Annotated in this window: 89 protein-coding genes, 1 rRNA gene and 2 riboswitches (1 of these 92 running past the window's edge); of the genes, 46 read left to right on the top strand and 44 right to left on the bottom strand. The window is 43.6% G+C overall.

The window, feature by feature from the left end; genetic code table 11:
- Positions 1–12 precede the first annotated feature (12 nt).
- Positions 13–127, top strand: a 5S ribosomal RNA gene (gene rrf, locus J7384_RS07995).
- A 615-nt stretch (positions 128–742) separates the two neighbouring features.
- Here rrf and J7384_RS08000 read toward each other — a convergent pair.
- Positions 743–1,648, bottom strand: coding sequence for a LysR family transcriptional regulator (locus J7384_RS08000; RefSeq protein ID WP_209112837.1), 906 nt, complete (start codon positions 1,646–1,648; stop codon positions 743–745).
- 95 nt (positions 1,649–1,743) lie between these two features.
- On the bottom strand, positions 1,744–2,955 hold the full coding sequence (gene gltS, locus J7384_RS08005) for a sodium/glutamate symporter (RefSeq protein ID WP_209112839.1): 1,212 nt from the start codon (positions 2,953–2,955) through the stop codon (positions 1,744–1,746).
- A 298-nt stretch (positions 2,956–3,253) separates the two neighbouring features.
- Here gltS and J7384_RS08010 point away from each other — a divergent pair, with 298 nt between their 5' ends.
- The 3 genes from J7384_RS08010 to J7384_RS08020 all read left to right on the top strand — a co-directional run bounded on the left by J7384_RS08010 (position 3,254) and on the right by J7384_RS08020 (position 8,269).
- Positions 3,254–6,124, top strand: a complete 2,871-nt coding sequence (locus tag J7384_RS08010) for a TonB-dependent receptor (RefSeq protein WP_209112841.1) — start codon at positions 3,254–3,256, stop codon at positions 6,122–6,124.
- A 106-nt stretch (positions 6,125–6,230) separates the two neighbouring features.
- Entirely contained in the window at positions 6,231–7,424 is a 1,194-nt protein-coding gene (locus J7384_RS08015; RefSeq protein ID WP_209112843.1) for a M14 family metallopeptidase, read from the top strand.
- Between the two features lie 107 nt (positions 7,425–7,531).
- Positions 7,532–8,269 (top strand): transporter substrate-binding domain-containing protein, encoded by a 738-nt coding sequence (locus tag J7384_RS08020; protein ID WP_209112845.1) that lies wholly within the window; start codon positions 7,532–7,534, stop codon positions 8,267–8,269.
- A 53-nt stretch (positions 8,270–8,322) separates the two neighbouring features.
- Here the strand turns inward: J7384_RS08020 and J7384_RS08025 are convergent, their stop codons facing one another.
- A complete protein-coding gene (locus J7384_RS08025; RefSeq protein WP_209112847.1) occupies positions 8,323–8,493 on the bottom strand; it encodes a hypothetical protein in 171 nt (56 codons plus the stop codon).
- Between the two features lie 288 nt (positions 8,494–8,781).
- Here J7384_RS08025 and J7384_RS08030 point away from each other — a divergent pair, with 288 nt between their 5' ends.
- From J7384_RS08030 to J7384_RS08095, 14 genes are all read left to right on the top strand, one after another.
- Complete coding sequence (locus tag J7384_RS08030) at positions 8,782–11,787, top strand: TonB-dependent receptor (protein ID WP_209112849.1); 3,006 nt, start codon at positions 8,782–8,784, stop codon at positions 11,785–11,787.
- 280 nt (positions 11,788–12,067) lie between these two features.
- Positions 12,068–13,831 carry a gamma-glutamyltransferase gene (gene ggt / locus J7384_RS08035; RefSeq protein WP_209112851.1) on the top strand — a complete coding sequence of 588 codons (1,764 nt, stop codon included), beginning with the start codon at positions 12,068–12,070 and terminating at the stop codon, positions 13,829–13,831.
- Between the two features lie 280 nt (positions 13,832–14,111).
- Positions 14,112–15,134: a TAXI family TRAP transporter solute-binding subunit gene (locus tag J7384_RS08040; RefSeq protein ID WP_209112852.1), complete on the top strand. Its 1,023-nt coding sequence runs from the start codon at positions 14,112–14,114 to the stop codon at positions 15,132–15,134.
- Positions 15,135–15,154: 20 nt separating this feature from the next.
- Entirely contained in the window at positions 15,155–16,588 is a 1,434-nt protein-coding gene (locus J7384_RS08045) for an amidohydrolase (protein WP_209112854.1), read from the top strand.
- Positions 16,589–16,621: 33 nt separating this feature from the next.
- A complete protein-coding gene (locus tag J7384_RS08050; RefSeq protein ID WP_209112856.1) occupies positions 16,622–17,443 on the top strand; it encodes a creatininase family protein in 822 nt (273 codons plus the stop codon).
- 18 nt (positions 17,444–17,461) lie between these two features.
- The gene (locus tag J7384_RS08055) at positions 17,462–19,630 is read left to right on the top strand and encodes an ATP-binding protein (protein ID WP_209112858.1); all 2,169 of its coding nucleotides are present in this window, start codon (positions 17,462–17,464) and stop codon (positions 19,628–19,630) included.
- 4 nt (positions 19,631–19,634) lie between these two features.
- Positions 19,635–21,017 carry a sigma-54 dependent transcriptional regulator gene (locus tag J7384_RS08060; protein WP_209112860.1) on the top strand — a complete coding sequence of 461 codons (1,383 nt, stop codon included), beginning with the start codon at positions 19,635–19,637 and terminating at the stop codon, positions 21,015–21,017.
- Between the two features lie 672 nt (positions 21,018–21,689).
- A complete protein-coding gene (locus tag J7384_RS08065) occupies positions 21,690–24,515 on the top strand; it encodes a TonB-dependent receptor (protein WP_209112862.1) in 2,826 nt (941 codons plus the stop codon).
- A 222-nt stretch (positions 24,516–24,737) separates the two neighbouring features.
- Complete coding sequence (locus tag J7384_RS08070; protein WP_209112864.1) at positions 24,738–25,925, top strand: hypothetical protein; 1,188 nt, start codon at positions 24,738–24,740, stop codon at positions 25,923–25,925.
- A gap of 2 nt (positions 25,926–25,927) precedes the next feature.
- Positions 25,928–27,280 (top strand): hypothetical protein, encoded by a 1,353-nt coding sequence (locus J7384_RS08075; RefSeq protein ID WP_209112866.1) that lies wholly within the window; start codon positions 25,928–25,930, stop codon positions 27,278–27,280.
- A gap of 107 nt (positions 27,281–27,387) precedes the next feature.
- Positions 27,388–28,818, top strand: a complete 1,431-nt coding sequence (locus tag J7384_RS08080) for a DASS family sodium-coupled anion symporter (RefSeq protein WP_209112868.1) — start codon at positions 27,388–27,390, stop codon at positions 28,816–28,818.
- A 4-nt stretch (positions 28,819–28,822) separates the two neighbouring features.
- A complete protein-coding gene (locus J7384_RS08085; RefSeq protein WP_209112870.1) occupies positions 28,823–29,722 on the top strand; it encodes a creatininase family protein in 900 nt (299 codons plus the stop codon).
- A gap of 33 nt (positions 29,723–29,755) precedes the next feature.
- Entirely contained in the window at positions 29,756–31,249 is a 1,494-nt protein-coding gene (locus J7384_RS08090; protein ID WP_209112873.1) for a VCBS repeat-containing protein, read from the top strand.
- A 148-nt stretch (positions 31,250–31,397) separates the two neighbouring features.
- On the top strand, positions 31,398–33,032 hold the full coding sequence (locus J7384_RS08095; RefSeq protein ID WP_209112875.1) for an amidohydrolase family protein: 1,635 nt from the start codon (positions 31,398–31,400) through the stop codon (positions 33,030–33,032).
- A gap of 158 nt (positions 33,033–33,190) precedes the next feature.
- Here the strand turns inward: J7384_RS08095 and J7384_RS08100 are convergent, their stop codons facing one another.
- Positions 33,191–33,889, bottom strand: a complete 699-nt coding sequence (locus J7384_RS08100; RefSeq protein ID WP_209112877.1) for a hypothetical protein — start codon at positions 33,887–33,889, stop codon at positions 33,191–33,193.
- A 274-nt stretch (positions 33,890–34,163) separates the two neighbouring features.
- On the opposite strand from J7384_RS08100, the gene J7384_RS08105 reads away from it, so the two are divergent.
- Positions 34,164–36,509, top strand: a complete 2,346-nt coding sequence (locus J7384_RS08105; RefSeq protein WP_209112879.1) for a Tex family protein — start codon at positions 34,164–34,166, stop codon at positions 36,507–36,509.
- A 76-nt stretch (positions 36,510–36,585) separates the two neighbouring features.
- On the opposite strand, the gene J7384_RS08110 is transcribed toward J7384_RS08105, so the two are convergent.
- The 4 genes from J7384_RS08110 to acs form a co-directional block, all read right to left on the bottom strand.
- Positions 36,586–38,748: a GGDEF domain-containing phosphodiesterase gene (locus tag J7384_RS08110; protein ID WP_209112881.1), complete on the bottom strand. Its 2,163-nt coding sequence runs from the start codon at positions 38,746–38,748 to the stop codon at positions 36,586–36,588.
- A complete protein-coding gene (locus tag J7384_RS08115) occupies positions 38,748–40,286 on the bottom strand; it encodes a PAS domain-containing methyl-accepting chemotaxis protein (RefSeq protein WP_209112883.1) in 1,539 nt (512 codons plus the stop codon). The genes J7384_RS08110 and J7384_RS08115 overlap by 1 nt, the downstream gene beginning before the upstream one ends.
- Positions 40,287–40,761: 475 nt before the next feature.
- Complete coding sequence (locus J7384_RS08120) at positions 40,762–41,817, bottom strand: DcaP family trimeric outer membrane transporter (protein WP_209112885.1); 1,056 nt, start codon at positions 41,815–41,817, stop codon at positions 40,762–40,764.
- Positions 41,818–41,986: 169 nt separating this feature from the next.
- The gene (gene acs / locus J7384_RS08125; protein ID WP_209112887.1) at positions 41,987–43,885 is read right to left on the bottom strand and encodes an acetate--CoA ligase; all 1,899 of its coding nucleotides are present in this window, start codon (positions 43,883–43,885) and stop codon (positions 41,987–41,989) included.
- Positions 43,886–44,119: 234 nt separating this feature from the next.
- Between acs and J7384_RS08130 the strand changes: the two genes are divergently transcribed.
- Both J7384_RS08130 and J7384_RS08135 read left to right on the top strand, forming a co-directional pair.
- Complete coding sequence (locus J7384_RS08130) at positions 44,120–44,431, top strand: TraR/DksA family transcriptional regulator (protein WP_209112889.1); 312 nt, start codon at positions 44,120–44,122, stop codon at positions 44,429–44,431.
- Positions 44,432–44,482: 51 nt separating this feature from the next.
- Positions 44,483–44,734, top strand: a complete 252-nt coding sequence (locus tag J7384_RS08135; RefSeq protein ID WP_209112891.1) for a DUF465 domain-containing protein — start codon at positions 44,483–44,485, stop codon at positions 44,732–44,734.
- 77 nt (positions 44,735–44,811) lie between these two features.
- Here J7384_RS08135 and J7384_RS08140 read toward each other — a convergent pair whose 3' ends face one another.
- On the bottom strand, positions 44,812–45,501 hold the full coding sequence (locus J7384_RS08140) for an exonuclease domain-containing protein (protein WP_209112893.1): 690 nt from the start codon (positions 45,499–45,501) through the stop codon (positions 44,812–44,814).
- A gap of 34 nt (positions 45,502–45,535) precedes the next feature.
- Complete coding sequence (locus tag J7384_RS08145; protein WP_209112895.1) at positions 45,536–47,413, bottom strand: putative nucleotidyltransferase substrate binding domain-containing protein; 1,878 nt, start codon at positions 47,411–47,413, stop codon at positions 45,536–45,538.
- 266 nt (positions 47,414–47,679) lie between these two features.
- On the opposite strand from J7384_RS08145, the gene J7384_RS08150 reads away from it, so the two are divergent.
- The 4 genes from J7384_RS08150 to J7384_RS08165 all read left to right on the top strand — a co-directional run bounded on the left by J7384_RS08150 (position 47,680) and on the right by J7384_RS08165 (position 53,698).
- Complete coding sequence (locus tag J7384_RS08150) at positions 47,680–47,928, top strand: DUF4212 domain-containing protein (RefSeq protein ID WP_209112896.1); 249 nt, start codon at positions 47,680–47,682, stop codon at positions 47,926–47,928.
- Complete coding sequence (locus J7384_RS08155; protein ID WP_209112898.1) at positions 47,928–49,664, top strand: sodium:solute symporter family protein; 1,737 nt, start codon at positions 47,928–47,930, stop codon at positions 49,662–49,664. Before J7384_RS08150 ends, J7384_RS08155 begins: the two co-directional genes overlap by 1 nt.
- Positions 49,665–49,739: 75 nt before the next feature.
- Entirely contained in the window at positions 49,740–50,177 is a 438-nt protein-coding gene (locus J7384_RS08160; RefSeq protein ID WP_209112900.1) for a hypothetical protein, read from the top strand.
- Between the two features lie 68 nt (positions 50,178–50,245).
- Positions 50,246–53,698: a PAS-domain containing protein gene (locus tag J7384_RS08165; protein WP_209112902.1), complete on the top strand. Its 3,453-nt coding sequence runs from the start codon at positions 50,246–50,248 to the stop codon at positions 53,696–53,698.
- Between the two features lie 19 nt (positions 53,699–53,717).
- Here J7384_RS08165 and J7384_RS08170 read toward each other — a convergent pair whose 3' ends face one another.
- From J7384_RS08170 to J7384_RS08180, 3 genes are all read right to left on the bottom strand, one after another.
- The gene (locus J7384_RS08170; protein ID WP_209112904.1) at positions 53,718–54,377 is read right to left on the bottom strand and encodes a response regulator transcription factor; all 660 of its coding nucleotides are present in this window, start codon (positions 54,375–54,377) and stop codon (positions 53,718–53,720) included.
- 99 nt (positions 54,378–54,476) lie between these two features.
- Positions 54,477–56,336 (bottom strand): hypothetical protein, encoded by a 1,860-nt coding sequence (locus tag J7384_RS08175; protein WP_209112905.1) that lies wholly within the window; start codon positions 56,334–56,336, stop codon positions 54,477–54,479.
- Positions 56,337–56,413: 77 nt separating this feature from the next.
- Positions 56,414–56,497: riboswitch (cyclic di-GMP riboswitch) on the top strand.
- Positions 56,498–56,624: 127 nt separating this feature from the next.
- Entirely contained in the window at positions 56,625–58,421 is a 1,797-nt protein-coding gene (locus J7384_RS08180; RefSeq protein ID WP_209112907.1) for a DUF885 domain-containing protein, read from the bottom strand.
- A 259-nt stretch (positions 58,422–58,680) separates the two neighbouring features.
- Here J7384_RS08180 and J7384_RS19670 point away from each other — a divergent pair, with 259 nt between their 5' ends.
- Complete coding sequence (locus J7384_RS19670) at positions 58,681–59,691, top strand: diguanylate cyclase (RefSeq protein WP_209112909.1); 1,011 nt, start codon at positions 58,681–58,683, stop codon at positions 59,689–59,691.
- On the opposite strand, the gene J7384_RS08190 is transcribed toward J7384_RS19670, so the two are convergent.
- The 3 genes from J7384_RS08190 to J7384_RS08200 are packed head-to-tail and all read right to left on the bottom strand — an operon-like array spanning position 59,675 to position 61,987.
- The gene (locus tag J7384_RS08190) at positions 59,675–60,184 is read right to left on the bottom strand and encodes a DUF523 domain-containing protein (protein WP_209112911.1); all 510 of its coding nucleotides are present in this window, start codon (positions 60,182–60,184) and stop codon (positions 59,675–59,677) included. The genes J7384_RS19670 and J7384_RS08190 overlap by 17 nt on opposite strands.
- A gap of 13 nt (positions 60,185–60,197) precedes the next feature.
- On the bottom strand, positions 60,198–60,515 hold the full coding sequence (locus J7384_RS08195; protein ID WP_209112913.1) for a DUF3630 family protein: 318 nt from the start codon (positions 60,513–60,515) through the stop codon (positions 60,198–60,200).
- Positions 60,503–61,987 carry a protein adenylyltransferase SelO gene (locus J7384_RS08200; protein ID WP_209112915.1) on the bottom strand — a complete coding sequence of 495 codons (1,485 nt, stop codon included), beginning with the start codon at positions 61,985–61,987 and terminating at the stop codon, positions 60,503–60,505. The genes J7384_RS08195 and J7384_RS08200 overlap by 13 nt, the downstream gene beginning before the upstream one ends.
- Positions 61,988–62,225: 238 nt before the next feature.
- On the opposite strand from J7384_RS08200, the gene J7384_RS08205 reads away from it, so the two are divergent.
- Positions 62,226–62,525, top strand: coding sequence for a cytochrome c (locus J7384_RS08205; RefSeq protein WP_209112917.1), 300 nt, complete (start codon positions 62,226–62,228; stop codon positions 62,523–62,525).
- Between the two features lie 89 nt (positions 62,526–62,614).
- On the opposite strand, the gene mtnP is transcribed toward J7384_RS08205, so the two are convergent.
- From mtnP to J7384_RS08295, 18 genes are all read right to left on the bottom strand, one after another.
- Positions 62,615–63,475, bottom strand: a complete 861-nt coding sequence (mtnP, locus tag J7384_RS08210) for an S-methyl-5'-thioadenosine phosphorylase (RefSeq protein WP_209112919.1) — start codon at positions 63,473–63,475, stop codon at positions 62,615–62,617.
- 42 nt (positions 63,476–63,517) lie between these two features.
- Complete coding sequence (locus J7384_RS08215) at positions 63,518–64,435, bottom strand: radical SAM protein (protein ID WP_209112920.1); 918 nt, start codon at positions 64,433–64,435, stop codon at positions 63,518–63,520.
- Positions 64,435–65,496, bottom strand: a complete 1,062-nt coding sequence (locus tag J7384_RS08220; protein WP_209112922.1) for a methyltransferase domain-containing protein — start codon at positions 65,494–65,496, stop codon at positions 64,435–64,437. The genes J7384_RS08215 and J7384_RS08220 overlap by 1 nt, the downstream gene beginning before the upstream one ends.
- Entirely contained in the window at positions 65,481–66,197 is a 717-nt protein-coding gene (locus tag J7384_RS08225; protein ID WP_209112924.1) for a DUF2064 domain-containing protein, read from the bottom strand. Before J7384_RS08225 ends, J7384_RS08220 begins: the two co-directional genes overlap by 16 nt.
- 41 nt (positions 66,198–66,238) lie before the next feature.
- Positions 66,239–67,132 (bottom strand): DUF547 domain-containing protein, encoded by an 894-nt coding sequence (locus J7384_RS08230; protein ID WP_209112926.1) that lies wholly within the window; start codon positions 67,130–67,132, stop codon positions 66,239–66,241.
- Positions 67,129–67,914, bottom strand: a complete 786-nt coding sequence (locus J7384_RS08235; protein WP_209112928.1) for a glycosyltransferase family 2 protein — start codon at positions 67,912–67,914, stop codon at positions 67,129–67,131. The genes J7384_RS08230 and J7384_RS08235 overlap by 4 nt, the downstream gene beginning before the upstream one ends.
- Entirely contained in the window at positions 67,907–70,240 is a 2,334-nt protein-coding gene (locus tag J7384_RS08240; RefSeq protein ID WP_209112930.1) for an NAD(P)-binding domain-containing protein, read from the bottom strand. Before J7384_RS08240 ends, J7384_RS08235 begins: the two co-directional genes overlap by 8 nt.
- Before the next feature lie 28 nt (positions 70,241–70,268).
- Positions 70,269–71,876 (bottom strand): hypothetical protein, encoded by a 1,608-nt coding sequence (locus tag J7384_RS08245; RefSeq protein WP_209112932.1) that lies wholly within the window; start codon positions 71,874–71,876, stop codon positions 70,269–70,271.
- Between the two features lie 17 nt (positions 71,877–71,893).
- Entirely contained in the window at positions 71,894–73,435 is a 1,542-nt protein-coding gene (locus tag J7384_RS08250; protein WP_209112934.1) for a glycosyltransferase, read from the bottom strand.
- A gap of 4 nt (positions 73,436–73,439) precedes the next feature.
- Entirely contained in the window at positions 73,440–74,297 is an 858-nt protein-coding gene (locus J7384_RS08255) for a hypothetical protein (protein WP_209112936.1), read from the bottom strand.
- Between the two features lie 328 nt (positions 74,298–74,625).
- Positions 74,626–74,961, bottom strand: coding sequence for a hypothetical protein (locus tag J7384_RS08260; protein WP_209112938.1), 336 nt, complete (start codon positions 74,959–74,961; stop codon positions 74,626–74,628).
- Positions 74,961–75,455: an ImmA/IrrE family metallo-endopeptidase gene (locus J7384_RS08265; RefSeq protein WP_209112940.1), complete on the bottom strand. Its 495-nt coding sequence runs from the start codon at positions 75,453–75,455 to the stop codon at positions 74,961–74,963. The genes J7384_RS08260 and J7384_RS08265 overlap by 1 nt, the downstream gene beginning before the upstream one ends.
- 114 nt (positions 75,456–75,569) lie before the next feature.
- Positions 75,570–77,192, bottom strand: coding sequence for a thiamine phosphate synthase (thiE, locus tag J7384_RS08270; protein ID WP_209112942.1), 1,623 nt, complete (start codon positions 77,190–77,192; stop codon positions 75,570–75,572).
- A gap of 28 nt (positions 77,193–77,220) precedes the next feature.
- Entirely contained in the window at positions 77,221–78,060 is an 840-nt protein-coding gene (locus J7384_RS08275) for a thiazole synthase (protein WP_280636337.1), read from the bottom strand.
- A 3-nt stretch (positions 78,061–78,063) separates the two neighbouring features.
- Positions 78,064–78,273 (bottom strand): sulfur carrier protein ThiS, encoded by a 210-nt coding sequence (thiS, locus tag J7384_RS08280; RefSeq protein WP_209112943.1) that lies wholly within the window; start codon positions 78,271–78,273, stop codon positions 78,064–78,066.
- 18 nt (positions 78,274–78,291) lie between these two features.
- The gene (gene thiO, locus J7384_RS08285) at positions 78,292–79,458 is read right to left on the bottom strand and encodes a glycine oxidase ThiO (RefSeq protein ID WP_209112945.1); all 1,167 of its coding nucleotides are present in this window, start codon (positions 79,456–79,458) and stop codon (positions 78,292–78,294) included.
- Positions 79,459–79,588: 130 nt separating this feature from the next.
- Positions 79,589–81,589, bottom strand: a complete 2,001-nt coding sequence (gene thiC, locus J7384_RS08290; RefSeq protein WP_209112947.1) for a phosphomethylpyrimidine synthase ThiC — start codon at positions 81,587–81,589, stop codon at positions 79,589–79,591.
- Positions 81,590–81,829: 240 nt separating this feature from the next.
- Positions 81,830–81,928, bottom strand: a riboswitch (TPP riboswitch).
- Between the two features lie 166 nt (positions 81,929–82,094).
- On the bottom strand, positions 82,095–82,601 hold the full coding sequence (locus tag J7384_RS08295; RefSeq protein WP_209112949.1) for an outer membrane beta-barrel protein: 507 nt from the start codon (positions 82,599–82,601) through the stop codon (positions 82,095–82,097).
- Between the two features lie 279 nt (positions 82,602–82,880).
- Between J7384_RS08295 and rep the strand changes: the two genes are divergently transcribed.
- The 3 genes from rep to J7384_RS08310 all read left to right on the top strand — a co-directional run bounded on the left by rep (position 82,881) and on the right by J7384_RS08310 (position 86,434).
- Positions 82,881–84,896, top strand: a complete 2,016-nt coding sequence (rep, locus tag J7384_RS08300; RefSeq protein WP_209112951.1) for a DNA helicase Rep — start codon at positions 82,881–82,883, stop codon at positions 84,894–84,896.
- Between the two features lie 181 nt (positions 84,897–85,077).
- Positions 85,078–85,500, top strand: a complete 423-nt coding sequence (locus tag J7384_RS08305) for a hypothetical protein (protein ID WP_209112953.1) — start codon at positions 85,078–85,080, stop codon at positions 85,498–85,500.
- 79 nt (positions 85,501–85,579) lie between these two features.
- The gene (locus J7384_RS08310) at positions 85,580–86,434 is read left to right on the top strand and encodes a DUF2806 domain-containing protein (protein WP_209112955.1); all 855 of its coding nucleotides are present in this window, start codon (positions 85,580–85,582) and stop codon (positions 86,432–86,434) included.
- A 70-nt stretch (positions 86,435–86,504) separates the two neighbouring features.
- Here the strand turns inward: J7384_RS08310 and J7384_RS08315 are convergent, their stop codons facing one another.
- Positions 86,505–87,389 carry a LysR family transcriptional regulator gene (locus J7384_RS08315; protein WP_209112957.1) on the bottom strand — a complete coding sequence of 295 codons (885 nt, stop codon included), beginning with the start codon at positions 87,387–87,389 and terminating at the stop codon, positions 86,505–86,507.
- A 213-nt stretch (positions 87,390–87,602) separates the two neighbouring features.
- On the opposite strand from J7384_RS08315, the gene J7384_RS08320 reads away from it, so the two are divergent.
- Positions 87,603–88,427 carry a sulfite exporter TauE/SafE family protein gene (locus J7384_RS08320; RefSeq protein WP_209112959.1) on the top strand — a complete coding sequence of 275 codons (825 nt, stop codon included), beginning with the start codon at positions 87,603–87,605 and terminating at the stop codon, positions 88,425–88,427.
- A gap of 59 nt (positions 88,428–88,486) precedes the next feature.
- Here the strand turns inward: J7384_RS08320 and J7384_RS08325 are convergent, their stop codons facing one another.
- Both J7384_RS08325 and J7384_RS08330 read right to left on the bottom strand, forming a co-directional pair.
- Positions 88,487–89,542: a methionine synthase gene (locus J7384_RS08325; protein ID WP_209112961.1), complete on the bottom strand. Its 1,056-nt coding sequence runs from the start codon at positions 89,540–89,542 to the stop codon at positions 88,487–88,489.
- Between the two features lie 59 nt (positions 89,543–89,601).
- Positions 89,602–90,579 (bottom strand): DUF1852 domain-containing protein, encoded by a 978-nt coding sequence (locus tag J7384_RS08330; RefSeq protein WP_209112962.1) that lies wholly within the window; start codon positions 90,577–90,579, stop codon positions 89,602–89,604.
- 525 nt (positions 90,580–91,104) lie between these two features.
- Here J7384_RS08330 and J7384_RS08335 point away from each other — a divergent pair.
- The 10 genes from J7384_RS08335 (at position 91,105) to J7384_RS08380 (ending at position 104,003) form a co-directional block, all read left to right on the top strand.
- Positions 91,105–91,929, top strand: a complete 825-nt coding sequence (locus J7384_RS08335) for an SDR family oxidoreductase (protein WP_209112964.1) — start codon at positions 91,105–91,107, stop codon at positions 91,927–91,929.
- A 127-nt stretch (positions 91,930–92,056) separates the two neighbouring features.
- Positions 92,057–93,658: an aldehyde dehydrogenase family protein gene (locus J7384_RS08340; protein WP_209112966.1), complete on the top strand. Its 1,602-nt coding sequence runs from the start codon at positions 92,057–92,059 to the stop codon at positions 93,656–93,658.
- Positions 93,659–93,751: 93 nt separating this feature from the next.
- A complete protein-coding gene (locus J7384_RS08345; RefSeq protein ID WP_209112967.1) occupies positions 93,752–94,240 on the top strand; it encodes a hypothetical protein in 489 nt (162 codons plus the stop codon).
- A 127-nt stretch (positions 94,241–94,367) separates the two neighbouring features.
- The gene (locus tag J7384_RS08350; RefSeq protein WP_209112969.1) at positions 94,368–95,384 is read left to right on the top strand and encodes an AraC family transcriptional regulator; all 1,017 of its coding nucleotides are present in this window, start codon (positions 94,368–94,370) and stop codon (positions 95,382–95,384) included.
- 172 nt (positions 95,385–95,556) lie between these two features.
- The gene (locus tag J7384_RS08355; RefSeq protein WP_209112971.1) at positions 95,557–96,252 is read left to right on the top strand and encodes a helix-turn-helix transcriptional regulator; all 696 of its coding nucleotides are present in this window, start codon (positions 95,557–95,559) and stop codon (positions 96,250–96,252) included.
- A gap of 203 nt (positions 96,253–96,455) precedes the next feature.
- Positions 96,456–99,005: a TonB-dependent receptor gene (locus J7384_RS08360; protein ID WP_209112973.1), complete on the top strand. Its 2,550-nt coding sequence runs from the start codon at positions 96,456–96,458 to the stop codon at positions 99,003–99,005.
- A gap of 565 nt (positions 99,006–99,570) precedes the next feature.
- Positions 99,571–99,765 (top strand): hypothetical protein, encoded by a 195-nt coding sequence (locus J7384_RS08365; protein WP_209112975.1) that lies wholly within the window; start codon positions 99,571–99,573, stop codon positions 99,763–99,765.
- Positions 99,766–99,887: 122 nt separating this feature from the next.
- Positions 99,888–101,894 (top strand): RecQ family ATP-dependent DNA helicase, encoded by a 2,007-nt coding sequence (locus tag J7384_RS08370; protein ID WP_209112977.1) that lies wholly within the window; start codon positions 99,888–99,890, stop codon positions 101,892–101,894.
- A 72-nt stretch (positions 101,895–101,966) separates the two neighbouring features.
- Positions 101,967–102,806 carry a MoxR family ATPase gene (locus J7384_RS08375; protein ID WP_209112979.1) on the top strand — a complete coding sequence of 280 codons (840 nt, stop codon included), beginning with the start codon at positions 101,967–101,969 and terminating at the stop codon, positions 102,804–102,806.
- A 21-nt stretch (positions 102,807–102,827) separates the two neighbouring features.
- Positions 102,828–104,003, top strand: coding sequence for a VWA domain-containing protein (locus tag J7384_RS08380; protein ID WP_209112981.1), 1,176 nt, complete (start codon positions 102,828–102,830; stop codon positions 104,001–104,003).
- Between the two features lie 18 nt (positions 104,004–104,021).
- On the opposite strand, the gene J7384_RS08385 is transcribed toward J7384_RS08380, so the two are convergent.
- From J7384_RS08385 to J7384_RS08395, 3 genes are all read right to left on the bottom strand, one after another.
- The gene (locus J7384_RS08385; protein WP_209112983.1) at positions 104,022–104,678 is read right to left on the bottom strand and encodes an ion channel; all 657 of its coding nucleotides are present in this window, start codon (positions 104,676–104,678) and stop codon (positions 104,022–104,024) included.
- A gap of 81 nt (positions 104,679–104,759) precedes the next feature.
- Positions 104,760–107,813, bottom strand: coding sequence for an efflux RND transporter permease subunit (locus tag J7384_RS08390; protein WP_209112984.1), 3,054 nt, complete (start codon positions 107,811–107,813; stop codon positions 104,760–104,762).
- 2 nt (positions 107,814–107,815) lie between these two features.
- On the bottom strand, positions 107,816–108,883 hold the full coding sequence (locus J7384_RS08395) for an efflux RND transporter periplasmic adaptor subunit (RefSeq protein WP_209112986.1): 1,068 nt from the start codon (positions 108,881–108,883) through the stop codon (positions 107,816–107,818).
- 223 nt (positions 108,884–109,106) lie between these two features.
- On the opposite strand from J7384_RS08395, the gene J7384_RS08400 reads away from it, so the two are divergent.
- Positions 109,107–109,733, top strand: a complete 627-nt coding sequence (locus J7384_RS08400; RefSeq protein ID WP_209112988.1) for a TetR/AcrR family transcriptional regulator — start codon at positions 109,107–109,109, stop codon at positions 109,731–109,733.
- Between the two features lie 10 nt (positions 109,734–109,743).
- Here the strand turns inward: J7384_RS08400 and J7384_RS08405 are convergent, their stop codons facing one another.
- Complete coding sequence (locus J7384_RS08405) at positions 109,744–110,172, bottom strand: CBS domain-containing protein (RefSeq protein ID WP_209112990.1); 429 nt, start codon at positions 110,170–110,172, stop codon at positions 109,744–109,746.
- A 215-nt stretch (positions 110,173–110,387) separates the two neighbouring features.
- Between J7384_RS08405 and J7384_RS08410 the strand changes: the two genes are divergently transcribed.
- Genes J7384_RS08410 through J7384_RS08425 form a run of 4 tightly spaced genes read left to right on the top strand, consistent with a single transcriptional unit; the run spans position 110,388 to position 112,685 of the window.
- Positions 110,388–111,092 (top strand): DUF1538 domain-containing protein, encoded by a 705-nt coding sequence (locus J7384_RS08410; protein WP_209113212.1) that lies wholly within the window; start codon positions 110,388–110,390, stop codon positions 111,090–111,092.
- Positions 111,089–111,892, top strand: coding sequence for a DUF1538 domain-containing protein (locus J7384_RS08415; RefSeq protein ID WP_209112992.1), 804 nt, complete (start codon positions 111,089–111,091; stop codon positions 111,890–111,892). Before J7384_RS08410 ends, J7384_RS08415 begins: the two co-directional genes overlap by 4 nt.
- Positions 111,893–111,933: 41 nt before the next feature.
- Complete coding sequence (locus J7384_RS08420) at positions 111,934–112,284, top strand: P-II family nitrogen regulator (protein WP_209112994.1); 351 nt, start codon at positions 111,934–111,936, stop codon at positions 112,282–112,284.
- The gene (locus J7384_RS08425) at positions 112,281–112,685 is read left to right on the top strand and encodes a CBS domain-containing protein (RefSeq protein ID WP_348523857.1); all 405 of its coding nucleotides are present in this window, start codon (positions 112,281–112,283) and stop codon (positions 112,683–112,685) included. Before J7384_RS08420 ends, J7384_RS08425 begins: the two co-directional genes overlap by 4 nt.
- Before the next feature lie 96 nt (positions 112,686–112,781).
- On the opposite strand, the gene J7384_RS08430 is transcribed toward J7384_RS08425, so the two are convergent.
- The 3 genes from J7384_RS08430 to J7384_RS19675 all read right to left on the bottom strand — a co-directional run.
- The gene (locus J7384_RS08430; protein ID WP_209112996.1) at positions 112,782–114,059 is read right to left on the bottom strand and encodes a PD-(D/E)XK nuclease family protein; all 1,278 of its coding nucleotides are present in this window, start codon (positions 114,057–114,059) and stop codon (positions 112,782–112,784) included.
- Positions 114,060–114,152: 93 nt separating this feature from the next.
- Positions 114,153–114,539, bottom strand: coding sequence for a hypothetical protein (locus J7384_RS08435; protein WP_209112998.1), 387 nt, complete (start codon positions 114,537–114,539; stop codon positions 114,153–114,155).
- A gap of 39 nt (positions 114,540–114,578) precedes the next feature.
- On the bottom strand, positions 114,579–115,343 hold the 3' portion of the coding sequence (locus J7384_RS19675) for a DUF3137 domain-containing protein (RefSeq protein WP_209113000.1). The gene runs 174 nt beyond the window's last position; 765 of the gene's 939 nt are visible here — the last part of the coding sequence; its start codon lies off the right edge, out of view — the gene reads right to left on this strand; it ends in the stop codon at positions 114,579–114,581.

Below are 115,343 nucleotides of genomic sequence, written 5' to 3' on the forward strand. Positions count from 1 at the left end.
TAACTGTTTATGCTTAGCGACAATAGCGTTGTGGTACCACCTGAATCCATGCCGAACTCAGAAGTGAAACGCAACTGCGCCGATGGTAGTGTGGGAGGTCCCATGTGAGAGTAGGTCATCGCTAAGCGCTTATTAAGAAAAACCCGCAGCTAACACTGCGGGTTTTTTGCGTTTACGGAAAAAAATATCGTCTAATACTCTCGGAATATCGCATATCACCAAGCTGTCGTTTGCCTATTATCGTTATACTCAATAGTCCCTTTCATATAGGTTACAGCGACGGGTTTAGACGCAAACCAACCGTTAAAAGAGTCTTCGTATAGAAATGACTAGCCTTCACTCCTAATGCATTTCTTCTGAACTATCGTCGTTTGAATCTTAGACCACTGCTTATTTTATGATATAACATTGATGTGACCATCTAAGGATAGCTGTCGTGGGTGAGCTTGTATTAGATTCCAATATATCTATTAGAATTCCGTTGACGTTAGTTTATTAGCTCAGTAAGTTTAACTCGAATATAGCGTAGCTATACCAACACTTTTAAAGGTTTGGTCACAGCGTTGTTTTTAGTGCGAGTATCATCTGAACCAGGTCTTTTTGCGTTAGATAAAAAAAGCCCTGCTTAAGCAGGGCTAATGACATTTAGGAAATGCGTCATTCAAAGGGGTGTGATGAAGCAATAGTCATGTTATTAACTTCTTCATCTTTAGCTTAGTTAACTCGCGATAATTTAACAGGACTAAGATTTTTGCTCTTCATAACCTAAAGCTATAATTTCTTTTTTCAAGAAAGGTATAAAGCTCTCTGCGACTTTAGGTAGGCCCCTATTTTCAAGGTATATGCCATTGACTGGAAAGTTAATGGCAGGATCAAATGATGCAACACCAATGTCATCAGTAAGGTTACCCATAGCTGTGTATCTATCAACGACACAAACCCCCAATCCTCTTGCTACTAATCTAGCCGCAATAAAGTAGGTCTCTACTTTAATTGGGAACTTGAGTTTAATGTGCTCTTCTAAGATTCTATGCCAAACAACATCACCGAGTGGTCCACTTTCGCCAATATCGATGAATTCGTAATCTTGGAGTTCAGCGAGTGATAGCTTTTTCGGACAATGAGGGAACTTACTCTTTGGATAAACGACAACAAGCTCAGATTGACCGAATTCGATTGTTTTAATGCCAGCTACTGGGTTAGGTGAAAATAGAACAGCAAAATCACACTTGTGTTCAAACAGTGCTTGAAGCACGGCTTCATTGTGAACTGCTTGGATGTTAAAGCTGACCTTCGGGTGCTCTTCATGGAAGGCTGCAACGGCGTTTGGTAATACATCAAAACCCAACGCAGGAGTTATACCAAGAGAGATATTACCAAACTCTGATTTTTTTATATTAGTCGCTGTATTTTTAATAGAGCGCATTTGTTGATAAATTTTATCAACTTCGTCAAAGAGCATTTCAGCTTCTTTGGTTGGGATTAGCCGACCTTTGACTCGATCAAAGAGCTTGAAACCAAGTTGGATTTCAGCGTGAGACAACACTTTACTTACTGAAGGCTGCGAGACATTCAGCAGTTTTGCAGCATTAGTTATTGAGCCAGTAGTATAGATCGCGTGAAATATTTCTATATGTCTTAATCGCATCGCCTTTATCCCCTTTTATTGTTGTTTTATTTACAATCAAGCTCGGAGCTTAATAGCTGGCTAACTCTCCTTAGCCAGCTTGTGCTTCGCCATACTTAACCTGTCACAAATGGCAGGCTTAAGTACAATTGAATCACTAATGCATTGGTAATATCGATAAAGAAAGCCCCTACTAAAGGTACTACTAAGAAGGCTTGTGGAGAAGGACCATGGCGAGCGACAAGCGCCTCCATATTTGCTACCGCTGTCGGCGTCGCGCCTAAACCAAAACCACAGTGACCACCAGCCATAATAGCTGCATCGTAGTTTTTACCCATGATGCGGAAAGTTACGAAATAGGCAAACATCATTAGTACTGCAGTTTGAATAAGAATAATAAACAACATTGGGCCAGCTAGTGCGGCTAACTCCCATACCCTTAGCGACATAAGTGCCATGGCTAAGAATATTGATAGTGCCATTGTGCCCCATAAATCGATACATGCGCGGCTAACGTTATACATTTTTGAAAACTCGCAAATGTTGGTTGCTGCTACACCAAATAGTAAAGGTAGTAGAAAGGCAGGTAATACCACACCAGCTTCTTTCAATCCCATATGAGCTACATGACCAACTGCCATACACAGTAAGATGATAAATAAGGTTTCCATCATCTTCTTAGGTGTGACTAAGTCGTGATCTTCAGGGTTGAAGGTCACCGTGTCGTCCATTTCTTCGTGAAACTCAGCAGGTTTTAAATTGTGTTTTTTGATCAATCTCTTAGCAACTGGACCACCGACAAGACCACCCAATACTAAACCAAGTGTTGCTGCCGCCATTGCAAGTTCGAAAACGCTGCCAGGCATACCGTATTCGGCAATAAATAGATCTGAATAAGTCGCACCGTTACCATGACCACCAGAGAGGGTAACAGAGCCGCCAATTAAGCCCATTAATGGTTCTAAGCCCGTCGCCATAGCCACCGAAACACCAACAGCGTTCTGAACCAACAAGTAAGCAGTTGCGACCCCTAAGAACAGGACAACTTTTGGACCACCTTTGATCAATAAACTGAAACTCGCGCCCAAGCCTACCGTGGTAAAAAAGAGAGTCATCAATGGGTTTTTGAAGCTCATGTCGAACTGCAAATGAAAATCAAACCCGAAGTGTGCAACAGCTGCAATTAATGAAAAAACAATACCACCAACAACGGGCTCAGGAATGTTATTGTTTCTTAGAAAGGCTATTTTGTTATTAAAAAAGTAACCGACAAAGAGTATTACTAGTGCGACTAATAATGTCTCGATAATTCCAACTTCAACATTCATATTTTGATAAACCTCATTATTGTTTTCTCTGCTAGTTTCGTGGCTTCTAGCTTATATTCTTGGGTTTAAATGCTCAAAAACTACAGAGCAATTTAGGGCGTTGAAACCTAAAGTAACATTAATTACTAGTTAGGTAATTTGCTTTTATCAAAACATAGTATAACTTTTGGTTATGTCTTTGTAACGATCAATCAATTGAATCTAGTTGAATATTTGTTCATTTTAGAAAAAGGTATAGATACTGTTTATAACTGTATAAAAATAAAGCCATATAAGAAAATAGAAACAAGGGTAAGTTATGAAAGCAAACATGATTAAGAAGCCTAAGCTTAAGCATTTAAGCTTATGTGTATTAACGGCACTAGCCCCTCAATTGGCATTTGCACAAGATGCTGAAGAAAAAGAAGTGGAGCGTATTGCGGTCGTTGGTTCAAATATCAAAATCAACCGAGACACAGGTGCGTTGCCTGTAACTACAGTGGGTGCTGAAGAAATTGAGAACACAGGTGCTCTTTCTGGTGACGAACTACTCGCTGAAATTCCACAAATTGGTGACACTGGCTTTAACGAAGCAAGAGCTGGTGCAGGTGTTAACGATGCTCGTGGTGATGTTTCTTCTATTAACTTACGCGGTGCTGGTTCAGGTAATACGCTAACGCTTTTGAACGGTCGTCGTTTAGTTCTTCACCCAGGTACTCAGTCTGAAAACCGCGTGCCAATTACTACGGTTAACTCTAATACGCTTCCTGTTAAAGGTTTAAAGCGCGTTGAAGTACTTCGCGATGGCGCTGGTGCTGTTTATGGTTCAGACGCTGTAGCTGGTGTTGTTAACTACGTATTGCGCGATGATTACGAAGGCTCTGAAGTAAGTGTTCGTTACGGTGAGTCTGAAGGTACCAGCCGCAACGATTTAAATATTGGCGGTATTACTGGTTTCTCATTTAATGACGACAAATCTCATTTAGTTATTTCAGCCAACTATTTGACTCGTGACGGTTTGGCAGCGACTGAACGTGCATATGCTGCTGAAACAGATTTGCGTTTAGACCCTCGTGTACCTGAAGCATTGCGCAACGATACTGATTTAGACAATAGTCATTTAGGTTCTCCATGGCTTGAATATCAGTTAGGCACAACTTCTGGTTCTTCAACGCGTTTCCACGTTCAACCAAGCACTGAATCAGGTTGTATTGACAACCAGCCATCTGGCTTATCTGCAGGCACTTGTATTGATCAAGGTTCACTAGGTCGCAATCAAAGATATAACCGCAACCTGGTCAACTCACTTGTTTCTGACTTAGATCGTGCAAATTTATACGGTATTTATACGCAAGAATTAACTGATGATTTAGAGTTATTCGCTGAAGGTATCTACTACTACGCGAAATCAACACGTGATCGTTTCGCTCCACATATCATTAGTTCACAACGCTTTACTGTTGCTGCTGACGCTTTCTATAACCCAACTGGTGAGTTGATTACAGTTCGTAACTACCGCGCGGTTGATGCAGGTCCTCGTGTTACTGAAGTTGAAGATAATAGCTATCGTGCTTTAGTTGGTTTACGTGGTTACGTTGGCGATTGGGATTGGGAAACTGGCGCTTTATACTCGAAAGCGAAAACTGAAGATACCACCTTTAACTGGGTGCGTTTAGATTTACTCGCTCAAGCAGCCAACAGCACAAACCAAGCTACCGCATATAACTTGTTCAGTGGTGGTGATCCAACAAATCTCGATTCTGCTTTAGATCCAACAGCTAACTCACAAGCGGTTATTGACTCAATCACCGATACTATATTCAGAGATGCAGAAACAGAACTTGCATTGGTCGATTTCAAAATGTCGACACCAGCATTGTTTGAATTACCTATGGGTGAAGTAGGCTTTGCTTTTGGTACTGAATTTAGACGTGAAACGTATGACGAAGACCGCGATACCATTTTAAATACCAACTTTGTTGATCCAAATACTGGTGCGACATTAGGCGGTAGTAACGCTTTGGGTAATAGCCCAACATTAGATAGCCGTGGTAGCCGCAATGTTTTCTCAGCTTATGCTGAATTCTATGTTCCGCTACTAACTGATGCACCATTTGCTGAATCAGTTGATTTACAAATTGCTGCGCGTTACGAAGACTTCTCTGACATTGATCAGGACGTATTGAAGCCTAAAGTGGCTCTTTCATGGGTAGCGAACGAATATGTTCAGTTCCGTGCTTCATTCGCTGAAAGTTTTAAAGCCCCAGGCATTCCTCAAGTTGTTACGGCTGGTTTAGCACGTTCAAACAACACAATTGATCCTGTGTTTGGTATTGAGCAAGGTACTACTGAAATTCGCAGTGGTAGTGACCAGTTAGAGCCTGAAGACAGCACAAACAAAGCGGCTGGTATCGTACTAAATCCAACCGAAAATCTAACGCTTACGGCGGACTGGTGGCAAATCGAACAAGATAACGCTATTGGCCAGTTAAACGTACAAACTCAAATTTTATTTGATGCGTTACTTCGCAGCCAAGGTTCTGCTAATGAAGCTGTTGTGCGTAATGCAGCAGGTGAAATTGTTCAAGTGAACAATGCTTACTTAAACTTGTTGCCGAGAAAGCTACGCGGTCTTGATTTTGGTATTTACTACGACTTCAGCACGGATATTGGTGACTTTGATATCAAACTAACCGGTGCCAGAATGTTAGAGTTCTCGCAAGAAGTTGATACTGTTACTCAGCAGGTATTAGCGGCTCAAGCTGCTGGTAATACAGCGCTTCAATTTGAAGGTCAGGATGTCAACGTTCCTGGTGCGGCTGGCACTTTACTTGCGCAAAATGGTAATCCTGAATGGCGCGCTAATGCGACCATTGCATGGAAGCGTGACAATTGGAGTGCGGGTTTAACGGGTCGTTATATCAGTTCTTTCGTCGATACTAGTGTAAATAATACCCGTGACGAAAATGGTGACGTGATCTTCTTACCAGTTGATAGCTGGTTTACCACAAATATGTATGTTAACTATACCTTCGAGCAAGGTTCGTTAGAAGGCACTAAGTTAACCTTTGGTATCCGCAACATCGCGGACCGTGAGCCACCGCTAGCCGATGAAACTTTTGGTTTTGACGGTAGTGTTCACAACAGCCAAGGCCGTTACTTCTACCTAGGTGCAACATACAAATTTTAATTGGCAACAGAGTTGAAACACTCTTTGTTTAGCTAATCAAACAATGGCTCGACTGGGGAACCGTCGAGCCATATTTTTCTCTACGGACAAATACAAAGGTAATAACATGAAAAAGCTATTGCTTACTTGCTCATTATTATTTTCCACCAGCGTGCTCTACGGTTGTGGCGCTACTGATACGACAACTGATAGCAATGTTACTAGTAGTAATGGGCAAGCATGTAATGTAGGTGATGTTCAACTACTGGCAGACTTTCCAACTTCTAGAATGGATGAGTGTCGTCGAGTTGGCAGCAGTGAATTTGAGGTTGTCTTAAAGCCTGAAAATACGCCAATTAATTCAAGTGTCTGGTACGCATTTAAAACGGTTGCTAAGCAGCCTACTAAAGTTAAAGTGACCATGAAGGTTGACGGCGATGTGCATCGCTATTTGCCAAAAGCGAGCACCGATTTAAAAACGTGGTCACTTATCGACTTTAATGATGATGGTGAGCTGCGCTCTTTTTCAGTAACAGCCAATAGCACGCCAACATACATCGCAGGTCAAGAAATTATAAATAATCAATATTACGTAGACTGGGCGAAAAAACTTCAAAATATGACTGATATTAGTCATGAAGTACTGGGCCACTCTATTCAAAACAGACCTATTTACAAGCTTGAAACAAAAGCGGATAGCAACAAGTGGTTGGTGCTTCTAGGTCGTATGCATCCGCCAGAAGTAACAGGCGCATTAGCTTTATTTCCGTTTGTTGAAACCTTGTTAGCTGATAACCAACTCGCTAATGATTTTCGCCGTCAGTACAATATTTTGTTGATCCCTAATATTAATCCAGATGGCGTTTATGCAGGTAATTGGCGTCACAACATGAATGGCGTTGACTTAAACCGAGACTGGAACAAATTCAAACAGCCAGAGGTACAACAAATCAACGCTTATTTAGAGCAACTTGTTGCCAATGGCCAAAAAATTGAATTTGCCATCGATTTCCATTCTACTCGTCGCGATATTTTTTATACCATGCCGTCTGACTATGGTGTTGAAAAGCCTTATTTTGTCGAGCATTGGCTTGGTGAGCTAGATCGTCAAATGCCTAAATTTGAAGTGATTCAAAAACCTGGCAATAACCCAAATGCAGGTGTTTCAAAGCAGTACTTTGCTGATAAGTTTGGTATTCACGCTATTACCTATGAAATGGGTGATAACACCGATAGGCAAGAAATTGTTCGCATAGCAGATAAAGCGGCAACGACTTTAATGTCAGTGATGCTTTCGGAGCAAGACCACAACGTTAAATAAATCGACAAATACAATTAGGTGCTATTATTAGTAGACACACTAAGGTCAACGCTATACTACTATGACCTCAATAACTAAAATAATAATACTTAATTATGTCGTTGCTATTGAAAGAAAAATATAACTCCTTCCTGAGCCAGGCAATTGTTTGTCTGGCTTTGTTGTTTTTAGCTTTTACTAGTTCAGCTAACCACTTAAAACAAATTAAAAGCGCAGTTGCACCAGAGTTTGTCAATGGACTTCATGCAAAATACCTAGCGTATATTGCCGATAAATTAGAAATGTCTTTAGTGATTAATCAGATGCCGTTTGCTAGGCGTTTGCAGGAAATGCGTACTGGTGGTATTGATATTATGGTTGGTTTGGTTAAAACCGACAGCAGAGAAGATGAGTTTTATTATCTTCAGCCTTCTTATGAATCACTCTCTTTTAAATTTTATAGCTTAAAAGAAAACAGAGCTTTAATAAGTGAATACAGCGACCTTGCCAATCTTGTTGTGGGGATTAATCGACATTCTGTCTATTTCGAGCAGTTCGATAAAGATAATTCTATCGTGAAGGTTAACGCTAGTGGTTTAGAAAATAACATCCAACTATTGCTTAAGAAAAGAGTAGACGTATTTATCCATTACCAACAGAGTACCGAGCCGCTGTTAGCGAAGTTGGGATTGACCGATCAGATTGTTGCCACAGAATTTCAAGTTGATAATTTAGTTGAACACTACGTTACCATTTCAAAGAAGTCGCCACTGGTAAATTACAGAGAGCAAATTGAAAAAGTCATTGCCGACGGGGTTGTCAGCAATGACTTTTTAAAAATCAGACTAGCGCACTATCAAAAATAAGTGCGCTAAAGCAAGCTTGAGTAATTATCGTTATTCGCTATAGCGCAAAATGGCTAATTGTAGCCCAACACGTAAGTATCGTTTGCTCCATCTAAGGTGTTAAAAAATTTAGCAAAGTGATTTTCCTTGACCTGCGCTGGTTTTTTAGTTGTTGGCTTTTTATCCGCGTCAGTCGTTTGTACGTGCTCAGTGTAATTTTTATTTACATTTTTTTCGGTATTCATAGTGATTCCTGTGCTTGCTTATTAATCAATAGTAAGACTGAATCATTATTCATAAAAATGACATAAGTAATTCATGTATTGGTCATAAACATTAGTTATGCCTATGCCTTGAGTAGCATAAATAACAAGGGATATAGCTAATTTTGTGAAGGGTGTATAGCTTTTGGCTATGTACTATTTAACTAAACTCATTAGTAAAGCTATTGTTTCTATTCTACTTTTAAATCGTTGAATGAAAATCAACCAGCTCAACGCTGATATAAATTAAAAAATAGTGGGAAGCATGAAATGTTTAAACTAAAGAAATTGTCAGAATCTTTATTGATTGCTTTTGCTGGCTGTGCCGTTGCGAGTGCACCTGTATTCGCACAAGAAGAACAGCCAAAAGAAGAAGAAGTTGAACGCATTGCAGTAGTTGGTTCAAACATTAAAGGTAGCACTATGACCAGTGCTTTACCTGTTACTGAACTAAACGCTGAAGAAATTGAAACCACAGGTGCCGTAGATGGTGATGAACTCTTGCGTTCAATCCCACAAGTCGGTGCTGTTGGCTTTACCGCAACTCGTGGCGGTAATACTGGTGTTAACGCTGCTCGTGGCGACGTTGGCTCAGTAAACTTACGTAGTATTGGTGAAGGTAACACGCTTGTGTTACTCAATGGTCGTCGTATGGTTAATCACCCGATTACCCAAACAAGCTTCGGCGTACCTGTAACCTCTGTTAACTCAAATACCTTGCCTGTTTCTGGCTTGTCGCGCGTTGAAGTCTTACGTGACGGTGCTGGTGCACTATACGGTTCAGATGCTGTGGCCGGTGTTGTTAACTACGTAACTAAAGACAACTATGAAGGTGGTGACTTTAGAGTGCGTTATGGTGCCGAAGAAGGTACTAGCCGCAATGACTTGTCTATCGCGGGTAGCAAAGGCTTTGAATTTAACGATGGCCAGACATTCTTCTTAGTCAGTGCCAATCTAAACCGCCGCAAAGGTATTCTTGCTTCTGAAAAAGATTATGCAAGCAACCAAGATCTGCGTTCACGTGCACCTGAAGAATTCCAAAGTGTTATCGGTTTTGATAACCGCTCAAGTTTAGAACCTCATGCTTCACTAAACTTCCTTGGCTTAGGTTCATTCCGTATCCGTCCAACTAACTTTGTTCGCGATAATGGCAGTTTGCGTGATGCGTCACAATGTGGCGGCCGAGGTGTTACTGCTGAACAAGCCGTGTTGGGTGATGTTTGTTTACAATCAGGCGGTGGCCATGATCGTGCATTACGCCCTAACCGTAACGAAGATCGTACGTTAGCGCCGGATATCGACCGCATAAATGTTTATACGAGCTTAAGTCATGAGTTTGACAGCGGCTTTGAATATTACAATGAGTCGACTTACTATCGCGCTAAAGCGAAGCGTCAGTGGGAACAGTCTGCTATTTTGAGTAATGGTACGTTCGTTGTTCCAGCACAGAGTTACTACAACCCATTTGGTCCAGTGACATTTGCTGATGGTCGAGTGAACCCTAACCGTATCCCTGGTTTAGATACAAGTGTGGTTCCGGAAGAAGGTCTTGACTACACCTTGCGTATCCGTCCAACAGATACTGGCCCACGCCGTGTAGAAGTAGAAAGCGATAGCTTCCGTTTCTTAAACGGTTTACGCGGTACTTACGATGATTGGGATTGGGATACTGGACTTTTATATAGTGAAGCAGAAACAGTTGATACTGCATACAACCGTATTAGCTCACCATTATTCTTAGCGCAATTGAGCTTAGACACGCCAGATGCTTATAACCCATTTACTGGCGTAAATCCGGCGGTATTGTCTAGTATTCAAGACTTTAGTCCAAACCCTCGTTCAAGCATTGATCCATTCATCGTCAATTCATCTCGTCGTGCAAAAACGAAATTGACTATGATTGACTTCAAAGCATCTAACCCATTCTTGTATGAGTTACCTGCTGGTGATGTTGGTATCGCATTTGGTTTAGAGTGGCGTAAAGAAGAGTTAGACGAAGATAATAGTGATATCTTTGATGGTTCAGACCCATTTGTTGAAGGTAACTCAAACCCAACTAACTTGAGTAGCCTTGAAGGTAGTAGTGTTCGCCCAGATGTTTTCGCTGAACGAAAAGTATTTTCTGCTTATGCAGAATTGGCGGTACCAATCTTAGCGGATTTACCAGGTGTTCACACCTTAGACGCTCAGTTAGCGGTTCGTTATGAAGACTTTGATGATGTTGGTAACATTACTCGTCCCAAGTTAGCGCTTTCTTGGTATCCGGTAGAAAACTTCCAAGTTCGCGGTGCTATTTCAAAGGGCTTCCGTGCGCCTAACTTGATTCAGCTTAACTCGCCAGGTACATCAATTACCACAGGTGTTGATGATTTTGCTGAAGGTATTGCTTTAGGTACAGGTGATATCAACGGTGAATTTGATGGTCAAGATATCAGTAATGGTAACTACTTGTTAGAAACGTCGGGTAACCAAGGCCTAGCTCCTGAAAAGAGTGAAAATATCAGTGTCGGTGTCACTTTCACACCGAACGACGATTGGGTTTTAACCTTTGACTGGTGGGAAGTTGAAACTGAAGGCACTGTAGGCGTACTTTCAGATGAAAACGAATCTCGACTTGATGCTGTTTTACGTGCTCAAGGTTCGTCTAACCCTCGCGTTATTCGCGGTACACCAGATGCAGAGAATCCACTTGGTGCTATTACTCAAATCGTACGACGTTATGAAAACTTAAATACTCGTACAGTAGCGGGTTACGATATTAGTGCTTTGTATAACATGGACACTTCAATCGGTGAGTTTACTTTCAAAGTAAATGGTGCTCGTACGCTTAAGTTCAATCAGACTGCTGGTGGTGATGCGGCAGCTATTGTTAACTTTGGTGCAGATGATGCTGTATTAGGTTCAGCGGTAGGTGACATTGTAGGTACAACTAACATTCCAGAATGGCGTGGTACTGCATCAATCAACTGGAAGAGTAAAGACGACTTATGGCGTTCAGGTATTTTCGTGAACTACGTTGGTGCTGTTGACGAAACTGGTATTTCTATCACTGTTGATGGCAACCGTCGCTTCTACACGATTGACCGTCACGTAACAGCAAACTACACGTTAACGCGTAAAGAGTTCATGAATAATGAAAACTTGAGCGTTACCTTCGGTATCAACAACATCTTCGACCAAGATCCACCGTTGGCTGATACTACTTTTGGCTTCTCTGGTGAGTTGCACTCAAGTATTGCTCGTTACTTCTACATGACAGCAAACTATAGCTTCTAATCAATATTGGTTTGATGTTATAGCGATAAAAAATCGGCCTATTGCTTTGCTCTAGGCCGATTTTTATGTTCAGGAGGAACGGTATCGCGCGGAGTTAGGGATAACTAAGAGCGCATATGTTTAGGAGTATAGGGATTGTACGACGTAGAACGAAGCAAGGCAGCCAGAGCCGAGGACGAATGGTCAGTTTTTTTGTTCCAGACAAAAGCTATGTACCTAAATCCATGTCGGCAATAACAAATATTCATGGATTAAAACGATCGTATACGCGGATGTGATTATGAAATACAAAACACTCTTATCAGCTTGTTTAGTTGCGGTGACCTCAGCATGTGCTGCTGATGGAAACGTTGCGCCAGCAAAGGCGAGCTTTGAACAACCTTACAACATGGGCAAAACCGGTATTGTCCGCTATGAAGATGTCTTTCATCCGGTTGTTGCCAAACACGGCATGGTCTCTAGTCAAAATAAACTGGCGACTAAAGTCGGAGTCGATATTCTGAAAAAAGGCGGCAACGCGATGGACGCCTCTGTCGCTGTTGGTTTTGCACTAGCGGTAACCTTGCCCCGTGCCGGTAACCTAGGCGGTGGTGGCTTTATGTTATATCACCAAGGTAAAACTGAGCAGAGCTATGCTATTGATTACCGTGAAACCGCGCCAACGGGTGTGACTGCTCAGCACTTTTTAACGGAAAGTGGTGAAAAAGATAGAAGTTCACCGGTTTCTTGGGATGCCGCCGGCGTACCGGGCTCAGTGGCGGGCTTTTATCAGGGATGGAAACAGTTTGGCAGTGGCAAACTCACTTGGCAGGAGCTAGTTGAGCCAGCAATTGAACTTGCTGAAAAAGGTTTTGCAGTTAATTATGATTTAGCACAAATTCTCGGCGCTAAAAGAGATGTACTGACCAAAAATGCTGCGACTAAAAAAGTGTTTTATAAGGCTGATGGCAGTAATTACGCCGAAGGTGAAATTTTAAAACAACCAGATTTAGCTTGGTCACTTAAGCAAATCGCCAAAGATGGTCCAGATGCTTTTTACAAAGGCGCAATTGCTGAAAAAATTGTCAAAGATATGAATAAGCACAATGGTCATATCGATGCGCAAGATTTAGCTAATTATCAGGTTAAGATCAAACAGCCGATTTTAGGTAACTACCGCGACCACCAAATTGTCGCTATGCCACCACCGAGTTCTGGCGGTGTGGTAATACTCGAGATGTTGAATATTTTAGAGCAGTTTCCATTGTCTGATTGGGGCATAGGCAGCGACAGTTATCACGTGATGGCTGAGGCAATGAAGTTATCTTTTGCCGATCGCGGTACCCATTTAGCAGATCCCGATTTTTATAATGTGCCAATTGATTGGTTTATTGATAAAAAGCGCGCCAAGAAACTATCTAATAAAATCGCCCTCGATACCGCTATCGATGCCACTAAACTCAAGGGTGACTTATTGCCAAAAGAGAGTCGAGATACCACTCATTTCTCAATCGTTGATAAAGATGGCAACGCGGTTTCTAATACTTATACCCTAGGTTACTCATTTGGTATTGCGAAAGTAGTTGAAGGCACAGGTATTTTGCTGAATAACCAAATTCACACATTTTCGGTTCGAGCAGGTATTCCTGGCGCCAAAGGCTTTATTGCTAGCACAGCGAATAAACTAGAGGCAGGTAAGCGTCCAGTGAGTTCACAATCACCCATTATTGTCTTAAAGGACAACAAACCGTTCTTAGTGACGGGTAGTCCGGGTGGTAGCCGCATTATCAACGCGGTTACTCAGATGATTGTTAACACCATTGACCATCAAATGAACGTTACTGAGGCAACCAATGAACGTCGTATTCATCACCAATGGATTCCTGACCGCTTAGAAGTTGAACCGGGCTTCAATCGCGATACCATCAAGTTATTGCGTCAAAAAGGTCAAAAGGTTGAAGAAACCGCGACTATGGGCAGCACTCAGTCAATCATGGTTAAAGATGGTTTCTTATTTGGTGCGTCTGATCCAAGACGTCCAAATGCCTTAACTGAAGGATACTAGTTTTACCTTCTAAGAGAAAAGGTGATAGTGGTTGCTATCACCTTTTTTGTTTTTACAGACTGGCATTAAGGCGTTTAAGCAATAAATAGCCTGTTTTTGATTTAATGAGCTAAATATTGCTTATTTTCTGTTTTTTATTTTGGTAAAACTATTTTATATCTATATTTATCAGTGCTTTAAGTTTTTGGTGTGAATTCTGCTAAGCTGAGTTTAATACTGATAACTTGAGTTTCTGTGTTGAGCCAGTTGGCTTGATACGCAACTGACCTAAGAACCCATCATGCCGCTAACGACTAAATCGATTGCCAAGCTATTATTGATTGCCTGTGCACTGGCGAGTGTCGCTATTGGTGTAGTTTTTACTCCGAGTCTGACAGAGAGTACTAACAAGCGACAGTACGTTTTAACGACAGGCTCAACTGGAGGCACTTTCTATCCGGTCGGGGTTGCACTATCGACCCTTATTCAAGCAAAACTGGCGCCTACACATGCCTTGTCGTTATCTACTGTGACCTCGGCAGGCTCGGGTGAAAACATCAGTTTGTTAGCACAAAACCAAGCTCAGTTTGCGATCATTAACGGTTTGTATGGTGTTAATCAACAGCCGCTAAATCAACAAGCAAATTTGCTTGCTGTATCTATGCTATGGCCGAATGTAGAGCAATATGTCATTCCAACGACTAGGGTCGTAACCGGCGATATTTCAGATCTCAACCATCTCACGGGTGCCACGTTTTCGATTGGCAAGAAAGCATCGGGCACCGAAAGATCGGGACAAACTATTCTAACTAACTTGGCGATTCCAGTTTCTTCGTTCAAGCTCACACATACCAGTTATTCTGTATCGACAGATGCCTTGCAAGACGGCTTGATCAGCGGCATGAATATTCCTTCTGGTGTGCCAACACCCGCAATAAATCGAGCCTTTGCCAGTATGGGTAGCAATATCACTATGCTCAACTTTACTGATGAGCAGTTGGCCTTAGTGAACAAAGATTTTGAGCTGTGGTCGAGATACGTCATCGCTGCCAATACATACCCCGGACAAACCCAACCCATTTACACCATTGCTCAACCCAATTTCCTCGCCGTACGCGCTGATGTTGATGAGCAAGATGTTTATCTACTGACCAAGGCGATTTATCAAAATTTAGCATTTCTTCACGGTATACATCCCGCAACCAAAACCATGGCACTAGAAAAGGCTTTCTCAGCGTTACCTGTGCCATTGCACCCGGGGGCTGCTCGTTATTACCGAGAAGCAGGTCTGTCAATACCAGCAAAATTATTAACCAACCAATAACGAGAGAAAAAGAGCTAGCTATGCCAATTAACAAGCGTTCAATATTGATAAGTATCTTGATGACAGTATCGAGTTTTACTATGGCTAACCAGCAGCAGGACGACTTGTTGTCGTGGATGGATACTCGCTATCAGCACACGGCCTCAATGGCGAAACAGATTTGGGATTTTGCTGAATTGGGTTACTTGGAGCAAAAAAGCTCACAATTACTACAAGATAAATTAGCGGCTGAAGGTTTTGTGATTGAAACTGGCGTTGCTGGCATTCCAACAGCCTTTACTGCAACTTATGGCAGTAAAGGCACTGTCATCGGCATTTTAGCTGAGTTTGATGCTTTACCCGGTTTGAATCAAGCAGCTGAGCCATTTCGCAGTCCAGTTGAAGGCAAACACGCTGCTCATGGCTGTGGTCATAACTTGTTTGGTGCTGGTTCAGTAAGCGCGGCTATTGCAGTGAAAAAATGGCTCAAAGATAGTGGTCAAGACGGTGTTATCCGCTTGTATGGCACGCCAGCTGAAGAAGGCGGCAGTGGCAAGGTTTATATGGTTCGCGAAGGCCTTTTTGACGATGTCGATTTTGCTATTCACTGGCATCCAGGTTCTAATAATAACGCCGAAGCACGTAGCTCATTAGCCAATCGTTCGGCGAAATTTCGCTTTCACGGAATCTCTACCCATGCCTCGGGTGCGCCTCATAAAGGCCGTTCTGCGCTTGATGGTGTTGAGGCCTTTAATCACATGGTTAATTTGATGCGTGAGCATGTGCCACAAGAAACGCGTATTCATTATGTTATTACCAAAGGCGGTGTCGCACCAAATGTTGTCCCTGACTTTGCTGAGGTTTTTTATTATATCCGCCATCCTAACGCAGAAACCTTAAAAGAGATTTGGGCGCGTGTTGAAGATGCCGCTAAAGGGGCTGCCATGGGGACTGGCACACAGGTGAACCGTGAAATTATCCACGGCAATCACTCTCTGTTACCTGTTGAAGCGCTATCTAAAGCGGCACATAAACACTTAACTCGGGTTGGCGGTATTGAATATAACGCAGAAGAGCAAGCCTTTGCCGAAAAAATTTATCAAACACTCGATAAACCCAGTGCCAAATTAGGTAGTGAAAAAGAAATTAGACCTTATCGCATGCGCCGAAGTGGTGGTTCTACTGATGTTGGCGATGTCAGTATGGTTGTGCCAACGGTGCGCATTTCAACCGCGTCTTATGTTCCAGGTACGTCGAGCCACAGCTGGCAATCTGCTGCTGCGGCTGGTATGTCAATTGGTTTTAAAGGTGCTCATAATGCCTCGAAAGTCATGGCGCTAATGGCCATTGAACTCTATCAAAATGCTCAGTTGCGCGCCGATGCTAAGGCTGAGTTTGAACGTCGCCGCGGTGATAACTTTAAGTATGTCCCTTTACTGGGAGATCGACAACCACCATTAGAATATCGTAAATAATTAGCTGTTAATTTTTAGCCACTTGGATTGATTATGAAAAAAATATTTAGTGTTATTGTCTTGCTGATTGCCTCTACACATTGGCAGGTGATGGCAGCTCAAAGCAAAAATCCGATTTCGCCATATGACACCGTCTTTATCGAAGAAATGACTTGGCTGGAAGTGAGAGATGCAATTAAAGCCGGTAAAACTACCGCTATTATTGCCACTGGCGGTGTTGAGCAAAACGGCCCTTATCTCGCTACTGGCAAACACAATGTTATATTGAAACTGACTACGGATAAAATAGCTCGTCAGCTTGGTAACGCGTTGGTCGCACCCATAGTTGCTTTTGTACCTGAGGGCGATAAAAAGCCACCGACTAAACACATGCGTTACCCTGGTACTATTAGCTTGACTGAAAAAACCTTTATGCTGTTGTTAACTGAAATCGCTGAAAGCCTCAAAGTTCACGGCTTTACCGAGATTGTTTTACTCGGTGATAGCGGTGGTAACCAAAGTGGTATGAACAAGTTAGCTAAATCACTTAACAAAGCCTGGCAAAAAGATAAAGCTCGCGTGCACTTTGTGCCTGAATATTACGACAATCCTCGTTGGACTAAATGGTTGCAAGCGCGAGGTATCAACGAAGTGAAAGACGGTGAACATCACGATTTTCGCCACACAGCGCTGATGATGTTGGCGGACCCGATGAGTGTGCGTATGCCACAGCGCATAGCAACGGGTGATTTTAGCGTTAACGGTATCGATCTAATGCCAATGTCGAAAACGCTCTCTTTGGCAAAAGAGTTGTTGCGTTATCAAACTGATATTACCGTTGCTGCAATTAACCAACGCGTTAATGCGAAGCCTTAAGCTAACAAGGTAAATTTGGTGTCAAAACTTGATATAAACCACCACAACACGCCAATTTATCCGGCCAGTGATCAAGTGAGCCACAGCCAGTTCAAGCCTGTGCTGGCGCTTAGTCTTGCGATTTTTGCCTTGGGTTTATTGTTGAGTTTGGCGGTTTATTTATTTCGCTATAACTGGGCGCTAATTGACTTGCACCAAAACAACAGTAATCGCTTGCTCAATACGGTCACTAGTTTGCGCAACGAAATTGCTCAATACCAAGATTTACCTTATTTTCTCGCTCAGAATCGAGAGATTAAAAACTTTTTAGTTAATTTGGCTGATGCTAGTCAAAACTCGAAAGCTGAAATAAACCGCTACCTCGAACAAACGAATTTAATCGCGGGTACAAGCGCACTGATGATTCTCAATGAACAGGGCCACGCGGTTGCTTACAGTAATTGGCGTCAGTTTCCTCGGGCAAGTATTGACGGTAAACGTTTAAAACAAGGGGCTAGCTACCATCAACACGACTTTTTTTTACAGGCTTGGTCGGGGGACTTAGGGCGTCAGTTTTGGACCGACGGTCAAGGCAATTCAGCCTACTATTTAGCGGCGCCTATCCACATTAAAGAAGCTTTTGTCGGCAGTGCTGTGGTTCGGATTGACGTGGTTAAGTTAAAACGTCAGCTCGCTTTTGCTTACGACTATTATGTTAGCGATGACAACAACAATCTGCTCTTCGCCAATTTAACTCAGGCTTACAACTTCGACAAAAACCTGGTCGCCTTAAAGGTAAAAATACAGCAGTTAACTGATGGCCGAACCATTGAGCTCGAAAATACGTTTGCCCAACCGCAATTACATCAATGGGTACAGCTGCAAGATTTACACTGGCGAGTTGGTTTGTTAACGCCAACGCGACAAGCACAACAACAGGCGTTAATCGCTGGTGCAATCGCTGCTGGTGGTTATTTGGCTTTCGTTTTGTTCGCGCTTTATTTGCGGGAGTCGTATCAAAAGCGACAATCGCGCGAAAAGGTCATTCAAACTCAAATAGAGAGTGAAAAACGACAACGGCAAATTATTAACAATGCTCAAGTGGGTTTGCTGACCGTTGACAAGCGCGGCACCATTATTTTTGCCAATGCACTGTTTATTGAACAATTTTCTGCTCAATCTGAGACCTTGGTCAATAAAAAATTGATCAACTTACTGACCGGTGCCAGTGCCAACCAGCTGATTAAAGAATGTTTAGTTAAGCTGGGTCAAGGAGTATTCAGCCCACTACAGGGGCAAGAAGCAAGCTTTAGACGGTTTGATGGTACAGTCGTGCCTGTGCTTTTTTCTATTCAAAGCATGCTGGCGGAGAATAATACCTTTTATCTGGTTACGATAATGGATATTACTCGGCGCAAAGCACTCGAACAGCAATTATTGCAAGTTAATCAATCGTTAGAGCAGCAGGTTGAACAAAGAACAGCGGCATTAAAATCGACTCAAGCTGAGTTGGTGCAAGCGGAAAAATTAGCTGCTTTAGGGCGGATGTCGACTGGGGTTGTCCACGAGCTCAATCAACCGTTAACGGCAATGCGCAATTACCTTGCCATCATTAAGCAGGTTAGTCATTCACCTGAGTTTTTAGGTGAAAACCTAAGTCAGCTCAATGTTTTGGTTGACCGAATGGCAGCCATTACCGGCCAACTTAAAACCTTTGCTTACAAGAATTCACAACCGCTTGAACAGATTAATTTGGTGGCAGTGGTTAACAAGGTGGCATCTCTATTTCAGCCGAAGTTTGAACAAGAGAGAATTGCTTTGTCGATGTCTTTTGAACAAGAACAAGTGCATGTAATGGCAGACTGGGTAAGGTTAGAGCAAGTGTTGACCAACTTGATAGAAAACGCATGCCAAGCAATGATTGGAGCGGAAAATAATACCGCTGCTCACCAACTCAGCATTGCAGTATTAATCGAACATCAAAACGTCATGGTGACCGTTGCTGACAATGGCCCCGGTATTGACGAACAACAACAGCAACATTTATTTGAGCCATTTTATACCACTAAGCCAATGGGACAAGGCCTCGGCCTAGGCTTGGCAATTGTTCACAACATAGTCAATGATTTAGAGGGTAAAATGGTGGTCAGCGACCATCAGCCGGGTCTAAAAATAGGTTTTGTTTTGCCTATTGCACAGGAGAAATAAACGAATGTCAGTAATTCGTGGCAAAGTAATTTTGGTCGATGATGAAGCCATGGTGCGTCAGTCAACTGCCCAGTGGTTTCAAGTTTCAGGCTTTGAAGTGCAGAGTTTTGCCTGCGCTAAAACCGCACTCGCAGCGATTGATGAGAGCTTTGACGGCATAGTCGTCACCGATGTGCGCATGCCCAACGTCAGTGGTTTGGAGTTGCAGCAGTTAATCCGCAATATTGACCAGACCATCCCCGTGATTTTGCTAACTGCACATGGCGATGTCGATATGGCAATTCAGGCGCTTAAAGACGGTGCTTACGATTTTATCGAAAAGCCATTTGTTCCTGAGCGTTTAGTTGAAGCCGTTGACCGCGCCTGCCAACAGCGTCAACTGGTGTTAGAAAATCAGCGTTTGAGTGAAGCGGTGGTTAGTGAAACGGGTATCGATAGCAAGATTATTGGTATTTCACCCGCGATAGTGAGGCTTAAGCGCAATATTTTAAAACTCGCTAAACTCGATACCAATGTGATTATTTATGGAGATACCGGCACAGGCAAAGAGTTGGTCGCCCAGTGTTTACACGACTTTGGCAAACGAGAAAACAAGCACTTTGTGCCGATTAACTGTGGCGCTATTCCTGAAAATTTAATTGAGAGCGAATTATTTGGCCATGAGTCAGGCGCTTTCACTGGTGCCACCAAAACGCGTATTGGTAAGTTTGAGTATGCCAGTCAAGGTTCGTTGTTTCTCGATGAAATTGAGAGTATGCCAACCCATTTGCAAATTAAATTACTGCGTGCGTTGCAAGAAGGCACTATTGAGCGTTTGGGGGCTAACCGCAGTATCAACGTCGATTTACGGGTAATTGCCGCCGCTAAATGTGAACTTAGAGATCACCCTGAGTTCCGACAAGATTTGTTTTATCGGCTTAATGTTGCCGAGTTGCACATACCGCCATTAAAAGAACGCTTAGAAGATGTACCGTTGTTGTTTAATCACTATTTGCGTTTAGCTTGTGCGGCTCATGAACAAGAAATTCGCCCTCTATCTGAGCATGATTTAGTGACCTTAACCGAGTACCAATGGCCGGGTAATGTCCGCGAATTAAAGAACGTTGCCATCCGTTATTCGCTCGATGATGAAGTCTCGGTAGCGGATATTTTAATGATCAGTAATCCGAAAGTGAGTTTAGATGATCCAGCTGAACTTAATGTTGAGCACAGTGACTTACCACTTTCGGTACAAGTTGCACAGTTTGAAGCAGAAGTTATCCGCAATGCCCTTAGTGTTAATCAAGGCAGTATTAAAGCGACCATGGCGAGTTTAGATATACCACGCCGCACCCTCAATCAAAAAATGATTAAATACGGCTTAGACCGCAAAAACTTTAAAGACTAAACCGTCACTTTCAACTAGCAGCTATTCCCGTCAACTTATACCCAAGCCACCTCAAGATGCTTGTTCAGTTGGAATTAAAAGCGATTTAGACAAGGCATTGATTGTAAATAATGGTTGTTCCCTTGTAAAAATCAATAACGCTGCATAAATCGTCTTTTAAACCAACCCTTCGGGCGCTTCACAGGAACTTACTCTCTGCGTTGCAGCTAATTGAAAGGGAGTAACCATTCCTGCTAGCTGCGCCTTGATATTAAGTTCCTGTGACAGCGCTGAATCACGTATCTTGAGATGGTTTGGGTATACATTAACTAATACTCAGAAACTGCCGTTTAGCAGCAGTTTCTTATGCTTGTTGACGCATGCTGTATTTACCGTCCTCTGAACAACTCATCTTGACTTTCTAGGTTCATTTTACTCTCAAACAACCTGTTTTTACTTCACATCTTACTCTCACTAATTGTCGATAATTTGAGCGCTTTGTTGCTGGTTTTATCGCCTGATTTTAAGCTGGTTCTTGCTCGTTAATTTAAAAAAGTCAATAAAATCATGTTTTTATATTTTGGACTGGTTTCTGCAATTACCCATTAGCCAAGGCAAATAAGCATTTGGTGAAATTACAGGAAGTAACAGTGACATATGGATGGAACAATGATCAGAACATGGGGATTTAACATGAAAGTAAAACCCAAAAGTTGCAGCACAAAGATAAACAAAATAACTGCAGCGCTTTTAGCAACACTACTGACACCGCTAACGGTGGTCGGTGCCGAGAGTGAATCACAAACCGCAGATACTCAAGAAGTCGAAGTAATTCGAGTGACTGGTTCAAATATTCGCAAATACAGCACCTTTGAAACATCAACACCAGTGCAAGTGATTGATCGCGATTTGATCAACGCGCAGGGGGCGGCGACGGTGCAAGATATTCTAGTGGATTTACCGGTTAACGTTGGTTCACAACTCAACAATGAACAAAACAGCCTAGCGGGCACCACTCAGTTTAACCTAAGGGGGTTGGGCTTAGCCTCTACCTTAACCCTAATTAATGGCCGTCGTGGCGGTAAATCAGCGGTTGCTGATAACGGCGGTAACTTCTTTTTCGATGTTAACCAATTGCCAATTTCGGTGATTAAGCGCATTGATGTACAAACCGATGGTGCTTCGGCGATTTACGGCTCAGAAGCGGTTGCAGGTGTGGTTAATATTATCACGCGCAAGGGCTTTGAAGGGGTTGAAGTGTCGGCCAACTATGAAGATGCTTCAAATGAAGCCGGCTCGCTTAATCTCGCTTTGGGCGAATGGGGTGATCGCGGCGGCATTAATGTTTACGCGACTTATTACCACCAAACCGGTAACACTCGAACCGACTTTGATTGGCTCAATGAGCGCTTAAACCACGTTGGTGATTTACAAGGTACGCGTCTATCTTCTGCCAATGGTGCGCCAGGTACCTATTTTCGCTCGGTCACTGACTCCGAAACTGGTTTGCCGATTCAGTTAGCGGGCGCGCAAGCATTTGCCGATCCCGATTGTTTAGCGGCGGGGCAAGTGCTGCGCGGCAATACGTGTCGACACATCTTCGCCGATCAAAATGGTGTCATTCACGAGTCGACTCGCTATCAAATTTTCAGTGAATTTGAGTACGACTTAAATGACAAGCTGACGGTATTTGGTGAACTGAGTTTCTCTCGCAATGACCTAACGCGCTTTCGCGGTCCGGGCAACTACAGTAATGGCTTGATTACTGGTGCTCAGCAAGGGCGAGTATTTATCCCAGGAGATCACCCGTTTAACTTCTTTATTGAAGATCCCAACGACCCGACGGCGATTCAGTACATTGGCCCTGAAGCGTGGGATAACAGTATTCACACTGGCGTTGATTTAAGTGCGAGGGCGCGTATTTTAGGTAACGAGTTTAACGGCCGAAATTCTCCTGCCAATCGAACCAGTGATATCAACTACTTCCGCAGTATGACTGGCTTTACCTATGAAATTAACGACGATTGGTCGCTTGAAATGGACTATGTTGCTTCGTTATCAAACTGGGATCAGTCAACCTTTTTAGATTACGCGGCAGCTACCGTCAATCAATTGTTGTTAGACGGCCTGTTTAACCCATTTGGTACCCGTGTTGCCAATCCGACTTTGGTATCACCTAAAGACGGTGTCAGTGTCGCCGGCTTGTCAGATGATGTCCTCAATCAATTGATCACTCGTCAAACTCAAGAAGCATCGCACGATCAATACGTTATCGACTTGATTCTCGCCGGTGCTTTGTTTGATTTACCCGCAGGTACTGTTGGCTTTGCATTTGGTTATCAACACCGAGACGAAGAGTTTGACTTCTCGCCGAGTGAACTAAGGGCTGCTGGTCAAGGTGGTTTGCGCGACCGCTTGTTTCCACTCAGTGGCAAGTTAGAAGTTGATGCTTATTATGTCGAGGCGGCGGTGCCGGTGCTAGAAAATGTTGAATTGCAACTAGCATTGCGCTACGAAGATTACGGCTTTACTGACACCACTGACCCGAAAATTGCAGTGCGTTGGGACATTAGTGATGAATGGACGGTGCGCAGCTCTTTTGGCAGCTCGTTCCAAGCACCGTCAATTAGACAAGCCAATGAAGCGCGCTCAGCCAGTATTATTGATGACCCTGTCGGGATAGATCCAGCAACTGGTTTACTGGGGTGTAATGCCTTTGGCCAGAGCGGTAACACGTCCACTCGTACCGTCGGTAGCCCAGACCTATCGCCGCAAAGTGCCGACAACTTTAACTTTGGTATTATTGCCAGACCGACCGAAGCATTTAATATCAGTGTTGACTACTGGTACTACGATTACACCGATTTAATTTCATCGGATGAAGGGCCACAGGCGATTGTTGATAACGACTGTGATGACGATGGCACTCCAAATGACCGCCGAGTGACGCGTTCTCCCGGTGGCAATATCTTATTGATTACTTCTGAGTTTATTAATACCTCGAGTGTGACTACTGATGGCTTGGACGTGTCGATGCAGTACCGTCATGATGCCGATGATCTCGGCCAATTCGACTTTGGCTTAAACGCGAGTTATATCAACTCATTTGATTTTAAAACAACGCCAAGTAGTCCTGAGCAAAGTGCGGTTGGTTTGCGCAACGAGCGCAATCAGTTTTCGTCAACGCCAGAGTTGCGCGGTAATGTCTCGGTCAATTGGAAACGGGAAAACTATTTTGCTGGCGCGACTGTGCGTTACGTCGATAGTTACTTAAACGATGCTTTTACACAAGACGATGGCTCCTTGTTTGAAATCGACAGTTTTGTCACCGTTGATATTCAGTTTGGTGCTGAATTTAGTTTCACCGAAGGTGGAGAGAGTAAAGTCACTGTTGGTGTGAAAAACTTATTCGATGAAGATCCACCGTCATTGGGTAACTTACAGCGCCCAAGTTATGATCCGACTTTGGCGAATATTCGTGGCCGTATTGCTTATATCGACGTGGTCCACAAGTTTTAGTCGATAGCTGTTGAGGCACAGTGCAGGTATTGGCTGTGCCTCATGAATTATTACTAGTCGGCAGTTTTTTGCTTATAGTGTTCTAGAGGTGGCTGTTTTTAGCCTATGTGATTTTATATTTTATTAAAATCATAGGGTTACAAAGTGGTTTTATCCTTGCTTAGCACCTGCACTAGACTGTATTAGACGATGAATGTGAAGACGAGAATGAAAGGAGCGTGTGTGAAACACCTACTACTAACCACACTGCTGACTATGGGGTTACTCAATACGTCGGTACATGGCCAAGAGCAACGAATATTGATTGATGGCAAAGATCGAGACGGTACTCGTCACGTGACACCGCTTGCAGACGGAGGTTATGTCCTTACTGGTTGGACTAACGGCAATGCCACCAAAAAAGACGGCGAAGGCTGGTTAGTTCGAGTCGATCAACAAGGCAAGGTTATTTGGCAAAAGCGTTTTGCCAACCAGTTAAAAACCAAACGCGGTGCGCAAACGTCAACCCATGTTGTTGACCGCGATGGTTCAATTATTATGGCACTTGAAGAGTATCGCAGTAAGGGGGCTTACTTGGCCACTGGCTCAAATGGCCGAGCAACATTAAAGCGCTTTTCCGCTGATGGTGAACTATTACATGAAAAAGTAATGGGCGGCTCAGGTATTAATGTTATCGATATTGTCATTCCACTCGAGAATAGCAATTACTTAATGGCGGGTGAAACCACTTCGCCGATTCAAAAAGGCTACGACGGCTGGATTTTTGAAACTGACCGTCAGTTTAATGTTATTTGGGATACCAAAGTGGGTGGCTTTGGCGTTGAGCGTTTTAACGGTGTCATTCAAACCCCAGACGGTGGCTACTTAGCCGCTGGTAGAACGACCAATGACATTGGCGACTTTCGCGCGTGGTTGGTTAAGCTCGATGGCAAAGGCGAGGTTCAGTGGCAACAGCGCTATCGCCACGAGCATTACGCCAATACCATTCGCCAAGTGTTACCAACCAAAAACGGCGGCTGGGTGTTCGCAGGCTTTATTAAAAATGAACCGCAAGATCCCGACCCGCGCAATTTGTGGATAGGCGCTGTTGATAGTGACGGCAAATTGTTATGGGATAAAGCTCTAGGTGGCGGTGGTGCTGATGTTGCTTATGTGCTCACTCAAGCCAATGATGGTACTTTTGTCGCCGCTGGCTCAACCAAAGCAGTTAATAGTGAAAACAGCGACGCCTACATCGTTGGTTTTAATGCCGACGGCAAAGTACTTTATGAGCGTCGTCATGGCGAAGCCGATGCCAGTGAGATTGTTCGTGGTATTACGCCATACAAAGCGAGCGGTTATGTGCTGTCTGGCAATTACGAAGTTAAAGCAACTGGCCAGCAAGATGCTTGGTTGCTGAAAGTTGAATAACCATGACTTGGTTAACAAATAATTACGGTGAAAACATGATTCGAATGATCAAAAAAATAACTAAGTCATCATTTACGGCAAAACTGCCTATTGCCGTGGTGACAAGTGTTGGCTTACTTGCGGGCTGCTCGGTGGTGGCCAATACCAGTGCTAATTCAGCCGCTAGTCCCGCACTAAAAAACGATAGCAACAGCGAAATCGGCGTGGTCACTTGGTTGCTCAAAGGCGATCAAGGCCGCGATGGAGTACGTCGCAATATCCCAATGCCCGATGGCGGTTTTATTTTGTCGGGCTGGACTGAAGGCGGTGCGACCCGTAAAGATGGCAAAGCGTGGATTTTGCGCACGGACAGCCAAGGCAATATCGTTTGGAAGAATGTTCACCCCAATATGCTTGGCAACAATCGCGGTTCGCATATTGGTGCTCATACCATTAATGCCGATGGCGATTTGATATACACCCTTGAAGAGTTTCGTTCTAAAAATGGCAAACCACCGGGGATTACCGGTCGCTCAACCCTGCACAAAGCGGCGCTTGATGGCAAAATTATCAGTAAAAAAATTGTTGGCGGGGCTGGTACAGACATTATCGACATTATGATACCGCAGCCAGATGGCACCATAGTGATGGGTGGTGAAACGACATCGCCAGATGGTAAATCGTACCAAGGCTGGATTTTTAAGGTCGACAGTGATTTTAATGTTATCTGGGATAAAAAAGTCGGTGGTTACGGTTACGAGCGTTTCAACGGTTTGATTCAAACAGCTGATGGTGGCTTTTTGGCGATCGGCAGAACATCGGGTGGCTTAGGCCGTTACCGCGGTAAGCTTTGGAAATTTGACAGCACAGGCAACATTGTTTGGGAGAAGCGCTATCGCGAAGACGAGTATTACGCCAGCTCATTGCGCGAAGCCGTTGAACTGCCCAATGGTGCCGGTTTTATTTTTGCGGGTTGGGTGATTAACGACAGCGAAGAAAACCCCAGAGATATTTGGTTAGCGCGCATTACCGCGGGCGGCTCTATGATGTGGTCGCAAACCTTGGGTGGCCTTGGCGATGATATTGCGTTTGCCTTAGTGCAAACTGGCGATGGTACTTTTGTCGCCGCTGGTCAATCAGAGCAAGACAATCAGCATCATTCAGATGCAATTGCGATCGGTTTTGATGTCAACGGCAATATTTTGTGGCAAAAACACCACGGTCAAGCAGCGGTTAAAGATGTTATTCGCGGTGCTATTCCGTATCAGCAAAATGGTTACATGTTAACCGGCAATGCCGAAAATACTGAAACTGGCGAGCATGACGCTTTAGTGATCATGGTCGAAGATATCGACAACTTGGTTAAAGATAAATAGAACACCGCGATCGCGTTTAATTGACCAACACAGTAGCCAAGCTGACACTTTGTTGGTAAAAATCGTTAGTAAACCAGATAACAGAAATAATTTTAAAGGTTAGATGTATGCGTAATATTGGCCTAGTGCTTGGCGTTCTAGTTTTTGTCTTAACGCTATTACTGCCGGCACCAGAAGGCATGACTGAAGCTGCTTGGTTAACTGCTGGTGTTGGCCTACTGATGGCTTTTTGGTGGGCAACAGAAGCGGTACCAGTACCAGTGACATCACTGGTGCCGATTATTTTGTTTCCACTGCTGGGGCAAGCCAGCGTTAAAGAAATCACCGCACCTTATGCCCATCCAGTTATTTACCTACTGTTTGGTGGTTTTATTATTGCGACGGCACTCGAACGTTGGAATCTGCATCGCCGTTTGGCACTTAACGTGTTAACCAGAGTCGGTAATCATCCAAGTGCTATCGTTGGCGGTTTTATGGCGGCAACGGCATTTTTGTCGATGTGGATTAGCAATACCGCGACTACCATTATGATGATTCCCATCGCTCTATCGATTGCCCATGTTATTACCAACAGTGATGAAAAGGGTAACAGCTTTACCATTTGTTTAGTTTTGGGTATTGCCTATGCCGCGAGTATTGGCGGCTTAGGCACCATTATTGGTACGCCGCCTAATGCGATGCTGGCGGCGTTTATGTCGGAAAATTACGGGGTTGAAATTGGCTTTGTTCAATGGATGACCTTTGGTGTGCCAGCGGTGTTACTGCTGGTACCTGCCGCTTGGTTTGTGCTGACTAAAATAGCGTTCAATTTCAAATTTGAAGCAAGCCAAGAAGCTAACGACTTAGTGGTTAATGAACTAAGCGCTATGGGTAGAATCTCTACGCCAGAAAAACGCACTGCACTGGCGTTTTTAGTGATTGCACTGGCTTGGATTACTCGACCGTTAATTCAAAAACACTTGGGTTTCACCGCGTTAAACGACACCATTATTGCGATTGCCGGTGCCGTGATGATGTTTTTAATCCCCGCGGGTGATGACAAAGACAAGAGCGCGCGATTACTCAACTGGCAAACGGCTGAGCGAATTCCGTGGGGCGTTTTGATTTTGTTTGGCGGCGGTTTGAGCTTGGCAAGTATGGTCAGTAAAAGTGGGCTAGCGGCATGGATTGGCGATGGCTTGGCTAGTTTAACAGTCTTTCATTTACTTATTTTGATTACTAGCATAGTGACCATCGTTATTTTCTTAACGGAACTCACCAGTAATACCGCCACTACCGCTGCGCTACTGCCAATTTTAGGTGGTATTGCGGTTAATGCTGGCTTTGATCCCATTCTATTAACCGCGCCGATGGCACTAGCGGCCAGTTGTGCCTTTATGCTGCCAGTTGCAACCGCGCCCAACGCCATTGTTTATGCAACTGACGAAGTGTCGATTGTCCAAATGGCGAAAGCCGGTGTTTACTTGAATATTGCCGCGATTGTCGTGATTAGTTTGCTGTCGTATGCCTTAGTCGCGCGAATTTTTCTTGGAGGCTAGTTAAATGGTACAAAGCATCGGTTTTCAATGGCGTATTTATTTACTTAAAGCGTTACTAATAGTCAGTTTGTTAACGATTGTAGTAATGACTCAGGTGGCAATCGCCAAAAAGCTCACAGAGGCCGAAATTTGGCAAATTGAACGGCCCATTGATGCCTTTGATACGGTATTTCTTGAGCAGATGACTTGGATGGAAGTACGCGATGCGATAAAAACAGGTAAAACCACCGTGATTATTCCGACCGGCGGTGTAGAACAAAAAGGGCCATATAGCGCCATTGGCCGTCATAACTTTTCGCTGCAAATTACCACTGAAATGATCGCCCGCAAGCTCGGCAATGCCGTGGTTGCGCCGGTGGTTGCCTTTGTTCCGCAGGGCAGTATTGAGCCGAAAAGCAAACACATGCTTTATCCCGGCACTATTAGTGTCCGCGAAGAAATCTTCGTCGAATTATTGATTGATATTGCCAATAGCATGAAAGCCCATGGCTTTAAAAATATTGTTTTGCTCGGCGATAACGGTGGCAATCGCAGTGGCTTGGCGACCGCTGAGCAGCGTTTGGCAAAAGCGTGGCAAGGCAGCAACAGTAAAATTCATTATATTGAAGAGTTTTACGACAATCCGCGCTGGAAAAAATGGATGAAAGCGCGCGGTATTGTTGAAGTTTCTGAAGGTTATCACGATGGCTATCGCTCATCCTCGGTGATGATGCTTTATGATCCAATGACGGCTCGGATGCCACAGCGCCTTGAAAAAGGCTTGTTTCACATCAACGGCATCAGCTTATTACCCGTCGATAAAACCATTAAATTCGCCAAAGAATTTGTCAATTACCGCACAGATGTCACGGTTGAGGCGATTGAACAAGCCTTAGCTGATGATCAGCAAAGTGCGGTTAAGTAAATCATTGTTAGATAAAAATTTAAGTCATCATTTATGAAAATATCAGCGTTCTTTTCACCCCTCAGTTTACTCCCAGTAGTCGTGTTGGCCGCAGGGCAACCTAGCCCTGCGACCGGCCAACACGCTTTTTCTGCGGTTCAACCTGAGTTATTCGACGCTTCTGGCGCGCAATCAGTGGCATGGGCTGATTACGACAACGACGGCGATCTCGATTTGGCGGTAACCTTTAAAAATCGCCCTAATCGTCTGTATCAAAACCGCGACGGTATTTTTGTTGATGTAGCCCAGCAAGTGGGCTGGCATCGAGATATTAGCGATGCCCGAGTTCTCGCGTGGGGTGATTACGACGGCGATGGTCATCTCGATTTGTATCTCGGCTATGGCAAAGATACTGCGATTCGCAATCGCTTATACCGCAACCTTGGCGATGGCAAAAAGTTTAAAGATGTTGCCCCTGAGTTGGGGCTTGATCTGATTGGTACTACTCGTCAGTCGTCATGGCTTGATTATGACGGCGATGGCGACTTGGATTTATTTGTTGCGATGCGCGACAGGCGCAATTATTTATTTGCCCAACAAAATGGCGCGTTCACTAATGTCGCTAAAAAAGTTGGCGTCGCTGACCCGAGAAGAACTGTTGGCGCCACTTGGTTTGATTTCGATAACGACAATGATTTAGACCTTTTTGTCGCTAATCAAAACGGTGATCGCGATGGTTTCTATCGCAATGACAGCGGTGTCTTTGTCGATATTGCACAGCAGTTAAACATTGATCAACCAAGACGAGCGGTTACTGATGGCAGTGTTGGTGCTGCGGTTTGTGACTACGATAAGGACGGTGACTTAGACTTATTTGTTGCTACTTACAGCGCCAATAAAATGTATATTAACGACGGCAACGGCAAGTTTACCGACAGCGCCAGTGAAATGAAGGTCGCCGGTAATTATCACGGCGTTGCCGCCGAATGTGGTGATTTTAACAACGATGGTTGGGACGATATTTATATCACCGGTTATTGGTCGGGTATTTTAGGCTATCGCGACTATTTATATCAAAACGGTTTGGCTGACCAAGGTCATTTTACTGAAGTGCTGCCTGCCAATATCGCTAAACGCGATGGCGATCACGGTGTGCGCTTTGCCGATTACGACAACGATGGTGACTTAGACTTAGCACTGGCGAGCAATCACCAACAAGGACATCACCAGCTATTTCGCAACGACGGCAAAACCGCTAACAATATTCGGATATTAAAAGTTTCGGTGCTGGCGAAGGGCAGTGCTAATCAGTTAATTGGCGCTGTTGTTCAAGTTTATCAAGCGGGCACTGACAAATTGCTTGGCACTAAAATGGTCGATACTGGTGGTGGTTACAATTCACAAAATGTCCAGCCATTGCACTTTGCGATAGATTATCGCGGCAAGGTCGATATTCGGGTAACCACCATGAATAAAGCGCTGCCAGCATTAATGACAAATACTGATTTGAGTGCAGAAAAAATACATCGAATTACGCTAGTACTGTAACCTAGCACTTTAACTATCTCACTAGCGAATAATGTTAGGTTATCCTCTCATAGTGAAAAAATATGTCTTTATTAAACAATTGCACTGTGACTATTGGCGATTAGCGAGTAATCTTTAGTAATAGCCGCAAAAAATTAGTGGGAATAATATGCTGAAAAATAAACTAATAAAACGCACTAGTATCGCATTTTCGATGTTCGCTGGACTCGTTATCACAGGTTGTAGCCCTGATGCTTCAAATCAACCAGCAGCGCCAGTTGATAGCGCGCCTGTTGCTACCGAGCAGTACGACGTATTAATTGTTAATGGCCAAGTTTACACCGGTGAAAATAAGGCAGCCCAATCGTTAGCCGTTGCTATTCGCGATGATCGCATTGTCTACGTTGGAGCAGATACACCAGCGTTATCGTCGGCAAAAACGGTTGTTGATGCTAGTGGTAAAATGGTCACGCCGGGCTTTATTGACCCACATACCCACAGTTTGAGCGATTTAAAATCAGACGATAAAAACAGCAATATCAATTACCTCACTCAAGGCGTTACTACCGTCTTTAACGGCAATGATGGCGGCGGTACACCGTATGTTAACGACTTAATTTCTGAGCTAGAGGGCAAGGGAATCGGTACTAACAACGGTAACTTTGTTGGTCATGGCACGGTGCGCAAGATCGTCATGGGGCGCGAAGACCGCCAGCCAAGCGCTGAAGAGCTCGCCAAAATGAAAGGCTTAATTGGCGATGCCATGAAGCAAGGGGCTTTTGGTTTATCAACCGGTTTGTTCTACGTGCCGGGCACTTATGCCAACACGGAAGAAGTGATTGAGTTGTCTAAAGTCGCAGCTGAATACGGCGGTGTCTACGAAAGTCATGTTCGTGACGAAAGCACCTATAGTATTGGCGTGAAAGGTGCGATTGCCGAGCTAATTGAAATTGGCGAAAAGGCAAAAATTCCTGTACATATTGCTCATATCAAGGCACTAGGCGTTGATGTTTGGGGGCAAAGTAAAGACATTATCGCCATGGTCGAGGCGGCTCAACAACGCGGTCAAGTCGTGACGGCAGACCAGTACCCATGGCGCGCGTCTGGGACTCGTTTGCAAAACACGACAGTGCCAAGATGGGCATTAGAAGGACAAGAAGCCGACGTGCAAGCGCGTTTGAATGACGAAAAATTATTGCCAGGGCTAAAAAAAGACATCAAAGAAAACATTCGTCGCCGCGGTGGTCCAGACTCATTGTTAATTGTTAATACACCGCATCAGGGCCTAAAGGGCAAAACCATTGCTGATTTGAGCCGAGAATGGGAAATCACACCAACGGACGCTGTACTTAGAGTCTTGCGCAAAGGGGTTGTCGTTAACCCGACTCGCGTTGCTTCGTTCAATATGAGCCCGGAAGATATTAACGCCTTTATGACTCAGCCTTGGGTGATGACTTCATCAGATGGTACCAATGGTCACCCGCGCAAGTATGCGAGTTTTCCAGAAAAATATGCTAACTATGTCATCAAGCAAAAATTGATGCCGGTAGAAACTTTTGTCCATAAAAGTTCAGGGCAGGTAGCTGATACCTTTGGTATTAAAGAGCGTGGTTATTTGAAAGAAGGCTACTTTGCCGACATTTCGGTAATTGATCCAAACGCTTATGCGCCGAAAGCTGATTTTAGTCAATGGAATGTGCTTACTGAAGGGGTTGAGTATCAGTGGGTTAATGGCCAAATGACTATCGACCAGGGACAATACACAGGTAAGCTTCCGGGTAAGGGCTTGCGCTTTAGCAAATAACCCCAAAGACTTCGACAACGAGCATTTATTAAAAAGGCTGACACAATGACTTGTGTCAGCCTTTTATGTTCAAGGAAGAACGGTCAGTTTTTTTGTTCCCGACAAAACCTAAGTACTTACATCCATATAAGCAATAGCGCGATATTAAACCGTTATCCTTATTCTGGGCGCCAACTTAATGCACTAGCAATGGCAGCAACGGCAACTAAATCTCGCTCTGCTGGTGATAGCTCAGGTAACATTTGTAACGTTAACATGCCGTTGGTTTGTACCGCGGCAACTTCTCGATTGTCTTTGGTTAAACTGTAACCAAGTGCGCGTTCTAACGGAATAAAAGTGCTGTCTGTTTCGTGAATTGACGTTACTCTGAGCTGCTTCTTGGCAATTGATACTTCGCCGATTTCTTTGCGCTCTATCCCTATAGCGATTGGCCCCGATGAAGCTTGACTCATTTCATAACTGCCCACTTGCTTATTGTTTTGCAATATTTGGCATTTGTACGGCTTGCTGTTGTCAAAGCTAAAGCTAGCAATGTTAAGTCGCTGGGTTTTACCGCTACAAATGAGGTGCCATGTTTCTTTGCCGTCAACACGAGTAATCTCAGCAGCCATTTCGCCATTATTGGTTTCTAAGGCATTGAACCAGGCGCTGCCAGAGGCATTCCTGCTGTACTTACCTGTGTAGATACCGGCAATGTCGAACGTTCCTTCTTGACCAAGTCCCCAAAAATCTCCATCGGTTTTTATTACCATTTCAGGTTGCGCTTGAATCGCAGCACTTTTTTTCATAATCGCGGTGGTACCGCAGGCGGTCAGTAAAACACTACCTAGGGCAACCACGAGAGCTTTTTTGATCATGGTGATATCTCTTGGTTTAAAAAATCGCCGATATTATAGTTTCTTTCGCCAAATAGAAAATTGGTTTAGCACAAATAATTGTTTATTTTTGTTGCAAAATAACCCCTCCGTTAATCGTGACAAACTTGCACCTTGAGACAGCTTGGGTATAGTGTCGCTAATTAACTGATACTCGCTTTTCTCCAACTGAAAGTTAAACACTAAGGTTGAAGATAAAAAGCGAACAAGTGCCTACAAGCATGGTTAGGTCGAATTATTGAGGACTCATAAAAGAATGCAAATTGCTGAGCAGATTGCCACTGAATTGGCGGTAAAAACTGGCCAAGTACAAGCCGCCATTCAATTGTTAGACGAAGGCGCAACGGTGCCGTTTATCGCGCGTTATCGCAAGGAAGTAACCCAAGGCTTAGATGATAACCACTTGCGCCATTTAGACCAGCGTTTAACGTATTTGAGAGAATTAGCCGAGCGTCGTCAAGTGGTGCTAACCAATATTGAGCAACAAGGCAAACTAACGCCTGAGCTTAAAACTCAAATAGAGCAAGCAGATAACAAGACGCGATTAGAAGATTTATACCTGCCTTATCGACCAAAACGCCGTACCAAAGGGCAAATTGCCATTGAAGCTGGTTTAGCACCCTTGGCTGATAAGTTGTTAGCAGACTGGCAACTAGAGCCAGAACTTGAGGCTCAAGCCTTTGTTAATGCCGATTCTGGTTTTGCTGATGTTAAAGCCGTACTTGATGGCGCTTGTTATATTCTAATCGAACGTTTTGCTGAAGATGCCAACTTACTGGAAAAATTACGTCGTCACTTGTTAAAGCAAGCACACCTAACCAGTACCGTTGTCGCAGACAAAGAAGCCGAAGCGAGTAAATATCGCGATTACTTCGAACACAGCGAACTGTTGCGCAAAGTACCTTCTCACCGCGCTTTAGCCATGTTCAGAGGTCGCAATGAAGGCTTTTTACAGCTCAATTTAAACGTTGATCCCGGCCAAGAGCAAAATACCACTTCCAGTGCCGAGCAAATTATTTTTGACCATTTTGATTTGCGGCTATCGAGCCAAGCTGGCGCGGCGTTTTTAACGAAAGTTGTGCGTTGGACTTGGAAAGTAAAATTGAGTCTGAGCCTAGAAACTGAGTTGTTGGGCAACCTGCGCGAACAGTCAGAAGTAGAAGCGATTAAGGTCTTTGCAACGAACTTAAAAGATTTACTGATGGCAGCACCCGCAGGCGCTAAAACCACACTTGGCCTAGACCCAGGTTTGCGTACGGGTTGTAAAATTGCCATTGTTGATGCGACCGGTAAGTTATTGGCAACCACCACAATTTATCCGCATGCGCCACAAAACAACTGGGATAAGTCAGTTCGTACATTGGCTAACTTGTGTAAGCAGCACAAGGTTGAGTTAATTGCCGTTGGCAATGGCACCGGCTCGCGCGAAAGTGACAAGCTAGCGGCAGAAGTGATTAAGTCGTTAGAAGCCAACAAGCCCAATAAAATTATGGTGAGCGAAGCGGGAGCATCGGTTTACTCGGCGTCAGAATTTGCTGCCAATGAGTTTCCTGATCTAGATGTTTCTCTACGCGGTGCAGTTTCAATTGCTCGTCGCCTTCAAGACCCGCTAGCGGAGTTAGTGAAAATAGATCCGAAATCAATCGGAGTTGGTCAGTATCAACACGATGTTAGCCAATCGCAGTTGACTAAAACCCTCGACAACGTGGTTGAGGACTGTGTTAATGCTGTTGGTGTTGACCTTAATAACGCCTCAGTACCACTGCTGACACGAGTGTCTGGTTTAACTAAAACCATGGCGCAAAACATTGTTAGTTATCGCGATCAAAACGGTCGCTTTAACAATCGCAAAGAGTTGACTAAAGTTCCTCGTTTAGGGCCAAAAGCATTTGAACAGTCGGCGGGCTTTTTGCGCATTCAAGCGGGCGAAAACCCACTCGATCAGTCTGGTGTTCACCCTGAAACCTACCCAGTTGTAGAGAAAATTATTGCCCAACTCAACACAGAAATTAGTACCATTATTGGTGATAAAGATCAGCTAACTAAACTCAATATCGCCGACTTGACTGATGATAAATTCGGTGAGATCACGGTCAAAGATATTGTTCAAGAACTAGAAAAACCGGGACGCGATCCACGGCCAGAATTTAAGACCGCCAGCTTTCAAGAAGGTGTTGAAACGATTGCTGATTTGAAGGTTGGGATGATTCTCGAAGGCGTTATTTCAAATGTCGCTAACTTCGGTGCTTTCGTTGATATTGGTGTTCATCAAGACGGCTTGGTTCATATTTCATCGCTCACTGATAAATTTGTCAGTGATCCACGTGAAGTGGTGAAAGCGGGTGATATTGTGAAAGTGAAAGTGACAGAAGTCGATGCTGACCGCAAACGCATTAGCTTAACCATGCGTTTAGATGAAAAACCTAGCGCAGGCGGCAACGCCAATAACAACCGTGGTAAACACCACGCGAAAGCTAACCACAATGGCAAGCAGCATGCTAAAGGCAAGCAAAACCAGCGCAATGTTAATAAAGCCAAAGAGCCAGCTAATGCGGCAATGGGCAATGCTTTTGCCGATGCCTTTGCCAAGTTAAAGAAGTAGTGACAGACTCGTTATACTGAACACTTAAAGATAAAAAAGGCGGGTTCACCCCGCCTTTTTTGACTTTGTTGAATAGCTATAATGCGTTGTGCTTTTCAAGCAAGCTAATACAATCTGCTAATGGTTTTGCTGGGCTGTAGTAAAAACCTTGAATGAGATTACAGCCGTACTCGGCGAGTTGTTGTATCTGCTGTAGTTCTTCAACGCCTTCGGCAATAACTTGCATACCGAGCCCTTGGGCTATAGTAATTAGAGATTGGGTCAAAATTTGTTGATGCTTGTCAGAAGTAATGTTCTGGACGAAAGAACGGTCGATTTTCAAAATATCGGCGTTGTAGTCAATCAAATTACTCAGTGATGAGTAGCCAGTACCAAAGTCGTCTAGTGCAACTTTAACACCGCGTTCCTTCAACGAACTTAGCACTGCTTGAGTGTATTTGTTCGATGACATTGCGATTGATTCGGTAATTTCAATAACAATTGAGTCGTACGGTAAGCCGGCATTGGCAATGGCGTAACTAATCGATTCACCTTCTTGTGAGTGTCTGAACTCATTTATTGAACGATTAATTGAAAAGCTAATCTGCGAATAGCCAAGTTGATGCAGATGCTTTAAATCTTCACAAGCGCGTTTGAGGACAAATTCACCAACATCGAAAATTAAACCGTATTCTTCGGCAACGGGAATAAACTCACCTGGCGATATAAAGCTTTGACCGTTGGGATCCGGAAAACGAACCAATGCTTCGAACTTGATAATTTTATCGTGCTTGGCACAAAAGATTGGTTGGTAAAATACTGCTAGCTGCTCTTGCTGTAGCGCGCGTTTAAGTTTTTCTTTGAGCTCGAGCTTTTTCAAGTAAGTGGTTTGTAATTGTTTGTCGTGCAAGGCAATCAAATTACTTGCGTGCTGCTTTACTTCCCTCAAGGCGTGCTGAGCACTGCGCAGTAGTTCTTCACTGCTGCAACCACTGCCGGGATACTGGGCAATGCCGATGCGTGCACTGACATCAATGACTAAATCAGCAACGCGATATTGCGTGTTTAAACAATCGAGAATATCTTGAGCTTTTTGGCAGATGTTGTTTGTGCTCTCGATATCGCTAACAAGTATCGTGAACTCATCAGCGCCGTAGCGACAGGCATGACGAACAGAAGGAACTTGAGTCAGTAAGTTATCGGCAAACAACTTGAGAATTTCGTCGCCAACTTCTTCACCGTATATGTCGTTGATATCTTTGAAATGAGCGATATCAATGAGCATTAATGCAAATTCACTTTTTGTTTTTTCTGCTTCTAAAATATGTTTGTTCAGGTGATCAATGAAAAAACGGCGATTGCTTAGTTTCGTTAATGACTCGCGGTTGGCATAAAAGAACAAGCGCTGCTCGGCATCTTTCCACTGTGAAATATCGTGAAAAACAGCAACGTAGTGAGTAACTTCACCAAACGGGTTGGTAATGGTATTAATTGTTAGGCTTTCAGGGAATACTTCGCCATTTTTTCGTTTGTTGTAAACTTCACCACTCCAGCGACCATACTCTTGCAGCTGCTGCCACATTTCGTGATAAAAGTCAGCGTCGTGCAAGCCCGATGAAAAAATATTGGGGTTTTGGTCTAGCAGTTCATCTGCTTGGTAGCCCATTACCTGACAAGCTGCTGGGTTCACTGAGACAATTTTGTTGTCACTATTAGTGATTACGATTGCTTCAGAGGTGTTTTCATAAACAAAGTAAGACAATTCAAGCTTGCGCAGTATTTCGTCTTTGTCTGCAATCACTTGCTGATAATAAAGCTCTTCACCAACAATGTATTTGACACTTTCAAACCAGTCTAAATCTAAGTCGATATCTTTTATTTCTTGGTCAAATAAACAAACCAAAATACCACTAGGCTCACTGTGATGAGATATGAGTGAAGTACCAAAATAGGCTTCAACACCAAGTTCTTGTAATGCTTGGTCGTCGGGAAATAATGCTTGAATTTGCGCGGGATAGTAGCAAGGCTCTTGTGAATCGTTGACGATCTGACAGGGGGAACCCGCTAAGTCGTAGGTGAAGTTGTCAGCAACTTGGCCATCGACCAAGTTGAATACGGTTTCTGCCCGTTGATGGTTGTCGATAAACTTAGCGATAAAACAATACTTTGGCTGATACTTATTAGCGATCAGCTTGAGTATATAATTTATGCGCTGCTCATGGCTTTGCAGGCTTAGTAGTTGTTTAAATTCTGGCTTCATTATCTAAAGGTCGAGCTTAACGACTCTAATTCCTCGGCACTTTCCGTGATACTATCACCGTTACTTTTCACTTGCTGCGATATCTCGGTATTTTGTTGAGAAATATCGTGAATATTAGTGATGCTTTGGCTGATTTGCTCGGCTGCGACACTTTGTTGCTCTGTGGCTGTTGATATTTCAGCTGCGCGGTTAATGATTTCATTCATCATTGAGCCAATTTCGGTAATGTGTTGTTGCGCGTTAGCGGTATCGACTGAGCATGATTCAGCGTCCTGCTTACTGACTAGCATTACTTGGCTCCACTGTTTAAGAGTGTCTTGTAACTGCACAACCGAATCTTGAATTTGTACAGTTGCCTCTTGGGTGCGATTAGCTAGGGTTCTGACCTCATCGGCAACCACGGCAAAGCCACGGCCTTGCTCACCAGCTCGAGCGGCTTCAATAGCAGCATTTAGCGCGAGTAGGTTAGTTTGGTCGGCAATACCTTGAATCTCACTCATAATGCTAGCAATACTATCGGCATCGGTAACTAGTGTGGTCGCGGTTTGTGCCGCAGTATCAACTTGGCTGGCAAGCTCGGTGATCTTAGTTTGGCTGCTACTGATAGTCGCAATTGTTGTTTGGCATTGAGTTTGAACTTTGCCGATTTGTTCATGTGTATTGTTAGTGTTAACACTAATTTCTGCGACTGTGCTGCTCATTTCAGTGACCGCGGCAGCAACTTGATCTAGGTGAGCATTTTCATTTTCTAGGCCATCAAGGGCTTGTTGAGAAGACATTTGCAAATGCCCAGCACAGCTGCGCAACTGTTTACCTGAGTCAGCGCTGCGACCTAAAATGGTTTTCACTTTTGCATCCATGAGCAGATACGGGTAATCAATGATGGCTTTGATACCTTTACCGCTATATATCAAACGAGAGGGGCTATCAAAGTGCTGTTTTACTTGTTCAACGTGATTAGGTAAGGCAAATATTTCAGCTGAAAAAATTCCCGCGATTAACGCAGTTAATAACAGAGGCAACCAGATTGATGGCCAACCAAAGCTGACACCACAAGCAATAGTTAAAGCAATAATAGAGATCGCGGCAATCAGATATTTGAGTTTGAAATTAGTTTGCCACTCGCTGACCGATTGGCCCTGATTGAGTTGATCGTACAAAGCCTGTGCCTGCTGTTTTTGAGCTAGCGAAGGACAACGTCTAACGGATTGATAACCAACAATTTGATCGTCTTGGTAAAGCGGCGTAACAAAAGCATCTACCCAGTAGTAATCACCATTTTTACAGCGATTTTTCACCATACCTCGCCACGAGTCACCGCGCTTCAACTTAGCCCATAAATCGCCAAACGCAGCGGCAGGCATATCGGGATGACGCACGAGATTGTGAGGCTGACCAATCAATTCTTCAACAGTGTAACCTGCAATATTGCAAAATTCGTCGTTGGCGTAAGTGATAGTACCGTGTAAATCAGTTGTCGAAACTAACTGCTGTGACGGTGAAAAAGTCACTTCTCGTTGGCTTGTGTGGGGTGCCATAAAATATCCTGTTATTAGCGAGTACGATCAATTCGACGATTGAACCAATAGTTAGTATAGCTACTAATATTAATCGTGTTGTTGACCATGAAAATTGTCTTTGCAATTGTCCCTAATATGTTGAGATTTTTGTCAAAGACTGTCGAATTTTAGCGGATATACCTAATAATTCAAAGGCATATAAACGTGAAAAAGCAACTGAATATCTTCTACTATTTCGAAAGGTCAACCAGATGGCTTTTTTAACGTTATTAAGGTGTTGATTTGTATTGTTTTTAGAATTTTTATTGTTTTTTGTTGGGATTTTATGCATAACCTTTATTTTGGGTTATCAAAAAAAAGGGAAGCATAGCTTCCCAAAAAGTGACCAATTGGCGGTCATATTAACGCAAAGGGGCATCGCCCAGGTTGGAACTTTACTCAATGTTCAAGTGATGCATATTTTGCGCACTTGAACACTAAGAGCGAAGTTAAATTACAAGGTATACTTAGCAGAGAACTGCGAATAGAACGAATCACCATTAGTAGCTGGGTTACTGTCGTCTTGATCAAAGCGACCGACTTCAAAACCCACTGATAGCTTAGGCGTAATGTTTTGGAATAAGTTAATGCCGTACATAATGCGATCATTATCTGCAACATCGGTGCTGGTGATACCGTAGAATACGTTAGTTCTTAAGGTTTCTGTCCAGAAGTGGCGATAAGCAACGGCAACCGATACCGACTCTTCAACTTCTTCGCCGACTAAATCGCGTGCCGCAACGACACCAACGTAGCGACCGGTTTCACCGGCGTGTACTTGAAAGCGGAAATCGTCTTTGCCAAATGTTTTAATGCGACCGGCAATACCACCGCCAAACGCAGTTTCGGAGTTGCCACCGGCAGTATTTAGCTTTCTCGCTAAACCAGCAACTGAAACATTACCCCAATCGCCTTTAAAAGTGTATTTAGCCATTAGGTCTGGCAGGTTGTCTTGGTTGGGATCACCGCGGTCAGATTCTGGGTTTTCAAGCGCAATCTGAAAATTGCCATTGGTGTAACGAATTTGTGCTTGGCGAATAAACGCTGCAGCGTTTAGGGTACCGCCAAAGTTGGCCGATTCAGCCAAGGCACTGGTATTCATGAATGTTGTCCACGTTTGTCCAACTAAGAAATTTTTATATTTTACAAACGCGTGTCGAATTCGCGGGCTCGCCGAGTTAGTGACGATTTGGTTACCTTGAGCACTGGTTAAAAAATCTAGCTCAATAAAACCGGTTAAGTCACCACTGGTGTATTTTGTGTTAAAACGAGTTTCGTCTGCAGACAGAGTAACGCGGTTGACACCACCTTCGACAACCCGTGCTTGTCCAATCCAGAAGTCGTCAACGATACTAACAACATCACCGTTAACATAGCGTAAATCAGTTTTGATATAGCCACCAAAGGTAATGGTGTCTGTATCTGTTAGTTTTATTTCGTAGGCGGCGTTAGCGGTATTGGCTAAAGCAAATAAGCTTGCTGCTACGAGTGTTTTTTTCGTGTTATTCATAGTGTCCCCCCAGACAGAGCCAAATGGCTCTGGGTCGATAATTGACCCGCTACTTGTTTCATTACTGTGAATGTATGCCTGGGCGAGTAGTTATATTTTTATCAAGGTGCCCAGGCCGGCTAATTTTTATTATTCTTCGGCTTGCTGATTTAGGCGCGCCGTTAGCTTGTTATTCTTCTAAGGTGCTTAAATCTCCTTCATCTTGGCCAAGTGCGCGTGCTTTTAATACGCGTCGCATAATTTTGCCGGAACGTGTTTTAGGTAAAGCATCGACAAAGGTGACATCTTCAGGTGTCGCGATTTTGCCCATTTCATTACCAACGTGTGCGCGCAGTTCTTGCGCTAATTCTTTGCTACTGGCGACGCCTTGTTTAAGTATCACGTAGGTGTGAATAGCGTTGCCTTTAAGTTCGTGAGGTAGGCCTACGGCCGCCGCTTCGCTTACTTGTGGATGGCTGACCAAGGCACTTTCAATTTCAGCGGTACCGAGTCGATAACCACTGACTTTTAGCACTTCATCCATCCGGCCAATGACCCAGATATAACCGTCTTCGTCAATTTTGGCACTGTCACCAGCGAGGTATTGCCAGTTGCCGTTGTCGTCTTTGCTCCAGTACAAATCTTGGTAGCGTTGGTCGTCTTTAAATACTGTTCGCGCCATACCTGGCCAAGGGTTTTTAACAATTAGCTTACCTTCTTCACCGGCGCTTACTTCTTGGCCTTCGTCATTGACTATCGCCATTTCATTGCCGAAGAATGGCTTAGTGGCTGACCCTGGCTTGAGCGGGGTAATTGGCAGTGGACAAATCATGAAACCACCGGTTTCTGTCTGCCACCAAGTGTCGATAATGGGACACTTGTCTTGGCCAATAACATGGTGATACCAACGCCATGCTTCTGGATTAATTGGTTCCCCAACACTACCGAGTAAGCGCAAGCTCGACAGGTCGTGTTTTTGTGGCCAGCGGTCGCCAAAGCGCATTAAGCCGCGAATTGCCGTTGGTGAGGTGTATAAAATGTTGATGCCGTAGTTTTCGACAATTTGCCACCAGCGGTTTGGGTAAGGGTAGTTAGGCGCACCCTCGTAAAGCATGATGGTGGCACCGTTGATCAGTGGCCCGTACACGATGTAGCTGTGACCGGTAATCCAACCTGGATCGGCCGCACACCACCAGCGATCTTGTGGCTTAATGTCAAATGCCATGCGGTGGGTGGTCGAGGTATAAACTGCGTAACCGCCATGGGTGTGAACCATGCCTTTTGGCTTACCAGTAGTGCCTGATGTGTACAAGATAAACAGCGGGTCTTCCGAGCTGGTTTGTTCTGTTTCACATTTAGAACTGGCAATCGGCAGTGCTTTTAAATCGTGTAACCAAAAGTCACGAGCGGGTTCCATTTCAACGTCGAGCTCGTTGTTTTTAACACAGATACACACTTCGATACTCGGTGAGCGTTGCATCGCTTCGTTGGCAATAGATTTTAAATCAACCTGCTTGCCGCGACGCCAGCCGCCGTCAGCGGTTATCAGTACACGCGATTGTGCATCATCAATACGAGAGGCTAGTGCTTCCGTGCTAAAGCCACCGTATACGACAGAATGAATAGCGCCGATTTTTGCGCAAGCGAGCATAGCAAAAACAAGTTCAGGGATTTGCGGCATATAGATGGTGACAATGTCACCTTTGCTGACCCCCATGCTTTTTAATACGTTGGCAAATTGACACACTTCTCGGTTTAGGCCGTTGTATGAGAAGTTGCGCACTTGGCCGTTTTCACCTTCCCAAATAATTGCCATTTTGTTGCGGTTGGCATTGGTTAAGTGACGGTCGATGGCATTGTCAACGATGTTAATTTCTGCACCGGAAAACCACTTATAAAAAGGCGCTTGGCTTTCGTCTAGTACTTTGTCCCACTTTTTATACCAACTTAGGGTATCAGCTTGCTCAGCCCAAAAACCTTCGCGATCAGTCACTGAATAGTCATACATAGCTTGGTAATCGCTAACATTAGCTTGTGCTATAACTTCATCGCTTGGGTAAAAAATATCAGCATTGCTGGAGTCTTTCATGGTGACCTCATGGTTAAAAATTAGTTATTCCGTGATTACTAATAACCATAGAGGGGTGCGACAAAAATCGGAATTAGACCTAAGTCTAAATCACAGATTGTCGGAGGTAGACTTTAGTCGCATAACGGAGAATTGAATTGCGATATTTTCTTTGTGCCAGATCAATATTCAATCGGGTTAGAGGCGTAGACTGGCTCTATCAGTTAGAGATTTTGTAGAGACTTTGGAGGGTTTATGAACCAGTTAATTCACGACCAACTCATTGCTAAACGCACCGAATTAGTCAACCGATTAGCGGCGATAGAAGCAGACTTACAAAAGGGGCGCTCACAAGATTTTTCTGAGTACACCACTGAGTCTGAAAATGATGAAGTGCTCGATGAAATTCACATCGAAGCCAAAAAAGAATTGAAGCTAGTCGGTGAAGCGATTCAGCGATTGGAGAACGATCAGTACGGAGCATGCGTCAACTGTGGTGAGCAAATCGCAACAAAACGACTACAGGCACTGCCGTATACCACATCTTGCATTGACTGCGCGCAATAAAGTCGCCGTTGAAGTCAACAATATATTTATCTTAAAAATTAGGGAATTATTATGCCAATTGAAAAGCACGATTTACATCACGAGTTTCCAGAATATCACGATGAAATTCACGACTTAAAAATGAATAACAATCACTTTGCTCGTTTGTTTAAGGAATATCACGAGCTTGACCACGAAGTTAACCGCATTGAGCAAGGTGTTGAGAATACCGCCGATGAGTATTTGGAAAAGCTCAAGTATCAGCGCTTGAATTTAAAAGATCAGCTATTTGGCATGATTAAAGAGAGTCAAGCGACTGCGTAGTTGACCTGTAATCGCTTACTTCGTATAACTTGATAACTAATGTAAACGGTTGCCATTTACTTGATGGCAACCGTTTTTTATGAGCGCAGCAGATGTTTTAGGGTAATGTGTTGCGATTCTCGCTGCTTAATCATCGCCAAAAACAGCTCTGCGGTTGCAATCGCATCGCTCAGCGCGTTGTGAGCATAATGGCCCGGTAGGTGGTAGCTTTCTCGCAAATTCGCCAGGCGCAGCTGAGAGGGATCGTAAGCAATATCTTTGGCATCTAGCCTTTTTTTCTCAATCACGAGTGTATCAATAATCGGTATTACTGGTGCCATGCCGTAGAGTTTTAGACAAGCCTCTTTTAAAAACTCCCGTTCTATTTTGGCGTAATGTACTAACATCACTTTACCGGCAAGTGCTTTTAAAATGGTTTCAACCACCTCTGCTAACGGTTTGCCTTCTGCTTTTTCTTGGTCGGTAATTTGGTGAATGGCAACGTTATCTGCTTTTAATGCGCCATTGCTGGTAATAATCTGATGAAAGCTGGTTCCTAGTTTTATTTGTAGTTCTGGCATCTGGATAAAACCAACGCTGAGCAGCTTGTCGGTTTTGGCATTTAGTCCCGTCGTTTCAAAGTCTAACGATAAAATATCGAGGTGGTGCACGGGGGTGCTCGACTCTGGGAAGGGGACCGAAAGGTAGTCCTTTAATGGCCCGTCGGGCGCTTTTTTCAATAGCCTTTGTCGTTTTGCATTCAGGCCGAATAGTTGTCGAAATACCATAATTTTCTAATGCTACTGCACGGCATTACTGAAGTTAGTAAACCGATTGGCGAGATTCCTGTAGTGTTTTTATGACTTTAAATGCGTCTTTTAAATGTTCGCGCTCTAACTTAGAGAGTGACTTAGGTGATAAGTAATTATCGGGCGCTTGCTGTTGGCTAATTTGCTCAGCTTGGTGCTTCATTTTTAGCATCGAGAGAAACTCAAAGGCGTCGAGTAGATTCTTGGCTGACGCTTTTGTTACTGCTCTGGTGCCTGCGACCTTTTGCAAGCGCTCGCGAGTATTGACGGCGCTAATGCCTTCTGAAAGCGCATAGATTCGAGCAAGATCGACTATCGGTGCAATACCATTGTGTTTTAAATCCAAACTCGCTTTGTTTTTGCCGTCTTGAATCAACACGAAGTCGCGGAAAAAGCCCAGAGGCGGTTTGAGTTGCAGCGCATTCTTCGACAAGTGAGCAATAAACAAAGAGCTTTGCTTGGTCTGCGACAGCACTTTAGCGCGAATGTCTTCTAAAAGCCGAGTATCGCCATATATTGCCGTTAAATCGAAGAATATACTGCAGTGCAGTAGCGCCTTCGGATCTGGCGTATTAATCCAGGTATTGAAATATTGTCGCCAGCGTTTTTGTGGTTGGCGCCAGCGTTTGGTCGTTGCCATGATATCGCCGGGACAATAGACAAAACCGCATTGTGCCAAGCCATCACAAACATAGGTCGCCAAGTTGGCAAACCACGGTTCGTGCTCTGGCTGAATTTGGTCGCTGATGATCAGCCCGTTGTCTTGATCTGAATGGGCAAACTGTTCCTGTCGTGCTTGTGAGCCAGCGGCTACCCAGACATAAGGTACGGGTGCGGCACCATATTTTTGTTCTGCTAATGCGATTAAGCGAATGGTTATCGCCGTCGTTATTGCGCTAACGGTTTTACCTAATTGACTGGCACTCGCGCCGAGTTTCGCCATTTTGACCTGTAATTTTGGCAGCAAGGCACTGAGCTTTTTGAGTTCAATAATACTGTCAGCCTTGTGAATCAAACTGGTTAGGTTGACGGCGTTTTGCTCTTCTTGACGCATTAAATCGGTAATGGTCACCATACCGGCGAGTTTGCCTTGGTGAGTTACCGGTAAATGATGGATGTTCAAACTGGTCATTAACATTAATGCGTCAAAGGCACTTTGACTGCTCGAGAGCGTGGTAATGTCTCGGGTCATAATTTCGCTGACGGGCGCGACAATTGACAAACCTTGGGCAACACAGCGCCTGCGAATGTCTTTGTCGGTGATAATGCCAGCAGTTTTGCCGGCGTCAACCACCACTAAACAGGAAAAGTTCTGCTCAGTCATTGTTATTGCCGCTTGTTGGATCGTCGCATTACTCTCTATCGTTGCCACCGGTGTGTGATAAAAGTCGCTGACATTGGTATTGAGCAAACTCGAATTTAGAATCGCGTTTTGATTGGCTTGGTCGAGTACTTGCGATAAACGCTGAGCCGGAGACTGTTGAAAGAAGGCTTTTACTTGGGGTAAGTCGACAATAATGTCTTTTAGCAGGGCAAAATCAATACTGTAAAGCAAGCAATCTTCTTCGCAGACAACTCGAATGGTTTTTGACTCTTCTGGGTAACAAAATACTGTGCATAAGTCACCTTCACCGTATTTACCGAGTAGCTGCTGTTCTTGGTCGGTGTGGTCGTGGTCAACGCGTTCTGGCAGCTGAAAATAACTGAGTGCACCTTTGCGCACTATATACAGCTTTGCGCCTTGCTCTCCTTCCGGCGGCAGTTCTTGCTGAGCACGGACATAGCATATATTTATCGCCTTCAGTAATTGCTCGAGTTGGTCTTCTGATAGGTGCTCAAAAGGCGGAATAACCCTAACAAAGGCGTGAATTTCAGTGAGTGCATTTTCCATAGTGAACCATCGACAAAATGTGCGTTCAGGGTTACTTAAGCTGCTGCCATCTTGGGCGTAGCCATTGTTAAAGTCAATCTAGACTAAAGTGTAATACCTCGGCTGGAAAAAGCTTGCTAGTGTTGATAACAGGAGAGTCTAGTTTGACTATTTCGCTAGCACTAAAGCGCAGTAATCAAACCAGAAATCTCTGAATATACAACTTGAAGAACACAATAATTACATAATAAACAACGCCTTTATTGAGCGCGTATGAGGAGAGAACGGTGGAAGCTAGATCTTATTGGCAGGAAAACCTGCGATTAATCTTAATCTGCTTAGCGATTTGGTTCGTGGTATCTTTCGGTTTTGGCCTGCTGTTGGTTGAACCGTTAAATGCTATTCGTTTAGGTGGATACAAACTAGGCTTTTGGTTTGCACAGCAAGGTTCAATTTACACCTTTGTTGGTCTGATTTTTTGGTATACAGCACAAATGAATAAGCTGGACAAAAAACACAATGTGGAGGATCAATAATGGATGAATTAAGACTCTACACTTGGATTGCCGTTGGTGGTACCTTCGGCCTTTACTTCTTCCTTGCATGGTGGGCTCGCGCTGGCTCGACAAGTGAATTCTACGCAGCTGGTGGTGGTATTACGCCATTGCAAAACGGTATGGCGATTGGCGCCGACTGGATGAGTGCGGCATCGTTTATTTCGATGGCGGGTCTGATTGCTTTCTTAGGTTACGGTGGTTCGGTTTTCCTTATGGGCTGGACCGGTGGTTATGTATTACTGGCGATGTGCCTAGCTCCTTACATGCGTAAGCACGGCAAATTCACAGTACCTGAGTTTATTGGTGACCGTTTCTATTCTAGAACGGCGCGTATTGTTGCCGTAGTGTGTTTGATCATTGCATCTGTTACATACATCATCGGTCAAATGAAGGGTGTTGGTGTTGCTTTCTCTCGCTTCTTAGAAGTTGAATACGATGTTGGTTTATACATTGGTATGGGTGTGGTGTTCGTTTATGCAACGCTAGGTGGTATGAAAGGTATTACGTACACGCAGATTGCTCAGTACGTTGTACTTATCACGGCTTACACTATTCCTGCTATTTTCATTTCACTACAATTAACCGGTAACCCTATTCCACAATTGGGCTTAGGTTCAACGCTTGCTGATGGCAGCGGTGTCTACCTGTTAGACAAGCTCGACATGGTGGTCACAGACCTAGGTTTTAAAGAATACACCACGTCCAGCTTAGGCTCGGTTGAAATGTTTGCCTACACTATGTCATTGATGATTGGTACAGCAGGTTTACCACACGTTATTATGCGTTTCTTTACGGTACCTTCGGTTAAGGCTGCACGTCAGTCAGCGGGTTACGCATTAGTATTTATTGCCTTGTTATACACAGTAGCTCCGGCTGTTGGTGCTATGGCTCGCTTCAACCTAATCAACACCATTGAACCAGTGGCTGGTCAAAACCTTGAATACGACCAAAGACCACAGTGGTTTAAAGATTGGGAAAGAACGGGTCTATTGCAGTTTGAAGACAAAAATGGCGACGGCAAAATTCAGTACACTTCAAATGCTGAAACCAATGAAATGGTTAAAGTTGACCGCGACATTATGGTACTTGCTAACCCTTCAATAGCTAACTTACCAAACTGGGTAATTGCATTGGTTGCCGCTGGTGGTTTAGCTGCCGCGTTATCAACTGCGGCTGGTTTGTTATTAGCAATATCGTCGGCAGTGTCCCATGACTTGATGAAAGGGGTACTGGTGCCGGATATGAGTGAGAAAAACGAGCTCTTGGCAAGTCGTATTGTTATGACCTTGTCGATACTGTTTGCTGGTTATCTCGGCCTCAATCCTCCTGGATTTGCTGCAGGTACTGTTGCATTGGCATTTGGTTTAGCTGCATCGAGTATCTTCCCTGCACTTATGATGGGTATCTTCTCGAAAAATATGAGCAGTAAAGCGGCAATCGCCGGTATGTGTTCAGGTCTTGGTGTTACTATGTTGTACGTATTCCAGCACAAAGGCATCATGTTTATTCCAGGTACCTCGTTCTTAGGTGGTATGGAGCCAAATTGGTTCTTAGGTATTTCGCCAAATGCCTTTGGTTCAATTGGCGCACTTGTTAACTTTGGTGTTGCCTTCGCAGTGCTAAAAGTAACAGGTCCTGCACCGAAGGAAATTCAAGACTTAGTGGAAAACTTCCGTACACCACACGGTAAGATTGCAGCAGCGCATGATCACTAATACACTGAATTTCTTAACTTAAGAACAAAAGCAAAGGTTGGTTTTACCAGCCTTTGCTGTTTTTTTGAGGTATCCATGAGTCGACATACTAAACTTGCTATTTTTATCGCCCCATTTTTACTGTTATTAGGGTATATCGCATCGGATTACTATCTTGAACAGCAAGCGCAAGAGCTGCGTATTTTTGAGTTAGTGCCACAAGGTGATTGCGATGTCATAAACAAACAGTGCGTGCTTAGCTCAGGTGATTTTAAAGTTAATATTTCCGATCTCAACGGCATGACAGAGGTCAATTCAACATTTCCGCTAGATGACGCAACGCTGTTTTTAGTTGAGGGTGAAAAAGCTACCAGCTATCGCTTAGGAATGTCGGAAAGTCCTTATTACTGGCGCAATAAAACGCCATTGCGAGCAAAACTCGCAGAGCGTGGTTCGTCGCAAAAAATGCGCTTAATTGCTTCAATTAAAGGTGGCAAATACATCAGCGAGTTTTATGCAACAACAACTCACTAATATGCTTAACCTTTGATTTTATGTGGTTAATTGAGTACATTGCAGGGGAGGGATAATTTGGAGTGGCTATGTTTGCCAATTGGCAATTAATACTCGTTAGCTTAGGCTACATCGGTTTGCTTTTTGTGATTGCGTACTTGGGCGATAAGTACCGTCGTCACATTGGTCAAAAGTATCAGCCGTTAATTTATGCGTTAACCCTCGGAGTTTATTGCACCTCTTGGAGTTTTTTGGGCACCACCAGCCAAGCCTCTGAAAACTTCATTGCTCATTTGCCGATCTATATTGCGCCGATTTTATTGTTTGTATTTGCGTGGCCGTTTATTCAGCGGATTATTCGCATCAGTTTAAAGCTCAATTTAACTTCGATTGCCGACTTACTCGCGGCTCGATTTGGCAAGTCTAATAAACTGGCCGTGTTAGTGACTATCGTTGCTTTGATTGGCGTCATGCCATATATCGCCCTTCAGTTAAAAGCGATTGTTTATTCATTTCAACAATTACAAACCGATCACCAAGTCGTGAGTTGGCGTTTTGGCCTAATTGTCAGTTTGTTTCTAGCGGGCTTTACCATTATTTTTGGTGTTCGCAATATCGGTGTTACCGAGCGACATCCCGGCGTTATGCTGGCGATTGCCTTTGAGTCACTCGTCAAAGTCGTCGCGTTGCTGGCGGTCGGTATTTTTGTCTGCTTTTTCTTGTTTGACTCACCTATGGTGATTTGGCAGCAATCTCGCGCCAATATTTCGTTGTCGGAACAGCTCAATTTTTCGAGTATTTCCTCGGTTGCTGCCATGACTGTGATTGCGATGGCAGGCTTTTTATCGCTGCCACGTCAGTTTCAAGTGATGGTTGTTGAGCTCAAAGACAGCCAAGATACTTGGCTGAGTCGACGGGTATTTCCGCTTTATATTTTAGTTTTTGCCGTTTTTGCCGTACCGCTTGGGCTGGCGGGAAAACTGCTGCTAGAAGGGCAAGTACCTGCTGATACCTATGTTCTGTTTTTACCTAGTGTTGCAGGCCAAAGTTGGTTGACATTATTGGCGTTCTTAGGCGCGATATCAGCGGCCAGCTCTATGGTGATTATTTCATCTATTGCCCTTAGCACTATGCTCAGCAACGAGATTATTTTTCCATTGTTGTTTAAGCGCCAACGCAGCCAACAGCACGAATACGACAGCTTTCGAGTACGCTTGCTAAATATCCGCAAAGCATTGGTGTTATTCGTGATTATGCTGGGTTACGGCGTTTTTCTCTTTATTTCGCAAGATACACTGGCATCAATCGGCGAAGTTGCTTTTGGCGCTATTGCCCAGTTAACACCCGCGTTAATCGCCGCTTTTTACTGGCGAAGAGCCAGTTTAACTGGTGTTTACGGTGGTATTTTTATTGGTTTTAGCTTGTGGCTGGCGACCAATTTTCTACCTCAATTTGGCTTGTATCAGCATCCGTTTACCAGCGGGATTTTACCGGCAAATACCATGGCGACGCTAGTCAGTTTAGGGGCCAATATTTTGGTCATGTGGATGCTATCGCAAGTGAGCCGACAAAGTGTTCAAGAGCGAGTTCAAGCGTCGATTTTCCTTGAATGGCAACAGCCTGATTTACAAGCTGGCCAGCACAAACGCTCAATAAATCCTCAAGAGCTTGAGTTATTGGTTTCGCGTTTTGTTGGTGACAAAAAAGCACAAAAGAGTTTTGCTGAATTCCAACAGCAGCATGCGGGGCAGAACACATCAACTGGTGGATACAACCAAGCACTTATTCAACACACCGAGCAAGTACTCGCTGGTGTTATGGGAGTATCATCAGCCCGCTTGGTGCTGTCTTCTGCGATTCAGGGCCGTGATATGGCACTCGATGAACTTGCAGTATTGGTTGAAGAAGCGTCAACTCAAAAGCAAGCGTTTAGTCAGTCGCTACTGCAAAGTGCGATTGAGAATGCTAGTGAAGGTATTTCAATTATTGACGGCGAACTCAATTTAGTCGCTTGGAACGGTAAATATCTCGACTTGTTTGATTACCCCGAAGAGTTGGTTTATCTGGGAGCGCCAGTCGAAGATTTGATTCGTTTTAACGTTAATCGAGGTTTATGTGGTGTTGGCGACATTGAACAGCAGGTCAGTAAGCGCTTAAATTATTTGCGACAGGGCAGCGCGCACAGTTCTGAGCGGCAACACGCTAATGGTCAAGTTATTCGCATTCAAGGCAATCCTTTACCCGACGGCGGCTTTGTTATGCTGTTTTCGGATATTACCGCTTATCGTCAAGCCGAGCAGGTATTGAAAGCAGAAAACATAGATTTAGAAGCATTGGTGACAGAACGCACCGAAAAACTCGCACAAACTAACCGTGAGCTGGAATTGGCGCGTGAGCGCGCGGAGCAAGCTCATGTCAACAAAAGCCAATACTTAAAAGCGTGCAGCCACGACTTAATGCAGCCGTTAGAGGCAGCTCGGTTGTTTGCTAGTGCTTTGAGTGAGCAAAATCAGCTGAATGCGACTCAACAGAGGCAAGTTGCCAACATCAATCATTCATTGAAGTTGGCGAGTGATTTGTTGGGTGACTTGTCGGAAATTGCGCGCATTGAAAGCGGCAATATAAAACCTCAACACCAGGCGGTTAGATTGGCGGATGTTTTTGCTAGTTTGGCGCAAGAGTTTTCAGCCTCAGCAGATGATCTTGATGTTGATTTTCGCACAGTAGCGACTGATACCTGGGTACATACAGATCAGCATCTATTACATCGGATATTACAGAACTTACTTGGCAATGCGTTTCGCTATGCCAGTCCGGGGCGGGTTGTACTCGGTGTTAGGCGAGCTGGTAATGAGTTAATCATTCAGGTTATAGACAACGGCCCCGGTATTCCAAAAGACAAGCAGAGCTTGGTTTTTGAGCAATTTACTCAATTGCCATCGAACGTCAATCAACAAGGTGCGACGCAACAGGCAAAAGGGCTTGGTTTGGGGCTCAATATCACTCGGAGTTTGAGCCAATTACTAGGTCACCAATTGTCCTTGAGTTCAGAGCAGGGCAAAGGTTGTAACTTTAGCGTTCGACTTGAGCGCATCGCACCAGTTGTCCAAGCGCCTGTGCGAGCTGTGCCAAGCCAAACCGCATTTGCTGGCGTTACTGTTCTTTGTATCGATAATGATGCCGATGTTCTCAATGGCATGGTCGAGTTACTGGTCACTTGGCAATGTAATGTCTTGGCTGCAAGTTCAATAGCAGCTGCACAAAGCTACTACGACAGCCACAGTGATAGTATCGACTTGATCATTGCTGACTATCAATTGGACGAACCTGAAACCGGTTTAGATTTGATTGCTAGTTTGCGCGAGCAATCGAGTTATTATCTGCCGGCCATTTTAGTGACTGCAACCACTGAACACGATATTGAACAAAAGGCACAGCAGGCAGATGTTGGCTTTATGCGCAAGTTGGTGAAACCGGCTGGATTAAGAGCGCTAATTAGCGCGATGTTAACGAAAAAGTTGCAAGCCAATTATTCTGGCTAACTGCGAGCGATTGGCCTGACTATTCTTGGTGAAAGCCGGACTCAGGCACGTCGAGTTGGCTAATCGCGATCACGGCTTGAGTGCGATTGCGTACGTTTAATTTGCGAAAAATAGCCGTTGCGTGTGCTTTTATCGTCGCTTCTGAAACATTTAAGTCATAGGCGATTTGTTTGTTGAGTAAGCCTTCGGCAAACATCATCAATATTCTGTGTTGCTGCTGGGTTAAGCTGGCAACACGTTCAATAATGTCACCTTGTTGTTCTTCACTGGCAATAGGCGTGAAGCCTGATGGTAACCATACCTGCCCAGCTAAAACATCAACAATTGCTTGAAAGATAGTATCAACAGGTGTCGATTTTGGAATAAAGCCGGCTGCGCCTAAATCAATCGCTTTAGAAATCGTTTCGCTGTCTTCGTAGCCAGATACAATAACTACAGGAAGTTGTGGGTAGTGGGTGCGAATATAAATGAGCGCATTAAAGCCATGGGCACCTGGAATATTGAGGTCGAGTAGCAGTAAATCTGCGTCTTTGTGCTCAGTTAGTGTTTGCTCTAAATCAGCAATAGTTTCAGCTTGTTGCCAGTCGGTGCTAGCAAATTTGGCTTGTAAGGTTGATAGCAGCGCTTGTCTAAATAGTGGGTGATCGTCAGCTATTATTATTTTTTCTGGCTGAAGCATGGTTATCCTGTTGTAATTATTAGATTATTTCAAAGCCATAAAATGTTCGAAACATCTTTTTTGTTTAGATTCTATGCAAACTAGGGGCGCTGAGCAAGGTTAATTTTTAGGTCTTGCAGTTGCTTCGGCTAATTTAGATAAGAATAAGAATGGATCGATATCCTGAACAATTGGCGATTCCAATGCATAGTGAATATCTAATGTGAAATCGCCGAGGTTAGCGAAAAAGTTCGCTTGTAATGCTTTGCTGAGATCTTGCACTTTGGCGTAGGCATCTTGTTCGGTTTGGTGGGGGAATACCACTATGTATTCGCCGTCATTGAGCAGTGCTGCTTGGTCGAATTCGCCAATGTGGCTGTCGATGATGCTGGCGACTGTCTTTCGTACTTCTTGGCATGTTCGCTTTGAGCAGCGATATTCCAACTCACTCCAATTGTCTACTTTTAGGTATACCAAGGCCAAGTCGTACTGAAAATAGCGCGCTTGTTTATAGGCTTGCTGGTACATCTTTTTACTGTAAAAAGGTGAAGTTAAGTGTTTGAGTTCTGGGGTATGGTATTGGATTGTGCGTTTGTTACTTTTGAGGATTGCGACAATCAATACTGTTGTCAGCGCCAGTACTAGGGCGACCAAAATAGTGATTAGCTGTTGTTGTTCATCAAATTTTTTGGTGTATTGCAGTTTTAATTCACTGTCGTAGGCCAATGCTAGCGAAAGGTTGGCATTTTCGTCTTGTGCGGCCGTTTGTTCTGGCTTTGTCGTGACGCTTGTTAGCGGTTGGAACTTTTCGACTAATTGTTGAAATTTCTGTAAGTAGGCGAGCGCTCGTTCGAACTGACCATCTTGTTCGTTAAATTCACTGGCGATGCGGTAAAGTTTGGCCTGTTCGACCGTGAGTTCAATACTACTGGCGAGCTTTAAGGCTTGATTGATCAACTGTTTGGCGCGTTCTTGTTCTCCAATATTGATCGCGGCATCGGCTAACGCGATAAGAGTACTTAAATAAGGTTTAGGTAAATTTTTGCCATTGAACAATTGTTCGGCATCGGTCAAATAAACATAGGCCTGGCCGAAGTTTTGCTGGGTAATTAAAACCTCACCTAAGCCGAGCAATGCATATGCTAAATTGATACTGGCGTTTTGTTGTTCGGCGTATTTCTTTGCTTCCCAGTAGGCGTTGTAGGCGTCATCGTATTGTCCCAAACGTCGATAGGCCGAGGCTAAATTTGCGTAAGTTTGACTAATTTTCGTAAAGCGTTTGAGTTGAAATCGCAATTTTAAAATATGTAGATCGAGATCGATGGCGGTTTGGTAATTGCCCAAGTAAATGTTGGCGACTGCAATGATTTCAAGCAAATGGATGTGCTCGGAAAACTCTTGGTTATCACCCATCAATTGTTGCAGCTGTTTTAGATCCGCTTGTGCGAGCTTAGGTTCAGCCATTAATGCGTAAGTCATCGAACGGTAGGCAAGAGCAATGAGTCGGTGGTGTAACCACAAGTCATTGTTGCTAACGGAGAGCACTTGTTCTGCGTGTTGTTGAGCGAGCTGAAACTTGCCTCTAGTATAGTTGGCGGCAGCAAGTTTTAAATGTAAACGCATCCGAATATCAGGTTCGGTTGTATTGATTTGCAGACCGTCTTGAGCGAATTGAAACGCCGTTGCCATATCGCCATTGTTGCTGGCGGTTTCTGCCAGTAGTACAAAGGTTTTGGCTAGGATATCACTGTTGTACAAACCTCGTTGGCTAACCACCTGATTGGCAAGCTGGACAACGGTCTGATGAGGCAAGGACTCGCCACTTTTGTGGTAATAGTGCTCGATAAGTTCAATATTTTTATCAATGGTGAGGGCGTTGTCTTCAGTTTGTGCAGACAGTTGAAAATTCAGTAGGGCAATTAGCCAAAACAAGTGATAAATGATGTTTTTTCGTCCAAGGGGTAACGTCGAGTTGTCCATAAGTTTTATGTTACTTTTTATCATTTCTCAGTTTACAAGCGATATTCTTTGACTATAATAGCCATCGAGCTACTAAAGCTCGTTAAGGGCAAATCTAGCGAAAGCTAGAGACGCAAAGTTACCGGTCTAAGGGATCATCCTACGACAGCGGAACTGCCAAATTTAGATATAGTGGGGGCTTATCTTTGTTTACAGCTTCTTGCTTGTTGTCGGTACTTTGCGTGCTCCCCTCTTTTTACTTTTCTTTGCCTTCCTTGGCAACACTTTTCTCAACAAGATAAATTATTGCTACTTTTGCTGATTAGCTAATGCGTATTGCTGTTCAATATATTGATTGATCAACTTTTCAAGCATTGATAGTGGCATCGAACCGTTTTTCAATATTTGGTCGTGAAAATCGCGTAAATCAAAGTGCTCACCGAGTTTTTGTTCAGCTTGTGCTCTCAAGCGCTTAATTGTTAGCTCACCAATTTTGTACGACAAGGCTTGACCTGGCCACGAGATGTAGCGATCAATTTCGGTTTGCACGTTGTGTAGTGATAGTGCTGTATTGCTGGCTAAATAATCCATCGCACGCTGACGGCTCCAACCTTTTACGTGCATTCCGGTATCGACAACCAAGCGGCAGGCGCGCCACATTTCATAGGTTAATCGACCAAACTCACTGTAAGCATCTTGGTAAAAGCCCGCTTCTTTACCTAAGTATTCGGCATACAAGCCCCAGCCTTCGCCAAATGCTGAAATGTAAGTGTGATTGCGAAATTCAGATACGTTTTCAAGTTCGCGTGTTAACGCTCCTTGCAGATGATGTCCGGGGACCGCTTCGTGAAGTGTCAAAGCTTCTAGCACGTATAGTGGTCTGCGGTCTAAGCGATAAGTGTTGACCCAGTAGCTACCTGCTTGATCATCTCTTGATGGCGACGAGTAACGGCCAGTCGTGTATTTTGGTGCGATATTGGCTGGTACTGGCTCAATACCATAAGGATTGCGTGGCAGTGTTTTGAATAGGCTGGGCAGTTTGGCATCCATTTTCTTTGCAATGAACGATGCTTCTTTTAATAACTGTTCTGGCGTTGTTGCATAAAACTGTGGGTCTGTACGCAAAAAGTGCACAAATTCTGCGAAACTGCCGGTGAAGCCGGTCTGCTTGATGATTGCGTCCATTTCGGCTCGAATTCGCTTTACTTCCTCAAGACCGATTGCGTGCACTTGCTCGGCCGCCATATCTAGGGTGGTAAAATGCTTGACCCGATTATCGTAAAACGCCTGACCATCTGGAAGTGTACTAGCTGCAATATCATTGCGAGCTTGAGGAAGGTACTGCTCAACCATAAAATCGTAGTAGCCTTGATAACTTGGAAATACGTTTTTTTCGATACTAGCTTTTGCCAATTCGATTAAGCGTTGCTTTTGTTGGTCATTAAAATGTTTAGGTAAGCGTTTTAACGGCTGAAAATAAACACTGTCTTCGGGCTTGTCTTTGATATAAGCGCTGATCGATTGCTCGTAACCCTTGAGCACTGCTTTGGGCTGTGTCGCACCAACAGCTAAACCTTGCTTCATCCAATACATTTGTTGGTCAAAATACTTCGGCAATGCCGCTAAACGCTTAAAGTAATTTAAGTAGTCTTGCTCAGTGTTAAAGGCGCTTTGGTTGGGTAAAAAGCTAATCCCTGTGTGAAAGCCAGACTCTGCTGTGAATGGCATGTAATGGCTGTTAAAACGATATTGATCGAGCTCGTTTTTAATGCGGTAACTGAGTACAGATAGATCAATTTGCTGTTGTTCACCGAGCTCTGAGGCCGAAATTTTCATTAGCTTGTTGTAAATTGCGGTTAGTGCTTGATGATGTTGTTCAAGTGTTGCCGGCGATAAATCGGGTAGCTTGGTGTTATTGTCTTGGTAATCGCTGTGCCACAATGGTTGGTAGTGTTGATTGATACTTTTGTATTCAGCGATTATTGCTGTTAATGCCTGTTGACTGGCGTTGAGTTCAATGGTGTTTGATGACTGGGCAATATTAGAAGTTGAAGTGCAAGCTGACAGTGTTAACAAGCTAACAGCCAAAAGAGCAAAAGTTTTCATAAGCAACAACTTATTAAAGTGATTTTTGCTACTGTAACAAATTATTTATTTGTTGCTCTAGTGCATTTATCGCATGAGATTATTTGTTCGACGTGCGAGCATCGTCTACTTTTTGCTGGTTTTATAGTCAAACAAGCGAAATAGTTGACTAAAATAACTAAATTGGTCGCTATTTCTAACAAAAGTACTGGAACTTTTACTGACTTTACTAGAGAATAAAATTACCACATGTTGTCGTTGTTAGGTACAAAACCAGACTGTGAAATATCACGATACCGTCACTCAAGCTCAACAAAAAATGACGTTGGCAGTGGCGAAATTAACAGAATGGAAGCTAGCAACATCGCCGATTAATTACGCTGTCAGTTATGAATATATTGACGGCAGAAATTCTGCTCTCGTAAAAGCTATTGAACAAGAACTGAGTATCAAGAAGACGCTTGATGGTTTTTTTGTTGAACAAGCTTACCAACAGTACATTTTGGGGCAAAGCGCCTTTCGCGACGAAATTATTGGCGATATGGACGATGTGCTTGCCAATATGGAAAAGGGCTGTCAGTATTCTTCAAATAGCGTTAATCAGTTTATTCGCAAATTAGACAACAATTTTGTCAACCTCAAATCAGCCGACAAGCCAACGGTTGAGCTTGCGGTAAACAATATAAAACACGCGTCTACCGAATTAAAAACACAACAACAAGCCTTATTGAAACAATTGGCGATGTCGCAACAGCAAGCCAACAGTCTGCGCAATGAGCTTGAAGAAGTCCGCAAAGAGATATTCTTAGATCCACTAACCGGTTTATACAATCGCAAGGCAATGGCTAAACACTTAGATGCTTGGTTGACAGAAGATCCCAATAAAGAAATTGCCGCTATTGTTATCAACGTCGACCAATTCAGTCAGTTTAGTCAAAAGTTTGGCCCGCTACTGGGTAACGTCTTACTCAGCAAAATAGCTCAAAAAGTCTCTAGTTATGTCGATGACTCCGGTTTGCCAGTGCGCACAGGCGGCGAAGAGTTTTTAATTTTGTTGCCTGAAGTTGAAACCTCTGTCGCCAGTGAAATCGCTGAAAAAATACGCCAAGGTGTTGAAAAGCTCAGATTCGTTAGTAGTAAGTCGGGCATGCGCTTGCCTAAAATGACTGTGTCATTGGCAGTGAATCGCTTCAATGCTCAACAGGGTATCAATCACCTCATTACTAAGGCTCGACGTCTATTGAACCAGCCGGATGACCAAGGTAATAATCAGGTTATCTCTGCTCGTTAACTTTGGGCTGTGTTAGTTTGCTGATCAGCTCTGTTAAATTAAACTCTGAATAAACTTCAATACCATGCTTTCGTAGCTGTTCACAGGTAATGCCTTCGCCAGATGTTTTGGTACCGTTAAAATCTCCATTGTAGATATTGTTACTGCCACAAGAAGGGCTTGATTCTTTGAGTAAGGCATAACGAATATTATGACGCTGGCACAGGTAAAGCGCGTGATGAGCACCGCGATAAAATTCTTCTGAAACGTCATTACCTAGAGCTGTAGTGACAATGCGCTTATCTTTGTCGATGGTTTTGTTGGTACCGCTTAGTGGCTGAATCTCAGCGGCTGCTCTTGGAATACTGAGACCACCGGCCACTTCTGGACAAACACTAATGATTCGACCTTGCTGTTGCCAGCGGCGCAGGGTTTGATCAATTAATCTTTTACTGGCGCCGTCATAACGCACTGCTAAGCCAAGTAAGCAGGCACTCACTAAGACTTTTTCCATCGTCGTTACTCGATTATTGACCGCTAACGGATTGAAGCTGAGCTTGCAAATAGGGCAGGTAGACAAGATCTTGTTGGCTTGCCCCTTCAAACCAGCAAGATTGACTGTAGTAGTCAAAATTCAGTACCAGTTCCGCTTTTTGCCAATAGAAACGAATACTCTCGCGGTCGGCACCGCTGTTGTGTTCGAGTGTTCGCTTAACCGAGAGTTGGGCAAATAATTGTTGGCTCAATGCTTCAATGTCTTCTTGATACCATGGTGATGACCAAAGTACTTGCAAGGTTTGCTGTTCGATTAATTCTAGTTGATAGCCGTGCGTTAACTGCTGCATGATATTTCCAAATGTTTGCCCCAGTCAGGTGCCGGCTGTCCATAACGCTGATAATTGTCATCTGCGTTAAATGGCTTGGCTAGCACTTGATGTAATTCATTCAATGGCTGATAGTCGCCCTGCTGTGCCGCTTCGATTGCGTTTTGCGCCAAATAGTTGCGCAAGATATAAATCGGATTGCTGGCATTTTGTTGAGTGAGGCGCTCTTGCGCACTAAGTGCTTGATTATTTAATCGCTTGCGATAAGTTTTTAACCATTGGCTCAGCTGATCTTGCACGTCAACGCCTGCCGATTGATTAAAGACATTGTGCAGTGGTTCTGGTATATCGCTGTCGGTAGTTAGCACCTGATTTAAGTGCCTAAAGCTCAAGGTGTAATCAGCTTGGGTTTGAGTCATTAAGCCTAAATAGCGACTCAGCAGTTCAGTATCTTCTTGTTGCCAGCTTGTTAAGCCGAGTTTAGCTGTCATCAGCTGGTTATAATGTTCTACTAATACTGGCTCGTAGCAGGCTAATGCTTGCCTAATTTGTTCTGGGCTTAACCACGTTGAAAAGGTGTAGGCGAGGGCGTTGAGGTTCCACAAGCCAATTGATGGCTGTTGGTTAAAGGCGTAACGACCGTGATGGTCGGAATGGTTGCAGATAAAGCCCGGTTGATAATCATCTAGAAAGCCGTATGGCCCGTAGTCTAATGTTAAGCCGAGTACTGACATGTTGTCGGTATTCATCACGCCGTGAGCAAAGCCGACTGCTTGCCATTTGGCAATGAGTTTCGCGGTATTAACTGTAATTTCAGTAAGCATGGCCAAGTGTGGCGTTTTAGCCTGCAAGCATTCAGGGAAATAACACGCCAGTGCAAAATCAGCTAACTGATTGAGCTCGTCTTTTTTGCCGTGATGAAAAAAGTACTCAAAATGACCAAAGCGCAAATGGCTCTCTGCCATGCGTGTCATTACAGCACCCGTTTCGCGGGTTTCTCGGTAAACGGCCTGATCACTGTCGACAATCGCTAAAGCTCTGGTAGTTGGAATATCTAATGCCGCCATCGCCTCACTGGCGAGAAATTCACGAATACACGAGCGCAAAACTGCTCGGCCATCACCCATTCGAGAATATGGGGTTGGACCCGCCCCTTTGAGCTGCAATTCAATGTGCTGACCGGCGCTATTTTTAACTTCACCAATACCAATACTGCGGCCATCGCCAAGTTGCGGAACAAACTGGCCAAATTGATGACCCGCGTACACTTGAGCAATGTGGTGCCCTTGTTTTGGGGTAAGCTGGCCACTGAGCCAGCCGAAAAATTCGTCAGCTTGAATGTCGTCGGTGGTCATATCGAGCAAGGCTGCGGCTTCTTTGCTGACGGCAACAAGTCTGCTGTTAATCAATGGACTAGCAACGACCTTTTGATATGAAAAGCCGAGCTGTTGATACCAGCGATTGGTAAACTGTAAATTCTCTGGTTTATTCACATAAAACCCGATCGAAATCAAATAATTACTGGGATAATACTAAAAAAATCTAGGACAGCGTTACGCTTTTTACATATACTCATTTGACCTCAAAGTGCCTTATATATGCACTTTAGAAAAAAATGAGGTTATAATCGAAATAGGCTCGATCATCATCCATATGCATCTCAATTACGTATTAGTAGTCATTATGGATTGAACAAAATAAATTCTAATCACCAAAAGAGAGATAATAGCTATGAAAAAACTTATGTTAGCTGTTGCCGCAAGTGTTGTTATGGCTGGTCCTGCGATGGCAGGCGATGCTGCTGCTGGTAAAGCAAGAGCAGCTATGTGTGCAGCGTGTCACGGCGCCGAAGGTATTTCTGCCGTTCCTATGTATCCTAACCTTGCTGGTCAAAAAGAAGCTTACATTGTGAAGCAACTTAAAGACTTCAAATCAGGCGCTCGTAAAGATCCTGTAATGGCACCAATGGCAATGGGCCTATCAGATGCTGATATGGAAAACCTTGCTGCATACTTTGCTAGCTTAAAATAATCTTAGCTATTATTTGAGAATTGCATTAAAAGCCAATGACATTGTCATTGGCTTTGTTGTTTTTAAAAGGGCGCCAATTAAAAATTACGCTATTTCGTTAACACTTCTAATAACGCTTTAGCATCTTCTGACAACGCTGATTCTGGCGTTAATATCGCGCTGGCCAAGGCTTTTCTACAACTGCAGTTTTCGTTGGCTTGGTGCTGCTGAATAAATGCTTTTAGTACGGATTTCGCCTTCTCTAAGCTGGCTCCATAGCGACTAATTACCTGATCAACGCTAACGTGTTGGCTTGGGTCATCTTGCCAACAGTCGTAGTCAGTAGAAATACCGATAGTGCAATAACAAATTTGCGCTTCTCGCGCCAAAAACGCTTCGGGTACGTTAGTCATACCGACTAAATCACAACCAGCGGCATGCTTTAAAAATAAACTTTCTGCTTTAGTGCCTAGACGAGGACCGTCGACACAGGCATAAGTTTTGTTGGGGTGTATTGTTACTTCTAAGCTAGCGTCTAGGCTATTGGCGGCGCTGACGATGCCATCCGCCAAGTGCTGGCAACTCGGCTCTGCAGTCGAAACATGGGCGGCGATACCATTGCCAAAAAACGTTTTTTCGCGATTGCCTTTGATAAAGTCAAAGTACTGACTGGCAATAGCCAAGTGGCCAGGCTCAATTTCTTGTTGCAAGCTACCGACTGCGGAAAGGCCGACGATTTGGGTAACCCCTAAAGATTTGAGCGCCCAAATATTAGCGCGATAATTAACTTCGTGGGGCAGTAGTTGATGACCACTACCGTGACGCGGTAAAAACAAAATGGTTTGTCCTGAGTAATTGCCTTGGACAATGGCGGCAGACGGTTTGCCAAAAGGAGTATCGACATCGTGTTCTTGCTCAACGTCTAAACCGTCTATTTGGTAAATACCAGTGCCCCCGATAATTGCTAACATATTAATGCTCCGTAAATTTTTATCTTTTACTACTGCAACGAATTATTCGCTACAACTAGCGCCGTGAGCAAAACAGCTATAGCACCTGTGATGCTTCATACTAATGCGCTCTTGCATGCTCTCGGCCAATGAATTTGCTAAGTGATAATCTGGATCGTCGTCAACCAAAGTGCAGGCATAAACCTGCATTTGGTCATCTTTTTTAATGATCATTTTGGAGTTACTACACATGTAGCTTTGGCGTTGCTGCTCAGTTTGATAAGTCACCATACAGTGAGTGCTAATGTGCGGTACGTCGGCAATGCTGCCGGGGGGTAAAAAATCAGGAAAAGCGACGATATTGAGATCTTCCGGCAAGCCATTAAGGACAAATAAGTCGCGATACTGCTTAGTGACTTGTTCGCTGTTTTCATCAGCAGCCATGTGTCTTGCTACAGAAACCTTAAAGCCAGCTTGATGTAGCTTTTTCAAACCGGCGACAGCGAGGGCAAAATTGCCTTGGCCACGGCCGGCATCGTGACTTTTGCTATCCGCTGAGTCTAAGCTAATGCGCAGCGATATTGTGTGTTTGCTGTCACTGCTATCGGCTAGGGCTTTTAACGCGTCAAAGCGCTTAATCAAGGGCGCTGTGCCATTGGTTAACACCATGCAGGGACGAAATTGGCTGGCGTACGCCAAAATATCAATAATGTCTTTTAGTAAAAATGGCTCGCCACCAGTAAATGAAAACTGCTTAACACCTAATTCTAATGCTTGGTCAATATGCGGTTTTACTTCCTCGAATTTAGGCCCTTGTAAGCGCTTGCTATCTGGGCTTGAACCTTCGAAGCAAAAACCGCATTCGAGATTACAGCGCGTACCGGTATGAAACCAAAGCTCGTCTAATGCATGGGGAATAATATAGCCCCGGCTTTCGCCATCGGGGGTTTTATACCAGTCGTCGCTGTGTTGATTGGGCATTAGCAACAACCTGAACTTTTTATTGCCGGCGCTTTGTTTTGAGTCGATTTAGCTTGGTTTGCGCCGCAGCTGTTTGACGGAGTAAACGCGCCTAAATGGCGGTCGAAATTACCGCTAAATTCAAAGTGCTCTTTAAAGCGGCTGCTTTGCAGTATACGCCAAGTATTACCGCTAACATCAGTCGCTTGGTTGGCGGCGAAATAGTTGTTTTGGTCAAGCTCAAAACCCGCTGAATGACTGCTAATTGTGCCGAGATAAGTGACTGTTTGTCCGTAGTTTTCTTGATTGGCTTCAAGTTCAGGTGCTTTAAATAAGCGATAAGTATTGGAGTGGAAAGCAATACCTTGAACGCGTTCAATAATGTCGGGGTTGTCGATGGTAATTTCGCGGCTTTCTACTAAACGCGGGTCAGCAAAACCAACTTTTTTCGCCAGTTCAATGAAATCACTTTGGTATAAAGCGCCGCTTAAACACTCGCCGTATAGTACCGAATCGTTTTTCAACTCAGCTGGGATTCGACGGTCGGCGTAAACATCAGCAAAGTACATCTCACCGCCATTTTTCAGCAGTTGAAACGCTTGCTTGAGCACAGCTTCTTTGTCTGGCGACAGGTTAATCACGCAATTAGAGACAATCACATCGATGCTGTTATCGGCAAGGCCAAGCTGGTCGAGCTGTTCAATATAGCCCATTTTAAATTCGGTATTGGCATGGGCGTAGCCAAATTTTTCTCTGTGGTAGTCGAGGTGTTGCTTGGCAACTTCAAGTTGCGCTTCGGTCATATCAACGCCGGTGACAAAGCCGCTTTCGCCAACCATTTGTGCCAAGGCGTAGCAATCTCGACCTGCGCCACAACCCAAATCTAAAATATGACAACCGTTTAGGCTTTCAGGCGTGACTAAGCCACAGCCGTAATACTTGGCTAGCACTTCATCGTGAATATTGCCAAGAATGGTTTTGAGTTCTGCGGATAAATTGCTGTCAGTACAGCAGGCATTGGTTTGCAAATCTTCACTGCTTTGAAGTGTTTCGCCGTAATACTGTTTTACTGCGTCGTGCATGAATTACTCTCTTGTCGCGTTAATAAGTTTTCGATGTATTGCAATAGTGCTTGTCGGGCTGGTCTTAAGTCACCTTTTAAGTCTTGATACAAGGTGATTAAGTCAGCTTTTTCGTCAATGTCATAGCCTGGCGTGTGATAGCCGACCGATAAGCCCCAACTGTGACAACAGGCAGCTAGAGATGCGCCTAAATAAGGTGAGCTCCACGGCAAATCGGTGAGTTTTGGCCAAGGTTTGCTGTTTGACATAATCACTACGCCGCCGTCTGCTGCCATGTTTAGAACGATGTCGTGTTGTTTCAACATGTCGGCTAAGCCAATGTAGTGGGCTTGTCTGAGCATGGGAGCGTCAGTACCGATAAATACGGTACTTTGATGGCCTTGTTGGCACTTATTTTGGCGTCGAATACTTTGGTCGATGTGATTAAGTCTTTCACCTAAATTCCCTCTGCCTTGAAAGATGACGCTTGCCTTGTTACCCCCTGCATTACTAACATCACTGCTGAGTTTTTTATCAACAAGCGTTTGGGCCCAAGCAACATCCTCTTGATGAGCAACCGCTAAAACCACTTGACCTGTCCAAGCTTGCGCATCTTCAATAGCGCAATCGAGCAGCAGTTTAGCAATTTCATAGGCAGCATCGGCTCCTAGGGTTTGCGCCAAACGCTGTTTGCCTTGATGCAGCTTGGGTCTTTTGCTCATTAGTACTAAACATGGCTGAGAAGTTGTCATACTATTTGATATCACTCGTTAAGTGGTTGATTAAGTTGCCAGTTATATTGATAGTCAATATCGCCATTAAATTTCATTAATGCCTGTTGTAATGCTGGTTTTGCATACTGGCTCAGGTGGTTGATTAGCGCGTTTTGGTCTTCGCCGAAATCTTCCGCAAACCAGTTATATATGCTCGACAAAGCCAGCTTATTACCTTGTAAATCAACGGCTCTCGGGTGGTTGATAAAATCTTGTGCCGCTGTTGTTAGCTGCTGCTCAAGACGCTCGGCGGTGATCGCTTGAAGCGGTAAGTTAGGGCAGCCCCGACTGGCGCAGTTAATCACGTAATGGACCCGAGGTTCCTGCCAAATACTGCGCAAAATACCGTGTTCAATTTGATTTAAACTTAATTCTTTACCGGCAATGTTGGCGACCTTGATATCCCATGGCCCGATAATTTCACCGAGGCCATCAATCGGCAATTGATGGATTTCGCGGATGCTGTCAACGGGGTAGTTGCTTAGCACTAAATCAACGGTTAGGGCATTGTAGAGATTGACCCAGTAGGCGAATTGCTGGCGGTGATTAAAAGCTCTAGGGTCAATTGTTTGTAACGCTTGTAAATAGTTTTTAAGTTGTTGGCGAGCGTGGTGATCATCGTCAGCGGCTAACTTGGCATAGTCAAAAACAGTGGCGTTAAGTGCTTGTGAATAACTGGCATAGTCAGTCAATATAGCTTGCCAACTGCTGTGGTCAATGGTCTTGAGGTTATCACTGTCATAGGCTTGCTCGGTAAGCTGCCAGTAATCGATAGGATTAGCCGAGCGCGCCTGATATAAACTGTATAGCCAATATGCGGCTAGCAGACCACTGATGGTCATCAAAGACAACAGTACTTTGATTAAAACAGGTTTACTGCTCAATGATTTACACCTTTGCTTGAGGGTTTACATTGATTGCTCTGGCTTGTGTTTTGACCTTGTTTAAAGCCAAAGAGTCGCAGTTTGGCAATCATCGACAAAATGCCAATTCCTGCCAATACGGTTCCCTTAACCGTACCACTTATTTTTGATTGACCAATTCTCACTTTTGAATCTACCGGATATTCGCTGGTTTTGAGCTTGAGCATGGCAGCTTTCACTTGCATCTCAACCGTCCAACCAAAGGTGGTGTCGGCCATTGCTAAACGTTGCAATGCCGACTGACGAATTGCGCGAAACGGCCCTAAGTCAGTAACGGGCTGTCGCCAAAACAAGCGAATTAGGCTTGATGCTAGCCAATTGCCAAACAGTTGTGGTGGCGTTAGTGCCCCACGCTCAATGGTGCCCAAGGTACGTGAACCGATTGCTAGATCATCGCCATTAGCAATGCCAGCCAGCAATGCTTCTGCTTGATTGATAAAACACGAGTCGTCACCGTCAACAAATAGCACAACATCAAAGCTTTGGGGTTGTTGATCAAGCCAATCAAGCGCGGTTAAGCAAGCAATGCCATAGCCTGCTTGGCTTTGTTTTACCACTGCCGCGCCAGCGCTTTCGGCGTTGGCAGCGGTGTTGTCGGTAGAGCCGTTGTCACAAACGACAACTTGGTCGATAACCGCGAGATCTTCCGTGGTCAGTTTTACAAGTTTACTAACCACTTTACCTATCGCTAACTCTTCGTTTAACGCTGGAATAACCGCGGCGACCCGCAAGCCTTTATACATTTTTTACCTCAATAATTTCCGCCATTTGGACACGGCTGGCGGCGAGTTTTCCGGTTTTTACCACTTCAGATGTTTGGCGATCGATTTCGGCAAAGCTCAAGGTACCCGTTGGGCATACTTGTACACAGGCAGAGCAGCGCACACATTGCGGGTCGGTCATCGGTTTGCCCTTTTGGGCAAACGCCATTACATCAATACCTTGGTGACATTGGCTGGTACATTGGTTACAGCTAATACACTTGTTTTTATCGGCGGCAATGGCGAATTTGCTAAAGCGCGCGTAAATGTGCATCAGTGCCGCTAACGGGCAAGCAAAGCGACACCAAGCGCGGCCTGAGTATTTAAAATATAGGCCAAAGCCAAGCACACCAGCCATAAAAATGTCGACGACCCATTTCCAGCTAAAGGCGTTAACTAACTGATAATCTTGGTTTTCACCTTTTAACAAGAGGTTGAACATGGTATTCATCCAGCTCTCTGGATAAATCCAGCCGAGGATGCGAATAAACAACATGACAAAAGCGGCGGCTAAAATAACTTGGCCGAGCATATTGAGTTTATTCCAGTTTTTGCCGTGCGGCATTTTGTGTCTTTGCTTGTCGCCGAGGGTTTCCGCCATCGCACCACAAGAACAAATCCAACTACAGTAGGCGCCTTTACCCCATTTGTAGACGATTAATGGAATGATCACGAAGGTTTGAATGACGGCGATCACTAACCACACCAGCTGTGGTTGGTCGGTAAATACGGTGTAAACACCGAGCGGCCATGCAAAAATAAAACTGTAGGCATGCCAGTAAGCACGTGGATGACCCCAGTCAGGCCAAACGTGGTTTGCTAAATCTTGTGCGGAAATATAGGCGGGGAAGAGGGCGTCGCCAACAGTTTTACCCCAACCTGCATCAAAGGCACCGTTGTAACCAAGCCAAGGTAAAATAACTTCAGGTAGTAAAAACAACGGGAATAATTGAATTGCGAACAACACGCTAGTTTGCACCGTGACATAAGGCGTTTTACTGCGCCTAATTCGCTGCCAGCCAAAAATGGCAATAATACTGGTGTACAAAAAGGTGTAATAGAAAGATCGGCTTTTCAGCGACATCGCCAAAGTGCCAATTAAGGTTGAACGGTCATCGACTTGATCAAACCACCAATCGCCGAGCTCACTGAGTAAGTCAGGCACTTCATTGGGATAAGTAAACGTCGACCAAAACGAGTTTAAAAAGCCGTAGCTCTTCCAATCGTAAAGTGCACACAAGGCAATAAAAAACATGATAAAGGCAATCCAGCCCGAGATGGTACTCTCACCACTAATCGAGATTTTACTGCGGCGGAAAAAATCCAGTGGCGCTTCACGGCCCGTCGCCAGTAATACTTCGTCGTTGGCGAGGCTTTCAGTGCCGTTATGGTCGGTAAGTTCGACGCTATCAGGTTCAATTTTACTGACTTGGGTCGACATTTTTACGTCAACTTTACCGCCCTCAACCAAGCTTTGTAGTTGTTCGATGTTTTCAGCTTTCGGTCTTGAAAACTCGGCTTTGCGGTGACAAAGGGTCACTTGTGCTTGGTAGTTGGCACAGCTGATTGCCGCTTCCAATGCACTGTCGCCACCGCCGACAATTAACAGTTTTTTGTTTTGATATTGGCTCGGATCAATTAAGCGATTGCTGACTTTTTCTAGCTCTTCACCGGGAATATTGAGTTTGCGGTAGTTACCGGAGCGACCAATGGCAACGACAATGCGGTGGCCAATCAAGCGTTCACCGTTTTCAAGGACGGCGTGCAGCAAGCCCGATTTGCGCTCAATATGGCTAACGTTGGCAATCTCTGGGCTAATTTGATGCTCGCTCGCGCTTTGATGCAAGTGGCTGAGCAAGCTTTCTTTGTCGACAACCTCTTGACCAAACTGGAGTTTGCCCGTTGGCGTCATCTCGGTTGGATACGTGTAAATCGGCTTGCCATGGGGGAAGTTGTTGATGGTTGAAAACGGTGAATTTGCTTCAATTAACTTGAAACTAATGCCAGCCTCTTTTGCGGCAATAGCGGCAGAATAACCACTAACACCGCCGCCAATGATGATAACGTCGGCAACATCGGCTTGCGCTTTACGGTTTTGAAAGCTCGTTTCGGCAACAATATTGTTGATTGCTTTGGCGCCAGTATCGGCGGAAAACTTTAACAGCGGCACGCCGGTTAAGTCACCGACGATATAAGTGCCGGCAATATTGGTCTCGCCATTGGCTTGACTGATCGGTAATTTTTCAACTTCTGCATCTGGCCACTGACCGTGCAGCCAATGGTGATATCGACTCACTAACCCTAACATGAAAACCCCTTATGGCGATCCATTCAGATCACGCTTCACTTGCACGCTTTAACGATATATCTATTTGCTGCTGGTCACGCCCTGCGTAATGCCTTGCAGCTTTGTTTGAATTTGCCCATTTGATTCCCCAATAAATCAAACTCACTAAGGCAAAAAGGTAAGCACCGGCCAATAGTACAATCGGCCACTGTGCGGGCTGCCAAATTTGGCAACAGATAAATTGATTGAGCACTTCATAAGTTAACGGCATAACACCAAGCACAATTATCAAGGCTGCGTTTGGCTTTAACGCCAGTAGTGCTGCCAGTGGCATCAGATACCATGGAAATAAGACCGGACTAATCAATAAAGGAATGACAAGCGCCAACTGACAAGCGAGAATAAGTGGCTCCGACAGTAAGTAATTAATTGTTTTTAAATCGTTTTCTGCACTGGTAATTTCTTTGTTGACTACAGTCTGTTGATTGTTAAGTTGTTGCTGGCTATACGCCAATAAACCAACCACGACAATTAAGCTTGTTGTGATAGCGGTAAGTGCAATAACAAAAGCCTGTGGATTCAATTGATTGAGCAGTGAAAACAGTGGTGCGGCAAAGCGCCATTTCTCAAAAAACACCCCAATGCTGCCAACTGGGTAAAAACCTAGCGCGAGGGTAATACCGTAACCTGCGATGATTACTGATAAGGCACTTAGCACTATGATTAAGCTACGTGGCCACGAAAAGTTGGCGAATACTAAGGGCATAAGTAGTACGAGCGGTAAAATTTTACAAAGCACACCTAGGCCAATACATATGCCAACCAGAGACAATTTATTGCGGTGCCAGTAATAGAGTGCGGCAACAACTGCGAGGGTTGAAAAAGCATCTAAGTGCAAACCTACACCGGTTTCAATAACTAGGATTGGCGATAGCGCAACTAACGGTAAGTGCTGTAATTTATTGTGAGCTTTAAGTAGTAAGTAGATGAAATATAAACTCGCGATACTGGCACCCGTTAGCATGAGCTGCCAAGCTAGTTGAGCACTTTCGACGCCGAAGTCAACACCAATATTGGCGGCAAAGGCAAAGATTGCCAATGCTAGTGGTGGATACAAGGTTGGATATTTAGCGTGCTCTGCTGGTGGTTGCCACAGCTCGCGCAAATGAGCCAAAGCGGGATGGTCGTGACTGACTTGATAAGGGTCGAGACCCGTTAACGCGATACGGCCATCAAACAGGTAGCGGTCAACATCGTTCGAGGTGTAGGCATCTGCGCCAATAAGTAGTAGCCTTGCCACTACACCAACTGCCAATACTAACCAAACAAAACTGTCTTGATCTTTAGTGACTGAGTTGGCGTTCAGTGTTTTGAGCCCGCAATACCAAACAGCCAACATCAATAGCATCATCAAGGTAAATTGGCCGATAACCATATTACCGAAACTAAAGTTAATTGAAATACCGGCAATTGTTGGGGCTTGTAAACCCGCTAATAACTCACCGTGAAGCTGACCAAACCAATGGCTCGAGCCAGTTAACACCAATACTGCTATTAAGTTTAAATAAACTAAGCCGTTCTTACTTGATTGCGCTAAAACTTCTTGTTTGCAAACAGATAAAGTCGTTAATTTTGGCTCAGTGATTGGTCTATTCATAACAGAGTGATTAGCCGTTACGACTCTTGTGCCAGCTTGTGATAGCTGCGCATACTGGCGATTGAAGTGGTGAAAAAGCCCAGTAGCAACAAGAGTAAAAATGGCGCCATAAACCAGTGCTGATTGGCGATTGCCCACACTAAAACTAAGGCGTAAACCAATGCTACAGCAAGCTCGAATAAAGCGCCGCGCGGCGCTACCGCTCGATAAAATTGCTCTGATAGGCTTTCAGTACTTCGTTCTACTTCGGTCGTTGGGGTAGCTTGTTCAATCGCTACTGTGTTGTTAGGCAAGTCGTCAGTCTCGGCTAATTCACCGCTTTTAGGAGTGCGAACAAAGTCACTTTGCTCTTTGCGCAAGGCTTCATAACCCGCTCGCGCATTGTTAGTGGCTAGTTGAATACCCATTAGCATCAGCCTTGGCAGACGAATGATGGCGTAAAATTTCGAATGCCCAAGTGCTACTTGACCATAAAACAAATAAACTAAGTGGCTGATAGACGCTAACATCAATAGCGGTAAATCCAGCCACGGCGCATCATATAAATCGTATGCTTGCCTGATCCACAGGGTTGGAATTAAAAACACTAAGGTATCGATTAACATCACTAAATAAGCGAGGTTATTCGACAAGTGAAAGCTGGCTTCCAGTTTGGTTTTTAACGGTAATTTTGAGCGCCAAACGGTTGGTAGCATTTTTAGCATCACTTGAACGCCACCCTTGGCCCAGCGGTGTTGTTGGCTCTTAAAGGCGTTAATATCGGCAGGAATTTCTCCGGCACAACCGACGTCATTTAAGTAAATCATGCGCCAACCTTTGATTTGTGCGCGATAACTTAAATCTAAATCTTCAGTCAGAGTGTCTGCACTCCAATGGCCAGCGTCGACAATCGCTGTAGTGCGCCAAATGCCTGCGGTGCCATTAAAGTTGAATAGTTTGTTGCTGGCGCTGCGCACCTGTTGCTCAAGGGCAAAGTGAGCGTCGAGCATAATTGCTTGGCTTTGGGTCAGTTCACTACTGGCTTTGTTTAGGTGTTCCCAGCGAAATTGCACCATGCCAACATCATTTTCAAAAAAATAGTGAATGTTGTTTTTCAGCAAATCCGGTTCAGGCAAAAAATCAGCATCAAAAATGGCAATAAATTCACCCGTTGCAGTCGCCATCGCATCTTTTAGTGCACCAGCCTTAAAGCCATGGCGGTTTTCTCGTTGTACGTGCTCGATATTGATACCGCGCTGCTGATGATGCTCAACACGATCAGCAATAACGTCACTGGTGCTATCGGTAGAATCATCAACAATTTGAATTTGTAGCTTGTCTTGCGGATAGTCAAATGCGGCTACCGCATCGACAATACGCTCAGCGACAAAACGTTCGTTGTAGAGCGGGATTTGGACGGTAATTGTTGGTAAGTCGGCAAACTTTTCAACAATTTGCGGTTTAACGTCGCGATAGCGATAACGACGAAAAACCATAGATAAACGGTGCAAACCAAATAAAGACAGCACCAGCAATAAAACAAAGTGCCCAATCAGGACACTTATTGCGATCACAGACATAAGTTTAGAACACTCGTGTTAAACCAAGTTGAATACTGTCACCGTCTAGGGTGTTTTTACCGTAAATATCTTTGGTGTAAGTCAGTTCGAGGCCCCATTTGTTTTTTGAACTCGAATCAAATGTCCAACCTGCGGTTAGTTCCCACTTACCCGAATCAAATTCTGGGACAACAGACAAGTTAGCGTTGGTGTTGTCAACGTCATCGGCGTTTTCTGCACTGAGTACACCGTCCAGTTTAGTGCGCAAATAGAGGTTTTTATTGACGTTAAAACCGTACTCAAGCAAGTAGCGATATTCGTCTGATGGTGCGTCTGTGCGCAAGCGGTAACCGAACTCAGCGCCAACATAGCCATATTGGTTTAAGCTTTTGCCGAGTAATACTCTAAGCTCGTAGTCTTCTTGACCGTTACCAAGGGCTAGTGGTTCATCTTCGTCGTACAAATAAGGTAGTTTGGCAAGAAAAGAGGTTGATAACACAAATGGTTCAGCCTGCCACTGGTAGCGAATACCTATTTCGGCATCGCCTAAACCATTGTTGGTTTGTACTAGGCCGTTAGCGTCAGTTTGCTCTAGTGATTGATAGAGTAATTGGCCGTAAATAGCAAAGTTATTACCCAAGCCGTACTCGCCGTAAAAAGAGGTGTTTTCACCGATAAACTCAGAGAAGTTATCGTTTTCGCCGCGAAACTCGTCAGCCTCGTAGTAGGCATAAGCGAATTTGTTGTAGCCTTCACCTTTACCTGCAACCCAGGCACCGGCATTGGCGAGATTTGAACAAAAAATGGCAACGGCGGAGGTGCCGACAACCGCTAATGCAGATTTTGAGCGCTGAGATATCGCGAGCTTGCGCAAATTAAACATGTTTTACCCTCTATCATTTTTGTTAGCTTATACCCCTTGGTATAAGTTATGGCTGTGCCTTTTTTGTTCAGGCTGTCATGTAGAGGGAATGATAAAGATTATTATTTCAGTGATTTTGCCGGTTTATAAATTTGATATAAATTTGTGATACTTTCGTGATAACTATGACGGTAACATGACAAATTTAATTGAAATTTTCATATAAACAAATGAATTTGTTATAAAATAATGGAGGTAGTAGCTAGCCGAGAACTCTGCGCAACGGTGGTACTAAGTGATTTTCTAAACAACTATTTTAGCATTTAAATTGTGTAATTTTTGTCGTGACTTATCGAGTATTTGATTTCGTTGGAAAGAGGTTTTTAGTGATGACTAAAATTACGCCAAACACTTCTGCTAATGTGCCACCCATATATAGATTAAGTGACCATTCGTCGAAAGACAGCCAACCGAACCCTACGCAGAAAAATGCAATGTTCATCACGATTAATTGGCCGATTAATATATAAACAAACCAACGAGCATAAGATTTTTTTAATTCGCGATCTGCTTTGGAATCTTCGACCCGTTCATTGACTAAAAGATCGGTCGCTGATGTTTTACTTTTGTCTTGCAAACTGGCTTTTATTGACGCAGCTAAAGTTCCCTTTTCTTTTTCCTGCATCAAAGTAGCCTTAAGTTTTTTAATCGATGTTTGACAGCTTCAGGTGAAACACCAAAGAATAAGGCGATTTCAAAGTGACTTTTTTTATTTTGAAGTAATGCTTTTATTACTTTTTCGGGCATCAATAGGTTTGCGGCAAACTTATTGGCAAAGACTTCTTCGGGATCACTGCCACTGGCGGCGCTTGGACCACGTAAATCGACATACTCGTATTCAGTACTTTGATCATTTGATTGGATGCGCGAGATGTAATGGCCTAGTTCATGTGAACAGGTAAATCTTTTGCGATTGCTGTGGTCGCTATGGTGAAGCGCAATAATGGGTTCAGTACCTGCTTCTTTTATTAAGGCACCAGAAACAGACTCAGGTAACTCGGTATCTAGTACCTGTAGTCCTAATTTTTGCGCAATAGAAACAGGATCAACAGGGAAGCCCTTGTTTGTCCATAGAGTTTCTAAAATTTTATTCGCTTCTGTTTCAGGGTTGAGTGCCATTAAATTTCCTAAAAGAGAAATTTTTCACGCTTTATACAGTGTTTTTTTGAAAAATCAATATGTGTGTGTTTTTATACAGTAGTACACAAGATAAGCGGCTGTCAACTGATCAGCTTATAGTCGACGTTTTAACTCAGCCACCACTTGTTCTGGAGACTCTGCTTCAGTAATGGCGGTGACTACCGCGATACTATCAACACCTGTCGTTACCACTGCATCAATGTTGCTGTGGTTAATACCGCCAATGGCCACCATAGGTTGAGTTGGCTGGGTATTCATCATCATTTTAAGGTTGTCTAAACCTTGTATTTGCCCCGTCATATCTTTAGTAGTAGTGGGGAAAATAGCGCCAAAAGCGAGGTAAGATGGTTTTAATTGCTGGCTTGCTAAAAACTCGTAAATACCGTGGCTGCTAATACCTAAGCGAATTCCGGCGTTGGCAATAGCGCTTAGGTCGGCATCGGCGACATCCTCTTGGCCGAGGTGAATACCGTAGGCGCGGTGTTTTATCGCTAGTTGCCAGTGATCATTAATAAACAAGCGAGTCTTGCTATCGCGATATAATTCAATTGCGGCTTTTATCGTCGCTTCAAGGGTATCGCCGCTTAGACCTTTGACTCGCAGCTGAATAATGTTGAGCCCAAGCGGTTTTAACCTTTCTAACCAAGCCAGTGAGTCAACAACCGGATAAAGACCGAGTTTTTCATCCTCAGCGAGTTCAAGTGAGGCAAAATCTTTGTTTTTATCTTGCAGGTTAACGTTATTCACTACTGCCGGTAAAAATGGCGATAGTGCTTGTTTTCCTTGTAATTCACTAGAAACGGGAAACTGTCGAAAAGCGCCGTAGTAGTTAGTGTTATTGTACTCCGCCGCCAAGCCTCTAGAGATAAAAGCTTTGGTTAAGGTGAAAGCATCGCGCACCAGATAACCTTGCGCGATAAAGCAACTGATGGCGGTGGCAAAGCTGCAACCGCCGCCGTGGCTATGACTTGTATTAATCCGTGGCGTACTCAGTTGGTAAACTTGGGTAAGATGTTTTTGTGCTAAAGAAGTTAACGGATGGCCAGTCTCTAAATGGCTAATTTTGTGTAAACAGTAATCGCGACAGTTGTTTTCGTGTTGGTTGTTAGCTTCACCGTTACATTCACTGTTGCTTTCAATATGGCCGCCTTTAATGATCACGGTATTGACGCCAAGCGATTGAATTTGCTCGGCAAGCGCAGCGATGTCGCTTTGGCTATCGACATAAAAAGCGCTGACCATGGCGATTGCCTCAGGCATATTCGGGCAAAGAATATCAATTAAAGGCAACAAGGCTTTCAGAAGTGTTGGTGTCAGTTGACTAAATCGGCCGCCAACACTGGCACTGGCGACAGGGTCATAAACCACTTTTAGCTCTGGTAATCGCTGTTTAAGGCTATGCAGTGTTTCCGTTAACCAAAGCAATTGTTGATCATTGGCAATTAGGCCGATTTTGATGACATTGGGCTTTTTGTCAGTGAATAAACACTCAACCTGCTCGGCCAATACTTCAACTGATACTGGATTCACTGCCAGCAAGCTTTCAGCATTTTGTGTGGTGTTAGCAGTAATAATTGGGCAAAGTTCAGTAAAGTTGTCAGCATTTGAAAAACATTGAGCGGTTTTAATATCGGCGGCAATACCAGCTCCGCCTGAGCAATCGTGGCCTGAGATTGACCAAATAATTTTGTGTTTAGTAATGGTTTGGTTTTTCATTTGCTGTGTACTTATTTTGTGTTTTAGCCTAACTGTCTGCTTGGTGCCAAAATGGTGTCGCTAAGGTTGGCGTGCTTGCTTGCGCGGTTTGGCGCTCTGGCATTAAGCCAGCGCAGTAGGCGATACGGCCTGCTTCAACTGCCAATTTGAAGGCGGTTGCCATGGCAACGGGTTGTTGTGCTAAGGCAACTGCGGAGTTGAGTAACACGCCATCAAAGCCCATTTCCATCGCTAAACTGGCATCTGAAGGCTTTCCGATACCTGCGTCGATAATCAGGGTAGATTGCGGCAAACGGGCGCGAATTGTCTCTAAGTTGTAGCGATTGAGTAAACCTTTGCCAGTGCCAATTGGCGACGCCCACGGCATAATCACTTCGCAGCCCAAGTCGTATAAGCGCTGACAAAGCACTAAATCGTCGGTGCAATAGGGCAGTACTTTAAAGCCATCGGCAACCAGTTGTTTGGCGGCGGCAACCAGTTCAATTGCATCGGGTTGTAAGTTGTAGTCGTCGCCAATAACTTCTAGTTTCAGCCAATCAGTACCGAACAATTCCCGTGACATATAGGCGAGGTTAATCGCTTCTTTTGCCGTTTTACAACCTGCTGTGTTGGGCAACAACTTGAGTTGGTGTTCGTTGCTCAAGGTTTGAATGTATTGCCAAATTTGTTCACCGCCATTGGTCTCTGGCGCTTGGCGTTTTAACGACAGGGTAATTATTTGGCTACCAGTGGCAATTACCGATTCTTTCATAATATCTGGCGATGGATACAGAGCTGTGCCAATCAGTAAACGGCTAGCCATTTGGCTGCCATAAATATTGAGACTGTTGTTGACTTCGCTGTTAGTTGAATGGTTAGTGGCTGACATCGATTATCCCCCTTGAATTGGGCTAAAAATATCTAGGCTATCGCCTTTATTCACTTGGGTAGTTTGATAATCAGCCTTGCCGACAAAGCCTTGATTGAGCGCAAGAGCAAAATGAGCGGGTAGTGACAGCTGCTCTTGATAGCGCGCCAATAAATCAGCAATGGTGATACTGGCGTCGATATCATAGGGTTTGCCGTTAATGTGAATGGTCATTTTGGTATTTTCCAATGTTTAATCTGCAGTTATTTGTTGTGACTGAACATGATGTTCACTTACTAACTCTGGATAGCGTATGTTCTGCTCACTGCTATCTTGATTAATCACTGCCAAAGCGTGTTCCAAAATCACTGGCGCGAGCATAAAGCCGTGTCGAAACAAACCATTTACTTGGACTAAGCCCGGTTGGTGATTAATACGAGGTTGGTTGTCGCTAAACGCCGGTCGACACTGACTTATTTGGTCAATAATGTTGGCTTCGGCAAAGCCAGAGTGAACGCTGTAAGCCGCCGATAACAACTCTAGTGACGAGCGCACCGTTACTGGCGCTAAACTATCGCTTTCTATTTCAGTGGCACCTATGATGTAACGATTATCAGCTTTTGGCGCGATATAGATTTGATACCTCGGGTGGGTCAGTCGAATTGAGCGCTTTAGTTTTACCTCTGGCGCGTGCAAGTGTATAAGCTCACCGCGAACAGCGCGCAAGTTGCTAAGTTGACCTGTTTGTTGGCCTTTAGCGCCCGTGCCTCGACAGTCCACCACCAGCTCAAACTGTTCATTGCCTGTTACGAGCTCTACTGAGTGAGGCTTGAGGCTGATGACCTCGCTGTTGTCGCGCCATTTGACGTTTTCGAGCTGTTTAAGTTCAGTCGCCAGCGCTTGCAACAATTGGCGATTGTCGAGCTGAGCTTCATCAGGCAAGAACAAACCTTGCTGAAACTTGTTAGCAAGTTCCGGTTCAAGCTTAGCAAGGGCACCATAATTCACAGCTTGCTGCGAGTAATTTGAGTAATTATCGGCAATATAGCGACTAAAATGATTGAAGTCGCCATTATCTTGCTGATGCGTGACGATTAACGTGCCGTTTTGTTGAAAAAATACTGGCTTAGTTAACTGCGCCAATAATTGCGGCCAAAGTTTAAGGGCATCGTGACCCATGGCCACCATGTTAGCTTCGCATTTTAACGCTTCACTTAATGGTGCCAATAAGCCGCCGGCGGCATACGCGGCGCTTTGTTCGCCATTGCCCTGATCGCGGTCGAACAAGGTTACTTGCTGACCTTGTTTCGCCAATTGCCAAGCGATCAGGCGACCAATGAGGCCAGCACCAACCACGGCAATATTTGCTGATGAACTAGCTGTTGAATTAGCTTTTGACTTAAGTACGGATGTTGCCATTTTCACCTTTCACAACCCTAAACGTGTTGTCTTGACAAAGTTTTATTCGAGTCTTCGAGCGCAGTTTGTTTAAGGTGGGTACATACAGAGTACCCACCCGACATTAACTAGCGCCGAAGTTAGTCAATAACTAACTCTCAGCTTGCGCGGCGTGATACAACTCGCTGCCCGAGGCTTTAAATTCGGCTGACTTTGCCTGCATACCTTGTTCAGCGGTTACGGTGATTTGTTCACCGCTGTCGGAACTTGGATCAATCATTTTGATTTTAATGCCGTTTTCTTCCAAATTAGCGGCGTAGTCGCGCACTTCTTGGGTAATTTTCATCGAACAGAATTTAGGGCCACACATTGAACAGAAGTGGGCAACTTTGCCTGACTCTTGCGGCAGGGTTTCGTCGTGATACTGGCGAGCGCGTTCAGGATCTAGCCCCAAATTGAATTGGTCGTGCCATCTAAATTCAAAGCGCGCTTTTGACAAGGCATTGTCACGCAATTGTGCACCGGGGTGGCCTTTGGCTAAATCACCAGCGTGGGCGGCAATTTTGTAGGTAATCAGACCTTCTTTTACGTCTTCTTTGTTCGGTAAACCCAAGTGCTCTTTTGGCGTTACATAACAAAGCATGGCACAGCCGTACCAGCCAATATTGGCAGCACCAATGCCCGAGGTAATGTGGTCGTAACCCGGTGCAATATCTGTGGTCAACGGCCCTAAAGTGTAAAACGGCGCTTCGTCACAATGGGCAAGTTGCTCTTCCATATTGGCTTTAACCATGTGCAATGGTACGTGCCCCGGGCCTTCAATCATCACTTGAACATCGTGTTGCCATGCAATTTTGGTGAGTTCGCCAAGGGTGTGTAATTCGGCAAATTGGGCTTCGTCGTTAGCGTCGGCGATAGATCCCGGACGCAAACCATCGCCAAGAGAGAAGGACACATTGTAGGCCTTCATAATTTGGCAAATTTCTTCAAAATGAGTGTAGAGGAAGTTCTCTTGATGATGTGCCAAACACCATTTCGCCATAATTGAACCGCCGCGGGAAACAATGCCGGTTAAACGCTTGGCGGTCATCGGTACGTAACGCAATAACACGCCGGCGTGAATGGTAAAGTAGTCAACCCCTTGCTCGGCTTGTTCAATTAAGGTGTCGCGGAAAATTTCCCAGCTCAAGTCTTCGGCAATGCCGTTAACTTTTTCTAACGCTTGGTAAATAGGCACGGTACCAATGGGTACTGGCGAGTTGCGGATAATCCACTCGCGGGTTTCGTGAATGTATCGGCCAGTGGACAAATCCATTACTGTATCTGCGCCCCATTTGGTTGACCACACTAGCTTTTCAACTTCTTCTTCAATTGAAGAAGTGACCGCCGAGTTGCCGATATTCGCGTTTACTTTAATTAAAAAGTTGCGACCAATAATCATTGGCTCCGCTTCTGGATGGTTGATGTTGAGTGGAATAATGGCGCGACCGCGAGCGATTTCATCACGGACAAATTCTGGCGTGATTTGCTCTGGAATGGCGGCACCGAACGATTGACCGGGATGCTGTTGGTTGAGTACTTCGGCGTGCATTTCGGCGCGCTTCATATTTTCGCGAATGGCGACGTATTCCATTTCAGCGGTAATAATACCTTGGCGCGCGTAGTGCATTTGGCTGACGTTTTTGCCTGCTTTGGCTCGTTTGATTTCAGGCAAGTGTTCAAAGCGAATATGATCCAAACCTTCGTCAGCTAAGCGTTGCTGGCTGAACTTAGAGCTTACTTTGGGTAGGGTTTCAATATCGCCACGGGTGTCTAACCAAGGCTGACAAAGTTTGGCAAGGCCGCGATGGACGTCGATTTCTGTGTCGGCATCTGTGTAGGGGCCAGAGGTGTCGTAAACGCGAATTGGTGGATTGGCTTCAAATACTGGGTTGTCTTTATCGCCGCCAACTAGTGAGTCGGCTTGGCTAATTTCCCGCATACCGACTTTTACATCGTGCAAGCTGCCAGTTTCATAAACTTTGCTTGAATTTGGGTATGATTGAGTAGATAAGTTTTCGATAAACGCTTGTGCGTCAGCGCGTTGCTGGCGGCGATTACTAGTGGTTGTGCTAGCTGCGTTAGTTGCAGCATTAGTAGATTGTTGACTCATGGTTGCTCACCTTTTTTTATCTTCGCGAGAAGAAGTATTAAAAATAGGCGGAGCTTTAAGCTGTGTAGCAAGGGCAGAGCACAGAGGTTTGTTGTTTATGTCTGCGTTTATATTTATACGCTTGTTTATACAGGACTTTCTCTTTCTCAGTAAGTGGCAGAAAAAGACAATATCTTTGTTATTTTAGCTGTACAAATACGCATTGTTGATTAAACAAAACGCAAACAAACCCTAGGTGCTAATGTATGCACGCTTGTTCCCTTCGCAGATACTAATCTGATCAGGTTCTACGGATCCCGCAATTGCGATCTCAGCCTTAAGGCACTCCGACAAGGTTAGCGAAGTGCTTAACTTTTCATCAAAACACTTTGCTAGTGGCTGGATTCTAGCCCGATTAATGATTTAAGTGCAAGTGGATTGTGCGTCAAAGAAATGAGCAAAGGCAGCTAAGGTCAAAACCCCTTAGCTGCCATAGTTAGTCTTGTTTTAGAACAATAACGGCTGTTTAGAAGCTGTATTTGTAACCAATCGAGACAATATCGGCGTCGCTAACATCTTCGTACGAAAGCTCAAAGCCTGAGTTTTTCGAAAACTGATAGCCAATACCTAAGCCATAGCCCCAGTCTGAATTTGAGTTAGTTGCTTTGTTACCGTTCAGCTCAGCCTCTAATTTAACATTGGCGTAAGTTGGCATCGCGTAGATGTACATACCGTTGTCAAACGCTTGCTGGACGCGAAAACTAGCAGCAATGTAGCGATCTAAGTCAACATCGACAGCACCAACATTGTCGTCGACAACACCAACACCCAAACGCAGTTCAGGGATTAGCGAGAGGCCATTTTGGTCGATGTCAAATTGGTAGCCTGCCGTGCCATACAAAGCACCGACAGTGACATCTGGTGTATTGCCATCAGACGAAATACTGCTGTAACCGCCGCCAAATTGCCAATCAGCACTTGCTGCAAATGAAAGACCTAGTAATGATGAAATTAATAGAGATTTTTTTAACATAATAACTCCTGTGTAATCCTTGTTAGTGTTTTTTGAAAACAAGGTCATTGTAGGGTGGGGCGGCACAAAAAAGTGTTAGATAGTGTTTAACAATTGTAGCGGTGCACTTTAGTGATTTGAGTGCATTAGTTTGAATGAGTGTATTTGACCGTTTGGTGTGGTTGCTTGAGTAAACGATGAAATCATCTCGATATTTTTAAGGCGTTTGCTAGTGTTTCTGTCATCTAAAGCGGGTAAAATTGTCGGCTGTTCAATTCAGTCATTAAGTATCAAAGCCAAATGAAGTTAAACCCAAGACAAGAGCAAGCGGTTAAATATGTCAGTGGTCCGTGTTTAGTTTTAGCGGGCGCAGGCAGCGGTAAAACCGGGGTTATTTGTCAAAAAATCGCTTACTTGATTCAAAAGTGCGATTACAAAGCGCGCAATATCGCCGCGGTAACTTTTACCAATAAAGCCGCGCGCGAGATGAAAGAGCGAGTCGCCAAAATGCTCGGTCGCGAACTCACTCGTGGTTTAACGGTTTCTACCTTTCACTCGCTGGGCTTAGATATTGTTCGCCGTGAAATCAAAACCCTTGGCTACAAGCCGGGCTTTACTTTATTTGACGATCAAGACACGCTGGCATTGCTCAAAGAGCTGACCTTAGAAGAACTCGACGGCGACAAAGATTTGCTTAGCAAATGTCAGATGATGATTTCTAATTGGAAGAATGATTTATTGCTGCCCGACGCCGCCATTAAACAAGCAGGTGACGCCGATACTGCCTTGTTTGCCGAATTTTATCGCCGTTATCAACAGCACATGAAGGCCTATAACGCGCTGGATTTTGATGACTTAATTTTGGTGCCAACACTGCTGTTGCGAAATTTCCCAGAAGTGCGCGAGCGCTGGCAAAACAAAATTCGCTACATGTTAGTGGATGAATATCAAGACACCAACGCCAGTCAGTACGAGTTGGTAAAACTAATCACAGGTGAACGCGGCCGCTTAACCGTGGTTGGTGACGACGATCAATCGATATACTCATGGCGCGGTGCCAAGCCGCAAAACTTGGTGTTACTCGGCAAAGATTACCCGCAGTTAGAGCTGATTAAACTAGAGCAAAACTATCGCTCTAGTGGTCGTATTTTAAAATGCGCCAACATTCTTATTGCCAATAATCCGCACGTATACGACAAAGCCCTGTTTAGTGAACTCGATTACGGTATTGAGCTGAGAGTCGTGCAAACCAAAAACGAAGAGCACGAAGTTGAGCGGGTAATAGGTGAGCTGATTGGTCACCGCTTTATGAACAAAGCGCAATACAAAGACTATGCGATTTTATATCGCGGTAATCACCAGTCGCGCTTGCTGGAAAAAGCGCTAATGACCAATCGCATTCCCTACAAAATCAGCGGCGGCACCTCGTTTTTCTCACGGGCAGAAATCAAAGATGTTATGGCCTATTTGCGCTTGTTGGTAAACCCTGACGACGACAACGCCTTTTTGCGCGTGGTTAACGTGCCGCGCCGAGAAATAGGCCCAGCGACATTAGAAAAGCTCGGTAGCTACGCCAACATGAGGCAAATTAGTATGTTTGCCGCCAGTTTTGAACTCGGTTTAGAGCAACACCTCACGGGGCGCGGTTTAGCCAATGTTCAGCGCTTTACTCGCTGGTTAGTTGAAACGGCAGACAACGCCGAACGCGGTGACACCGCCGCAGTGCTGCGCGGCATGATTCGCGAAATGAACTACGAAGACTGGCTCTACGACAGCTCGCCTAGTGCCAAAGCTGCCGAAATGCGGATGAAAAACGTCACTGAGCTGTTTAGTTGGGTGACGCAAATGCTTGAAGGCACCGACCTCGACGAGCCGATGACGCTAGCGCAAGTGGTAACACGGTTAACACTGCGGGACATGATGGAGCGCAACGAGGAAGAAGAAAGCGCCGACCAAGTGCAGTTAATGACCTTGCACGCCTCAAAAGGTTTGGAATTCCCTTACGTGTTTTTAATTGGCATGGAAGAGGGCTTGTTGCCGCACCAAACCAGTATTGATGAAGACAATGTTGAAGAAGAACGCCGTCTCGCATACGTTGGTATTACTCGCGCTCAACGTGAGTTAATATTTACTTACGCAAAAGAACGCCGCCAATTTGGCGAAATTGCTCGAACCGAGCCGAGCCGCTTTTTACACGAACTGCCGCAAGCGGATTTACTGTGGCAACAAAACAAAGACAACACTACCAAAGAGCAAATTCAACAAAAAGGTAAGGCAGGTGTCGCTAACTTGCGTGAGTTGTTGAAGAAGAAGTAAATTGTAGTTTTGAGCGAAGAACGAGTCCTCAGAGGCTGTTGATAATCGCTAGCTTGAGCGACTATTGTTTTTCATAACAAATTGAGTTATTCAGTATTTCTGATAATTTATACATAAATTAATAGATCAACATAACACAGTCGACAATATAAAAAATGGTTGGACAAACAAGGAGGTTTAGATGTATAGCCGGGTACCATTACCTACGGATAATATTTATAAATTTTATGCATTATTTGGTTTGGTAATTATATTATTCTCATTTTCTTCATTAATTTATGTAAACAAAGCCACAAACGATTTAGTTTTTGAAACACTAATTAAAGAAGAGTCATTAAAATCCCTGAAAGAGCTTAGTGCTATACAAAAAGCTGAATTAGCTATAATCCAAAGGAAATATGAAATCGCTATGTCCGATAAAAACTTCTATTTGGTGGCCTGCTCATTATTTGCGGCTGCCGGATGTTATTTAGCTTTTTACGGATTTAAACATTGGCATACTAAACTGCAACCTCTTCAGGATGAAATCATTGAGTTAACCATTCAAAAACTAAAAAAAGAGCTGGGAGTAAACTTGAGTAACAAGGAAATTAAATCGGATTAAAAATACGAGTCCGAGTTTGCTATGCAAGATATTGTAGCGCAAAATTTTTACTAGTTTAATTAAGCATTAGGTATAAATAATGTCAGATGACAATTCCACATCATTAGTAAATCTTGGTGAACTTTCTAAACCTGCAAATACGTTAATAGAAAAAGTTTCTTCTGCTATTGGCGGTGTATTTGAACCTTGGCAAATCAAGCGTGTGGCTAGAGCTGAAGCTGAGGCTAGTCTTATCCAAGCAGAATCAAAGCAACAAATTACTGACTTAAAGCGTAGAGCAATGCATCGTTTTTTGGAAGAGGAAGCCAATCGTCAAGAAAACATGGAGGAAATAACGAAAAAATCAATTTCTTACTTAAATGAACAATCTGATCCCACGAATATGGATGATGATTGGGTCACAAATTTTTTCGATAAGTCTAGGATCATTTCCGATGAGCAGATGCAGACCATATGGGCTAGTGTTCTCGCAGGCGAAGCAAACACTGCTGGTTCATTTTCTAGGCGCACAGTAAACTTACTCAGCGATCTAGATAAAAAAGATGCTGAACTGTTCCAAACACTGTGTAAATTTGGTTGGGATATAGGTCGTTTTATGCCTTTAGTTTTTGACTGTCACGCCAAAATTTACAATGATCTAGGGATTAACTTCAGCACGTTGTCTCATTTAGATAACTTAGGACTAATCCAATTTAATTCATTATCTGGATTTAATCGAAAAGGGGTGCCAAAAAGTTTCGTGTTAGGCTATTGTGGCGAGCCTTTAGCACTAGAAATGAAAAATGGACAAAGTGAATTAAGCGTTGGCCAAGTATTACTGTCGCAGGCAGGAGAAGAGTTGGCAAAGGTTATTCGAGTTTCCGGAGTAGATGGTTTCTACGACTACGCAAAAAAACAATGGGAAGAGCACATTCCCAATGCAGATAATATTTAACTAAAGATCATAAAGTTACAGGTTTTTTGGGTATATCGGTTACTTTAAAGTTGTTTGCGTTGGAAGGTAATCACTTCGTATTTTTCGCCTGTTCAATAAATTCATTTAAGTAGTCGAGTTGCTGTTCGTCGTTACGCATGCCAATAAAAATCTGTTTGCTTATTCCTTGTTTGCCAAAGCGCAGGCTTTTTATTGGCATTGATTGCGCGTATTCATCCACCAGCCAACCGGGCAAGGCGCAAATGCCTCGACCCGCTGCTACCATTTGTAGCATGATCTCGGTAGTTTCAATGATTTTGTGTTTTTTTACCGAGCATTTAGCGGGGTAGAGAAACTGGCTGAATATGTCGAGTCGTTGTGGTTCTACTGGGTAGCTAAACAATACTTGATCACTGAGCTGTTCTGGCATGACAAACTCTTGCTGTGCCAATGGATGTGAGTCAGCGACGACGAGTCTGTGTTCGTAGTCAAATACCGGAATATAGTTAATCTTTGGCTTAAACAACGGGTCTGGTGTGATGATTAGGTCGATCTCATAACTCATGAGTGCCCCTAACGCGCCAAACTGAAAGGCTTGTTTTACGTCGATATCTATTTCTGGCCACTGTTCAAGATAAGGTTGAATAACCCTGAGTAACCATTGATAACAAGGGTGACACTCCATACCGATGCGCAGCGAACCCATTTCGCCTTTGGCGATTTGTTTGAGTTGCAATTCAGTGTGTTGAAATTGCGGTAATAGCCGAGTGGCAAGAGTTTGAATACGCTCTCCTGCTGCGGTAAGCCGCAAGTTACGACCTTCTTTTTGCCAAATGGCAGTGCCAATTTGCCCTTCTAACTTCTTAATACTGTGGCTCAGGGCCGATTGCGATAAATGCAAGGAGTCTGCTGCTTTGGTGAGAGTGCCATGCTCTTTTATTGCCGACAATATTTCTAAGTGAACTCTCTCTAACATCGATTAACTCCAGCGTACTTTTTATTTTGATAGTATTGTCATGGTGTTGTTATACCAATGAGCAATATTCATTAAAAGATGAAATTATATCATTTTTATTCATCGAACAAGTGTCATTACAATGCTACTTTTTAATGAACTCGGTATTGTGTCGATTGATGTAAACACAGTGCCAGTTTGACTATTGATTACCACCTAGAGTAGAAAATTAAGATGATTGAATTGATAACAGAGCATATACCTACACTGTTGGCATTAGTTGCAACAGGTGCCTTTGCCGGTGTATTGGCCGGCCTTTTAGGGGTGGGCGGCGGTATTGTTATTGTGCCTGTGCTGTTTTTCTTGTTTCAACGTTTTGGCGTTTCCGCCGAATCGGCAATGCTGGTGGCAACCGCTACCTCACTGGCAACTATTATCCCGACTTCAATCAGCTCTATTCGCTCGCATCACGCAAAAGGTAATGTCGACTTTTCACTACTCAAACACTGGGCGTTGTTTATTCTAGTTGGGGTACTTGTAGCTAGTTGGTTGGTGACACGTATCGACGGGACATTTTTAACTGTGTTGTTTGGGGGCATCGCGACGCTATCTGCGTTCAACATGCTGTTTAGAACCGGAAAATCAGCGTTATTTGCGCAGTTGCCTACTAAGCCTGGACAGTGGCTGATGGCGGCAGCTATTGGGTTTTTTAGTGCTATGGTGGGCATTGGTGGTGGTACTTTGTCGGTGCCATTGTTAACTTTATACAATTACCCTGTGCACAAAGCTGTTGGCACCGCTGCTGCAATAGGGTTGCTTATTTCATTGCCTGCGGCATTTGTTATGTTGGTGTTTGGTAGCGCACCTGCTGATGCGCCAGTGGCAACCGTTGGTTTAGTTAACGTTGTCGGGTTTATGTGTATTGTTCCGCTCACGGTATTGTTCGCCCCGGTTGGAGCATCACTAGCAGCTAGGTTAGACGCAGTGAAGTTAAAGAAGGTTTTTGCTGTGGTTTTGCTGATTACCGGGTTGAGAATGCTAACTCAAGTTTTGCTATAAATTCGTGCAAAAGTTTTTGCAGTGTGGGTATAAAGCGAGTACCCACAATATCAATACGGTTAGGCAAGTTGAGCGACTAACTCTTCTCTCACTAGCTCCGTTCTTACCAATTCAGCTCCTTGGCTAAGAGCATTGAGTTTAGCATTGGCGACTTGTCTGGATAATGGCGCCATACCGCAGTTGGTGCAAGGGTAAAGCTTATCAGCGTCGACAAATTGCAGTGCTTTTCTTAAGGTTTCAGCCACTTGTTCCGGTGTTTCTATGATGTTACTAGCAACATCTATTGCACCTACCATGACTTTTTTACCGCGAATTAATTCGAGTAATTCCATCGGGACGTGCGAATTGTGGCACTCCAGTGAGATGATATCGATATTTGACTGCTGAAGCTTTGGGAACACCTCTTCGTACTGACGCCATTCACTGCCGAGTGTTTTTTTCCAATCGGTATTGGCTTTAATGCCGTAGCCGTAACAAATGTGGACGGCAGTTTCACATTGCAGCCCCTCAATAGCGCGCTCTAAACATTTGATGCCCCAATCGTTAACGTCTTCGAAAAAGACGTTAAAAGCAGGTTCGTCAAATTGAATAATATCGACACCGGCGGCTTCGAGCTCCTTTGCTTCTTGGTTAAGAATCTTGGCAAATTCCCATGCAAGCTGTTCGCGGCTTTGGTAGTGGTCGTCATATAGCGTGTCGATCATGGTCATTGGCCCCGGCAACGCCCATTTTATTGGTTGCTTGGTTTGCTTGCGCAGAAACTTAGCATCTTCAACAAAAACTGGTTTAGTACGACTTACCGGGCCCACCACCGTCGGTACACTAGCGTCGTAGCGGTTGCGAATTCTTACGGTTTTGCGATGCTCAAAATCGACCCCGTTCAGGTGCTCAATAAAGGTGGTGACAAAGTGTTGTCGGGTTTGTTCGCCATCACTGACAATGTCGACACCTGCTAATTGCTGCTCTTGCAGTGATACTCGAAGCGCGTCACGCTTGCCATCTACTAATTCGTCGCCGTTGAGTTTCCAAGGTGACCAGAGCGTTTCTGGTTCGGCAAGCCATGCGGGCTTGGGTAGGCTGCCGGCGCTAGAGGTAGGTAATAATTTGGTGCTCATAAATGCTGCTCTGTTTTTTATAGTCTTATTAATTTTTAGGTTTGAGTTAAGTGTGTTTGCTAAACTGCATAGCTCGCAGACCATTGCTCAAGTGCACGCTGATACGGTTTTATAAAATACTGTTCGGCAAATTTACCTTGCTCAATTGCCAGTCTGCTGCGCTCTTCGCGGTCGTAAACAATTTGCGTTAGCGAGTGGTCTACATTTTTTAAATTGGGCTGATAGCACTTACCCGCGACTGCGTTAGCATTGTAAATTTCAGGGCGATAAATTTTTTGGAACGTTGCCATCGTACTAATGGTGCTGATCAATTCGAGATTGCTATAGTCGTTGAGCAAGTCGCCAAAGAAGTAAAAGGCAAATGGTGCAACGCTATTTGGCGGCATAAAATAGCGCACCTGTAGACCCATCTTTTTAAAGTATTGCTCAGTGAGGGATGATTCGTTTGGTAAGTACTCTACGCCTAACACTGGATGCTGATTTTCTGTGCGGTGGTAAGTTTTGTTATCAGAAACACTCAAACAAATAACTGGCAGTTTGCTAAAGTGTTGTTTATAGGCTTCTGAATTAACGAAGTATTTGAATAACTTACCGTGCAAATCACCGAAGTCCTCAGGAACGCTGAACTGAGTTTGGTCTTTGTTGTGATCGAGCAGGCGCACGCTGAAGTCGTAATCTCTAACGTAAGATGAAAAATTATTACCGACAATACCTTCAATGCGCTCACCGGTTTTGTGATCAAAAATATTGGTTTTTAAAATTTCGATTGAAGGGAAGCTACTACCGTCATCTTCAATGGTCATATCAACAGAAATAATCTCAAGCTCTACCGCATAGCGATCGCCCATAGGGTTGTCCCAATGAGCGAGGGCATTAAAACTGTTGTCGATCATGTTTAATGCGTTGCGCAGATTTTCTTGGCGACTGCTACCTCGGGCTAGGTTGGCAAAATTAGTCGTAATGCGGGTGTTATCTGCTGGTTGATAGTTTTCGTCAAAACAAATACTTTTGATCGTGTAAGTAAAGTCTTTAGTCATGATATTCGGTACTCGGTCATTGAAGTTAAAATGGTCAAGCGATAGCTAATGAGTACTTTATACGTGTAATTTTTTATGAATAAAATTGACTTTAATTCATCTAATGATGAATTTTACTCATTCTTTGGTTTATTCTAAGTAGGCATACACACCCAACACCTCCTTACTGATTCAATATCATTGTCGCGTTCTGCAAGAATAATGGCGCAAATGACTAGTGAATGAATATTTCTACTGCAATACCATTAAGAAACAGAGACATAGGAAGAATGGCTTATACAGGTTGTCCCTGCATTCGTGATCTTGATGCCTTGTAGCACCAAAAGATACTGGAGCACAATTTGTACTGCCAAGTACTATTTTGTGAGAAGCCTTTGCAGCGTCTAGCAACATTGGAAAATATATTGGCCTAAAAACTATTCTATCGGGTGTAGTTGATTTGTTGTTTAGGCCGACCGTATTAACAGAAATAATTTTTGGTATACAACAATACTTTTTTAGGAAATCAAACTTGAGAGAACCAAAATGAGCAATAAGACGATATTAATCACAGGCTGTAGTTCAGGTATTGGTCGTGTAACTGCAAAGTACTTTCAAACAAAAGGGTGGAATGTAGTTGCTACAGTTCGCAGTAACCCGGAAGCACAGACTGAGTTAAACACGCTTGAAAATGTACTAGTTACAGGCTTGGATGTTACAAATGAAAATAGCGTCAGCACAGCTATTTCAGAGGCTATTGAGCGGTTTGGTAGAATAGATGTATTGCTGAATAACGCTGGCTATGGATCGTATGGTGTTCTTGAAGCGACTCCTGAGCAAGTAATACGCAAGCAGTTTGATGTGAACGTAATCGGTACTTTATTGGTTACAAGAAATGTTTTGCCATACATGCGTAGACAAAAATCAGGCCTGATAATCAACATTTCATCAATGGGTGGCAAAATATCCTTTCCGTTAGGCTCTCTATATCACGGCTCAAAGTTTGCGGTAGAAGGTATGAGTGAAGCTTTGTCGTTTGAACTAGAAACCATTGGGGCTGGTGTGAAAATAATTGAGCCCGGCATGATTAATACAAACTTTGCCGAAACAGTTGGTGCTGCATTCAATGTTGACCCAACACAAACCGAATATGTGGCATTTGTTAGCAAAGTAATGGAAGGCTTAGAAACGGCTAATAGTAATCACTCGGAGCCTATTTTGGTAGCAGAAACGATTTATGAAGCTGCTACCGATGGCAAAAGACAGCTTCGTTACATTGCAGGTGCCGATGCTGAAAAAATTATCGCTGCCCGTAAACAGCTGAATGATGATGATTACATGATGTTGATCAAGCAGAACATGGGACTGTGAGAGCAACAATATCAATAACAATAACAAGCAACTTAGCATTAATTAGCCCACTTAATAATGGTTTTATGCTACTGAAATAAACTAACTTTGCGCAGGTGCGCGTAAAATAAATCAATAGGACAGCATTATGAGTATGACAGCGCAACAGGCCTTAGATAGCCTTGATCCTAAAGCTTGGGCTAGTACACCTGTCGTTGACAAGCTAGCAGTAATTGAGCAAATTCAAATGAACCTATTTACTTACGCCAAGCAGTTAGGCGAAGTTGATGCAAAAATGAAGAATGACTTGGTTGGTGAGAATGTTGTATCGATTGCTGAATGCATGGCGACAACAGTTATGCCAATGGCGAGCACATTAAAAGGTATTGAACACCTATATGAATCACTTGTTCATGGAAAAATGCCTGAAGCACTAAGTGTCAACAAGGTGAATGCTGATACCTATGTCTTAGAAGTATTTCCTGCCTATAAAAAAGATAAGTTGGTAGCACAGAAACAGCGCGGGTTTTTGCATGTTACTGGTGAACCTAAACAAACTAGCCCCATGGATAAGCCTGCTGGTGTAATTGCAATATATGGTGCAGGTAATTACAGCTCTTCAATCGAAATGGTGATGGCTCTATTTCTAGAAAACAAAGTAACAGTTCATAAACCGCATGCTCTTAATGAATCGACTGATGCTGTATGGGAAAAAATCTTTGCACCTTTGATTGCGCGAAAAGCTGTAGCTTTTTGCAAGGCTGATCAAGGACGAGAAATGTCAGATCTAGAGGGTTTACACTCTATCTATTTCACAGGTTCAACTGGAGTCGCCCATGCCATTCAGAGTCAAGCTAAGGCACCTTTGGTTTCTGAATGTGGAGGAAATAATCCTTGTATCATTGTACCTGGTAAGTGGTCGGATAAAGACATTGAGCGTCAGGCTACTCAATTGGCATCGGTTGGAAAGTTAAACGGTGGAGCAGTTTGTGGCCGCCCACAAACCATTGTTACATCAGCTAATTGGCCACAACGCGAGCAGTTTTTGGATGCGCTGCGTAAAGCGATATCTACACAAACCTTTGCCTGTAGCACACACTATCCAAATGTTGACGACACAAAGGTAGAGTTCATAAAAAATCAACCTACTGCAGAAATTCTCAAACCTGAAAGTGGCAGGCTTAAAGCTAGTGAATTTGTGTTCATTCCGAATATTGCAGAAGACGACTATGCAGTCAACAATGAAGCCTTTTGTCAGGTTTATAGTGAAATCCCACTAAACGTAAGTACTGATACTATCGCCTTTCTCGATAAGGCAACGGACTTCTGTAACAACAAGTTGTTGGGTTCGTTAGGCTGTATGATTTTAATCGACAATACTACTATGAAAGCTCATCAAAGCTCTTTAAACAAAGCGATTGCCAATCTAAATTACGGTGGTATCGCAGTAAATGATGTACCGCCAAACATATGGCTAAATGCATATCTCACTTGGAGTGGTTGTGGTGAAACCAAAGAGGATTTTGTATCGGGAGTGGGTAATTTTGGTAATGCGTTTAATTTTGAAAATGTAAAAAAGTCAGTCATTTTGAATGATTTTAATGCTACTAGCTTTGAACTTACTAATCGTAGGGCAACAGAACGTTTATTGGAGAATGTATCATATTTTTCTATCGATCAAAGCTGGGGGCGTTTTGCTAAGCTGGTAGGTCAAATGATGGTTGATGGTTTTAAGAAAAAAGACTTCTAGCCAAGCGTGTGACATATAGGCATTGTAGGTTATGAAAAAGCTGTAACTTTCTGCCATACTTTTCTGTTTAATTATTTGCTAGGTGCAAAGGTTATGAATTTTAATCAAATTTTACAAATATGGCTGAAAGGGGAGTTGCTGCAAGGCAAAGTGATGATCATTGTTGGCGTACTTTTGTTACTTGCGGCTATTGCTATTTTTCGCAATCAAAATGAGTTGCTTAGAGGAACGTTATTGCCAATTGGATTTTTGATTACTGTACTTATTGGTTATGGCGGATACATTTTGCAAAGTCGGCCAGCACATGTTGCTCAAAGTGAAGCATTATATCATTCATCACCTATTCAAGCGGTAGCTAGAGAAATTGACAAGCATACTTCGGACAATCAGATTGGTAATACACTTTTAAAGATTTATCCAGTATTGGCTATTATTGCCATCGTTGTACTGATGTGGTTACCAAGCGGGTCTTACCGCGGAATAGCGCTGGGATTTACATTTGTGTTTTTAAGTGCGTTGATAATCGATAATGGTTTTGTAACGCGCTCCAACGCCGTTATTCAAGCTATTTCTAAGCTTTAGGTTTAGGAGAGCGACATAGTTTTCAAACTTCTACCGGAAAACTACGTTGCCTTGACGTGTATTTGTTATGAACAACATACAGTCATCGTATGTTGCGCAAAATTAAAACCTTATTACCGATGGTACAATGAATCAAAAATATATACTCGATGTGGGCTGGTTATTATTGCTCAATGATTTAAAAATTGCTCCAGAAGATGCGTTAAGTAAAGCTCAACTTCCTGAAAGCATGATGCGTGATCACCAATTGGAATTAACCGCATTAGAGTATTATCGCTTGTGGGAGTCTCTTGTCACTACCAGCGGAGATTCTTCATTTCCTTTAAAAGTTGTGCAGACAATATCCTCTGAAATGTTTAATCCGCCTATTTTTGCAGCACTTTGTAGTCTAAATTCTTTTGCCGCTATTCAGCGCTTAAAGCAATACAAGCCTTTAATAGGTCCAATTAAATTGAGCATAACTGAAGAGCTCTCAAACAGACGAAATGATGAAAAAAATACGGTCATAACACTTACTGGAATTCCTAAATCGGAACCGTTACCTATTTGGATATCGCTATTTGAACTTTTATTTATAGTACATTTATTGCGAATGGGAACCAGAGAACGAGTTATTCCTGTCAAAGTAGAAGTGGCTCACGATTTAACAAGTTTATCTAGTCTCGATGATTATAGTGAGTTTTTGGGTGTAGAAATGGAGAGTAGTGATGCTACCCGTCTTATTTTGAGCGAGAGTACTATGCAGCTTCCATTTAAAACAGTGAATAACGGCATTTTGCAAGCTTTTGAACCCGGGCTAGCCATACGTTTAAGTGAGCTGGGTAAGTCTGCGTCTTTCAAGCAACGTGTTCGAGCCTATTTATTTGAAGCTATTGCCGGAGGTGGTGTTTCAATGCATACCGCTGCATCGCAGCTTGCAGTTAGTACGCGAACAATGCAACGCAGGCTAAAGAGCGAGAATACTAGTTTTCAAAAAGAGCTCTCAAATGTTCGTAAAGATCTAGCTCTGCATTATTTGAATAACACAGAGTTCAATAGTTTGGAAATTGCATTTTTACTCGGTTACGATGATCCTAATTCATTTTTCAGAGCATTTAGTCAATGGACTGGCCTGACTCCAGAAGCTGTGCGAAAAAGTCGATAGCCATTGCAGCTGTAGTTAAAAACTAATTGCAAATCTAGTCCTGTTTTAGGGGACGTCCTACTTTTCTTCGTAAAATAATCCTTGAGGGTGACAGTAGCTGACAGGAAAGTGTCGTCACACTGTCATAACGATTTTTGCTAAATATTCAGGGGGTTTTAATGGAGTTAACAATATGAATATTTCACCAAGTAAATTAAAGTTTTACCGCGCTGAAAATGGTTGGTCGCAAGAACAAGTTGCTGAGCTATGTGGCGTTAGTTTAAGAACTGTTCAGCGTGCCGAAAAAGAGGGTAGGTGTTCGCAAGAGTCTTGTATGGCTTTGGCCTCTGCTTTTGGTGTTTCACCTGCTGAGCTTAACGATGAATTTAACAACTCTGTTGGCGATGGCTCTATCAATGTTGGCGGCATTCTCGGCGCGGCGATTATCTTGTCGTTAATTAGTACTATCATTGCATGGGAATGGCGTGATCTTGGTGTATTTATTAATGTTTGGGTGCTGGCGTTTAATATTCTGACTTTTGTTTCGTTGTCGATGATGACTTGTGGCTTTACACCAACCATGCAAGCGCTGGCAACTGTGCGCTGGCTGGTAAAACAGCCCGACAAGGTACAACACGCCAACAGGCATTTACCTGTATTGCGCCGTTTGATTGTTTACAGTTACACCTCTGCAGTTTTCTGGGCGATGACCGACATTGTTGAAGCATCTTATTACGCGTTTAATGGCGAACAATCACCACACTACGCTTATGAACTGGGTTTGACATTAACCTCACTTTTGTATGCCGTGCTATTTGCTGAAATCATTTTTAGACCACTGAAAAACCGCATCGAATACTTGTTAATGCAGCCAGAACAGCTCGTATAGTCATTGTTTTACAAAATTTGACCTTTTGGTCAAATCTGTAATTTATTAGACGATCTGGTTCTAAATGGCAGTGGTTAACCAATGATAAAATACTATCCATCGCTTGATCGGCTCTTTTTAATCTTTCCTAAACTTTAGATCAAGCACAGCAATTTATCGTTGACTAGAAAGTCAACGTATCAAATTTACTAATGGATATTGTTATGACTTACTTTAAACCTTCTGTTATCGCTATTGCGTTAGCAACAGCCGGTATTAGCGGTAGCTTGGTAGCGAATACCAGTTATGCGCAAACAGCCAATGAGCAAGAAATTGAAAAAATTAACGTGATTGGTTCACGTCGATTAGGCCGCAGCATTGAAGATAGCCCAGTGCCAATTGATGTTTTAGACGCAGATACATTGGCGAGCACTGGTTTAACGGAAACCAACCAGTTACTAAATACCTTGTTGCCGAGCTTCAACTTTCCACAGCCATCATTGACCGATGGTACCGACCATGTTCGTCCGGCTCAGCTGCGTGGTTTAGCGCCAGATCACACACTCGTGTTAATCAACGGCAAACGTCGTCACACTAGTGCGTTATTGAACCTTGGTGGTTCAGCAGGTCGCGGTTCATCTGCGGTTGATTTGAACGCAATTCCAGTGAACGCAATCGAGCGCATTGAAGTTTTACGTGACGGCGCAGCAGCGCAATACGGTTCAGACGCGATTGCTGGTGTTATTAACATTGTCCTGAAAAAAGCACCAAGCGGTGGGTCAGTGTCAGTAACTTACGGCGCCAATGTCACTGAGTTAGAGGGCGTACCTAACTTAGAAGGTGTTAGTGTTGGTGAAGATGGCAACTTGGCTTTTCAAACTGGCGGTGACCGCGACCTTACTGATGGTCAAACACTAACAGTTAGAGCAAACTCTGGTTTCGCTTTAGGCGAAGATGGCTTTGTTAACGTGTCTTTGGAGTATCGCGATCGCAATACTGCTAACCGCGCTGACTTTGACCCGCGTGAAAACTACGCTCGCCAAGCTGATGGCAGTTTAGACCCGCGAGAATTAACCATTAATCGCTACAACCACACATTTGGTAATGGCGAAGTAGAAGATATTGCGTTATTTGTTAATGCTGGTTACTACTTGAACCAAGACACTGAATTATATGCTTTTGGCTCTTACAGCGGTCGTGAAGGCGACAGCGGAGGTTTTTACCGTCGCGCTCGCGATAGTCGCAATATTTTATCTGTTTACCCTGATGGCTTTGCCCCGCGTATAACCTCAAACATTGATGACTATTCATTAGCAGCAGGTGTTAAAGGTTACATCTTAGAAGAGTGGAACTATGACGTATCTGCAGTATACGGTCGCGATCAGTTCCAATTTGGTGTTGAAAATAGCTTAAATACGTCATTAGGTGCGAATAGTCCTAATGATTTTGATGCAGGTACCTTAACTTACGACCAGTTAACACTTAACGCTGACTTTAGCCGTGTATTTGACTTAGCTCTGTTTGAAAATGGCTTAAACGTGGCGTTTGGTGTTGAGTACCGACGTGAAAGCTATGAAATTGAAGCGGGTCAACTTGAATCATACCAACGTGGTAACTTTGGTCGTGGTGGTGCTGTTCGCACATCAGACGATGACGCTTTTGGTGCTGCCGGTTCACAAGTATTTGTTGGCTTTAGCCCAGCTTCAGCAGGTGACAACAGCCGTCACAACGTAAGTGCATACCTTGATTTAGAAACCGATATTACTGATTTTTGGAACATTACAGTTGCTGCACGTTTTGAAGACTACTCTGATTTTGGTTCGACCTTAAATGGTAAAATTGCTAACCGCTTTAGTTTGACTGACGAGTTAGCATTGCGTTTGTCTGCATCAACGGGCTTTAGAGCACCATCTTTACAGCAGCAGTTCTTTACTAATATTCAAACCACGTTTGTTGACGCAGTACCAGTAGAAACAGGTACTTTTGCTCCGGGTAGTGATGTTGCTAGAGCGCTTGGTTCTCCGGGCTTAGACGCTGAAGATTCAGTGAGTATTGCCGGTGGTATCACGTGGACACCAGTATCTGAGTTTAGCTTGTCAATTGACGCTTATCGCATTGATATCGACGATCGCATTGTCTTGTCGAACAACCTTTCTGGTCCGGGTATTGAAGCATTGTTGGCTGGTACAGGCGCTACGCGTGCTCGTTTCTTCCTAAATGCAATCGACAGCCGCACTGAAGGTGTTGACGTTGTTGCGACTTACTCGTTAGATCTCAATAACTACGGCAGTGTATTGTTGAATGCGGGTTACAACTACAATGACAATGAAGTGACTAATATCATTGCGCCACCAGCTGAACTGCAAGGTGCAGGTGTTGACCAAGGTAACTTGTTCTCGGGCACTGAAATTCTGCGTTTTGAGGTTGGTTCACCTAAAAACAAACTTAACTTAAGTGCCGCTTGGACTTACAACGATTGGCGTGCAACATTGCGCACAACTCGCTACGGTGAAACGCAAGATCCATCAACTAACCCTGCGCGCAATGAAGTTATTCCAACTGAGTGGATTACTGACTTAGACCTTGCTTATCAAGTTACTGATAGCTTGTCGTTAACTGTTGGTGCGAACAACTTGTTTGATCAGTACCCTGATGCAAGTCGCAACTTGATTGAAGACGTAACAACCTTTACTCGTATTTTCGCTTACTCATCGTTTGCGCCATACGGTTTCACTGGTCGTTTTGTTTACGGTAAGGTTAACTACACCTTCTAATAACGTCTTGCTGCTCGATGAATACTCATTGAGCAAGCCAAGTTATTTTATTAAGCCCCAAAACTCTAGCGTTTTGGGGCTTTTTTTGTTTTTAGCCATTGTTCACCATATTTATTCTAGCGGGTTAAACTGTCACTAAGATCGTTATTATTTTTGAAATTAGAACAATTGGTTACAAAAAATAATGCCTCGTTATTGAACAATTCTTTCGGTGCTATAATTGACCACCTAATCAACTCAATTGGTATAAATGCAATTCTTATCACTGAAGCTCTTATATAAAGTCATGTTATGATATAACATATTTGTTTTTGGAATATCTTATTTCATTTTGGGTAGATAAATTTTAATAGGAGTAGTAAAGGAAGTGTTTAGCTTAGATACGTATTTAAAACACAGCAAAATAGTGGCGGCGTTCGCAATTTTCATATCGCTGTTAGCGTGGGGAAGTGAGTTTTCTGGGTTAGTGTATATTTGCCCTTATTGTCGGGTGCAGCGCACAGTGATTGGTATACTGGGATTGATACTGATTTCTCCAATTGCGTCCCATTGGATCGCGCGATATATGTCTTTAGTGTTTGGCTTTTTTGGTGCAGTAGTCGCTGCTAACCAGCATTTTATGGGTTGGAAGAAAATTTCTGCCGGATCATTTACCTTTAATGAAAATATCTTTATTGACCCATTTCTATTATCTGGCTTTGCTCTGACCGCAATTATAGGTTTGACCTATCTAATACTGTATTCAGGCAATAAGCGCTAACTTTTGTCTGTAATTAGAATAATAACTAGTTGAGACGTCGATTAGCAAAACCCCAAAACTAAATAGTTTTGGGGTTTTCTTTTATACTCGATTAAACGGTATGATTGCGCCTAGGAGGGCCCATGCACACATCAACTTCTTCAAATCTCAACTCGTTGTTAAAACAACACTTCGGCTTTGACAACTTTCGCGAAGGCCAACAACAATGTGTTGAACAGCTTTTATCTGGCCGTTCTAGTTTAGCTATTTTTCCTACCGGTTCAGGTAAGTCACTGTGTTATCAGTTTGCTGCTTTGCAGCTGCCACATTTAACACTGGTGATTTCACCGCTGTTGGCCTTGATGAAAGATCAGCTTGAATTTTTGCATAGCAAAGGTATTGCCGCTGCCAGTTTAGACTCTAGCTTGACCCCAGAGCAGAATAAGCAAGTGATGGCGGATGTGAGTCAAGGGCGCATCAAGATTTTAATGGTCTCTGTAGAGCGTTTTAAAAATGAACGCTTTCGTCGTTTTATTGAAACCGTGCCACTGTCTATGTTGGTGGTTGATGAAGCTCACTGTATTTCTGAATGGGGTCACAACTTTCGCCCCGATTACTTGAAACTGCCGTATTATCGCGAGCAGCTCAATATCCCTTTGGTGCTGTTGTTAACCGCGACCGCAACAGCAAATGTAAAACGAGATATGGCGACAAAGTTTGCGATTGCTGACGGTGATATCGTGCAAACTGGCTTTTATCGGCAAAATTTAGCGTTGTCGGTACGCGGTGTTGCCGAACAAGACAAGCCAGCGGCGTTATTTGCCGAACTTGAGCAACAAGCCCCTGGCGCGAGTGGCATTGTTTATGTCACCTTACAGCAAAGTGCTGAACAAGTTGCTAACACCTTGGCTGCTAAAGGTATTAGCGCTGTTGCCTATCACGCGGGCTTAGCCGACGACAAGCGTCAGTTAATTCAGCAACAGTTTATGCGGGGGCAGTATCAAGTGGTGGTGGCGACCATTGCTTTTGGCATGGGGATAGATAAAGCCGATATTCGCTTTGTTATTCATTACGACCTGCCGAAATCGATTGAAAACTACAGTCAGGAAATTGGCCGTGCCGGTCGCGATGGCTTGCCAGCTCAATGTATCAGTTTGGCAAACCTAAACAGCGTTAATACCTTAGAAAATTTTGTCTATGGCGATACCCCTGAACTTTCAGGCATTCAGTTGGTGCTTGATGATATTGCCCAAACTAGTCCCGGCCAACGTTGGGAAATGCAATTACACGCTTTGTCGAGTAGCGCAAACATTCGTCAGCTACCACTAAAAACTTTGTTAGTGCAGCTAGAACTCGCAGGTGTTATTCAACCGCTATACAGTTATTTTGCCGAATTTAAACTCAAGTTTATCGCAGATCAATCGTCGATTCTTGCGCGTTTCCAAGGTGAACGGCAAGAGTTTTTAACGGCGGTGTTTGCTGCCATTGAAATGAAAAAAGTATGGGGTGAAGTTAACTTTGAGCAGTTGTTTGCCAGCTACGATTGCGATCGCGCTCGAGTGGTTACGGCATTAGAGTATTTGGCTCAAAAACAACTTATTGAGCTACAAACAAGGCTGAGCACTGAAGTTTTTGCTGTCGATTGGAGCAGGCTCCAGCAACCTGCATTAGCTCAAGGGCTGCACAACTACTTTGTTGATAAAGAGCAAAAAGAAATTGCTCGAATAGAACAACTGATTAGCTTCTTCCAACGAAATACCTGTTTGAACCGTTATTTAATTGAGTATTTTGACGATCAACACGCCGAGCAATCCATTGACCAAAGTGGGCAACAGTTTGCTTGTGGTCATTGCTCTGCATGCCATGGGCAAAGCGCGCACTTACCTCGCGCAGAAATGCTTGATACACCGACTGCGAGTGATATCAGCTCATTGTTAATTGGGCTTCGGCAACATTTAACTCAGCAAAGTGATAAGCAAGACCAAATGTTACCACCGTTAACGAATACCATTTATTGCCGATTTTTGATGGGTATCACTATGCCCTTGTTCACTCGTTATAAAGTGCGCAGTGTCGATGGCTTTGGCGCGTTGTCGGCTCATCGTTACGCTGATGTTTTACGGCTTATTGATGCTATAAAACTGGAATAATTCAAACAGCTGTTTTAAGGTGCTATTATCAAGCACATCGCAATCGAAGAAGACCAATAGTACGAGGCAAATATGCAGTTTAAAGGCACCGAAAATTACGTTGCAACTGATGATTTACAAATGGCGGTTAACGCTGCGATTACCCTAGCAAGACCTTTGCTAATTAAAGGTGAGCCGGGCACAGGTAAAACCATGTTGGCTGAGCAAGTGTCTGCTGCTTTGGGCAAAAAGCTATTGTGCTGGCACATCAAATCAACCACTAAAGCTCAGCAGGGCTTGTATGAGTACGACGCCGTTTCTCGTTTGCGCGATTCGCAATTAGGTGATGAGAAAGTCTATGACATTGCCAACTACATTAAAAAAGGCATGTTGTGGCAAGCATTCGAAGCCGAAGAACAAGTGGTATTGTTGATTGACGAAATTGATAAGGCCGACATTGAATTCCCCAATGACTTGTTGGTGGAACTCGATAAAATGGAGTTCAGTGTTTACGAAACCGGTGAGCGGGTTGTTGCTAAGCATCGTCCGATCATCATTATTACCTCGAACAATGAAAAAGAGCTGCCAGATGCCTTTTTGCGTCGTTGTTTCTTCCATTATATTCAGTTTCCTGATCGCGACACTATGGAGCAGATTGTTCAGGTTCACTACCCAGACTTAAAACAGCAATTGGTAAAACAAGCGCTCGAGCTTTTCTTTCAGGTGCGTGAAATTAATGGTTTGAAGAAAAAACCATCAACTTCTGAATTAATTGATTGGTTGAAGTTGCTGATGGCTGACGAGTTGTCTGCCGAAGCATTACAAAGTGATGACATTAAAGACGCGCTGCCGCCGCTGTATGGCGCGTTGCTGAAAAACGAGCAAGACGTTCACATGCTTGAGCGCTTGGCTTTTATGTCTCGTCGTCGTTAAGCTCGTTCGGTTTGCATCGCCATGTTAATTGATTTTTTTCAAACGCTGCGCAAGGCCGAAGTGCCGGTAACCGTTAAGGAGTTACTGACCTTAATGTCGGCACTTGAGCACAATTTGGCATTCGCCAATCTGGATGATTTTTATCTGCTGTCGCGTGTTTGTTTGGTCAAAGACGAAAAACACTACGATAAGTTTGATCGCGCTTTTGGTTATTATTTTAAAGGCCTCGACGATATAAAGTTGTTTCCCGACAACGACATTCCCAAAGATTGGCTACAAGCTGAGTTTTTAAAACAACTCAGCGAAGAAGAAAAAGCACAAATTGAAGCGCTTGGCGGTCTCGATAAGTTGATGGAAACTTTGGAAGAGCGTTTAAAAGAGCAGGAAAAACGCCACGCTGGCGGTAACAAGTGGATTGGCACAGGAGGCACATCGCCTTTTGGTCACAGCGGTTACAACCCCGAGGGTATTCGCATTGGTGGCGAAAGCCGTCATAAACGCGCGGTAAAAGTTTGGGAACAACGTCAGTACCAGAATTTAGATGATCAAGTCGAATTAGGTACTCGCAATATTAAAGTGGCACTGCGCAAACTGCGCAAGTTTGCTCGTACCGGTGTTGCCGAAGAGCTCGATTTAAACGACACCATTAAGTCTACTGCCAACAACGCGGGCTTACTCGATATTAAGATGGTGCCTGAACGCCACAATGCGGTGAAGGTATTGCTGTTTTTTGATATCGGTGGCTCGATGGACCCATACATTCACATGTGCGAGCAATTATTTTCAGCGGCGCGCAGTGAATTTAAGCACCTTGAATACTTCTATTTTCACAATTGTGTTTATGAAAAACTCTGGCGTGACAACAACCGCCGTTATCAGGATGTTATCAGTACACTCGACGTATTACACACATATGGTAAAGATTATCGCGTCATTTTTATTGGTGATGCGGCAATGTCGCCATACGAGTTACTGAGCAGCTATGGCAGTGTTGAACACATGAATGAAGAAACCGGGCAAGTATGGTTGCAACGCATTTTAGATACTTGGTCGAAAGCGGTGTGGTTAAATCCAAGTCATCAAGGCAGTTGGCAATACACCCAAACTACGCAATTGATTAAAGAACAACTCGATAATCACATGTATCCGCTGACCCTCGAAGGACTAGAGCAGGCGATCAGTTATTTGTCGAAGTAATCGTTTTTTAAGCTATCACTAACGGCTTTGGTTGTCGTTAATATGCAGGCCAACTAAGCGAGCAACTAATACTGTTAGGTAGAGTTGACCAACTACAGCTTCCATCGCGGCAATTGAACGAGCTTGTGGCGCAATTGGGGTTAAATCACCATAGCCCAAGGTGGTTAAAGTCACCATGCTAAAGTACATCAGCTCACTAATCCGTTGCTGTGGATGGGTTTCAACATCGAAATTAAACGCCTCTGGGATGAAAATAGCAGTAATACCGTAGAGCATTGCCCAAAACATCGCTAATGCGAAATAAATACAGATTGCTGAAATTAAGGTGTTGTTGTCGACCGACTTTTTGGCAAAAATTTCTCTGGTCATGCTGACAATCAAGAGCAGCAAAAAGCCGCCGGTAATGGCAAAAAAGAACAACAGTTCTTTAAGCTCTTGTTTTTGATCGTAACTCAACAGAGATAAAACCACTGGCACCATCAATAATATCGAGCTGATTAAGTGAGCTTTAGTATCACTTAAAATGATAAACGACATGATCAGAGACGAGATGACAAAAATGTTCATCGGTTGCAGTGTCGCCGGAAAAAATGGCGTTGCGACAAAAGCCAAGGTCATGCTGATCAGCAAGCCCCAATAACCATATCTTTCTCGCCAAAGGTGATATTGATTCATAGAGTTATTTTGATAATTGTCGATAGAAAATAAAGAGCACCGGGTTATCGGTGCTCTTTAAATTGTTTTATTTTGGTCGAATTAACCTTTTGGCGTACTGATCTTAAAGATTGAACAGTACACCAGTGGTACTACAACTAGGGTTAATACTGTCGCAACACCAAGACCCGCCATAATGACAATCGCCATACTAAAGAAGAAGTCATCGGCGATTAACGGAATCATACCCAGCACCGTGGTTAGTGCTGCCATTGAGACCGGACGAACACGACTCTTAGTGGCTTCAACAACCGCGTCGTAAGGCGCTTTACCGGCTTTAAGCTCAATGTTAATTTGCTCGACCAAGACGATACCGTTTTTCACCATCATACCCGTTAAGCTCAGTAGGCCAAGCAGTGCCATAAAGCCAAATGGTGCCCCAGCCACTAACATACCTAGGGTAACCCCGATAACGGCCAATGGTACCGACGCCCAAATTGCCAAACCAGCGCGGAACGAGTTAAACAGTAGTACGGTAATGATAAACATAATGAGGTAGCCTATCGGCAAACCGGCAAATACCGCTTTTTGAGCATCGTTCGCCGCTTCGTACTCACCGCCCCAGTCAATACTGTAACCTGCTGGTAAATCGAGTTGATCGATTTGCGGTTTAACAATTTGTAGCAAGTCATTGGCGGTGCGTTCGCCCATAATATCGTGGTCAGCAGTAACTACTAGACTGCGTTTACGGTCGCGACGAGCGATAATTGGGTCTTCCCAAATAATCTCAAAATCGTCAACCACTTGAGTAATTGGAATGTAACGTTGGTTGGCACGACTGAAAATTTGTAAGTCGAATAAACTGTCGATGCTTAAACGTTCTTCGTCAGGTAAACGGACAACAATCGGCAACAAGTCAGAGCCGTCGCGGTACAAACCAAAATTAGCACCTTCAAAACTTGCTTTGAGCAATTGGTCGACATCGCTTTTACTAACACCGACTCGACGGGCAGCTGCTTCGTTGATGATTGGACGAATCACTTTTACCTGTTGACGCCAGTCGTCGCGAATATTGCGAGCAAAGTCGACTTGTTCAAGAATTGCTTTCACTTTATCGGCTTGTACTCTTAAAACATCTGGCTCAGGACCTGAAATACGGACCTCGATTTTGGCATCAGTTGACGGGCCAATTTCTAGACGTTTTACCTTGTAAAATACGTCTGAATGGTTGTTATCCATGTACTCACGTAAGCTGAAAATACCTTGCTCGACATTTTCCAAATTATCCATGCGGACAATCATTTGGCTATAGGCCGAATACAAATTGGTTGCTTGGTAAGTGAGCATAAAGCGCAGCGCGCCACGGCCAACGGTTGTTGTTACCTGCTCAGTTCCATTGAACGACATAACCTCGCGCTCAATATCCTTAATCGCTTCGCTGTTGTAAACGATATCAGTACCTTGCTTATGCCAAACATCAATTAAGAACATTGGCGTGGTTGCCGGCGGGAAGAAGGCTTGTTTAACTTGGCTAAAACCAACAACGGCAGCGATCAGCGAAGCAAGTGTCGCGGTATAGAATACCGCTCGGTACTTCAGTGCGAAGTTTAAGATTGCAATGATAACGCCGTTTTTTTCTTCAACTTCAACTTTCTGATTCTGCTCTTGGTTATCATTGTCTTTAAAAAACAATGAGGCTAAAAACGGTGTAATGGTAATCGCCGTAATCCAGCTTAAAAATAGCGATATTAATAGTACCCAGTAGAGGCTGCCGGCAAATTCACCCGTTGCGTCACTCGATAAACCTATTGGCGCAAAAGCAGTAATCGCAATAATGGTTGCACCGAGCAGTGGCCATTGGGTTTGTTTGACTATGAGCGAAGCGGCTTCAACAATGGTTAAGCGGCGCTTTTGTCCGGACATAATACCTTCGGTAATAACAATCGCGTTATCAACCAACATCCCGAGGGCGATAATTAAGGCACCGAGTGAAATGCGTTGTAATTCAATTCCCATTTCTAGCATAAAGATAAAGGTACCCATCACAGTCATGAATAAGACCAGACCGATAATGGTGCCCGCTTGCCAACCCATAGAGAAAAACAGCACGATAATAACAATCGCGACCGCTGATACTAAGTTGAATAAGAAGTCATTAACTGAGTTTTCAACTTCAACTGGTTGGTTGTAAATAACGTCGATGTCTAGACCGATTGGTTGGTATGCCTTTAACTCATCGAGTTTCTGCGTGATTAAAGCACCAACATCAACAACGTTAACACCAGGGCCAAAAGAAACCCCCAATAAAAGCGCATTGTTGCCGTTGTAACGGGTAATGTTGCTTGGCATTTCACTGTATACGCGCGAGACGTTTGCGACATCACCAAGATAAATTAAGTTCGGGTTATTCGGCGAGCTAATAATTAAGCGATTGAGCTCTTCAATTGATTGAAATTCGCCAGAAGAATAAAAGCGTATGCGCTCAGAATTCAGTGCGATGCTACCAGCATCAGAAACGGTGTTTTGAGTATTGAGTATTTGGCTCAGTCGGTCGAGCGAGATACCCAGTGATGCCAATTTAGAGCGTGAGATTTCTACCACAACAATTTCGTTGCGTTCGCCTTGAATATCCACTTTACCGACACCGTTTACGGTAATCAGTTCGCGTTTAAGGAAATCGGCAAAGTTACTGAGATCTTTGTCGGTATAGTTATCACCTGATATCGATAACAGAACACCGAAAACATCGCCGAAATCATCGCGGATAAGGGGTTCGCTAACTCCAGGAGGGAAGCGAACATAAACGTCTAAAATACGTCGTCTAAGCTCGTCCCAGATTTGCTCTAACTCTTTTTTACGGTAAATCGACTTCATCTCAACGGTAATTTGCGATAAGCCCGATGAAGAGGTTGATTTAACGTTTTTCAAATAAGGTAAGCGTTGCAGCGCTTCCTCAAGTGGCAGGGTGACCTCTTCCTCTACCTGCTGCGGTGAAGCACCCGGATAGTTGGTAATAATTAACGCTTGTTTAATCGTAAACTGCGGATCTTCTAAGCGGCCAACATTTAGGAATGAGACAATACCGCCAATGATTAAGATAGCGATAACCAGCCAACTGGTGGTCGAGTTTTTAATGAAATACTTGGCGAAATCCATTTTTATAGGCCTCGCTCTTGCTGCCAAATCGAAACAGTAATGCCTTCGCGTAAACGATGAACACCAGCAACAACAATAACGTCACCAGCTTTTAAGCCTTCAGAAACTTCGATACCTTCAGAGTTAACCCCAGATACGGTTATTTTCTTGCTTTTTAGCTGCATATTCTCGTCAATTATCCATACATATGACGTTTCGCTATCACCAGGCTTAGTGAAAGTCGCTGTGTTAGGTATGGTGATTGCCGTGATTGGATTATTAACGACTTTGTCTAACTCAACGCGCACGGTTGCTGCCATGCCAGGCAATACATTGAAGTCTTCTGGCGCGGCCAAACTAAATACAACTTTAAATGAATTTGTTGATGCGTCAGGCTCTGTATTAAATTCTTTTAAGTCAGCTAGGAAAGACTTGCTTGGTTCATTTTCAAAAATAATGCTTGGGCGATAGTCATTGCCTTTGCGCAGGCGAAACATAATTGCTTCTGGCACTTGAATCGCGATGTCGATAACGTTTAGGTCTTGTGCGGTAATGATCGGTTGCTTGGCTTGGATACTCTCGAAATTTTCTAAGTGTACTTTAGCAACAGTCGTATCAAATGGTGCTTTCAGTACAGTGTATTCAAGTTCATTTTTGCGAGCTGAAAGCTGAGATTCAGCTGACTTAAAACGAGCATATGCGGTATCAAAGTCTGAGGCTGAAATTAATTTTTCATCAACTAGCTGCTCTGCACGTGAATACTGAGATTTGGCAAGGTCATAATCGGCTTGCGCGCGATCAACATTGAGTTTGTAATCTTTAGGGTCAAGAGTTGCGATAACGGCACCTTTGGCGACTCGCTGACCTGGTTTAACATCAAGTGTAATTAACTCACCTGGTACGCGAAACGATAGTACTGCGTTTTCAGTCGCTTCAACGAGTCCTGGAAAGTTGCGGATGTGATCAGCACTTTTTTCCGTCAAGGTAAATGCTTTGACGGGTCTAATAACTTCTTTTTGAACTTCAACGGTTTGTTCTGAACAAGCTGTAATAAGCAATGAAAAGAACAACGCCAAGTAAACTGTTTTCATCGGTTTTACCTATACTTAAAAGATTTTGTGCTACGTGTGTAAGGACTATCTAACCGCTCAAGTGGCGCTTAAAAGCCTAGTAGATCTTAGTTTAGCTGAACTTTGTTACCAGCTAATAACTATTTGAATTTAAATTAATCAATAATGGTACTACTCAGTACCGGAGCATTATGGTACTATCCAGTACCAATGTCAATCACCGTTTTATTTGGTTAAATGAAAAATGTCTGAAACAACCAGTAATTCAATTAAAAGTGCGTTATCTGAACGTGGTATTTTGGTACTTAAAGCTGCACAAGCGATGTTTTTGCAGCACGGCTATGATGCAACATCGTTAGAGATGGTGATCAAAGAGTCAGGTGGTTCACGTCGCACCATCTACAACGAATTTGGCAATAAAGAGGGTTTGTTTAAAGCGGTTATTTTGTCGAAAGTTGAAGATGTTCGTCTGCGACTTGATGATGTTTCAGAAGACGCTGATATTGAAACGACGCTTATCTATGTTTGTCGTCGATTTTTAAGCAGTATTTTAACACCAGAGTCATTGGCTATGTTTAGACTACTGATTAGCAAAGTTGATAAACTGCCGGATATTGGTCAAAGCGCTTATCAAGCAGGCCCTGTTACTAGTGTTGAACCTCTTGCTCAATATTTAGAAAGTCAGCGTCAAAAAGGTCTGTTAAGTTTTGATTGTGCAGACGAAGCAGGGCGGCTATTAGTTGGCATGGTTGATAATTCTATGCATATTCGCGCCATGATAGATCTGGACTATGTTCCGACCGAGCAGGAAATCGACCAGCAAGTGACTAGCGCGGTTAAGTTATTTTTATCTGGCGCGTTAAAGCGTTAGTTTTTTGAACTTAATCGGGCTGGCTTTTACTTTCTTGATACTGCTCTATGGCGATAAAGACATCTCGCCAGCCTAAAATACCCATAGGTTTGTTGTCTTCGTTGACGACAGGGATACAAGAAACCTTGTGTTGATTAAAAGTTTTAATTGCCTGATATAAACTCGCCTTAGGTGACAGTGTTACTAGTTGCCGATGCATAACTTGGTGGGCGCGCTTGTTTAGCGTCGCCAAATCGCGGGTTGTTTCCGCTGCCGTCCCCAATTTATGACTCAGCGCTTTTAGTAAGTCTCGATCTGAAATCACACCAACCAATTTATTATCTTCAACCACTAAAACATGGTGAAACTTGTGAGTTTGAAACAGTTCACGGACCTGCGCCAAGGTGTCATCCATGGCGACATTCACTAAGTTAGTTGTCATTAACTGCTCAATAATCATGATTAACGTTCCTTACACCTGAATGTTGATTGAGGTGGCTTGGCTATATCAACCAGTATAGCGGCTTGGGTTTTAGTAAAACAATCAACACATTGTAAAATTTTGACCAAAATCAACTTTTGCTAATTGATTAACAACTATACTATTTTGGTCATCTGATTTAATCGCCAAGGAACTTTGAATTGTCACAGACATTGAAAAAGCTGCTGCAATTTATGCTTGCCAGTATGAGAGATTTAGCACCGATTATCGCGGTGATTTTGTTCTTTCAACTGGTCATTATTCAACAGCCATTGCCTAATTTAGGGCAATTGTTAATTGGGGTGCTATTTGTCCTGTTGGGGCTAACCTTTTTTATCCACGGTCTTGAGCAAGGACTATTCCCAATTGGTGAAACTATGGCTCATGCCTTCGCCAAAAAGGGCAGTGTTTTTTGGCTCTTAGTATTTGCCTTTGCTTTGGGCTTTGGCACCACGGTCGCGGAGCCAGCACTGATTGCGGTTGCTGCTGAAGCAGCCAAAGTTGCCGCTAGTGGCGAGATGATCGCCAGTACTGAACAAGCGATGTCTGAATACGCCACAGGTTTGCGCTTTACGGTTGCTTTGTCGGTTGGTTTAGCGATAGTGCTTGGCGTTTTTCGCATTCTTAAAGGTTGGCCAATCCAGTGGTTGATTATCGGCGGTTATATTCTTGTTGTGATCATGACTATTTTCGCACCGGTCGAGATTATTGGTATTGCCTATGACTCTGGCGGTGTCACTACCTCAACGATTACAGTGCCTTTAGTCACTGCACTCGGGGTTGGCTTAGCGTCTTCAATTAAAGGGCGCAACCCGATGATTGACGGCTTTGGTTTGATTGCGCTGGCGTCGCTTACCCCAATGATTTTCGTTATGGCCTACGGCATGGTGATGTTATGAGTTTAATCGATATGCTAAGCCAAATCGGCACAACCATTCTTGCAACGGTTCGCGATGTGTTGCCGATTGCCGCTATTTTATTTGGTTTTCAATTTGCCATTATTCGCAAACCAATTCCAAACTTAGGCAAAGTGCTTGCGGGATTTGTTTGGGTACTTATCGGCTTGTCGCTATTTTTAATTGGTCTTGAGTGGGCGTTGTTTCCACTGGGCAAGTTAATGGCCCAGCAGCTTACCGACCCTGTCTTTATTTCTGGATTAACCGAGGCGGGCAGCGAAGCGCAAGCGGCAATTGAATTACATTGGCAAGATTATGCTTGGGTCTATGTCTTCGCCTTTTTAATTGGCTTTAGTACGACAATTGCAGAGCCATCTCTAATTGCGGTCGCGATTAAAGCGAATGAAGTTTCTGGTGGCGCGATTGGTATTTGGGGGTTGCGCATAGCGGTGGCGTTTGGTGTTGCCATTGGTATTTCACTCGGATGTTACCGCATTGTCGTCGGCGACCCTATTCATTGGTATATCCTAGTTGGTTATGTCGTTGTGGTTATTCAAACCGTATTTGCGCCTAAGCTTATCGTGCCATTGGCCTATGATTCAGGCGGCGTTACTACTTCAACGGTTACCGTGCCTTTAGTTGCCGCACTTGGCTTGGGTTTGGCTGAAACCGTACCCGGCAGAAGCCCGCTAATCGATGGTTTTGGCTTAATTGCCTTTGCTAGCTTATTTCCGATTATGTCTGTAATGGCTTACGCCCAATTATCTGAATTTATTGCTAAACGAGCAAAAACTCAGTCCTAAACAAATTTATTGATAAATGCCGCAAAGGCATGGAGAGAACAATGCATTTTAAAGCGATAATAGTGTTCGTTGAAGATAGCGTCACTGACGATGTTATGGCTGCAGCGCGTGAAGCGGGTGCTACAGGGGCGACTGTAATCAGCAATGCGCGTGGTGAAGGGTTAAAGCAAAGCAAAACATTTTTTGGCTTGAGTTTAGAGAGTCAACGAGATGTTTTGATGTTTTTAGTTGAAGAACACCTGAGTAGAAAAATATTGGAAACCATCGCCAAAGTCGGTGAATTCGATGAGAAACCAGGCACCGGAATTGCGTTTCAAGTTGATGTTGAAGATGCCGTGGGAGTTAGCCATCAAATTAGTCAATTAAGTTCAACTGTGGAGAATGAACTGTGAGTACAGATAATCGAGTAAAAGCAAAAGATGTAATGTCGCAAGACTTTGTCATGCTTGATGGCATGCAAACGGCACGCGATGCCATTGTTGCCATGAAAGAGCACAATACTGAAGTTGTCATCGTTAAAAAACGCGATCAGCACGACGCTTATGGCATTGTTATTTTGGCAGATATTGCCAAACAAGTGCTTGCGAAAGATAAGTCACTAGATCGGGTTAATATTTATGAAATTATGGCAAAACCTGTTATTACAGTACCACCCGAAATGGACGTTCGTTACTGTGCTCGTTTGTTTGAGCGCTTTAATATCTCTTGTGCGCCAGTGATTGAAGCAGAAGAAATTCTCGGTTTAGCAGGTTATCGCGAATTATTGCTTAAAGAATTTGAAGCTTTGAGTTAATACTATTAGGCAATGTGTACTTGGTCTGACAGCAGTAATCTAAATTAAGTAACTGTCAGATCAAGTGTAAGCTAGGATCGCTTTTGGGCAAGAAAGCTATAGATCTAGATCTTTAATTGCTTTTTCAAACTCGTTGATTTTTTTACACATATCATTTCCGTCTTCAAGTTCAATTTTTTCCATATCAGTGATTAAGTCTAAGTGTCTATACTTCCAGTTACTTTGACGCTTCATTTGATATATATCAGCAACACGTTCAGTTATGCTGTGGTATCTTTCGTCTCCCCTGCGACTTACATTTATTGATAACTTGTAAAATACCGAACCGACCTCATTTTTAGTTCTTTCAAATTTTAGGTAATAAGGCCATGCACCTGATGATGGTTGATGCTTTTTATACATCAATATGACTGAATCGTAGTAAATACAAGTTACAAAATGTGGAAAGCTTTTGGTTAATTCTTCATTGAATAAATCAAATTCATTTAAGCCGTGTAGATGAGCAAAAATTTCATGATTTTGTTGAATCACTTCACATATTTTAAGCTCTTCACTTTTTAGCTTACACTTGGGAATAATTTTTCCAAAAAATACATCTGGTGTTATATTGATTAACGCTATATTTTTATTGCCAACTTTAATTTTTTCTGTTTCAAGTGCTCTGATTGTATTACAGTGCGATTTTGAGATTTGGTTTAATTTAGAGTTAAATTCCCGGTAGTAAGGCTCACGTTTTTCAGACCAATCACCAAAAACGTATTGACATAGATCTTTTAATTGGATTTCTTGTTTGTTGTTTAAAAGCCCTCGATTAAACAAGTCGTCTAAAGCATCTTCCAACCATGTATCATCAATATGAACGAAGCGGTCATCATATTCTTCATGATGTTTTAAGTAGCTATCAGATAATATGAAAACTTTATTCCACTTTTCATAGTTACTATCCACCCAATCAGCGTAGCTTTTTAGTTGGTTATTGTGGACACTTGTGCCGTCTTTACGCTCTATGACAATCACTGTTTTTTCATTTGGAATAAAAACAGCTATGTCTATTCGTCCCTTTCCAGTGCTCAACTCACGGATTATTTTCGAGTTTGAAGTTGAAAGAGTCGCGATGTTAAATAGAGATTTAAAGTTTTTGATTTGCTCAGGTGATGCTGAATTGCAAGTGTAATTTAGTAACGCCTTCAAAAAGTAGCCATTTAATTGGTGAGAGGCAGCAGGATTCAATAACCAGGATAAAATGTCTGATTTTCTGTTTTCATCCATTGTTATCAACTCAAATACTGAATCTTCGCTACAGCGAGTTGATAAAGCTTGAAAATCTTTGTCAAAGGTTAAATTACACAAGTCATTCAATAGGTTTTTTTTCATTGTATTAACTCAAAAGGTTGTGTTGATGCAGCCTAGGTTGTTAATTAAGTGTTTTTTAGAGTAAGAGAGTGTCTATGCTAGCGAGCATGAAACTTATAGATATTTAAAAATCGCCTCAACGCCATTGCCAATTGGGTCTTTGAAGAACAACTGATGGGCCTTTATATCCGCCAAGTATACCGCTTGATACTCAATGGCTTGTTGTTCAAGTTGTTGAACTAAATTATCTTTTTCGGTCAGTGATACTTCAAAGGCGATGTGATCTAAATATTGATTAGCAACAGGTGCTTGGTGTTGATTGCTTTCAGTGAGATGAATCAACGCGTCTTGGTCATTGCCTGCTGGATAAAGCCAAAAACCACGGCGAGCAAAGTTTGGGCGAGGACCTACTTCAACATTAAACAGCCGACAGTAGAAATTTTTCACTTCCAGCAAAACAGGGTACGGTGCGCTGATGTTAATATGATCAATTCTTAACACTAAATCATCTTCCTTGTTTAAATCGAAACTCTATCTGTGTCAGTCGCTATAATTTGACTTAATTCCTAACTCCTGCAAGAAGCTAGTAAAAAATACTAAGTCTTGAAATAGTGCTTCAATAGTTTCAAAGTCAGTCACAGCTGTATTCAGAACAGGCTCAAATAAATCCCTACTTTCGGGGATTGCAATGTAAACATTTTGGTCAACAAAAGACAAAGACAACGGGATACTTTGCTTTTGATTTCGATATCCAACCAATTTCATCATCAGCTCATGCGTTAAAATTTGTAATATAGCATCAGGCGCTGAGCTTATAACGGTGAAATTCTGGCTAAATTCATTTTCTGGCAATGCTACTTTTTGACCAAAGCGGGTCTTGCTCAAATGACCAAATAGTTTTTCTTTAATTCCTTGCGTACTACTTTCTTGCGGCAATATATAACTGCAATGAGAAAAAGGCATGTCGCATTGCGCTTTTAGGAACAAGCCTTTAAAAATAGGTTTTCGCTGCGAGCCACCTTGTTCTGCAAGAAAAATTTGGCTAACGCAAAGCTCTGACATTTCAACCTGAAAACCACCGAGCTCGCCATTAATAAGATCTTCACCGTGGTAGCTATCTATTTTTTTATCGTACAGGCCGCTTTTTTCAAACCATTCTTGCGTGATAAATTTGTTTTTATGCCAACGCAGTGACGGGTTAATTTCATTCAACAGAGTCGACATAATGTGTTTTTTATAACGAGCTCGGTATTTATCCCAACTCAATTTAAAAGCAACGGTGCAATATATCATAATTGCAGACAG

Origin of the sequence: Endozoicomonas sp. G2_1 (assembly GCF_017744155.1) — a bacterium.
In the GTDB taxonomy this organism is placed as follows: domain Bacteria; phylum Pseudomonadota; class Gammaproteobacteria; order Enterobacterales; family Alteromonadaceae; genus JAGHQT01.

Bases quoted from the DNA above. Each gene is read 5' to 3' on its own strand.
- J7384_RS08000 (WP_209112837.1), bottom strand. From the start codon at position 1,648: ATGCGATTAAGACATATAGAAATATTTCACGCGATCTATACTACTGGC.
- gltS (WP_209112839.1), bottom strand. From the start codon at position 2,955: ATGAATGTTGAAGTTGGAATTATCGAGACATTATTAGTCGCACTAGTA.
- J7384_RS08010 (WP_209112841.1), top strand. From the start codon at position 3,254: ATGAAAGCAAACATGATTAAGAAGCCTAAGCTTAAGCATTTAAGCTTA.
- J7384_RS08015 (WP_209112843.1), top strand. From the start codon at position 6,231: ATGAAAAAGCTATTGCTTACTTGCTCATTATTATTTTCCACCAGCGTG.
- J7384_RS08025 (WP_209112847.1), bottom strand. From the start codon at position 8,493: ATGAATACCGAAAAAAATGTAAATAAAAATTACACTGAGCACGTACAA.
- J7384_RS08030 (WP_209112849.1), top strand. From the start codon at position 8,782: ATGTTTAAACTAAAGAAATTGTCAGAATCTTTATTGATTGCTTTTGCT.
- ggt (WP_209112851.1), top strand. From the start codon at position 12,068: ATGAAATACAAAACACTCTTATCAGCTTGTTTAGTTGCGGTGACCTCA.
- J7384_RS08040 (WP_209112852.1), top strand. From the start codon at position 14,112: ATGCCGCTAACGACTAAATCGATTGCCAAGCTATTATTGATTGCCTGT.
- J7384_RS08045 (WP_209112854.1), top strand. From the start codon at position 15,155: ATGCCAATTAACAAGCGTTCAATATTGATAAGTATCTTGATGACAGTA.
- J7384_RS08050 (WP_209112856.1), top strand. From the start codon at position 16,622: ATGAAAAAAATATTTAGTGTTATTGTCTTGCTGATTGCCTCTACACAT.
- J7384_RS08060 (WP_209112860.1), top strand. From the start codon at position 19,635: ATGTCAGTAATTCGTGGCAAAGTAATTTTGGTCGATGATGAAGCCATG.
- J7384_RS08065 (WP_209112862.1), top strand. From the start codon at position 21,690: ATGAAAGTAAAACCCAAAAGTTGCAGCACAAAGATAAACAAAATAACT.
- J7384_RS08075 (WP_209112866.1), top strand. From the start codon at position 25,928: ATGACTTGGTTAACAAATAATTACGGTGAAAACATGATTCGAATGATC.
- J7384_RS08080 (WP_209112868.1), top strand. From the start codon at position 27,388: ATGCGTAATATTGGCCTAGTGCTTGGCGTTCTAGTTTTTGTCTTAACG.
- J7384_RS08085 (WP_209112870.1), top strand. From the start codon at position 28,823: ATGGTACAAAGCATCGGTTTTCAATGGCGTATTTATTTACTTAAAGCG.
- J7384_RS08090 (WP_209112873.1), top strand. From the start codon at position 29,756: ATGAAAATATCAGCGTTCTTTTCACCCCTCAGTTTACTCCCAGTAGTC.
- J7384_RS08095 (WP_209112875.1), top strand. From the start codon at position 31,398: ATGCTGAAAAATAAACTAATAAAACGCACTAGTATCGCATTTTCGATG.
- J7384_RS08100 (WP_209112877.1), bottom strand. From the start codon at position 33,889: ATGATCAAAAAAGCTCTCGTGGTTGCCCTAGGTAGTGTTTTACTGACC.
- J7384_RS08105 (WP_209112879.1), top strand. From the start codon at position 34,164: ATGCAAATTGCTGAGCAGATTGCCACTGAATTGGCGGTAAAAACTGGC.
- J7384_RS08110 (WP_209112881.1), bottom strand. From the start codon at position 38,748: ATGAAGCCAGAATTTAAACAACTACTAAGCCTGCAAAGCCATGAGCAG.
- J7384_RS08115 (WP_209112883.1), bottom strand. From the start codon at position 40,286: ATGGCACCCCACACAAGCCAACGAGAAGTGACTTTTTCACCGTCACAG.
- J7384_RS08120 (WP_209112885.1), bottom strand. From the start codon at position 41,817: ATGAATAACACGAAAAAAACACTCGTAGCAGCAAGCTTATTTGCTTTA.
- acs (WP_209112887.1), bottom strand. From the start codon at position 43,885: ATGAAAGACTCCAGCAATGCTGATATTTTTTACCCAAGCGATGAAGTT.
- J7384_RS08130 (WP_209112889.1), top strand. From the start codon at position 44,120: ATGAACCAGTTAATTCACGACCAACTCATTGCTAAACGCACCGAATTA.
- J7384_RS08135 (WP_209112891.1), top strand. From the start codon at position 44,483: ATGCCAATTGAAAAGCACGATTTACATCACGAGTTTCCAGAATATCAC.
- J7384_RS08140 (WP_209112893.1), bottom strand. From the start codon at position 45,501: ATGGTATTTCGACAACTATTCGGCCTGAATGCAAAACGACAAAGGCTA.
- J7384_RS08145 (WP_209112895.1), bottom strand. From the start codon at position 47,413: ATGGAAAATGCACTCACTGAAATTCACGCCTTTGTTAGGGTTATTCCG.
- J7384_RS08155 (WP_209112898.1), top strand. From the start codon at position 47,928: ATGGATGAATTAAGACTCTACACTTGGATTGCCGTTGGTGGTACCTTC.
- J7384_RS08160 (WP_209112900.1), top strand. From the start codon at position 49,740: ATGAGTCGACATACTAAACTTGCTATTTTTATCGCCCCATTTTTACTG.
- J7384_RS08165 (WP_209112902.1), top strand. From the start codon at position 50,246: ATGTTTGCCAATTGGCAATTAATACTCGTTAGCTTAGGCTACATCGGT.
- J7384_RS08170 (WP_209112904.1), bottom strand. From the start codon at position 54,377: ATGCTTCAGCCAGAAAAAATAATAATAGCTGACGATCACCCACTATTT.
- J7384_RS08175 (WP_209112905.1), bottom strand. From the start codon at position 56,336: ATGGACAACTCGACGTTACCCCTTGGACGAAAAAACATCATTTATCAC.
- J7384_RS08180 (WP_209112907.1), bottom strand. From the start codon at position 58,421: ATGAAAACTTTTGCTCTTTTGGCTGTTAGCTTGTTAACACTGTCAGCT.
- J7384_RS08190 (WP_209112911.1), bottom strand. From the start codon at position 60,184: ATGGAAAAAGTCTTAGTGAGTGCCTGCTTACTTGGCTTAGCAGTGCGT.
- J7384_RS08195 (WP_209112913.1), bottom strand. From the start codon at position 60,515: ATGCAGCAGTTAACGCACGGCTATCAACTAGAATTAATCGAACAGCAA.
- J7384_RS08205 (WP_209112917.1), top strand. From the start codon at position 62,226: ATGAAAAAACTTATGTTAGCTGTTGCCGCAAGTGTTGTTATGGCTGGT.
- mtnP (WP_209112919.1), bottom strand. From the start codon at position 63,475: ATGTTAGCAATTATCGGGGGCACTGGTATTTACCAAATAGACGGTTTA.
- J7384_RS08215 (WP_209112920.1), bottom strand. From the start codon at position 64,435: ATGCCCAATCAACACAGCGACGACTGGTATAAAACCCCCGATGGCGAA.
- J7384_RS08220 (WP_209112922.1), bottom strand. From the start codon at position 65,496: ATGCACGACGCAGTAAAACAGTATTACGGCGAAACACTTCAAAGCAGT.
- J7384_RS08225 (WP_209112924.1), bottom strand. From the start codon at position 66,197: ATGAGCAAAAGACCCAAGCTGCATCAAGGCAAACAGCGTTTGGCGCAA.
- J7384_RS08235 (WP_209112928.1), bottom strand. From the start codon at position 67,914: ATGTATAAAGGCTTGCGGGTCGCCGCGGTTATTCCAGCGTTAAACGAA.
- J7384_RS08240 (WP_209112930.1), bottom strand. From the start codon at position 70,240: ATGTTAGGGTTAGTGAGTCGATATCACCATTGGCTGCACGGTCAGTGG.
- J7384_RS08245 (WP_209112932.1), bottom strand. From the start codon at position 71,876: ATGAATAGACCAATCACTGAGCCAAAATTAACGACTTTATCTGTTTGC.
- J7384_RS08250 (WP_209112934.1), bottom strand. From the start codon at position 73,435: ATGTCTGTGATCGCAATAAGTGTCCTGATTGGGCACTTTGTTTTATTG.
- J7384_RS08255 (WP_209112936.1), bottom strand. From the start codon at position 74,297: ATGTTTAATTTGCGCAAGCTCGCGATATCTCAGCGCTCAAAATCTGCA.
- J7384_RS08260 (WP_209112938.1), bottom strand. From the start codon at position 74,961: ATGCAGGAAAAAGAAAAGGGAACTTTAGCTGCGTCAATAAAAGCCAGT.
- J7384_RS08265 (WP_209112940.1), bottom strand. From the start codon at position 75,455: ATGGCACTCAACCCTGAAACAGAAGCGAATAAAATTTTAGAAACTCTA.
- thiE (WP_209112942.1), bottom strand. From the start codon at position 77,192: ATGAAAAACCAAACCATTACTAAACACAAAATTATTTGGTCAATCTCA.
- J7384_RS08275 (WP_280636337.1), bottom strand. From the start codon at position 78,060: ATGTCAGCCACTAACCATTCAACTAACAGCGAAGTCAACAACAGTCTC.
- thiS (WP_209112943.1), bottom strand. From the start codon at position 78,273: ATGACCATTCACATTAACGGCAAACCCTATGATATCGACGCCAGTATC.
- thiO (WP_209112945.1), bottom strand. From the start codon at position 79,458: ATGGCAACATCCGTACTTAAGTCAAAAGCTAATTCAACAGCTAGTTCA.
- thiC (WP_209112947.1), bottom strand. From the start codon at position 81,589: ATGAGTCAACAATCTACTAATGCTGCAACTAACGCAGCTAGCACAACC.
- J7384_RS08295 (WP_209112949.1), bottom strand. From the start codon at position 82,601: ATGTTAAAAAAATCTCTATTAATTTCATCATTACTAGGTCTTTCATTT.
- rep (WP_209112951.1), top strand. From the start codon at position 82,881: ATGAAGTTAAACCCAAGACAAGAGCAAGCGGTTAAATATGTCAGTGGT.
- J7384_RS08305 (WP_209112953.1), top strand. From the start codon at position 85,078: ATGTATAGCCGGGTACCATTACCTACGGATAATATTTATAAATTTTAT.
- J7384_RS08310 (WP_209112955.1), top strand. From the start codon at position 85,580: ATGTCAGATGACAATTCCACATCATTAGTAAATCTTGGTGAACTTTCT.
- J7384_RS08315 (WP_209112957.1), bottom strand. From the start codon at position 87,389: ATGTTAGAGAGAGTTCACTTAGAAATATTGTCGGCAATAAAAGAGCAT.
- J7384_RS08320 (WP_209112959.1), top strand. From the start codon at position 87,603: ATGATTGAATTGATAACAGAGCATATACCTACACTGTTGGCATTAGTT.
- J7384_RS08325 (WP_209112961.1), bottom strand. From the start codon at position 89,542: ATGAGCACCAAATTATTACCTACCTCTAGCGCCGGCAGCCTACCCAAG.
- J7384_RS08330 (WP_209112962.1), bottom strand. From the start codon at position 90,579: ATGACTAAAGACTTTACTTACACGATCAAAAGTATTTGTTTTGACGAA.
- J7384_RS08335 (WP_209112964.1), top strand. From the start codon at position 91,105: ATGAGCAATAAGACGATATTAATCACAGGCTGTAGTTCAGGTATTGGT.
- J7384_RS08340 (WP_209112966.1), top strand. From the start codon at position 92,057: ATGAGTATGACAGCGCAACAGGCCTTAGATAGCCTTGATCCTAAAGCT.
- J7384_RS08345 (WP_209112967.1), top strand. From the start codon at position 93,752: ATGAATTTTAATCAAATTTTACAAATATGGCTGAAAGGGGAGTTGCTG.
- J7384_RS08350 (WP_209112969.1), top strand. From the start codon at position 94,368: ATGAATCAAAAATATATACTCGATGTGGGCTGGTTATTATTGCTCAAT.
- J7384_RS08355 (WP_209112971.1), top strand. From the start codon at position 95,557: ATGAATATTTCACCAAGTAAATTAAAGTTTTACCGCGCTGAAAATGGT.
- J7384_RS08360 (WP_209112973.1), top strand. From the start codon at position 96,456: ATGACTTACTTTAAACCTTCTGTTATCGCTATTGCGTTAGCAACAGCC.
- J7384_RS08365 (WP_209112975.1), top strand. From the start codon at position 99,571: ATGTCTTTAGTGTTTGGCTTTTTTGGTGCAGTAGTCGCTGCTAACCAG.
- J7384_RS08370 (WP_209112977.1), top strand. From the start codon at position 99,888: ATGCACACATCAACTTCTTCAAATCTCAACTCGTTGTTAAAACAACAC.
- J7384_RS08375 (WP_209112979.1), top strand. From the start codon at position 101,967: ATGCAGTTTAAAGGCACCGAAAATTACGTTGCAACTGATGATTTACAA.
- J7384_RS08380 (WP_209112981.1), top strand. From the start codon at position 102,828: ATGTTAATTGATTTTTTTCAAACGCTGCGCAAGGCCGAAGTGCCGGTA.
- J7384_RS08385 (WP_209112983.1), bottom strand. From the start codon at position 104,678: ATGAATCAATATCACCTTTGGCGAGAAAGATATGGTTATTGGGGCTTG.
- J7384_RS08390 (WP_209112984.1), bottom strand. From the start codon at position 107,813: ATGGATTTCGCCAAGTATTTCATTAAAAACTCGACCACCAGTTGGCTG.
- J7384_RS08395 (WP_209112986.1), bottom strand. From the start codon at position 108,883: ATGAAAACAGTTTACTTGGCGTTGTTCTTTTCATTGCTTATTACAGCT.
- J7384_RS08400 (WP_209112988.1), top strand. From the start codon at position 109,107: ATGTCTGAAACAACCAGTAATTCAATTAAAAGTGCGTTATCTGAACGT.
- J7384_RS08405 (WP_209112990.1), bottom strand. From the start codon at position 110,172: ATGATTATTGAGCAGTTAATGACAACTAACTTAGTGAATGTCGCCATG.
- J7384_RS08410 (WP_209113212.1), top strand. From the start codon at position 110,388: ATGCTTGCCAGTATGAGAGATTTAGCACCGATTATCGCGGTGATTTTG.
- J7384_RS08415 (WP_209112992.1), top strand. From the start codon at position 111,089: ATGAGTTTAATCGATATGCTAAGCCAAATCGGCACAACCATTCTTGCA.
- J7384_RS08420 (WP_209112994.1), top strand. From the start codon at position 111,934: ATGCATTTTAAAGCGATAATAGTGTTCGTTGAAGATAGCGTCACTGAC.
- J7384_RS08430 (WP_209112996.1), bottom strand. From the start codon at position 114,059: ATGAAAAAAAACCTATTGAATGACTTGTGTAATTTAACCTTTGACAAA.